We start from the raw sequence: 95,268 nt of genomic DNA, 5'->3' as shown, positions 1-95,268 counted from the left end.
TATCTCTCATGATATTGACAAACTCCTTCATCTTATGGAATGAAACAGCCCTGCCTTGGCAAGGGGGGATTAAGGGGGGTAATTCCAGGGTTTGGGCTTCATTACAAAGATGTGTGTACACCATAGCCTTGTAAAGGGGGGAAACAAGAAAAATCTGGTTTCCTCCCCCAATACATACGGGGAGGGTTAGGGACGGGTAAAAAATATTTGATACATCAATCACGACTTTTCAAACATCCTCTAAATCCCTCTCCCAAACTTGGGAGAGGGACTTTGAATTTAGTCCCCCTTCTCACAATATTGGGAGAAGGGGTTAGGGGATGTAGCAAGATCCCGCAGGGTGGGCGAATTTTGCATTTATTCAAGACGGCTAATTAGTTTTACCACATAAAAATGCCCCTCTCCGAGTCGGAGAGAGACACTTTTGAACTTTAGTTCTAGGTAGAGAATTTCGTATAACTCACATTAAGATACCGTTATCATAGGGTTCGTTAAACTTTAGTCTAATGCACCCTATTAGTAAATTAAGTGTCTCTCAAAAGTGCTTACTTTACACCAGCAGGGATCTTTTGAGTTTTAGTAGTAGCCGCTTTGCCATTCTCTGCCTTAATTTCTGCTACTTGTAAATGAGCTTCTAAGAACCAGAGTCGTTTGTCAATGGTGCGGGAAATTTCGGTGTAAAGGTCAGCAGTATCGAGGTCGCCTAATTCATCAGTTTTGTCGATCGCTTCCCGGAGATGTTTAGCGTAGAGTGCATAACGATCTGCCAACGCTGTCACATGGTCTTTACCATCCAAAATATCTAAGGGATATTCTGGCAAAATTGAATTACTAGCTGCGGCGCGCGCTGTTCCAAAAGCATATCCGCCTAAAGCTGTAACGCGTTCAGCTAGCATATCGATGTATCCTTCTAATTCCCCAGCAAGTTCATCAAATAATAGGTGTAGCTGGTAGAAGTCAGTTCCTTTAACATTCCAGTGCGCTTGCTTTGCTTGGGTTTTTAGGTCTGAAGTAGCTGCCAAGCTTTGGTTGAGAAGTACCACGATTTGAACTCGCGCTTCGGCGGGAATGTCAATGCGGGTAGGGTACAAACGTGATGTAATGCTGTTGTCACTCATGATTCTACGTTGTTAATGCCTTTTAAATCCAACTCTACAGAATTGCAAGGCTAGGCGAAACTCTCTGACGATGGATTGAATTAATGCCTGAATGTGTTACTGTTTATTACTATTAGTTAAATACGATGGTTTTCTATGGTATTGAATGTACCACCGAAAAGGCGATCGCGAATTACATCACTCTGCAAAAAGTCATGGGGAAAACCCAGTTCAATTTGACTCACTTCATTTAAACGTTGCAAATGTTCTGGCGAGAGGGTGATATTTAAAGAAGCTAAGTTATCTTGAAACTGCGTTAATTTACGTGCCCCAATTATCGGAATAATCACACCACTTTGAGCGTGTAACCAAGCTAATGCTACTTGTGAAGGTGTGTATCCAATTTCGGTTGCAACTTCACTGACAACTTGAGCGACCGCTAAATTCCGTTCTGAAATAGTTCCAAACACTGGATTTACTAATCTTCCTTGTTCGCTACTCTCTTGAGGAGGCTGATTATACTTACCTGTCAGCACACCACCACCTAAAGGCGACCACGGTGTTACTGCTAAATCTAAGGCTTTAGCCATCGGTAGCAAGTCACGTTCTGGTGTTCGTTGAATTAAACTATACTCAATTTGTAAAGCGACAAACTGCGTCCATCCTTGGTATTGGGCGATGGTATTTGCTTGGGAAACGATCCAAGCGGGTGTATCAGAAATACCGATGTAAAGTACTTTACCTTGACGCACTACATCATCAAGCGATCGCAAAACTTCTTCAATCGGTGTTGTGAAATCCCAAGCGTGCAACCAGAATAAATCAATGTAATCGGTATTCAGCCGTTTCAGGCTACCTTCTAAAGACTGAATTAAATTCTTGCGATGGTTTCCACTGGCGTTAGGGTCGCCCTTTTTGTTATTCATCTGCAAGGGAAAGGAATATTTTGTCGCAACTACAAAGCGTTCTCGTTCTTTAGCAATCAACTCACCGACAATTTTTTCACTGCTACCATCGGTATAACCGTTGGCGGTGTCAATGAAATTTCCCCCTGCTTCTGCATAGCTATCAAAGATTTTCCGACTTTCGTCAACAGATGCACCCCAACCCCAATCTTCACCAAAGGTCATGGTTCCCAAGGAGAGTTCAGAGACTCTTAACCCGCTTTTGCCCAAGAGTTTATATCTCATGAATATTTTCTCATTAATGAAAAAACTAAGCAAATACCATTCCAAAGGCATGATAACTGGAAACTGGGAGCGATGTTTGACTTAATACATCGACCTGCTATGTTAATGCATCGACCCGTTATGTTAATACATCGACCCGTTATGTTAATGCATCGACCCGTTATGTTAATACATCGACCCGTTATGTTAATACATTGACCTGTTATGTTAATACATTGACCTGTTATGTTAATACATCGACCCGTTATGTTAATGCATCGACCCGTTATGTTAATGCATCGACCTGTTACGTTAATACAGCCTCGTTTTACTTCGCACTGGTTTAGTTAGACAAGAGCAATGCCTGCGGTGGTAGTCACTGACTTGTACTGAGCGCAGTCGTTGGCGCAGCCTCTCGCAGAGAAGTAGCTTTGTCGTACCCCTCCGGGGAAGCAAGCTACGCGCAGCGTGTCGCAGACAGACGCTGCGCGAACGTAGAGAAGTGCGGGCTATGCTTACGCAATTAATTCGCCGCCTCATGGTAGTTTTGCTTGATAGTACCTTCGTTACAATAAGCCTACGTCAAGTCAAAACATAATGACCTACACCTCGCCCAAGCTACTTACCTTTGAGGAATTTATCGCCCAATATGGTGACAATACACGCTACGAATTAATCGACGGGCAATTAAGAGACATGGAACCTACAGGGCCACACGAAGCTATTGCAGGTAATATTGCAGGTAGAATCTATGTCGAAATTTTTAATTCTAATTTCAACTGGCTAGTTCCAAAAACTTGTCTGATAAAACCACCTGCGGCTGAAGCGACAGCACTGCGTCCTGATGTAATTGTTTTAGATAAAACCGAACTTAGTAAAGAACCGCTTTGGCAAAAAGAACCGATTATTTGTAACGGCAGTACTATTAAGCTTGTTGCTGAAGTTGTGAGTACTAATTGGCAAGACGATTATGCAAGAAAAGTGGAAGAATACGCTTTTCTTAACATCCCAGAATATTGGATTGTGGATTTTCGTGGCTTAGGTGGTTTGCAGTTTATCGGCAATCCCAAACAACCAACCTTTACCGTTTGTCAGTTAGTGAATGGTGTGTACCAGCAACAACAATATCGTTTAGGAGATACTATTTTTTCTGATGTCTTGCCAAATTTACAACTGAAGCTAGATGACATTATGCATATTTGAACTGGAGATTGGTTTCGGTAAGGTAAGAGCGATCGCTACAGTTTTCTAAGCTAGAATACCAAAGTCGTGTTTAGATACATCCGACAATTCAATTGCCAAATGAGCCATTATTTTTATGAATTATTACGTAATCTACGACGGAAATTGTAATCTCTGCGTTACCCTAGTGCAATTGCTAGAAACCTTAGACCAAGGAAAGTTGTTTCGCTACAGTCCTATGCAAGATGAGCAAACACTTTTACAGTGGGGAATTTCAGCCCAAGATTGCGAACAGGGAATGATCTTAATTGATGGCAATGACCCTCAGAGACGTTGGCAAGGTAGTAATGCCGCAGAAGAAATTGGGCGGTTATTGCCAGCAGGAAGTATATTTGTAGACGCTTATCGAGCATTGCCGGGGGTGAAATGGGCAGGCGATCGCTTTTACGAACAAATCCGCGATAACCGCTACACCATATTTGGTAAGCGTTCTAATACATATCAATCGGCATACTGTGTGGATGGTAGCTGCAAGCCGTAGGAGTGAACAGCCGTGCTACCCTACGAATGCCCGGTTTTTTCTCCGTCATTTCTCCCACATTTGTCATTAGACTGAATTTATTCTGGTCAAAAATCCGCCTCCAGATGCTAGCAAAAAGTCTGGTAGACCAACCATTATGCTATCTGGCGTGTTTGTAAATATTGTGCAATCAATGACATTTGCGATCGCCTATGGCGGGCGTGTACGCCATCGCGCCACAATTCGGCACAACAAACTGAACTGATGGGAGGATACTGCGTGAAAATTGGTGCTCAATACTTGGGTAACGGAGAGTGTGAATTTACAGTTTGGTCTCCGCTATTAGATAGCGTCACGGTAAAAATTTTGACGCCAGAAGAGCAGTTAATTCCCCTCAAGCCTCAATCTGAGGGATACTGGCACACGAAAGTCAACGATGTGTATCCGGGTACGCTTTATCGGTATGTCTTGAATGGCCAAGACAACTTTGCCGATCCGGCGTCGCAGTATCAACCGGAAGGGGTGCATGGGCCGTCGCAAATTGTCGATCATGATTTTGAGTGGACTGATGAAGGGTGGACTGGGATTCCTGTGGAATCAATGATTTTCTACGAAGTTCATGTTGGGACATTCACGCCGGAAGGAACTTTTACCGCCATCATTCCCCGTTTACCAGAACTCAGAGAACTGGGAATTAACGCCATTGAAATCATGCCCATCTCGCAGGTTCCGGGAGATACTCATATTGAAGCATCTCTGGCATATCGCAACTGGGGCTATGATGGCGTTTATCCTTATGCTGTCCAAAATTCCTACGGTAGTCCAGCCGAACTCAAGCAACTGGTAAATGCTTGCCATCAAAATAACATCGCCGTTGTGCTGGATGTGGTTTATAACCACTTTGGGCCGGAAGGCAATTATATGAGTCAGTTCGCGCCCTACTTTACTAAAACCTATAAAACCCCGTGGGGCGAAGCGATGAATTTCGACGATGCCCATAGTCAGGGCGTGCGAAATTATTTTATTGAAAATGCGCTTTACTGGTTGGGCGAATTCCACATTGATGCATTGCGCCTGGATGCCATTCAAGCAATTTATGACTTGGGAGCGAAGCATTTTTTGTGGGAATTGGCGGAAGCAGTTCATCATTTCTCACAACAAGGGCAAAGATGGAAACGCCATCTGATAGCCGAAAGCGATATGAATAATCCGCGAATAATTCGTCCAGCAGAATTGGGTGGATATGGACTCGATGCTCAGTGGAGTGATGATTTTCACCACGCATTGCATACACTGTTGACAGGCGATCGCCAAGGATATTATCAAGATTTTGGGAAATGTGCTGATTTAGCAAAAGCTTATAGTGATACTTTTGTCTACGATTGGAAGTACGCACCACACCGCAAGAGATTTCATGGCGTATCTTGCCGCGATCGCCCTTTATCACAGTTTACAATCTGCATTCAGAATCACGATCAAATCGGCAATCAAATGAAAGGAGAACGCCTCAGTCAGCGGATCTCTTTTGAAGGATTAAAGTTAGCCGCTGGCGCTGTGCTGCTATCGCCCAACTTACCCCTGTTATTCATGGGAGAAGAATACGGCGAAACTGCACCCTTCATTTACTTTGTCAGTCACTCCGATGCCGATTTGATTCAAGCAGTTCGAGCCGGACGCAAAGAAGAATTTGAAGCATTTCACTATGCAGACGATCCCCCAGATCCCGAATCGGCAGAAACTTTCCTCAAGTCTAAACTCAATTGGGAATTACGCAATCAAGGAAAGCACAAAGTTCTCTGGGATTGGTATCGTCAGTTAATTAATTTACGGAAGACACATCCAGCACTTCTTAACCAAGACCGCAATTTCATCGAAGCAACTAGCGATGAAGAGAAGGAATTGGTGATCGTGCGGCGTTGGTGCGAATCAAGTGAAATAATATTTGTGATGAATTTCAATTCGTCTCCAGTGACAGTGACTCTGCCGTTTGAGCAAAATGCGAATAAATTGTTGGACTCTGCTGATACCTCATGGTCTGGGCATGGTTCTGAAGCTGCTGAACATTTGTCTGTGGGCGAAGAAGTGAAATTGCAACCTACTAGTTTAGTACTCTATGAAAAAGCATGAGGGGGAGAGTTAGAACTTAAACTTTCAGCCTTATAACTTCAACGTTCGAGCATAAAGGTTTAAAGGCACTTATTCATCTCCCTGAAAATTTACCCCACCCTAACCCTCCCCTTGTAAAGGGGAGGGAACTAGATTTCTTGTTTCCCCCCTTACAAGGCAGGGCTGTTTCATTCCCCAAAGAGCTTTAAAAATCAAGGGTTATAGCAATTAAAAATTAGTTATTTTGTTACTAGCGTGCCGATGAAACCAACTATTTTACTGATATTTCAGTGCTTAAATATTCATCTCTTCGTCACGCTTACTTACAATTTTCTTGCTAACCATCTTGACAAATCCTGTTTGAAATGGAATGAATCAGCCCTGCCCTTACAAGGGGGGATTAAGGGGGGTAATACCCTTTTACTACCGAAAAGAGAACTTTTCAAACATCCTCTAAAATGTTCAGCGTTTACCCTCAAAACCCTTATTCCCCACTCCATACTAAAAAAATATGCGAATTCCTACCGCCACTTATCGAATCCAATTTACACCTCAGTTTGGCTTTGACAACGCCAAAGCGATCGCAGCTTATTTAGCAGATTTGGGTATTTCTGATTTATATGCTTCCCCCATTTTCAAAGCACGATCCGGGAGTACACACGGCTACGATATAGTAGATGCCACTCAACTTAACCCAGAATTGGGAACTAATGAATCCTTTGATGAATTAGTTAGTGAAATTCAATCCCTTGGTATGGGCTGGTTACAAGATATTGTGCCCAATCACATGGCCTACAGCAGCGAAAACGATTACTTGATGGACGTATTGGAACACGGCCCAGATTCCAGCTATACCGACTACTTCGACCTTTCTTGGAATGCTCCCTTTGGCGATCGCCAAGAGCGAATTCTCGCGCCGTTGCTGGGAGATTTCTATGGTACATCCCTAGAAAACGGACACATTCAACTGCAATATGAACAAAACGGTTTAACCGTCAACTATTACAGCTTAAAACTGCCACTGCGGTTAGAATCTTACACAAAATTTATCACCCATAATCTGGGTAAACTCACCCGGACACTGGGACGCAATCATCCCGATTTTATTAAGCTATTGGGAATTCTCTACATTCTCAAAAGTGTGCCCTCAGAAGTTGCCGGAAAACAGCGACAAGACCAAATCGCATTTATTAAAGGATTGCTTTGGGAACTCTACACTACAAACGACACCATCCGCGAGTTCATTGACGAGAATATCGAAACTTTTAATGGAGAACCAGGTAATTCAGAAAGCTTTAACCTTCTAGATGAATTACTGAATGAGCAATTTTACCGCCTTGCCTTCTGGAAAGTTGGCGCGGAGGAAATGAATTACCGCCGCTTCTTTACTGTTAATGAACTGATTTCCGTTAAAGTTGAAGAAGTGCGGGTTTTTAATAATACCCATAGCTTCATTCAAAAACTGGTTGAAGAAGGCAAATTTACAGGTTTAAGGATTGACCATATTGATGGACTTTATAACCCAATCCAGTATATAGAAAGGCTGCGGGAAAAGATGGGAGATGTTTATATCACCGTCGAGAAGATTTTAGAACTCACCGAAGAATTGCCGGAAAACTGGGGAATTGAAGGAACGTCTGGATATGACTTTCTCAACTATGTAAATGGCGTATTTTGTCAAACAGAAAATGAATCATCCTTCGATAAAGTTTACCAGAACTTTATTAGTTCCAGAGTAGATTATGCCTCGGTAGTGAAGGATAAAAAACACCTGATTTTGGAAAAGAATTTAGCAGGTGATATTGACAATTTGGCACTTTTGTTAAAGAACGTTTCCAGCAAATATCGCTATGGCAATGATTTTACACTGAATGGATTAAAAAGAGCGATCGCCGAAGTTTTGACACTGTTCCCGATTTACCGCACCTACATTACGCCTGATGGAATTGGAGAAAGCGATCGCGCTACCATTCAGAAAGTAATTGATCAAGCCAAAAAACAAACGCCCCTGTTGCAAAACGAACTGACCTTTATTGAAAAGTTAATGCTGCTAGAGTTTGATAATTCTCTGACTCAAACAGAACGCGAACAGTGGATATATTTTGTCTTGCGAATGCAGCAATACAGTGGCCCGTTAATGGCAAAAGGCGTAGAAGATACCACATTATATGTTTACAATCGGTTGCTGTCACTGAATGAAGTTGGGGGAAATCCTGGTCATTTTGGCATCGACCTAGCAAAATTTCATGCCTTTAACAAACAGCATCAAGAAACCTGGCCTCACACAATGAACACCACAGCCACCCACGACACCAAGCGCGGCGAAGATGTGCGGGCCAGATTGAATGTCCTCTCAGAAATTCCCGATGAATGGGATCAGCAGGTAAATACCTGGAGTGCGATTAATCGAGGACATCGTAGCGATCGCCACGGCTTCGCTATACCCGATCGCAACGATGAGTATTTTCTCTATCAAACCCTAGTAGGGGCGTTTCCTTTTGCCGAACATGAACATGCATCCTTTGTAGAACGAGTGAAGGATTATATAATAAAGGCAATCCGAGAAGCAAAGGTGCATACAGCCTGGTTACGACCTGATAGCGAGTATGAAGAAGCTTGTACCTCCTTTATTGAGAAAGTACTCGATCCTTCCCTCTCCGGGGAATTTCTAGAAGCCTTTCGTCCCTTTCAACAGCGAATTGCAGAGTATGGTATCTTCAATTCCCTTTCCCAAACTCTACTGAAGATTACCGCCCCTGGCGTACCAGATGTATACCAAGGAACAGAACTTTGGGAACTAAGTCTAGTTGATCCAGACAATCGTCGTCCCGTGGATTTTGAACAGCGACGTACTTACTTAAGCGCCATCCGTGAACAGGTAAAAACAGACATTCTCGGACTGATTCAGGAGTTACTAAACGACAAAACAGACGGTAGAATCAAACTGTTTTTAACGGCTCAATTACTCCAAGCCAGAACAAACTATGTCTCATTATTCCAGGACGGCGATTATTTACCGTTAGAAGTTCAAGGAACCTACGCCAATCACATTATCGCCTTTGCACGGCGCGAGGGAAATCAAACAGCGATCGCGATCGCACCCCGCTTTTTAACCAGCCTCATCCAGCCAGGAGAAAACCCCTTGGGCGAATCAGTTTGGCGAGATACACACCTGCAACTACCCCCCGGAACTTCCTCCACCTGGAAAAACGTCCTAACTCAGCAACCCTTACAAGCTACAGAAACCCTATCAATCGCAACAGCCCTCACCCATTTCCCAGTTGCCCTCTTAATTAGCACTATCGAGTAAAAACAAAAATCAATCCCACGCAGAGAGAACCCTATAAAACCTCAGCGTTCCTCTGCGCTTCCCTTGGCGACGGCAGTCCTCATGGGGGAAACCCCCTTGGCGCTAGCCTCTCCCTTTGGGAGAAGACCGCGCTGCCTCTTTTTTGCGTTGAAAAAACAATTCAGAATTATGACCCCAGCACTGACCACCGCGCAGATAGACGCTGTGCGCCTCCACATCAAAAAAACCTGGAAAACCTTAACGCGATCGCACGAACACTTATTACAATCTGCAAAGGATACCAAGCTAGACCACAAAACAGAAACTCCCTGGATTGTCTACATTTCACCCTCAGAAGATTGTCCCAACATTCAGACTGTGTTAGAGCGATCGCTATCTTCCAAAGATATGCAACAGCTGCAAATTCGCACTTTGCCAACTGAAGCGGAGGCAATTAAAGAGCATGGGTTACTATACCTACCAGGGCCTTATCTCGTACCAGGTGGCCGCTTCAACGAAATGTATGGCTGGGACAGCTACTTTATATTACTAGGACTTTTGCACGATGGAGAATTGGAGCTAGCGCAAAGCCAAGTAGATCAGTTATTGTACCAAGTGCAACATTACGGCACGATCCTCAATGCCAACCGGACTTATATGCTGTCGCGATCGCAGCCCCCTGTCCTCAGTATGATGGTTTTGGCGCTATTCCAACACACCCAGGATAAAGAGTGGTTAAAGTTAACCATACCGATCCTAGAACAGTTTTATTATTACTGGGTAGTACCGCCTCACCTGAATCCTGCAACAGGCTTGTCTAGATTCTATGCCTTTGGGGAAGGCCCAGCGCCAGAAGTTTTGTTTTCCGAGCGGGATGAAGAGGGAAAAAGCCACTACGATCGCGTCAAGGAATATTACCAAACCTTTGAGGTTGAGGATTATGACGTTAGTCTTTACTACAACCGAGAAAAAGACGAACTGACGCACTTATTTTACAAAAGCGATCGCACCATGCGCGAGTCTGGTTTTGATATCACCAATCGATTTGGCCCTTTCAGTGCTGATATCCTCCACTATGCTCCTGTGTGCCTCAATAGTTTGCTGTATCAAGTAGAACAAGACTTGGGACAAATCCACAATATTTTTGGGAATGAAGAATTAGAACGGCAATGGCGTGATCGTGCGAATATCCGCCGCGATCGCATCGATAAGTGTCTCTGGGATGAAGAACAGGGACTCTATTTCGACTATCATTTCCAGGGTGGAGAACGCCGCCGCTACGAATTTGCTACCACGTTCTATCCCCTGTGGCTGGGAATTGCTTCTCCAACCCAAGCCAAGCGTGTCGTAGAAAATCTCTCTTTATTTGAAGCCCCAGGCGGAATTTTTACCAGTACTCGTGTCACCGGCAACCAGTGGGATGCTCCCTTTGGCTGGGCACCATTGACATTAGTTGCTGTCCAGGGACTTCATCGCTATGGGTATCATACAGAAGGCGATCGCATTGCCAACAAGTTTCTCGCTATGGTAGTTAAAGAATTCGAGCGTCACAATACCCTAGTTGAGAAATATGATGTTGAACGCTGTTCTGCCAACGTTTCCGACGAAATCTGTTTTGGATATAGTTCTAACGAAGTTGGTTTCGGCTGGACAAATGGAGCGATTTTAGAACTCTTAGCAATCGGCAATCAAAAAGTTTAAATAAAAAGGCGTGAGTTTTTTCTCACGCCTTTATCTTAGTGGGTTGAATTATATTAAAACTTACACACACTCTACGATTCTTGGGAATAATCACAATGGTTCAATTAGCCCCAAAATTCCTAACCGTTGATGAATTTATTAGCCATTACGGTGAGTGCGATCGCTATGAACTAATTGATGGTGAATTAATTGAGATAGAAGCAACCGCGCCCACACGAGGCCTAAATAAATTATATGATTGTTGCAACCTATCTATTCATCAGGAGCCAGAATGCAGAAGGAATTGGCTAGTGACGTATTTTAATACGCCACTACTTTTAAATAAAGGGGTTTAATTACGAAGCTCAATCTACAATTTCGTGGTTTTCAATTATAGCCGTAGTCAAACAGATTAGGACAGTGTTGATTGCTCAAAGTCTTGAAAAAACTGGATTTTTACTCAGCACTCAGCACTCAGCACTCAGCACTCAACACTCAGCACTCAGCTATATATGGTTTGCCTAAACTCCCCAGTAATTGCCCTCGTTTGAATTCTGAATTTTGACTCCTATTTATCAATGCCGTATCGGCACCTACCAATTATCATCTGTATCTTCATCGTAAGGCTCACCTGTAAAAGGTTGTATGCCAACAGCAGGATAAGCATCATCCGTAGGACCAAAAATCCGCATTGCAGCTTCAGAAATATACTGGGTTATGTTCGCAATGATTTTGGAAATATCCATAATATTGGACTCCTTATTTTCGAGTCGCTTTAATGGTGATGCTTACTAATGTAATCCTAATATTCAAGCCTTGGTTATATTCTCAATATATTGAGAATATATGCAATGTTTATTTAGATAACTTCGCAATACTTTAGCTTGTCAAAAAGTCAAACTTTTCTCTTTGATTCTAATTGTAACATAGTTGTTTCTTTCAAACCATTTGGGAAAAGAGCGAAGCAAAACAAACTTTATCTGACAGGATATTATTTTCCTTTATTAGCCACCCGATCTAATTAACATTATTGCTAGTCATTACTATTAAAAAATATTAAGTTTTTGATGAAGTTAATATTAAGCTACCGATAAATCTACTGTTATACGGCAATCTCAGACAATATACTTGCTGGGAGTTGACATTATTTATGGTAAATATTACCATAAATAAAAGAAGCATCTTGTAAGGAAGCTCTTGCATGACAACTTTGCCAGATTTGGACTATGTATATAAACAGCAGAGCCAGCAGAACCCGGAACTGAACCTTTCTGCCGATGACTACAGCTTGCTGACCGACCTTTACCAGTTGACGATGGCAGCTTGTTACACTGGCGTTGGTATAGAACAACGACGGGCAAGCTTTGAATTGTCCGTCAGACGGTTGCCAGAGGGTTTTGGTTATTTAATTGCAATGGGGCTGACGCAGGCATTAGAATATTTAGCCAAAATCCGCTTTAGTTCCGCGCAAATTGCGGCATTACAAGCAACGGGAATTTTTGCTCACGCAGGCGATCGCTTTTGGTCACTTTTAGCTGAGGGAAAGTTTACGGGTGATGTTTGGGCAGTACCAGAAGGGACGGCTGTGTTTGCCAATCAACCACTGTTGCGGGTGGAAGCACCACTTTGGCAAGCGCAACTAGTGGAAACTTACCTCCTGAATACGATTAATTACCAGACTTTGATTGCCACAAAAGCAGCCCGGTTGCGGGATGTAGCGGGAGAATCAGCAACACTTTTAGAATTTGGCACCAGACGGGCATTTAGTCCGCAGGGGTCTTTGTGGGCAGCACGGGCGGCGTTGGCGGGTGGTTTAGATTCCACTTCTAATGTGTTAGCAGCGCTACAACTGGGACAACAGCCAAGTGGTACGATGGCACACGCCTTAGTGATGGCGTTGTCAGCAATAGAAGGTACTGAAGAACAAGCTTTTAGTGCATTTCATCGCTATTTTCCGGGTGCGCCATTGCTGATTGATACTTACGATACCATTGCTGCTGCCGGGCGCTTGGCCGAAAAAGTAAATTCTGGGGAAATGCAATTAACAGGAGTGAGATTGGACTCAGGAGATTTAGTTACCTTATCAAAACAGGTGCGATCGCTCCTTCCCGGTGTGCCAATTTTTGCTAGTGGTGATTTGGATGAGTGGGAAATTGCTAGATTAAAAGCTGCTGGGGCCGAAATTGATGGTTACGGGTTGGGAACGCGACTAGTTACAGGTTCGCCTGTCAATGGAGTTTATAAACTTGTAGACATTGATGGCATCCCTGTGATGAAGCAGTCTAGTGGTAAAGTTACTTATCCAGGGCGTAAGCAAATTTTTCGTTCATTTACGGGAGGTAAGGTAAAAGCAGACAGGTTGGGACTCTTAGGTGAAATTGCTTTAGAAGAAGAACCTTTGTTGCAGTTAGTAGTCCAACAAGGTGAACGGGTGCAGCCTTTGGAATCGTTGGCAACAATTCGTCAGCGTACTGCTGTCTCAGTTGCGAGTTTGCCACAAGAAATACGGCGTTTGGATCGTCCTGTAGGGATGCAGGTGGAAATTTCTGCCGCATTGCAACAGTTGACAGAGGAAACTAAGAAGCGAACCGCAATCGCGCAGCGTCTCGTAGAGAAGGACGCAAAGTAAGATGATGAAAATTGCTTTGTTTGGTACTAGTGCCGATCCACCAACTGCGGGACATCAAAAAATTCTGAGTTGGTTATCTGAGCGTTATGATTGGGTAGCGGTTTGGGCAGCAGATAATCCATTTAAGTCCCATCAAACACCCTTGGAACATCGGGCGGCAATGTTGCGATTGTTGATTGCGGATATAGACACGCCACGGCACAATATTGCTTTGGAACAAGAATTGAGTAGCTTCAGAACGCTGGAAACAGTGGAAAAAGCCAAGCTTACTTGGGGTGAAGACGCCCAATTGACGATGATTATTGGTTCAGATTTACTGAATCAGCTACCACGTTGGTATCGCATTGAAGATTTGTTACAGGAAGTGCAACTACTGATTGTACCGCGACCCGGATATGTAATAGATGAATCTAGTTCAGAGGTAGTGCAAAAGCTGGGAGGGAAAATTGCGATCGCTAGTCTAACCGGTCTAGATGTTTCCTCAACAGCGTACCGTGAACATAGAGATCCCCAAGCCCTCACAGCCCCTGTAGTTGCCTATATTAATCAAGAGCATTTGTACGAATGCCAGGACGTTCAACAAAAAAGATACCAACTCCGTTAAACCAACAACCTTTGGCCGATTTCAAGGTTGGTGTTGATAATGTAATTTTTTCTGTAGATACTGTACAAAATCGGCTGTTAGTTCTACTCGTAATGCGACAGCAAGAACCATTTTTAAATCATTGGAGTCTTCCCGGTACTTTGGTACGTCCAGGAGAGTCTTTAGAAGATGCCGCCTATCGCATTATGGCGGAGAAAATAAAGGTTAACAATCTCTATTTAGAACAACTGTATACATTTGGCGGGCCGAATCGCGATCCACGGGAAGCAACTGATAGTTATGGTGTGCGTTATTTATCAGTTAGTTACTTTGCCCTAGTGCGATTTGAGGAAGCCGAATTGATTGCCGATCGCATGACTGGCATAGCTTGGTATCCGGTAAAACAAGTGCCGCAATTAGCTTTTGACCATAACGAAATTCTGGCTTATGGACACAGGCGATTACGAAATAAATTAGAGTATAGCCCAGTGGCTTTTGAAGTCTTGCCAGAAATGTTCACCTTGAATGATTTATATCAGTTATACGCCACAGTTTTAGGTGATAACTTTTCCGATTATTCTAATTTTCGAGCGCGTCTACTGAAGTTAGGTTTTTTATGCGATACCGGAATTAAGGTATCACGAGGTGCTGGTCGTCCGGCTAGTTTGTATAAGTTTGACGCTGAAGCTTTTGCTCCTTTAAAAGATAAACCTTTGGTGTTTATTTAACCAATGTCTACCCAAAGTCCAGAGGTAAAAGTCTTAAGGTGAATTCTAGTAATAAAATTACCATAGCCGTTGGTTTCGACTACTTCGACTTCGCTCAGTACAAGTTCGCTCAACCAACTGAGTAGTCGAGAGTTGAGCGTACCCCTGCGGGGAAGCAAGCTACGTGTAGCGTCTCCAAGAGTTGTCGAAACTCGTCAACATCGGTATTTTTTTCATCAGAAATCACCTAAATCCAGAGTAACTTATGACTCTTAACAAATGACAAATGACAAATAATATGAAAATTGCGATCGCTCAAATTAATCCTACTATTGGTGATTTGCTTTTAAATGCCCAAAAAATCCTGGAGGCGGCACAACGAGCAGTTTCTAGCGGTGCGCGTTTATTGTTGACACCAGAACTTTCTTTGTGTGGCTATCCACCAAGAGATTTATTACTAAATCCTAGTTTTGTGGAAGCGATGGGCATCACTTTACAAAACTTGGCTGAGGATTTACCACCAAATTTAGCTGTGTTGGTAGGAACTGTTGAACCAAACCTCAACGCATCTATTAGTGGTGGTAAAACTTTATTTAACAGTATGGCTTTGTTAGAAAATGGCAAGGTTAAACAAATTTTTCATAAACGACTTTTGCCTACTTACGATGTATTTGATGAACGTCGCTATTTTGAACCAGGCTTGCAAGCTAATTATTTCACTTTAGATAATATCGATATTGGCGTAACTATTTGCGAAGATTTATGGAATGATGAGGAATTCTGGGGCAAACGTAGTTATGCAGTGAATCCGATTGCTGATTTAGCGATTTTGGGTGTAGATTTGATTGTAAATTTGTCTGCTTCGCCTTACACAGTTGGTAAACAGCAGTTTCGTGAAACTATGCTCAGGCATAGTGCAATACGTTTTCAACAACCAATGATTTATGCTAATCAGGTTGGCGGAAATGATGACCTAATTTTTGATGGGCGGAGTTTTGCCTTGAATCGTCAAGGTGAAGTTATGTGTCGTGCCCGTGGTTTTGATACCGATTTAGTAGTTGTTGAATTTGACGAAGCGCAACGGGATTTTCAATTAGGTTCTGTAGAACCTGCATATCAATCAGAAGATGAAGAAATTTGGCAAGCTTTGGTTTTAGGAGTGCGAGATTACGCTCGTAAGTGTCGTTTTTCTAAAGTAGTGTTGGGTTTAAGCGGTGGGATTGACTCTGCCATAGTAGCTGCGATCGCTACAGCTGCACTTGGTAAAGAAAATGTCCTCGGTGTTCTCATGCCTTCCCCTTACAGTTCAGAGCATTCCATCAGTGATGCTGTGGCGTTAGCTGAAAATTTGGGGATTAAGACTAATCTTTTACCAATTGGCGAGTTAATGCAAGGCTTCGATCAAACATTAGGTGATTTGTTTGCGGGTACCGAGTTTGGATTGGCTGAAGAGAATATCCAATCTCGGATTCGCGGTAATTTATTAATGGCGATCGCTAATAAATTTGGCTATCTTCTCTTATCTACCGGTAACAAATCAGAAATGGCTGTTGGTTACTGTACTCTCTACGGCGATATGAATGGCGGGTTAGCAGTGATTGCAGATGTTCCTAAAACCCGTGTGTATTCACTTTGCCATTGGTTAAATCGCAATAATGAAATCATCCCGCAAAACGTCTTGACTAAAGCACCCAGCGCTGAACTCAAACCAGGCCAAGTCGATCAAGACTCTCTACCGCCTTACGAAGTTTTGGACGATATTTTGCAACGCCTGATTCACAACCACCAATCAGCAGCGCAAATTGTTGCAGCCGGTCACGATGCGGTGATTGTAGACAGAGTAATTCAAATGGTGGCGCGGGCTGAATTTAAACGGCGACAAGCACCCCCCGGCTTAAAAATCACCGATCGCGCCTTTGGAACCGGTTGGCGAATGCCAATTGCTAGTAACTGGGTTGGTGTCAAAAAGGCTTACCAGGCAAAAACTACAGCTACATCTAACCTTAGTTTGTTGTGATGGACAAGATGCTCATCCGCGCCTAGACAACGCGGATGAGCATTACCTATTGATAAATTATGTCAGATTCCCCAGGATTGGCAATTTTCAACGATTCATAGATTTATCACCCAAGTATTTATCCGCCAAATTGGGGGATTTTAGGGGCGCAAGGCCTTGCGCCCCTAAAATCCAATGCGCCACCATTATCATTCTGCGGTCGGCGTAGTGCGTAGGCGCAGCCCGCCGCAGGCATCGCCCGATACCATAAGAATTGAGTTACAGAAAATTTATACTTTCGATAAATTGTGTTGTGAGTGCGATCGCAGTACTCTAGATGTTAGTAACAGCAAAATATTTATCTAGCTACTGCTTGGGCATCTGGAGAAGAAAATGAGAGAACACATCAGCCGGCAGAAAAAAACTAGTACAGGCTTCTCAATTCCATCCCTGAAACAACCGATACGCGGCTTTGGTTTGGAGTCGTCGGCAATTTCACGCCAAGCAGTTCCTGAAATACAACCATTCCATAAACCACTTACTCACGATATCAGTCGCATACCACTGCGTACCCAAGCAAAACTCTCAATTAGCCAGCCTGGAGACAAATACGAACAGGAAGCTGATAGCGTAGCACAGCAGGTAATGCAAAGAATGGCGCAACCTGTAAATCGCCAGTCTATTCATCGAGTTGCATTGCCAGAGTCAGAAGAATTGCAGATGAAACCTCTAGCGAATTCCATCACGCCTTTAGTGCAACGAGAAGCATTGCCAGAGGATGAGGAAGAATTGCAAATGAAATCTCTGGACAATAGCACGCTACAACGGCAGGAAGTGCCAGAGGATGAGGAAGAATTGCAAATGAAATCTCTGGACAATAGCATGCTACAACGGCAGGAAGTGCCAGAAGATGAGGAAGAATTGCAAATGAAATCTCTGGACAATAGCACGCTACAACGGCAGGAAGTGCCAGAGGATGAGGAAGAATTGCAAATGAAATCTCTGGATAATAGCACGCTGCAACGGCAGGAAGTGCCAGAGGATGAGGAAGAATTACAAATGAAGCCGATGGTGCAGCGTCAGGCTGGGATGGCTGGTGCGCCAAACCTGGAAGCCTCCATTAACCAAGCACGGGGGGGTGGACAGGCGATCGCAGACAACATCCGCGAACCAATGGAACAGGCATTTGGCGCAGATTTCAGTGGCGTGAAGGTTCACACGGATGGTCAATCTGACCAGTTGAATCGGTCAATTCAGGCGCGTGCTTTCACGACGGGACAGGATGTGTTTTTTCGGCAGGGAGAATATAATCCTGGGAGTCGGGGCGGACAGGAGTTGTTGGCGCATGAGTTGACCCATGTTGTGCAGCAGAAGGGGGGAGTATTAGATACCGCAAATGTGCAGCGAGTGTGGGGGAGTGGACTACCTGCTAGTGTAAAAGCACCCGCTACAGAAGACCAAAAAGCCAAGGCAAAAGCCCAAGAGCAGGAGAAAAAAAAGGCCCAAGAGCAGGAGCAGCATCAACAAGAAGTACAGAGTTTCATCAATAAAATTGAAACTTTTATACAAACGAATGATGGAACAGCTGATGGGACGAAGACAGGAAGATGGAATTATTATCCAACCTTTAAGATTTCACAGAAAATTTGCGATGACGTGATTAACGCATGGAGGGGAAAAGGAAGCGCACAGAACTACCATGTGCTTGATAGTCATAAAAATAATGAGGGTTATATAAATTTTTTAAGGACAGATCCCAAAAAATCATCTTCTACAAAGTCTGTAAACGCGAATATCCATATATACATATCCAATTGAGAAAATTTGTGCCACCCGCCAAATTTCCTGGTGGTAAGCTAATCAGCATTCAAATTGCAACATAGCTACTATTTCCCTTGTTTTTGTCTGATCATGCCACTTAATGACTAACGTTAATTTAATTAACTTACGTTGTCCAACAAAATGGCGGTTGACGAAGGCGATCGCTGCTGGTTAATTTGTAGTGGAATATTTTCTTGCACTAGTTGCCAAAAGTGTTTGATGGGGGGAATTTGCAGACGGTCTTGAGTTGTCACCATAACTACCCGCCGAGTCAAACTTGAACCATCTACCAAACTATTAGTATTATTGCTAGCTAAAGAACGAATCGCCAGGGTAGGGTCAAGACGAGCTTCTAGTAATGCTGATTGAGGTAGCAAAGCTATCAATTTTCCTTGGCGCACCACTCCCCGGAAGGCATCTAGGGTATTTACCTCTAAAGCCGACTGGAGTGTAGCTTCCATCCGCTCAAATCTATCTTGTATTAAGCGTTGCATCCCATAACCATCTTTAAAAACCACTTGGGGATAACGAATTAGCTCCGACCAAGGGATGAATTCATATTGGGCTAGGGGATGATTAGCTGCGGTTAAAACTTCTATAGGTTCATCATAAAGTACTTCTACCACCATTTCTTTACTGGTGGTTAAAAAGCGATTATTCATCACAATTGCTAAATCTACCAATCCATCTTTGAGGACTTTGAGGGCGCGATCGCTTCCTAATGAAGTCACCCGCAATTGCACATCTGGATAATCATAACAAAATTTTTGCAACACTGGTGGTAAGTAAGATCCACATAGGGAGTGAATCACGGCAATGCAAAGTTCTGGTTGCTTTCCGGCAATTAAATCGGCTAATTCTTCTGTAGCAGTCTGCCACTCTTGACAAATTTTGCGGACGCGGGGTAACAAACGTTCACCTCCTAGCGTTAGTTTGGCATGAGTGCTTCTGTGAAACAGTTCTATCCCCAAATCTGCTTCTAATGCTTGGATTTGGCGACTAATTGTCGATTGGGTAACACCAGATGTTCGCGCTGCTTGTTGAAAGCTGCCGGTTTTGGCGATCGCTAGAAAGGCTTGCAACTGCTCTAGGCGCATTTTTATGTAGCCTGAATTACATTTATCAGTTTTATTAAGTTAACGGATTTTTGAAAGCATTTTAGTAGAATTTGTTACAGGTCTTTGACTCGAATTGATATTTAAGTAAATCAGTTTTTACCGCCTTTATCGTCAATTATGCGCCTTGCACCGATTTTTTCGGAAAATCTCGCCAAAAAAGAATTGACTACTTTCTGCTGAAATATATGAATTTTCAGACAAGACTTTTAGAGAAACCTATCGCAAAAATAATTGAACCGCCAGAGGCTTGAGCCTCTGGCGGTTTTCCGAGTTTTGTAATAGTTCTAGTGTGGTTAATACTATCTGGAGCGAGAACCTGTTACTTCATTAGGGTCGCTATAAGCCCGGACTTTTTCGCGATTACGAGTCAGACCTGCTAAACCAGCTAGGCCAAGCAAACCTAGCCAACCCAAATTGAAACCGCGATCGGTATTTCTTTCGGAAGTTACGACGCCTGTATTTCTGTTAGTACCTGTGGCATCAGTGCCCGTTGTTCCAGTACCTGTGGCATCAGAGCCTGTTGTTCCAGAGCCTGTAATTCCACTGCCCGTTGTTCCAGTACCTGTGGAATCAGAGCCTGTAGTTCCAGTACCCGTTGTTCCAGAGCCTGTAGTTCCACTGCCCGTGCCCGTTGAGCCAGTGCCTAGACCACTACCTGTACTTCCACTGCCTGTACCACTACCAGTAGTTCCAGTCCCTAAACCACTGCCTGTACTTTCAGTGCCTGTACCACTACCAGTAGTTCCAGTCCCTAGACCACTGCCTGTACTTTCAGTGCCTGTACCACTACCAGTAGTTCCAGTGCCTAGACCACTGCCTGTACTTCCACTGCCTGTACCAGTGCCTAGACCACTGCCTGTACCAGTGCCTGTACCACTACCAGTAGTTCCAGTGCCTAGACCACTGCCTGTACTTCCACTGCCTGTACCAGTGCCTAGACCACTGCCTGTACCACTGCCTGTACCAGTACCTGTAGTTCCAGTACCTGTACCACTGCCTGTAGCTCCACTACCTGAGCTAGAGCTACCACTGGAGCCACCACTGCCAGAACCTCCACTCTGGGCAAAAACTGAAGGAGGTAAGGATACAGAAGCGAAACTGATGGCAAAGACAGTAGCTAAAACAGTTTTAGATAAATTCAAAGGTTTCATACTTGTGGTTCCTTTATGTTCTAGATTTTTGTGAGTGATTGATTTTCAAAATCGATATTGTCTACTCAATCCACTGCTCAATAGGTAAATTTTTACAAGAGGTGAGGAGTATTTCGCCTAGCTTCTTTTGGAAAACTGAAAGCATTTAAATATGCCACAACGACTCACCATTGGTTAGATCAAGCAAAATAATTCATAATCAGTAATTAGTCATTTAGGATTAAGAACATACGACTAAGGTCGCTTGTCCAGAATAGATAGATAAAGAATAATAATTTGTTTTAAATATGAAATTAATATTCATTTCTACCCGATTTTTAATTACTTATTGTGAATTATTTTGTAACTGCTACACAAGATAACTGCTAGTTTTTTGCCTGACTTCTACCATAAGACCAAAACCATTTATATCGCAGGGATTAATTTGGCTGGCATTTTAGCCTATGAGGGTGAAAAGCATGAAACGTTTTAGAGCTTGCAAACGATTAGATAAAACCCTAAAAGACGTGAGGCGTAACTTGCTTTACCGAAAGAATAGGTCTACTACAAACTTTTAATTATTTACACTGGCTTACTTAATTAAGTACAAGTGATAGCTCACTTAAGCAGGATTTGCTCCTCAATAAATATAATTACTTTTTTGACATTAGCTTGTAGTTATTTGGATATAAATGAACTAGAGACTATAAGCAGCTAGATGCTGCCAACGTATAAGCCTCTATTAACAATACTTCATAATCTTATTTCGCCAGAGAACTTATAACTTCATACTTCAGGTGTGTCTTACTTTAGACTTAAGGAATACTTTTATTGTCAGTTATAGCTAAAATTTACCATTCAGCTAAAGCGATCGCTATTGCTTGTTTTAAATCTGGTGCGATTGCGTCATTATTCGCTAACTGCTGCAATTGTTGATGTGTGGCTTCTCCACCCAGATTTTTCAGCGCTGCGATCGCATGCAGTCTCACCGATGCATTAGAATCGCCTAACAGCGAAATCAATGGTTCAATTGCCTGCATTTCGCCTAACTGTCCTAAAGACAAGGCGATCGCACTTTTGATGCTGGGAATCTCTGTGGCCGGATGCTGTGTTAGCGAAGCTTGCCGTTCGCGTAGCGTTCCGCAGGAAAGGCATGGCAGTATTTGCAGTAAGATTTCGGCGGCTGGTGTAGTTAACTGCGGTTTTTGGACTCGTCCCAAAACTGTGACAATTTCTTGCCACACTGTTTCTGATGTACTTTGGTTCAGTGCTGTTTGTAAATATTCCAAACTCGATAACGTTCCTACCCAACTTAAAGCGCGGATGGTTTCTAATTGCAGCGTTATCGGTGTCTGGGGTGAAATCAGCAAATCAAATAAGTGTTTAGCAGCGTCATCACTACCAATCCGAGAAAGGGTAACTGCGGCTGCACAACAAACATCAAGGTTAAAGTCGTAAAGTTTAGATTGCAGTCTCGTTATTAAATCTAATGCTTGGTATAAGTCGGGGCGAAAACCTAAACCAAGCACTGCTGCACGCCTGACTGTGGCAGCTGTATCATCCAAAGCTTTTAATAATACTGGCGGTACACGTTCATCATGAAAACTGCTGAGGGCTTCAATTGCGGCGGCACGGATTGCTGCTTGTGGATCTTGCACTACACTTAACAGCGGCGTAATGGTTTCTGGCTGCCGAATACAACAAAGCGATCGCACTGCTAACAATCGTGTATTTTCATCTAATAGAAGTTCGGTTAGTGAAGCAATAGCAACAGTACCCATTTGTCCCAGTGCTGTAGCTGCGATCGCTTTGAGTTCTTCATCCTCATCATTTTTCAGCAATTCAACTATTGGTGCGATCGCTTCTGGGTGTTTAAATTCACCCAAAGTTCTTGCTACATACCAGCGCAATTCTTCTTCTGCATCTTCATCTTCTAATATTTCAATCAGTGGTGGTATAGCAATATCACCAAAGTGAATCAACACTTTGCTAATTTCCCAGCGTTGCTGAAAATCCCCCATCTCTAAGATTGAAAGTGTTAATTTTAGAAGATATTCTCTCTTTTTAACTATCTCTGGATCTTCCGAGTCTGCACCTAAAATTAACTGTTGCAAATATTGAATTAGTGATGACAAATCAGCGGCATTATGTGCTGCCTCGGCTTGTACCAATAGCTGTTTGATGTTACTCACAATATCTTGCTTTAATTATCATCTTCTGCCCCTTAAGAGTGCTGAGTTATGAGTGCTGAGTGCTGAGTTATGAGTGCTGAGTTATGAGTGCTGAGTTATGAGTGCTGAGTCGGGAATCTCACTTCTTTACTCAGGACTGGGAACTGGCTTAATGCCCCGGTATCACTAACGGAAAAGAAGAACTATTTTGTCTCCTGCTTCCATTAGCTTGGCTTGACTACAACCGAATTACCCTCAATCTTGGCGGCGTAAGTTTTCAGTGGATCTGTCGCTGGGCCTTTTTGCACTTTACCATCCGCTCCATATTCTGAACCATGACAGGGACAAGCGAATTTTTTCACATCAGCTTTCCATGCTACTGTGCAACCTGCGTGAGTACAGGTAGGGTCAACAGCAGTTATTCCGGCTTTAGATGTGCCAACTACCAATACAGTCCCAGCAGGTGAGTCTTTCACCAGTAATTGACCTGTTTTATCTAATTCTGCCGATGTACCTACTGTTTGCCAATCTTTAGATATCGGAGTTGTTTGAGAAGAACAAGCTGCGATCGCTACAGGTAGAGAAGCCGCAATCCAACCCAAACCTACCCAATTAATAAAGTCACGACGTTTCATAGCTGCTGAAATAATATCTAAGTTTTAGCTAACATCTGCCATTCAATTTTGGATTTTAGATATGAGATTAATCTATGGCGATCCAAAATTGCTTCAGTCATCTCAAATACCGTTGATTAAGCGTTCTATATCGTTCATTGGTGACTTTAATGTAAAAAATGCATAAAATTCATGCGTTTTTTGGAGATTTTCCCAAAAAACGTAACAATTTATACGATTTTAACAAAAAAATCATCTTAAGTTATGAGTATCGAAATTGTTACATGAACATTATCCAAACCTGCTTGACAAATTCCCAAGATGTAAATAGCCACAAATTTTCCTTAGCTAACCACGGATTTGGAGTTTCGCGTAGGAAGGTTCTTGAGTAAAAATAATCAGCCGTAGTTAAATATTAAGTTTTTATTCCCTAACCCTCGTAGATACAACACCTAATGTAACTACGGATCGATTCGTATTGAGAAATTACGACCACAGTTCCCGATCATATCAGTAATTTGCAAAGAGATTCAGCCTCATGACAGACACAGCAACTACCACTAGCCTTAATAAATTCGAGAAATTAAAAGCAGAAAAAGATGGACTCGCTATCAAGAGTGAGATAGAGAAATTTGCCGCCTTGGGTTGGGAGGCAATGAACGAAACAGATCGCGATCATCGACTCAAATGGGTAGGTGTGTTTTTTCGCCCAGTTACCCCAGGCAAGTTTATGATGCGGTTGCGGATGCCTAACGGTATTCTTACCAGCAGTCAGATGCGTGTTTTAGCCCAAGTAGTCCAGCGTTACGGTGATGATGGTTGCGCTGATATTACAACGAGACAGAATATCCAATTACGGGGGATCAGAATTGAAGATTTACCAGATATCTTTAATAGATTTCACGCAGTTGGTTTAACCAGCGTTCAGTCAGGGATGGATAACATTCGCAATATCACAGGCGATCCCGTGGCGGGGTTAGATGCAGATGAGTTGTACGACACGCGAGAGTTAGTACAGCAAATTCAAGATATGCTTACCAATAAAGGAGAAGGAAACCCAGAATTTAGCAACTTACCACGAAAGTTTAATATTGCGATCGCAGGTGGACGAGACAATTCGGTTCATGCTGAAATTAACGATTTGGCTTTTGTGCCAGCATTTAAAAATAGTGCTGAGTGCCGAGTGCTGAGTGCTGAGTCTTTTTCCCACTCAGAACGAGCTGAACGCCCCGCTACCGCTAACAGCACTCAAGACTCAACACTCATTTTCGGGTTTAACGTTTTAGTTGGTGGCTTTTTCTCAGCTAAACGTTGTGAGGCGGCAATTCCTCTGAATGCTTGGGTGGCTCCTGAAGATGTAGTAGCTGTATGTAGAGCGGTTTTGGAAGTATTTCGCGATCATGGGCCACGTGCTAATCGGCAAAAATCGCGCTTGATGTGGCTAATCGATGAATGGGGTTTAGATAAGTTTCGAGCAGAAGTAGAAAGCCGTTTGGGTAAATCATTATTACCCGCAGCACCTAAAGACGAGCTCGACTGGGAAAAACGCGACCACATCGGGGTATATAAACAAAAACAAGCAGGATTAAATTACGCAGGCTTGAACATTCCTGTCGGTCGGTTGTATGCCGAAGATATGTTTGAAATCGCTCGTCTAGCAGAAGTTTACGGCACTGGCGAAATCCGTTTCACGGTTGAGCAAAATATTGTTATACCCAACATTGCTGAGTCGCGTTTAGCAACATTTTTAACAGAACCTTTGCTAGAAAGATTTTCTATCGATCCAGGTTTGCTGGCGCGATCGCTAGTATCTTGCACAGGCGCACAATTTTGCAACTTTGCCCTCATCGAAACCAAAAACCGTGCCCTGGCAATGATTAAAGTCTTAGAAGAAGAGTTAACCTTCACCAACCCAGTGCGAATTCACTGGACAGGTTGCCCCAACTCCTGCGGACAACCCCAAGTTGCAGACATCGGCTTGATGGGAACTAAAACTCGCAAAAATGGCAAAACCTTGGAAGGTGTTGACATCTATATGGGTGGCAAAGTTGGCAAAGATGCCCATTTAGGAACTTGTGTTATCAAAGGCATACCCTGCGAAGACTTACAGCCAATATTGCAAGATTTATTAATCAAAAATTTCGGGGCGAAACTCAAGCAAGAAGCCTTACTAGTTGGTATAGCCAAGTGCTGAGTGTTGAGTGCTGAGTGCTGAGTGCTGAGTGCTGAGTGCTGAGTGTTGAGTGTTGAGTGCTGAGTGCTGAGTGCTGAGTGTTGAGTGCTGAGTGTTGAGTGCTGAGTGCTGAACAAAAACCCAGTCGTTTTAAGCCTTTGAGCAATCAACACTGTCCTAACCTATGTGACTACGGCTATAACTGCTAGTACTTATCGGGGGCATTCGGCATTGGGTAAAACTCATACTTCGACCTTGAAGGCTTAACCCTCGACCTTGAAGCCTTAACCTTCGACCTTAAAGCCTTAACCTTCGACCTTAAAGACTTAACCCTCGACCTTAAAGGCTTAACCTTCGACCTTAAAGGCTCATCTTTTCATACCTCTTCACCGTATTTTATTCAATTAGAAAGATTGGAATGCTTAAAAACTTATTTTCATTTAGCGATCGCTACCGCATCTTACATCAGACTTGGTTTGCTTTCTTTCTCACCTTTGTATGTTGGTTTAACTTCGCTCCCTTCGCTACAACCATTGGCAAAGAGCTAAGTTTAGCGCCTGAGCAAATCAAAACTTTGGGCATCTGTAACCTTGCCCTCACAATCCCTGCACGGCTAATTATTGGTATGCTTCTGGATCGTTTTGGTCCCAGAATCACCTACTCAATCCTGCTGATGTTTGCGGTAGTTCCTTGTTTAGCAACGGCGCTAGCGCAAGACTTTAATCAACTAGTCATCAGTCGTTTACTGATGGGAATTGTCGGATCTGGGTTTGTTGTCGGTATCCGCATGGTAGGGGAATGGTTCCAGCCGAAGGAGATGGGAATTGCTCAAGGAATTTATGGCGGTTGGGGCAACTTTGGGGCTTTTGGCGCAGAGTTTGCTTTACCGATACTTGCAGTTGCTACTAGCTTTTTCGCTGGTGGTGCTTCTAACTGGCGGTTTGCGATCGCATTTACAGGGATCATTACAGCTATCTACGGCGTAATTTATTACAACAGCGTCCAAGATACACCCGCTGGCAAAGTCTATAAAAAACCTAAGAAAAATGGTTCTCTAGAAGTGACGAGCGTTAAAAGCTTCTGGGCGCTGATTGTCTCGAATTTTGGTTTAATTTTCGCTCTAGGTTTATTAGCTTGGCGCTTGGAACAAAAGAACATTCACTTCCTAACTTTGAGCCAAATGTATCTGGCTTGGTTGCTATTAGCAGGATTGTTTGCTTACCAAAGTTACCAAGCTTGGTTGGTAAACCGAGAACTTCTAACTGGTAAAAAAACTTACGCTCCATCTGAACGCTTTCAATTTGGTCAAGTAGCCTTACTCGAATTCACTTACATAACGAACTTTGGCAGCGAACTAGCAGTTGTTTCCATGCTCCCAGCATTCTTTGAAAAAACTTTTGCTTTAGAGCATGTTGTAGCTGCGATGATTGCTGCTACCTATCCATTCTTAAATTTGGTTTCTCGTCCTAGTGGTGGCTTAATTTCTGATAAATTTAGCTCCCGTAAATGGACAATGACAATTATCAGTGCCGGCATCGGTGTTAGTTATTTGATTGCACATTTTATTAATGGTAACTGGCCGATTCCGCTAGCGATCGCAGTTACAATGTTTGCCGCCTACTTTGCCCAAGCTGGCTGCGGTGCAACTTACAGCATCGTCCCCTTAATTAAGAAAGAAGCCACTGGACAAATTGCTGGAAATGTAGGAGCTTACGGTAATTTTGGCGGCGTAGTTTACCTGACAATTTTTAGCTTAACCGACGCTCCAACACTATTTACCACAATGGGTATAGCTGCTTTAGTCTGTGCTTTCATGTGCGCCTTCTTCCTCAAAGAACCAAAAGGTTCCTTTGCTGCTGCTTATGAAGGTGAATTGCCAGAAACAGCAACGAAAAACCCTATTTTCTTAACTGAAGAATAGACCTGTCTTGAAAATAGAGAGTAGTCAATAAAGCAAATAAATTCTCATACTTCGTAGTAAGGACTTTAGTCCTTTTTTTCTAAGCACTAAAGTGACGTGAGTTCGACAGACCTCTTCCTCCCAGCCTCCCTCTCCTAAAAGGCGAACGCGTTGCGTCTCCGTAAGGAGAAGGAGGAGTAACGAGATTAGAGGGCTTTTGCTCCCCTCTCCTCTCTTCGAGACGCTGCGCGAACGTAGGAGAGGGGCTGGGGGAGAGGTCAAAACAGTACTCGTCGTCAAGTTAAAGTGCTTACTACAAACCCTCTTGCACTAGTTTAACAAAGTACTAAGTTACGCTTCTCAACCTGGCGCTACATCTGAGGTTGCACAATCAAAAATAATAAAATGGTACAACTGCCATGAGTGAATTTACCAAAACTATCTGTCCCTACTGTGGTGTTGGCTGCGGTTTAGAAGTTTCACCTCCAGCCCAACTTGGCAAAGCAACTAATCGAGATAGCCAAGGAAATCCAACTTGGCGGGTGCGCGGTGATAAAGCCCATCCATCTAGTCAAGGAATGGTTTGCGTCAAAGGCGCAACGATCGCAGAATCTTTAGATAAAAATAGATTACATTACCCAATGGTGCGAGACTCATTAGATCAAGAGTTTCGCCGCGTTAGTTGGGATGAGGCTTTTGATCTAATCGCTAAACGCATTCAAACTATCCGCTTCACCCAAGGGCCAGAAGCTTTATGTATGTATGGTTCCGGTCAGTTCCAAACTGAGGATTATTATATAGCCCAGAAACTCATGAAAGGTTGTCTGGGTACTAATAATTTTGATGCCAACTCTCGTTTATGTATGTCTAGTGCTGTAGCTGGCTACATTCAAAGCTTTGGCTCAGATGGGCCTCCATGCTGTTACGAAGACTTGGAGTTAACCGACTGTGCATTTTTAATTGGTACTAATACAGCCGAATGTCACCCCATCGTTTTCAATCGACTGGCTAAGTATCACAAAAAGAACCGCAAAGTCAAAATGATTGTGGTTGATCCCCGCCGCACACCAACGGCAGAAGCCGCTGATTTGCATTTAGCAATTCGTCCCGGTACAGATATCGATTTGTTAAACGGCATCGCCCACTTGTTGATGCGCTGGAATTACATCGATACCATGTTCATGGACGACTGCACTAGCAACTTTCCCGCTTATGCTGAAGTAATTCGCCACTATCCGCCAGAAGTGGTAGCTCGTCAATGTGGAATCAGCATTGAAGATTTAGAAACAGCAGCTCGCTATTGGGGTGAATCGCAGCGGGTACTGTCTTTGTGGTCAATGGGTGTAAATCAATCCTCAGAAGGGACGGCTAAGGTAAGAACGATCATTAACCTGCACCTGATGACGGGACAGATTGGCAAACCTGGGGCTGGTCCTTTTTCCCTCACTGGTCAACCGAACGCAATGGGAGGAAGAGAAACCGGAGGTTTGGCACATTTATTACCAGGTTATCGGGTGGTGAAAAATCCTCAGCACCGTGCAGAAGTTGAGGAGTTTTGGGGACTTAAGCCAGGACAAATTTCGCCCGATCCCGGTTTGACTGCTTGGGATATGATTACTGGTTTGGAAAATGGCGCTGTAGAGTTATTGTGGATTGCAGCTACTAATCCTGCGGTAAGTATGCCAGATTTAGAGCGGACTAAGAAGGCGTTGTTGCGATCGCCTTTCACTATTTACCAAGATGCTTATTATCCTACAGAAACCTCTGCCTACGCTCATGTTTTGTTACCAGCAGCCCAGTGGGGTGAAAAAACTGGCGTGATGACAAATTCCGAACGGGTGGTAACTCTGTGTTCAGCATTTCGCCAACCGCCAAGAGAAGCGAAAGCAGATTGGGAAATTTTTGCCGAAGTTGGACGTAGATTAGGTTTTAAGAGAGAATTTGCCTTTGCTAACTCTGCTGAAGTTTATGCTGAGTTTGTCAAACTAACTAAAAATCGCCCCTGTGATATGACAGGTCTCAGTCACGCGCAATTACAGACACAAGGCCCGACTCAATGGCCTCATCCTGAAGAGAGTACTGAGTACCGAGTGCTGAGTACTGAGTTTAAAGAAACAACTCAGCGCTCTAAAAGACTCTACACCAATCTCCGCTTTCACACCCCTGATGGACGCGCTCGATTTGGGGCATATTACTCCAAGGGATTGGCAGAACCAGCAGATCCAGATTATCCTTTTGTACTAACTACTGGACGCCTTTACGGACACTGGCATACGCAGACACGCACCGGTCGAATTGAAAAAATTTGCAAAATGCATCCGGAACCGTTTATCGAAATTCATCCCCGTGATGCTGCTAAGTTAAGTATTGTAGATAATCAGTATATAGAAGTGCGATCGCGTCGGGGTAAAGCGAAGTTTCCTGCTAAAGTAACAAAAGCGATCGCACCTGGTACAGTTTTTGTCCCTATGCACTGGGGTTCGCTCTGGGCAGATAATGCCGAAGCTAACGCCCTTACCCATCCAGAATCTTGCCCCGATTCGCTGCAACCAGAATTAAAAGCCTGTGCTGTGCAGCTGATACCAATTTCTGTGGAAGTTACAGTCAAAGATTATCAACTCCAGTCCTCACAATGGTAAGCTCCTAACTGTACCGCTCAAAAGGTAATTAATAATCATCAATAGGTAATTTAGTCAATAATCAATCACCAATAGTCACTATCATTTTTTATGGCTCTCTACTATTGACCCATATCAATTACCATAATTAAGGAGGTGAAATTTATAATAACCAAAAGTTTTACTAGCGCCGAGTTCAGCTATGGTAAAAGATAAAAATCACATACTATTAAAAATCATATTTTTGTAATCCTCTAGATTTATCTATGGGATTTTATTTTATTTAAAAACCGGGTGCAACAGATGAAAAAGTTAATCAGGGAAATTCTAGGAGCTACCAAAGATGAGAACTTCATGCACATTATTGAAAATATAGAAGTGATAGTTTCTAAAGTTCTATCTATTTTTATGGTGGTCGTAATTTTGGTAGCGATCGCAGATTTAGGAGTATTTATTTCTAAAGAATTATTTACAGTACCTTATGGTAAGTTTAACACAACCTTGTATAAGGTTTTCGGTTTGTTTTTAAATATTTTAATTGCCTTAGAAATTTTAGAAAATATCACAGCATATTTACGAAAACACGTTTTTCAAGTTGAATTAGTTATTGTCACTTCTTTAATTGCTGTTGCCAGAAAAATTATTATTCTTGACTTAGAAAAAATTGGAGGTGTTGATATAATTGGTCTAGGTATAGCTATTCTTGCCTTATCAATTAGTTATTTGATAATTCGTCTTAGTAATTCCAAAAATATTTAATTTAAAGAGGCAGAAGGCAACAGTATAATGAGCTAATTTTAAATACTTTCTTATGACAGATTTCTTTCAATTTGAAGCAGACTTTGTTGATTCTCTGCGTTGCATCCCTATGCAGGTGCGTTGTAAATTAGATACCTGTGGCATCAAGCTAAAACTGCCTGACTGGAATCAAATGACCACAGATGAACGGCAAGCTTTAGTCGAATTACCTTGCGCTACAGAAACGGAAATTCAGTCTTACCGCGAGCATATCGAGCAATTAATCATACAACGCACAGGTATACCACCTACAAAATTGCCCATTGATCCTCATCCTGCATGGCTAGATGCCACTGTACCAGCTAGCCTTCAGGAAAAAGCTCAAGAAATAGGTGTAACCCTGACACAGCAAAATTGGGCAGCTTTAACACCCTTACAGCGTTTTGCTTTGATTAAACTTAGCCAGCCAGGACATGAAAACAAAAATTTTCCTAGAGCGATCGCAGAATTTCATCTGCTTTAATTAGACAATAGTCGTTAAAAGAAAAAATCTGTAGGGTGCATTACACTTTGTTAACTTGCCGCCCTCAAATGATACATTACAACATTAGCTGTGTTGTAATGTATCAAAAATTCATGTAGATACTAACGAATAAAATAGCTGACTCTAAATTAATATTTACTTTATATAGCGTTTTCTAATAAAAGTGCTGAGTGCTGAGTTCCGAGTGCTGTTAGCGGTAGCGGGGCGTTTAGCCCGTGCTGAGTGCTGAGTAAATTTAAGAAGTACTCAGTACTCAGCACTACGGTTTTGTGAGTTCTCAAAAGGGTTTCACTATGTACTTCATGCACTTGGAAACCGCTATAAACAACTATTGACTAGAAAGATCAGGATAACAAATATATGGCTGCAAAGAAACTTTTGATGCTCGTTGGCGACTATGTAGAAGACTATGAAGTGATGGTTCCTTTCCAGGCATTGCAAATGGTGGGACACACAATCCACGCAGTTTGCCCCGACAAAAAAGCTGGCGATAAGGTGCGGACAGCAGTTCATGACTTTGAAGGAGACCAGACTTACAGCGAAAAACCCGGACACAATTTTACTTTAAATGCTACTTTTGCAGAAGTAGAAGCCGCAACCTACGATGCCTTAGTCGTTCCCGGAGGACGGGCACCAGAATATATCCGCCTGAATCAGCAGGTACTAGAAATCACCCGTCACTTTGCCCAAGCGAATAAACCGATTGCTGCCATCTGCCACGGCTTGCAGTTATTAGCTGCTGCTGATGTACTGCAAGGCAAAAGATGTACTGGCTACCCTGCTTGTAGCCCAGATATCAACAGTGCTGGAGGAATCTATGTTAATATCCCTGTTGATCGGGCAATAGTTGATGGTAACTTGGTGACAGCACCAGCTTGGCCTGCTCACCCACACTGGCTAGCAGAATTCCTCAAAGTACTTGGAACCAAGATTGAACACTCAGAACTGACTACAGTTGTTTGAGACAAGATACCCACAATATTTTGGTTCAATCTTTATAACAGTTTTTTCCCCTACTCTCTGCTCCAAAAGAGCTTTGGCAAAAACAACTGAGAACAGACGACTAAAAATTATATATTTTTGAAATGGAACTAAATGCAGTAAAAAATACTATTTTTTAATAAATTGCAGTGGGTTTAATTTGCAGCTACGATGTCAAAAGTACAGCATCGAGACAATCTGATTTATCCGCCTAACAAGCCAGTTTTAGGACAAACTCTCAGCAAATGGAATACTTCTTTACATGAGGTGAAACAATTTGAAATTTTGCATCAATAATTTTAAATTTCTTAGCAGGAAGTGAAGCTATAGTGGATTTAGCAATGCTGCTGCTAATGTGGCTAAGGTTAGTCCTGCTGCCAAATTGTGTGAAGAATTAGTTTAGAAAAGCACTTCTTATCGATGACAGGCAAAAACGCAAGACATAATGCATTTCTGCGGCTAGTGTCTGGTAATGGGGCAGCTTTGGGAGCAGAATCTCGCTACTCGCTGCCCCCCAGTAAAGAGATGGTAATTGGACGCGACCCCAGCTGCCAAGTTGTCTTGGATGCCATGATGTACCGAATGGTATCTCGTCGTCATGCAGTGGTTCGTCCGCTCTCTCTATCCCCAGATAGCAAATTTAGCTGGGTGCTTTGTGACTTGAATAGTGCTAATGGCACTTATTTGAATGGACAACGCTTATATGAATGTCAGGAATTGCACCCAGGCGATCGCATTTCTCTAGGTGCTGATGGCCCGCAATACATTTTTGAATACGAGTATACCTCACTGACTCCGGCGACGACAGTAAACCAACTTACACCACTGCCTTCGGCGACGAACTACCACAACCACACGCAATTAAAGCAGCCAGATTCTGTTAGCTTCACCCAGCTTTTTCCGATTATTTCCACTGGTAAAGATTTAACTAGTAAAGCTTACCTTGTACCCGGAATACTGACCGTAATTTTTGTGGTGCTGATGTTCGCTACAGTCGGTCGGCCCCAAGCTAATCAAGTGATCGTAGCAATTTACATCGCCTTCGCTGCCTACTATTTTGTTTACCAGCTTTGCGGCAAACAGAAGCCTTGGTGGGTGCTAATGGCTACGTCCTTGGGTACAATCCTGATTTTGCTCAGTCCGCTGTTGGATCTATTTATTTTCGTATTTCGCGGCATTTTGCCTGGAAGCTTGCCCACACCCCAAGAATCTATCACCTTCACAGAGTTACTGGTGCGGATGTTTTTTGGCGCTGGGTTGATGGAGGAATTACTCAAGGCGTTACCTGTACTAGGGGCTTTTGCTATCGGTAGAATGTTGTCTTCACCTTGGCGAGAACGCATCGGCATCTGGGAACCTTTAGATGGCATTCTCCTGGGAACTGCTTCTGCTGTTGGCTTTACTCTCTTGGAAACCCTCGGTCAGTATGTGCCTGATATCACTCAAAATGTCACGCAACAGGTGGGTATCGGGGCTGCTGGTCAGTTGGCAGGTTTACAACTGCTAATTCCGCGAATTTTAGGCTCTGTAGCTGGACACATGGCTTATAGTGGCTACCTGGGTTATTTTATCGGATTGGCTGTCCTCAAACCTACTAGAAGTTGGCAAATTCTGTCTATTGGTTATTTGAGCGCCTCAGCACTCCATGCTCTCTGGAATGCTACAGGGTCAATCAATGCTTTGCTGTTGGTAGTTGTTGGAGTGTTATCTTACGCCTTTTTGATGGCGGCAATTCTCAAGGCACGGGCGCTGTCACCAACGCGATCGCAAAATTTTGCTACCCGATTTCTTGGCCCAAAATAGGAGATGAAATCAATTCAAAAAAATTGTACCCTTATCAGGAAGCAAGCTACACGCACCATCTTGTAGAGAAGAAAAAGACAGGGGAGATGAGGGAGAACAACCAATGCTCAATGGTTAAATATTTATGTCTTAAGATAGATGCTCTAGTTTGATAATTAGCGTAACGTTATCTACTCTGGGTCAATTGTATCTACAAGAATAAAAATCATCAAACTTCTGGTAAAAGTCTTGATTTTTGACTGCTTCTTTGCACCTTTGCATAAGGCAAACCAAGATCGTTGCAAAAGAAACCTCTAAACAGAGTGAATGCAAAGCGGGGTTACACGCACACAACGCATAATGAAAACTTTTTCGATTTCCTACTCCCTACTCCCCATTTCCTATTCATAATTCAGCCTGAGACTGGTTGAGTTGAGTGAAAGCATAGGAAGCGATCGCTAAACTAGCCTTTGCTTTCTCTACTTCTGATAAAGCTGTCCACTCGCTATTTTGAAGATTATTGAGCGTAGATACCGCGTTTTGCGATTCGCTACTTCGCATAGCGTAAGTAAAAGGACGAGCCAGAACTAGAAGATCCTCTGTTCCCCAAGTTGGTAGTACTGTCTGAACACACTCAACTAGTTGCTCACTGATTAATTGGCGAGCAGCAAATATTTCAGCAGCTTTGCTGGCGATGGTATTGAGTAATGCTTGGGGAACACAGGCGGAAAAATTAGTCCGTAATGTTTCTTGAAGATTAAGCACTACTGCCTGTTGTGGGTTGTCATTGGAGTCTGGCGTCAGAGTAATACCAGACCAAAGTGTATCTAGATGTCCGTAAAAATCTTGCGATCGTCTTATCAGTTCTTCGTCAAGTAAATCTTGCATTCCGAACTGGTGTTCTAGTTCCTGAAAATAAGCTTCTGATTCATCATCGCCTGGATTCCAGGGATAGTTAGCATCCTCTGGTTCTAGCAACGCTTCTAATAATTCTAAATCTACTTGAGATGGCAAAGATGAGAAAGTGTCTGAGCCGTTAATTTTGTTAACCATATTTTCTTCTTCCATGATTATTTGGTGGTATTGACAGCTACAATTCCTCAGAGGATATTTCCGCAAAAAAAGTTGATTTTTTCTTCAAAAAAACAGATTTTAGAAGCTGATGCTTAATATCCAAATCCATTTGTGCAATAGCTTTGCTAGGAGTCTTGAATAACAAACTCCCAGGTTTCACCTCTAGCACTTCCAAACTTTAACTGCATTCCCGATTTCAGAGGGACTTCCTCCCGGAGGATTTGTTGCCAACCATTAGGCCCTAAAAACCAGGTTGTCCCGTAGGTGGAAAAATCTTGCAAGTAATAAGTTCGCATCAGTGTAGCATCAGTCAGAGTATTGCGGCAGAAGATTTCGGCGTGGCGTTTAGATACAGATGGTTCGGGAATGACGATATCATTATCTTGCGTGCGGCCGATGCGGGTGACTCCATAACGCAGTAACCAGGTTTTACCTTTGGGAGTGAGCGATCGTAAACTTGCAATCGGAAGCGAGGAACCGACATCAGGAATGGCTGTATCTGGTAGTTCTGTAATACCTTCATCCAGATTTTTAATCAGTTCGCCATTAAAATCTGGATGCAGGTAGAGAACAGGCAAAGTCCAAGCAGGTTGATTAAATTTATACAGTGTTAACAACTCTTGCCTAGCCTGTGCTACGGCTTCGTCAATTGGCTTGTGCGATCGCAAAGCTTCGGTAAAGGCTTGAATAAAACTATGGCTTTCATGGTCAGCGATTTCATCGCGCATCCCCAAAACCGCAGGCACACCATGACGAATCAATACTTCTGCTAAACTACTGGCAGGGATAGCTTGATGACTGATCGCAGCTGGTTGTGCGCCCCAACAGGCGTTGAAAACCGCTAATTTCACACCTGTACGGGTCAATACTTGCGCCAATTCTATCCCATTGAGGGGCATATCTGGTCGCAAAAACAGTAACCCTCCGTCTGGGTCTGGCAAACCATGTCCAGCGTAAAAGAAAACATTGTATTCTTTAGTTTCTAACTCATCAATCAACTGTTGTGGAGTTGGTTGAATGAGTTGATTCACTACACAAGGTGCATATCTTTGAGAGTTACCAGGCGTATCTGCAAGAGCTTGCTGTAAAATAGCGCCTTCTTGTTCTAGTTGTAGCTTGTCATCATGACCTAAAACCAGCAAGATACTTAAAGCTTGGTCAGTTCGCAAATGCGGTAAAGGCTCAACTTCAGTGCTGGTGCGACTAAATAGTAAATCTTGCGAGAGAGACATCGCCGATTGACCAGGCTCACGCTGCATAATTTCCCAAGGGAAAGCAATCAAATCCGGGTCGCGGATTTCTAGTCGAAAGCGCAAACGTGTATGCTGACCCATAGCAATACCGCGACTGCGTTCTAGACTACCAAGAATTTGTCCGTCGAATACCCAACGCCATAAATTCATTCCCAAGTATTGCATCAGACGACTGCTGTAGGGGCCAGTAGGTTGACCTGAAGGGGGTGAAATCCAATCTATGGGGAATGGGTTGCTATTTTGAGGTGTTGAGTTAGGGGAAATATCTAGGCGACCATGACCAGCAAACATCTGCTGCCATTCGTGCCAGAGTTGGGTGAGTTCAATAGGCCACACACAGTCACGTAAAACATAGCCACTGGGATACGGGGCCTTGACCACCCAAATGGCGAAGTTGTCAGTGCCAGTGTTTAAGAGACGGGCGATCGCCAAATTCAGGGATGGCATGGATTCATTAAACTAAAAGCTAAAAAAAATAATTTCAAGAGAAGAAGAAAACAGATACGCCAGAATTCAGAATAAATGAGTAGGGGATTTAAACCTGATATTAATTGTTTTGCACCAAATTAGAGATATAGTGGGGGTTTTGAACTCGGATATTCATCCACCAGTAGTACATAATTCATTTTGAATTCTGACTCCTGACTCCTAAATTTTGTTTTGATAACAATTCTCCAAGGTAAAAATTTTCTACTTTTTTGACCTTGTAAGTTTTTACTCTGATTGTTACCTGTTATTATTCCAGGTTTTTACCAGTTTATCGAGTATTTGATTAAGTTGGACTGGTGTCAGATGGTTCGGTAACTGGCGGTTGCGTGACAGTTTTACATGGATTTGGTGCGTCTGATTGTAAAACAACGCCAAAACGGTTGACTTGGGAGGAGTTTAGCAATACTGTTGCTGGCAAAGGTTTTGAATTTGGTGTAACTAAAGTAGTTACGGCTGTGTTATTAGTATTAGCTGGAGTTTGGGTACTTTTATTAGTACAGACTCGCATAGACACTAAAAAACTCCCAGAAGTAGGATTTGGATTTGATTTTTTCTCAATAACTTCTAAAAAAGTCCCACGGGGAAGTGATTGGTTGTTTCCCAAGGATATGTCATTGTTGGTTTTAATTACCCAACCTGGAGAGAGATTAGCCAGCGATCGCGGTCGTATAGGTGTCGTTTCAATGCCAGGGTTTTGAGTTTGTAGGGGATTGGAAAAAATTGGAGAGGTTCCTCGCAGTTGCTTGACGAACAATCCTAAAAAACCTGCTGCTAGCACAAATATTAATGGAACTATCCACTGTAGGGGGAATTGACGATTTTTAGCAGGCTCAGTGTCTGGAATCACCTGAGTTTTGTGGTTTGGGCTGCCTAAAACTGTCGCATCTGTTCCTCTGGATGCTAAATCAACAGTTTTGGCAGAATAACTCTGGGGAATCACTGCTTGGATCGTGATTTCTGGTTCCCAATATTGGACTTGATAGTGAACTAAAGCGACGGTGACATTATCATGTCCATTTTTAGTATTAGCAATTTCGACTAATCGATCGGCAACAGTTGCTATATTTGCTTCTCCAGCTAAAATCGGCAAGATTTCTGTTTCCCAATACTCCTCTACCCGATCAAAGTCACTCAAACCATCGGATGTGAGCAGAAAAACAGCATCTTCATCGAGCATAAACCGTCCCGATGTGGGATGCAATGAAGTGCTAGAACCCATCCCCAAAGCTTGAACCAGAGATCCAGCGGCACTCTGTTGTACTGCCTCGCGGTAAATGGCATAACCTAGCCGCACTTCACGGGAGGCGACATCATCATCGAGGGTAACTTGATAACAGCCGTGGCGTGTAATCCAGTAGGCACGACTATCGCCGACGTGGGTAATGTACATTTCATGAGCAACAGGCAATGCCATGACTAGAGTCGTGCCCATGCGTTGACGCCCTTGGCGATTTTCACTGTCATTGCGTTGACTGATTTTGTCATTGGCCATTGCCACTGCCTTATCCAGGTCATTCAGCAGCATTGCAGGGTCTATGTGGTCGTAGGGAACCTTTGTTAGTTGCTGTACCTGCTGCTGGATTGTTTCAATGGCTAAATTTGAGGCGACATTGCCACCCTCGTGTCCACCGATGCCATCACAGACAATTGCTAAGGCTGTTGGCTGGGGTGGTTTGCTCACTGGAGTTCCACTGGGAGGACTACAGGCATCTTCGTTACGTTGACGACTTGGCCCGGTGTCGGTTTTGGTGATAATTTGGATCGTGGGTGTTTGCGATCGCCCCAACCCAGCCAGTCCCCGATCTAAAACTCCGATTAATTGATCGGTGGAATTAATCTCTCCCTGAATTAAAGCTAGGCTAACGCGATTAACAAATTCCGCGATCGCTGGTTTGGCAGTGCTGACCAACTGCTGCCAAAATTCACCTAATTGCGGCAATTCTGGTGATGTGGCGCTGTCAAAACGCAATTCCAACAACCGGACTAACGATCCTTCTACCCGTAATACATAAGAGTCAAGTAAGCTAGAGGCGACACCTTCACTCACAAGAGGTTGCCACAGATGAGCTATTTGCCATAACCAATTCAGTTGGCGCATTGATGTTGCATCATGCCAAGCAGTAGTTAACTCGCTGCCTAAGCGTACTTGTTGGATATTGTCATCTACTAATAGTGGCGGTTTTTCTAAAAGTAATATTTCTCGGTGGGAAGACCCGTCAGCAACAAAAAGCACTCCATATACCTGCGGTACGTGTAAACGGTAGGGAATCAGTCGCAGGTAGGCTTTTAGAGGCTGCAAATTATCTAACTCAGGCGTTAGCGCTAACAAACCAGGCTTCGTATCTAAAAGAACAAATTTATCAAGGATTAAATAGCGATCGGCTAATATTTCTCCAGGGCTACCCACACTTGGGCTATCTACCACAGCCCAGAGATAATTTTTGGGTAGGGGCGTCGAACATCGCTGGCAAAACTTGTGCGTCAGGGGGTTGGCAGCCTGACAATTTTCGTTTGGACAGTAGAGCGTTGCCGCGTCATTTTCCATAGTTTTTGCACCGATCAGCGATTGGCAATTTCTTTAATAGCATTAGTAGGGACAATCTAGACCGCTCATCTTTCTTAAACTTGACATATCCAGACTTTAGATGATGATTTTAGCTGGCGGATATTGGCAGGTGCTAATACTTACTTATCCAAAAAATACGCTCCTAAGTCAACCCTACAGCCTAATCATAGCTTCTATTGCCCTGTGACTCTCCATCGCCAAAGCAACTAACTCCAACCCTGTCACCACAGCATAACCCAAGGATAACTGCATGATTTGCTTTTGGTAAATTACCCGATCATCAACAGGCAGATAATATTGGTATTTATTTAGTTTATAAGTAGGATAGCAAGAATTAACTTTAATTAAGAATTAAGAATAGCAAATATTAATTTTGGCAAAAGTACCTGATAAATCCACTGACTCTAAGAATCTCTTTAGGACTGCCGTTAGTGGTAGCAGGGGGTTAGCCAGTGCTGAGTTAAGAAGTAGACTTATGAATTTTTCCACTCTCAGCCAAAACACTTTTAACTCAGCACTCCTTGTACAGAAGGGTTCAGGCAGCCCGCTACCAACCAATTGGCTTATTGTTTGTCGTCAATGGCAACTTGAGGGACTCCCATGCTGTAATTAGTAACACGGGCAGAAAGATTATAGCTGACTTCGCCGAGTTGCAGAAGCGATCGCAGATAATGCTCTAAGTCTGACCCCACACGGCGCAAGTTATAGTCTGTGAGGTCTGCGCCACTAGATGCTTCTACTAGTTCATCAAATTTTCGATAAATTTTTTGCAGTGCATCTTCATTCCAATTAAACTCGTTGTCTGGGTCAACATCTAAGGTTAAGACTTGTTGACTAGGAACTAGATCGCCATCCCGGTCAATTTCACCTGCAAAAATGCGGATGTGCCGGGTTGTGGACTTGAGCAGCATCGGGTTATCCATAAAAAGGTGTAAGATTTGCGTGGATTACACTGAAATTATTGTAGACCTTATATCCGAGCTTGAATGCTCTCAATTTCAAAGCTTTGAATGCTGTTTTAAAAGGGTATATTGAATGGGCATAAGTAAAAATATCATCTTTACTGATGAGTTTGCTACTTCTGTTATGAGTTGAAGATATATTTATCTGCTAGTACTGACAGTAGTCGAATTATTTTTCTGTAAAAATTAATTGGTAGAGTATTTTCATTTAGTCTACAAATCTGACTTACTGCTAAGATTTTTGGACTAACTCAAGCCCAAAAGACGGTAGGGCGAGGCACTCAGCAGAAATGATTTGCTCTGTGTGCTTTTTTTATAGAGAACAAAAGTTTGGACATTAATAATTATGCCGATCAATTTATCCTGAATTTTATATCGCAAAAAACGTACATCAAGTAATTTCACTGAATAGCGCTACATCGACTGCTGGCTTTAAGAAACTCAAAAAAATTAAGCGGTTTTACTTACGTATAAACACCAAAATTAGAGTAACAAGTCAAACTGTTATTGACGTTCACATAAAGTTGATGTAAAAACCTTTAAAAAGGTTGAACAACTTCTTACAGAAACTTTATTGTGTAGAATCTTAAAAACTGAATAATAGTTATGGCTTACCATAAGCTACATCTGGCACAGAAACGTCAAAATCTAGACACTGAAAATCTAGCTTGAAAATACACCACAGGAGAGTGAAATGGAATACAAAGGTGATTGATGAAGAAAAATTCTTAATTCAAGCACTTTGGATTCAAAAGAGATATAAAGAATTTTGCTGGACATCTACCTCCTTACCCTCATGACAACCAAGTAAAGGAATCTCAATAGTTATGAACTCCAAAGCATTACCACGCCAGATAAATAATCTCGAAGTAGGTGTTTATGAGTGTGAAATACATCTCAAATTCCGGTTGATTGAGGAAAAGAGTCTATTGAGCGATCGCGAGCAACTCTTACAGGTGCTACTTGATGCTTTAACCGAAGGTTCTGATGACTTTCTAGAAACGCTCCAAGCGTCCGTTAAAGCCCAGGAAGTGTCTGAGTTTAAAGCCTCGCCTCAAATGCGGCGTCAGCTAATGCGTCTGCGTAATGTCGCGGAAAATTCTCCAACCTAAAGGTGTAATTTAAGTAGTGAAAACGTGAATTGGGCATCAAATCAAATGTTGATCCCATACCCCCGTTGCCATAAAAACTAAGCAGTCAGTAGACTTCATAAAATATTTTGATTTCTACTTTGTGACAGTCTTGTTTAGCAGCACAAAGTCCCAGGAACAGTTTCCGCTATTAAAAACTTTGTAGCAAAGGGTACTGGTAGAATCTGAAAGCAAATTCAGCCGGGTGCATTTTACCGAGTTTTTATCAAAACATTGCAGAATAATAAAACCCTGTGTCTTTACAGATGGGGAATTGGACAACAGGCGCAAATCAAATGAAAACCTAAAAGACCAAAGTAAAAATAAATAACCTTTCTTTGAGCTTTTTGCTTAAGCTAAGTGCCTGATTTGCTGAAATACTTATGTTTTATCTATTACTGGTAATAGGTTATGGTTTAGCAGCCAGTTAGCTATTATCAATTACCCGGAGGCATGACAGATGAGCGAGATGAGCGAGACAAGGGGACAAGGGGACAAGGGACAAGGGACAAGTCTCTCTCTTCTTCCTTGTCCACCTTGTCTACCTTGTCTTTTCTCCAGACTCAGTACTTCCCTACCAGAGGCTGCGTCAACGGCTTCTCTAAGAGACGCTACAACGCGAACGCGGTAGTTGAATCTCGACTTACTTCGACTACGCTCAGTACAAGTCGCTCGATTACCGCGCAGTCGAAACTCAGTACAAGTAAATTCCCAATGCTTATTTAGCAAGACCGTGTTCGAGAGCAAAACGAACTAACTCTGTACGGCTATTGGTGCCGGTTTTACTAAATAAACGGCTGACGTATTTTTCTACATTGCGGACGCTAGTTTCTAAGCGACGGGCGATTTCTTTGTTCATCAACCCTTCAGCGACCAAATTTAAAACACTTTGTTCTCTGGGAGTCAAATCAATTTTAAAAGGGGCTGGCGATTGGGAAATAGCATTTCTTTGAGTTAACAATGCTTTAATTTGGGCAATCTGATTGGCTAGTTCAGCAAGATCGGGGGTTTCAGCGTCATCTCCCGTACTCGCAGCCTTAGCGGCGCGACGGGCTAGCAGATTTTCGACTATAGCCACTAACTCGTCTGGGTCAAAGGGTTTGGGTAGATAGGCATCAACACCAGCATGATAGCCTTGGATGCGATCGCCTGTCATACCTTTAGCAGTTAAAAATACTACTGGAAGGGTCTGGAAACGGGGATCTCCTCGTAGTTGCTTCAAGAACTGATAGCCATCCACTTGAGGCATCATCACATCGGAAATCACTAAGTCAGGTGTATTCAGCTGCATCCATTCCCAACCTTCAAGGGCGTTACTGGCAACTTGAACGCTGAAACCGCTCTCTTGCAAATAGTCTTTCACGGCTTCCCGTATCCCTGGTTCATCATCCACCAGTAACAATTGTGCTGACATTTAAAATTCCCTTGAGTTTTCCTTTTTCCAATTTAGCGAAAGTTGGTAGGCATTGAGCAACTTGAATTCACCTCTACCGCCCCTAAAGCTTTTAAAATTGACATCTCTGCCTCCGTCAACCCTGCTCCTGGATTAACCATATTGCCTTCATCGGCACGATCTGACCGCAAAGTTTGCCGACATTCCCCTATAGCAAAATCCCAACAGCTGATGGTTTCATCTTGGCTACCGCTGAAGAGAGTTTGCCCATCTTGAATCAAACTAAGCGACAGTAAAACAGTGTCCAGTAGCTATGATTCATGATTGCTATGAGAATAAAAAGAGCGTCATTATTAATTGCGAATTCTTTTAATAACCCTTACCATTGAGGATTTTCCATAATTAATGCCTCTGCTGCCGAGCTATTTAACGGAACTGAGAAAAAGTGTCCCTGGCCATATTGACAGTTTAACTCTCTTAGAAGTAATAGTTGATCTTTTGTCTCTACTCCTTCGGCAAGCACATCCACACCTAGCTTGTGTGCCAAGGTGACAATTATCTCAATAATTTCTAAATTCTTACTATGAGTGCCCATTAAGTTGATGAAAGAACGGTCAATTTTCAACACACTAATCGGAAAGTTATAAAGACCACCTAATGAGGAATAGCCCGTACCAAAGTCATCAATTGATAACTCAATGCCCATCTCTCGAAGTTGTAAGATTGCGGCAGTTACCTTATCGCCATTTTCTACAATTGCGTTTTCAGTAATCTCTAGCATTAGAGTGCCAGCATCAAGGCCAGTTGAGTGCAAAATTTGCCCAATCTGCTCTATCAAATCCGGCTGAGAAAATTGCTTGACGGAGAGATTAACACTAATTTTCTTTAGTAATTTAGAACAATGGCATACTCGCCAAACTTGCATCTGGCGGCAGGCTTCATGCAACGCCCATTTGCCAATGGAGAAAATTAATCCAGTTTCCTCTGCTAGGGGAATAAAATCTGTTGGATTAAGCAGACCACGCTCTGGGTGCTGCCAGCGCAGTAGAGCCTCAAAACCTATAATAGAACCACTAGTGAGTGAAACAATCGGTTGGTAATAAACCCGAAATTCTTCGCGTTCAATTGCTCGGCGCAAATCAGTCTCTAACTGCAATCTCGCTAGAGCATCAGCATACATATCTGAGTTGAATAGCTCATAACGCGCTCTGCCTAGCACCTTGGCTCGGTACATTGCTGTATCTGCATCCCTCAACAGTTCTTCTGGGTGTTGATAGTCTATTGTCGAACTCAATGCAATACCAATACTTGCCGTGATGAAGACTTCTTGTTCGCCAAGCTCAAAAGGTAATGCCAGTTCTTTCTGAATCCTTTCAGCTACTTTGATGGCATCTGACACATCCTGAATTCCCTCAAGCAGGATTGTAAATTCATCTCCCCCAAGCCGTGCCGCTGTGTCTATGGAGCGTACACATATTTCTAGTCTACTTGCAATAGCAAGCAGCAATTGATCTCCATTTATGTGTCCAAGACTGTCATTGATCACTTTAAACCGATCTAAGTCGATAAATAGTACAGCATATAGATAATCTGAATGCCGTTTTGAATAATTTATCGCATGTTTTAAGCGGTTCATAAATGCAACACGGTTTGCCAAACCCGTCAGTGCATCGTGAAAAGCAAGGTGCAGTAGTTGTGACTCGACTCTTTTACGTTCTGTAATTTCATTTAGCAATTTCTGATTTGCTTTTACCAATTCCGCTGTCCGTTCCGCCACCCGTATTTCTAACTCACTGTAAGCTCGGTACAACATTTCTTCAGCTTGTTTGCGTTCACTGATGTCGCACAGCAGCCAACGCCAGCCAACGTACTTCTTGTCAACGTCGTATACTACAGACGCTTTCACATTAGCAGGGAAAAGCTTTCCTCTCCGTGGCTGTAGGTAAATTTCCCAGTTCACTATCTCCTGCAAATTGTTTATTTGAGAGTTAAAGGACTGACGGTCTTGTTGAGCAATAAAAAGAATTAATGGTTTACCTACTAAATACTTTTGTTGGACACCAAACAAAGTTGCTGCTACATGGTTAGCCTCTAGAATTATCCCGTTGGTATCAGTTACCAAGTAACCATCTGGAGCAAACTCGAACAAATCTTGGTAACGCTGGCGCTCTTTCTCTACTGCCGCTCGTGTTACCTTTAACTCCTCGGAAGCTGTCAATAATTCTTCCATTGCGGTGTTAAGTTCCTCGAAAGCCTCTGTTATCATCTCCTGTTGTGAGTTCAGCTTACTTCCATAGCATTTTAATAGTTCCTGTATCTGTGAGCGCAATTTATCTATCTGTTCTATCTCTTGATTAAATCCATCCACTTTCATGTTGCTCAACTCACAAAACTATGAAGCGTAGCTGTGAATGAAAAGAGCAGGGTAAGCAAACCCCATGCTTTTCTCAAAACTTCAGACGCTATTGAGCAGGCAAGGAGAGAAGGTTACTTGAAAGAGCGGACACTCTATAAATAAATATGAATGACAGAACTTGGTTTTTTGATTTACTAACTTAATCTCTCAATAATGAGGAAGTAATCAAACTTGTGTAGCTTCAATCAACTTTTCGCCCTATTCAGTGCCACAAGCTTGTCTAATAACGACTAAAGTGCTGAGTGGCAACAAGCCCTACCTACTGGAATTTTTATTCTATTCAATATAAGGTAATAAAGTTAAAAGTTCATTAACAACAGCATATTTGCTTTACCTACTTTTGAAAATACTTCTTAAGATACATTCGCTTTTGTGAGCTAAGGAAAGAGTAACGGTCTGAGTCAATGCTTCTAGGCTGACAAGAACGTTTTTGCTTAGGTGTTACTGAATTCAGGTATGCAAATGATTTTGCGTAATTTCAAAACTTTTGTAGAGACTAGTAATTGCAACGTCTCTATACCAAGATTTACACATCTAAATCAGCAACGCCTTTTTTCTTCGTTACAGTCGAGCAATTATCTTGGCATTCTCTGGTAGCTTGGCATCTCTTTGTCCAGCAGTACGCGCCCTAGCTGTGAATAAACCAATGGGAGTACTTAATAAATCTACCAAAGTGGCTTGATCGGCGATGCCTGCGGCGGGCTGCGCCAAAGCCTTTTTAATATCTCTTGGTACTTCCTTCAATAACCAACGTGCCAAACGATAGCCGTATTCTTTGGGTGTCATTTCTCGCATTAAATCTACACCGTGCAGTTCATGCAGATAGCGATTTGAGCGTCCATAACGCCGCCATTGACTTTGCAGTTCTTGAAGTGTAGCGCGGTGGCGGTGCTGAACGATCGCATTTGAGGCAAATTCCAAACGCCCGATGTTTTCCCCCAAAATCCGCCAACAAATATCAGCATCACCACCAGTGGTAAGATAGGGGCGAAATAAACCCACTTTTTCAAGGGCAATGTGCCGAATCGCCAAATTAGCTGTTTGACCGTAGGGACGAAAGGAATGGTTCAGGGTATGCTTTTGCGATAAAGTTTCTTGACGGTCTGCATGTTGTTCTAGCAGAGTTGTGCCTGGTAGTGCCAAAATTTCACCAGCAACAATTACCACTTCTGGGTTGAGAAAAGGCTGAATTAGTGAGTCTAACCATTGCGGTTGTGGGCGACAATCTGCATCGGTAAAAACCATAATTTCACCCGTAGCGGCGCGAATCCCAGTATTACGAGCAGCGTAAGAGCTTTGAATTTGGGTTTCGCTCAAGGGGCGAATTGTAATTGGGCAATTTTCGGCAGATGCTTTCAGGATGGTGAGAGTGCGATCGCTACTGTTGTTGTCCACCAACAAGTATTCTACCCGGTCTTTTGGGTAAGTTTGAGACAATAGACAATTGATTAACTCTGGTAAATCCGCCTCACCGTTATAAATAGGAACAACCACCGACACCATTGGTAAAAAGCTGGTGGTGGTGGTTGCATCAACTGGCTGATGATTCATATATCTGAGATTTTGGAGATGGGATTACTAGTTAGTATTCCCAAATCAAAATCTTGGAACGGTAATATCAAGCAGTTTCCATAACTCCAAAAATCAAGATTTGGGAATATGTGAATACCTGGTAACAAATCACTCACTTAAAATTTCAAGTCACCAGCGCGGCTCATGGGTCGGGTCGGTTGATTTGCTGGCGGCTGGGCAAAGTTGTTATTTGATAGAATTGCGATCGCCCGAGCATATTGGGGATCGCTCTTAGTCCCGATTAGATTTGGATTAGAAGCCAATTGACGCTCTTGTGCTTCTGTCAAGTCTAGCTTGATATCTGGAGCAATCCCTTTGTGGTTAATATCTGTTCCCGCTGGGGTATAGTAATGGGCTATGGTGACAGCCAAGCCGGAACCATCTGCGAGTTCATGAACTGACTGCACTAGTGCTTTGCCAAAAGTTTGACCACCTACGACTACTGCCCGCTTATTATCCTTGAGTGCCCCTGTAAGGATTTCGCTAGCACTAGCTGAATTGCCATCAACTAAGACCGCCAAAGGACGATTTGTCAAAGCAGTGCGATTAGCTTTAGTTTCCTCAGTGCCGCCCACACGGTCTACTGTCTTGACAATTCCGCCGTCATTATACCACATCCGAGCAATTTCAATGCTTGCCTGCAATAAACCGCCAGGATTACCCCGCAAATCCAAGACATAAGAATCAACTTTCTTAGTGTTCAAATCGCGGATGGCTCGTTGCATTTGTTCTGCGGCGTGGGCGCTAAATTCTCGCAAACGGATATAGCCAACACGGCGGTTTCCTTCTTGCTTGAGAGTATAGCGTACCGTTGGAACTTCAATACTTGCCCTTGTCAGCTTCAAATCAAAGGCATTTTGCCCTGCCCGTCCTAGCCGTAGCTTAATGGGAGTACCCGCTTTGCCACGGATTAGCTTAGAAGCATCATCCACTTTCATTTTGAGAGTGGGTTTGCCGTCAATTGCCAAAATTTCATCGCCTGCTTTGATCCCAGCTTTGAGTGCCGGAGAATTTTCTATGGCTTCGACAACGGTGAGGCGCTGAGTTTTTTCGTTCACTTCCATCCGAACACCAATACCAGAGACTTCTCCAGATGTTTGGCTAGTCAGAGCTTCAAATTGTTGGGGGTCCATGAACCGAGTGTAAGGATCTCCCAATTTTTGTAAAGCTTCGCGGATGGCAGTGTATGCTTCTTCCTTAGAAGAGTAGTCTTTGCTCAACAGGCTTTGCCTGGTTGCTTGCCAATCTTGTTGATTAAATTTACCATCAACATATTCATGATTTACCAGTTGCCAAACTTGGTCAACTATCACTTTTGGGCTGTCTTGTAGGGCTAGAGCAGCACGGACACCACGAGTCCAAGCGGGGCCGAACACGGACATGGTAGCAGTTGTGGCGATCGCTCCACCAATCAAGGCTACTTGGAGCGGTGAGTAACTTTTCGCAGATTGGTTCATGTATACTTAGCTGGAATAATTGTGTTGTTGACAGTTTAGCAATCAGGCTTTCCAGAAAATTTTAAGTTTTTATACCCCAGAATTAACAATCTTCTTCATCATTTTTATCCTTAAATGATGCCAAAAATACCGCATTAGTTATTAACAATCATTTCTCAGTTTGTTAGTCTTTTCCGGAAGGCTATACTGAGCATGTGACACTTTAATTAGCGTCATTTTGCATTCTAGATTACTTTTATAAGATAGCACTTTGCTCACTGAATTGCAGTACTGTTATACAGCAATAAAATCAGTTTTTCTTACTTAAGTCATGAAACGCAAATTTACCATTAAATCATTAATTTCTATTAAACAAAAATCTGCTAATTTGTGGCAATTGTTACAAAAACTCAGTGGTGGATTGTATGTTGTCCTGGGTGTTTGGCTGATTTTCACTACTATAACCTTACTTTTTGCTTCTTCGCAGCCAATAGATGCCTTCTTTGTGCTAGGTGGCAGTATTCGTCGAGAAACTTATGTTGCCCAACTAGCAAAACAATATCCACAAACTCCAATTTTAATTTCTCATGGTTCCCCAGATCCCTGTATACGGTTAATTTTTGAGGCGGAATTAGCAGAGTTACAAAACGTTTGGTTAGAAAACTGCGCGAATTCTACCTTTGAAAATTTTTATTATAGTATTCCAATTCTGCGGCGCTGGGGAGTGCATAAAGTCATGTTGATTACCTCGCCAAGTCATTTACCCAGAGCTAAATGGATGGCACAGATTCTTTTGGGCGCTCATGGTATTTGGGTAGAGCCAGAGATTGTTCAGGAGTTGGGTGTTCCTGGTAATCGGGAATCTTGGACTAAAACTGGATTAGATGTAACGCGCAGCTTATTTTGGGCGCTTTTAAGTCAAATTATTCAACCGCAATGCTCAAATGTAACAAAACTTACTGATGTAGATATGCAAGCTTGGGAGCATCGAGGTTTTCATTGCGAACACCAAGGGGGGCTGAGAAGATAGCTTACTCGTAATGCGTCCACATCCGAATTATCTTGACTACTTGCTCGGATTCGATGACCTCATATACCAACCGATGCTGTATATTTATCCTACGAGAATAAGCACCTGATAAGTCACCAACCAGCTTTTCATAAGGTGGAGGATTTTGAAAAGGATTTTCTTTGAGGACTACGAGTAATTCCTCGGCCTTTTCCTTGAAGTTACTAGAAGCTAATTTCTTCGCGTTTTTTGCACTTGTTTTGTGTAAATCAACTTCCAACTCGCTCCTTCGGGATTTGCAAGTGGCTCCTCAGAAGCTTGCTGACTTACCAATCTAACTCCCCATCACATTCTTGGATCGCAGGGTGGTTTCATACAAGCAGAGAAAAACTCAAACTGGGTTTCAAAGCCTCTCCCCCCGTGGGGGAGAGGAATGGAAGTGAGGGAAAAAGCTATGCCACAAAACGAGAAATCAAGACTTATGTATTTTTCTTTTTTCGTATGAAACCACCCTGCCATCACATTCTTGGATCGGGGTTGCTAGTCCTTCTTTTATAGATTCTTGCATTCCAGGGATAGATAATAAGTAAAGAGTCTCTTGAATTGCAGACCAATCTTTTTCCGCAAGCAGAATCGCATTACCGCGATCGCCTCGAATGATCACAGGTTTACCCTGCTCTGCAACTTGGTCGATGATCTCTTGCAAATTCTTTTGAGCGTCGTTGACGGGAAGCAAAGACATCATAACTTTTTTAACTCACGATAACTTTAATTTAGTAGAAAAGTTGAGAAATTTACCACGTTCTCAACGAAGAAGAAGAGGAACTAAAAAGTATTTTCCAATTTGGAACCACGAAGTTGCGATCGTTTTAAAAATTAAGCAGTATATTTGCATAAAATAATCGCAATTGGGCAAAGGTGAAGAAAATCTTACTCTCCACCTCTAGGCTTGTTGTTAAGCATCGCTTTTGCTAATTGCACCCAATGGAGAATCAATGCAAAAGTTCCCAATCTTGCAGCATCAAAATAGCATCTCTATACAAAGACAAATCCACATGGTTAACTTCTATTCCCTCTCCGATTCCTTGTAGAAGGGTAATTGTCAATTTTCCTCCCAAATGTTCGCGGAACTCGGTAAGCCCCCTAAATATACAATGCGGATGGTCTAGTTGATCTAATTGCTCTGTCAATGCCAATACGTACAAAGTAAAGCCTAATTTTTTGAGTGTAGTTAGAACCCTTTGCCACTCTGATTGTAAGAGTTGCCCTGTTAAATATGAATAGGTTGTATCTAAAGCGATGCCGATCGCAACAGCTTCACCGTGACGTAGGCTGTAATTAGTTAAATGCTCCAGTTTGTGAGCAGCCCAGTGTCCAAAATCTAAAGGACGCGATGAACCCATTTCAAAGGGATCGCCACTACCAGCAATATGCTCTAAGTGCAACTGAGAACAGCGATAAATTAGTCTTTCCATTATGTCCATGTCTCGATTAGCCAATTTATCGGCATTAGTCATAATGAAATCGAAGAAATCTGCATCTTTAATCAGCGCTACTTTCACTGCTTCTGCAATGCCCGATCGCCAATCTCGATCGTCGAGGCTAGTGAGAAAATCAAAGTCATTCAAGACAGCATAAGGTGGCATGAATGTACCCAAAAAGTTTTTCTTACCGAAGGCATTGATTCCGTTCTTTACTCCTACACCCGAATCATTTTGCCCTAATACTGTTGTCGGTACTCGTAAGAGCCGAATTCCTCGGTGAGCCGTTGTTGCTGCATATCCTGCCATGTCTAGGACGGCTCCACCACCAATTGCTAAAACGTAAGAGTGACGGCACAATCCACCTGCATTAATCCGCTGATGAATTTGCTCTATAAATCTAGAATCGTTCTTGACTACTTCTCCACCCGGAACTACTATCGGCTCACCGCTCAGTGTTAATACATCTTCATAATATTGGGCATAGGCTGATAATTTTTTTAACAACCCATCCTGGTACTGTAAAAATCCGCCATCTACCACTGCTAGCACTTGTTTTGGGGTTGTCTCCCCATCTGCGGCGATCGCTTGTGCAAGTAAAGGATTATCTAACTCAAACAGACCTCTAGTGAAGTGAACATCATAATTGAAGGTAATACGGACACATTGGTTAATTGGTTGTAGATTAAGAGCGCTTTTTTGTTGAATAACCATTTGAATATTATTTAATTAACTATAAATAAATACATTACTACAATTAAAGCTAATAGCAATATAGACAGAATAAATCCATTAAGTAATTCAATATTTAAATAAGCTACAAGACAAATCTATTTACTAAATTAATCATACTTTTGAAGTATTTCGCTTAATAGATAAACTTTAAAATAACATGATTTTACAATTTATATTAATACCTATAGGTTATATCTGAGGTGAGTAATGGGGATCATTATTACATAAAATTCTAATTTTTTTCCGTAAGATAATTTGGAAATTTATCTAATCAAAATGGTATCTTTATAGTATCTTCTTTAAAATCAGGAGATTTTTATAGATTCAGTGAAGTTACGATCCCAGTAAGATATTATCTAACTGCTTCAAACCCAAAATATCAAGTTTAGTGCTATATTTTATACTTGGTTGTCACAAAGAAGTTGGGCAACTTATCCTGAATTTATCATGAGTAAAGTAAACAAATTACTGCATCACTGGCTGTTAAAGTCTGTTTCAGAGAAAGCTTTTACTTGGTTGGAACAGAAGCAGGCACAGATTGCTAGCGGCGCTCCTGAACGAGTGTTTTTTACGGCTTTTAGTGCTGTGCCGCGTTATCTAGGTAAACAGGATTTGCAGCTAACATTCCAAGACTTGGAAGCAGCAGAGGATCTGATCCCCGGCTGGTATCCTGGTAATTGGAGTGTAGATCAAGCAGGTCGCACACTTTTGCTTTTAGCTTTGCCCCACGATGATGCTGAGGGCTATGTGCGATCGCTTGATCGAGTCTTCTCCACTGCCGATATGGGGGAGTTAGTTGCCCTTTATCAAAGTTTGCCGCTATTACCACATCCAGAGTTACATCGCCATCGTACTGCTGAGGGAATTCGCAGCAATATGAGTAATGTATTTCAAGCTATAGCACTGCGTAATCCTTATCCAGCGAATTATTTAGATAATGCTGCCTGGAATCAGATGGTTCTGAAGGCTGTGTTTGTCGGCAGTCCGTTGCATCTAATTTGGGGTCTAGATCAGCGTGCTAATCCAGAATTGGCGAGGATGTTAGCAGACTATGCCCATGAACGTTGGGCAGCTAAACGCTCAGTTACGCCAGAACTTTGGCGACCTGTAGGGCGGTTTGCCGATAGCGGCATCATTACAGATTTGGAAAAAGTACTGGCTAATGGAGATATACACGAGCAAGAAGCAGCAGCCTTAGCTTGTGCTGAGTCTCCTTTACCCCAAGCGCAAGCATTACTTTCTCATTACCCAGATTTACAGTCATCTATTCAACAAGGTAATCTGACTTGGAGCAGTTTTAGCCGCGCTCGCTTGTCAGTTTACGAATAAAAGGAAGTGGGGAAAGACGCAATTAATCGCGTCTGTACAAGGGAGACGAGGAGGACAAGGAAAATGCCAATGCCCCATGCCTCATGCCCAATACCCAATGCCCAATGCCCAATGCCCAATCATTAAAACCATGATGTTTATCGATCCTCACATTCACATGTGTTCCCGTACTACTTACGATTACTTAGTAATGCGGGAATATGGAATTGTTGCCGTTATTGAACCAGCCTTTTGGTTAGGACAACCCCGAACTAACGCTGGCTCATTTAAAGACTACTTCAGTAGTCTTGTGGGCTGGGAACGGTTTCGTGCTAGTCAGTTTGGCATCCAACACTACTGCACAATCGGCCTAAATCCGAAAGAAGCTAACAATGAAGCGTTAGCAGCTGAAGTTATGGAACTGCTACCACTTTATGCCTGTAAAGAAGGAGTTGTTGCCATTGGTGAAATTGGCTATGACGATATGACAGAAGCAGAGGATAAGTACTTTTGTCAACAATTAGAATTAGCCAAAGAACTCGATACGTTGGTACTAATTCATACTCCTCACCGTAATAAGAAAGCGGGTGCTAGTCGGAGTATGGATCGCTGTATTGAATATGGCTTAGATCCTTCACAAGTAGTTATCGATCACAACAACGAAGAAACCGTTGAAGAAGTATTAGGACGGGGCTTTTGGGCGGCTTTCACGATTTACCCACAGACGAAGATGGGTAACGCCCGGATGGTAGAAGTTGTCCGTAAGTATGGATGCGATCGCATCATTGTAGATAGTAGCGCTGATTGGGGTATTAGCGATCCTTTAGCAGTCCCAAAAACGGCTCAGTTGATGTTAGATAGGGGTATTCCTGAAGAACATGTGCGAGCAGTTTGTTATGAAAATGCCCTAGCTGCTTACAGTCAAACTGGGCAGATGAAAGCTTCAGATTGGCTCAATCCTCAATCTATCGATCAACGTCAAATGTTCAGTGGTAATTCTGTGCTACGGGGACAAGAACCAGGAATCAAATCAGTTTCAGATTTTGTATTGATTGAATAGAAACTTGGCAGTGAGGAGTGTATAAATATCTGGTTCATTTGTAATATGCGGTTTATTTTGAGAAATACTAGGCACGGAGGCAGATAAGTGAATGTTGCAAGCTTAAATTTTCAAAGCTGGCGGGGTTATCTGGAATTGATGCGTCCTGCTAATATTGTTACTGCTTGGGCGGATATTCTTCTAGGCTTTGCTGCTTCTGGTTCTGGAATTATTTTTGTTCAATTAATCAATGGAGAAGCAAGTTTTTCCATACTAATTCCATTAGCTTGGTTGTTATTGGCTACAACTGGCTTATACGGTGGCGGTATAGTTTTTAATGATGTTTTTGATGCAGAATTAGATGCAAAAGAGCGCCCAAAAAGAGCAATTCCCAGTGGTCGAGTATCTCGTCAAAATGCTACTTTATTGGGGAGTATATTATTTGCAATCGGAATTATAGCTGCTTTTCAAGTATCGTTATTGAGTGGTGCAATCGCTATTTTTATCGCTTTTTCATGCCTCCTTTATAACTCACTCGCCAAACATCATCCTTTTTTCGGCCCTTTAAATATGGGTTTGTGCCGTGGCAGTAACTTATTATTAGGTGTAAGTGCTGTACCCGAAATAATCAGTGAACGTTGGTATTTAGCACTGATTCCTGTTCTTTATATTGCTGCTATTACCGCAATTAGTCAGGGTGAAGTTCACGGAGGAAAGAAGATTACGGGAGTACTCGCGCTACTTCTAATTGCAATAGTTTTGACAGCAGTTTTAGCTTTAGGATTATTAGAAGAGTATAGAGCGATCGCAGCCCTACCATTCGCTATTTTATTAGCTATCAGAATCTTGCCTAATTTTATCAAAGCGGCGCGGGAACCGATAGCTGAAAATATCCGAAATGCTGTGAGAATAGGCGTTTTATCTCTAATAGTTTTAGATGCAACCGTTGCATCTGGTTTTGCTGGTTTGTATTACGGTTTATTTGTTCTAATTTTGCTACCATTTTCTATGAAGTTAGCAAAGGTATTTGCTGTTACTTAAATTTGAATGTATACACCCAGTAATACCATTAATCGGCTGTAGGGGCGCACATCTATGCGCCCCTACCCATGAATATGTAGCAAGTATTTTGTGGAATAGTTTAAGCCAAAGAAAACAGATATACAAAGGATAGAGCTAGAAAATGAAAATTACAAAAAACAATAATTTTCACTTAACTTATTGCAGCAATATTCATCCTGGTGAAGGTTGGCTAGAGGTTTTCGCCAATTTAGAGAAGTATATTCCCGAACTAAAATCACGTTTATCGCCAACAGAACCTTTTGGTATTGGCTTGAGGTTAGCAGATGTTGCAGCAAAAGAACTTTTAGAAAGTAATAACTTGGCTCAATTCCAAACTTGGCTAACTCAACAAGATTTATATGTTTTCACCTTAAACGGATTCCCTTATGGTGGATTTCATCGACAGGTGGTAAAAGACCAAGTTTATGCACCAGATTGGTCTACACAAGAACGGGTTAATTATACATTAAATTTGGCACACATTTTAGCTAGTCTATTACCCCAAGGACTTGATGGCGGAATTTCTACACTACCATTATCCTATAAGCCTTGGTGGGTAAAAGACCAAACAACTTTCGAGACTGTTCTGAAAAAGAGTTGTTTGAATATTGCATCTGTGGTTGTAGAAATGATTCGCATCGGTGAACAAACAGGCAAGATCCTTCATATTGATTTAGAACCTGAGCCTGATGGTTTAATTGAAAATACTTCAGAAGTAATTGACTTCTATCAAAATTGGTTATTGCCAATCGGTGGTAGTTATTTATCAGAAAAATTAAATATTGAACAAGATTTAGCAGAGACTAAATTGCTAGAACACGTTCGGATTTGCTATGACACCTGCCATTTTTCCGTTGAATATGAGCAGCCAAACTCTGTATTTACACGTTTGCAATCGGCAGGAATTAAAATTGGCAAAATTCAAATCAGCGCTGCAATTCAAGTAAAAATACCTGCTGAGGTTGAAAAACGGAGTTTGATAGTTGAACGCTTACGTCCTTTTGCAGAATCTACCTATCTTCACCAGGTAATAGAACGTCGCAGCGATGGTACACTCCATCACTATCCTGACTTAATAACTGCATTACCACATTTAGAGCAATCTTTAGCTGAAGAATGGCGCACTCACTTTCATGTCCCAATTTTTATTCATGATTATCAAATTTTGCAATCTACGCAAGATGATATTGCTACTGTTTTACAGCTACTTCAGACAAATAATGCTTGCTCACATTTAGAAATTGAGACTTACACTTGGGATGTATTGCCATCAGAAATGAAGATAGATATGCTGACTTCTATTCAGCGAGAATATGAGTGGGTATTAAAAGAATTCGCCGCAACTTAAAAAGTAAATTTATGAAAAAGACAGTTATTCTAAATGTTGTCGGATTAACGCCCAGTTTACTAGGAGAAAATACTCCGTTTTTATCTTCTTGGGCGGCTATTGGGCAAATGGTTCCCATCAAAAAAGTGCTACCTGCTGTGACTTGTTCGGTTCAGGCTACTTATTTAACAGGAAAATTGCCTGATGAACATGGAATTGTCGCTAATGGTTGGTACTTCCGCGATGAATGTGAAGTGAAGTTTTGGCGACAATCTAATAAGCTAGTACAAGCTCCTAAAGTTTGGGAAATAGCTAAATCAATCGATCCAAATTTCACTTGTGCCAACCTTTTTTGGTGGTACAACATGTATTCTTCAGTAGATTATGCGATTACGCCGCGCCCGATGTATCCCGCAGATGGGAGAAAATTACCTGATATTTATACCCATCCTAGTGATGTGCGATCGCAAATTCAATCTGATTTAGGAAACTTCCCTCTGTTCGATTTTTGGGGCCCAAAAACTACCATTAGTTCTAGTCAATGGATTGCCAATTCCGCAAAATGGATTGAGGAACGTTACAGCCCGACATTATCACTAGTTTATTTACCACATTTAGATTACTGTCTGCAAAAATTTGGTAACAATCAAACAGAGATTAAAGCAGATTTGCGAGAAATTGATGCTGTTTGTGACGATTTAATTGAATATTATCAAGCACGCAATACTCAGGTAATTATTCTTTCTGAGTATGGCATTACCCCAGTTTCTAAAGCTGTACATTTAAACCGCGTACTACGGGAAAATGGTTTAATTGCTATACGAGAAGAATTAGGGCGAGAACTGCTCGATTTTGGGGCTAGCATTGCCTTTGCTGTAGCTGATCATCAAATTGCTCATGTTTATGTGAATGATCCGGCGTATATCCCGAAAGTGCGATCGCTTTTAGAAGCGACTGAAGGCGTAGCGCAGGTATTGCATGAAGAGGGTAAACAAGCCTACCATCTCAATCATCCTAGATCGGGTGAGTTGGTAGCGATCGCTCAATCTGACGCTTGGTTTACCTATTATTATTGGCTCGATGATGCGAAAGCGCCTGATTTTGCTAAAACTGTAGATATCCACCGCAAACCTGGTTACGATCCTGTCGAACTTTTCCTCGATCCGCAAATAAAATTTCCTCAAGGAAAAATTGCTCTCAAGTTACTTAAGAAACAACTGGGTTTTCGCTACTTAATGGATGTGATTCCTCTGGATGCTTCTCTGGTGCGTGGCTCTCACGGCAATATCACCACTTCTTCAGATGAAGGGCCTCTATTTATCACCCATCAAACTCACCTAGTTAATGAACATCAAATTGAGGCGACAGATGTTTGCTCGTTGATTCTCAAACATTTAAATACCTGAAAGGCAGTATAGAGGCGATATATCGTCTCTACATCTTACCAAAATACAAAAAGATTTCTTGTAATTCATAATCATATCGAGTATGATTTGTATATAAACTCGTAATGACTATGAATTAATGTGAGTTCGACAAGTCTTATTTGACCTCTCCCCCAACCCCTCTCCGACACGGAGAGGGGAGCAAAAAGCTGAATTTTTCGTTGCTCCTCCCTTTCCGTTTCGGAGAGGGAGGCTGGGAGGGAGAGGTTCATCGAACTCACGTTGAATTAGATTGTTTTATCAGTAGGCATTCATCTACTTACTAAAATGTAGTGTGGGCAATCTGAGTAACTTACATGGAGAGCTTCTTTACCCATGACTGAACCCCAAAACTTGACAACTGCTGACGGTATTCCAGTTAGCGATAATCAGAACTCACTCACAGCTGGAGCGCGTGGCCCTGTATTAATGCAGGATTTCCACCTCATAGAAAAGCTGGCTCATTTCAACAGAGAACGTATTCCTGAGCGCGTTGTCCACGCTAAAGGTGCGGCTGCTTATGGTACTTTTACTGTCACCAATGACATCACTCGCTACAGTAAAGCCAAACTTTTTTCTGAAATTGGCAAGAAAACGGAAGTTTTTCTGCGCTTTTCTACAGTTGGAGGAGAAAAAGGTTCAGCAGATGCCGAGCGTGACCCTAGAGGTTTTGCCATCAAGTTCTACACTGAAGAGGGCAACTGGGATATTACAGGCAACAATACCCCTATTTTCTTCATCCGCGACCCCCTCAAGTTTCCTGATTTTATCCATACCCAAAAGCGCAATCCGCAAACCAATCGCAAAGACCATAATGCAAAGTGGGATTTTTGGTCACTCAGTCCAGAATCGCTTCACCAGGTGACAATCCTGTTTTCAGATCGAGGAATACCCAAAACTTATCGACACATGGACGGTTTTGGTAGCCACACCTTCAGCTTAATTAATGCTCAGGGCGATCGCGTTTGGTGTAAATTCCACTTTAAGACTTTGCAAGGACATCAAACCTTGACAGAGGAAGAATCCGCTAAGATTAAGGGCGAAGATCCCGATCATGCAACTCATGATTTGTTTGAAGCGATCGCTAACAAAGATTATCCTAAATGGCGGATGTGTATTCAGGTGATGACCGAGGAGCAAGCGGCAAAACATCCTGACAATCCTTTTGACTTGACCAAAGTTTGGAAACAAGGAGAATATCCTTTAATTGAAGTCGGGATATTAGAGCTAAATCGTAACCCAGAGAATTATTTTGCCGAAGTAGAGCAAGCCGCTTTTAGCCCTAGTGCAGTAGTTCCTGGCGTTAGTTTCTCTCCAGACAAAATGCTGCAAGCTCGAATTTTTTCTTACCCAGATGCTCAACGGTATCGTTTGGGTGGTAACTATCAGCAACTACCCGTTAATCAACCCAAATGTCCAGTGATGCATTATCAGCGAGATGGCTTTATGGCATCAGGGAACAACCACGGTAGCGCTCCTAACTATGAACCGAATAGTGCTGAGGGTACGCCCAAAGAAAATCCAGCTTATGCAGAACCACCTAACCATTTGGGCGATGTCACAGTTGATCGCTACAATCATCGTGAAGGAAACGACGATTACACCCAAGCAGGTAATTTGTATCGGTTACTAACTCCTGAACAGCAAGAGCGTCTTGCTAAAAATATCGTCGGCAGTCTAAGTCAAGCAAGGCAGGACATCCAAATGCGCCAACTTTGCCACTTCTTCCGGGCAGATGTTTCTTATGGTCGTCGTGTAGCTGAAGGATTGGGCATTTCAATCGATCCTTCAATGTTTTCTCATGATGCTCAACCTGTAGGTAACTGGTAGCGTCGTAGTTTCGTAGGGTGTGTTATGCCGTAGGCTAACGCACCGACAACCTGGATGCTGAGTTACTTACTTAAACTAGATTTAGATCCCCGACCTCTTCAAGAAATCGGGGATTTGATCAATGAAAACAGACTCGTCAACGGAGCTAAAAGACTCGTTGACGGAGATAAAATACTCGTTAACGGAGCTAAAATACTCGTTAACGGAGATAAAATACTCGCTGACGGAGATAAAATACTCGTTAACGGAGATAAAAGCCTCGTTAACGGAGATAAAATACTCGTTGACGGAGATAAAAGCCTCGTTAACGGAGATAAAATACTCGTTGACGGAGATAAAATACTCGTTAACGGAGATAAAAGCCTCGTTGACGGAGATAAAATACTCGTTGACGGAGTTCAGAGGCTCATTAAGTAGAAAAATAAAAATATTTACAGTAATTGCGATCGCACCCTTCGCAAAGCATATCGTAGAGAAGTAGTTTTAGGTATTGCGATCGCACTATTCCGCTTCACTGTATTTGTAATGACATTCTGTAATTAATTATGTTGCCTACTTATTAGACTAGGATTTGAGTCTCAGGCGGGTAATGCAGCCAGTGGACATTACCTAAATTACTGAAACCAACGCCAGACAAAAGCAACCATTCTCCTGAATCAAGGCTGACGATTTTGCCGCAAGTCTTCCAGATTTTCACGAAAGGTTATTGTATCAGGATGATTTGCCCCTAAGCGTTTTTCAGCGATCTTCAAAGCTTCGATGTACAAAGGTTCGGCTTCGCTGTACCTTCCCTGTGAATGGTAAAGTTCTGCCAAATTATTGAGGCTTTTCGCAATGCTGGGATGGTTATTTCGCCACAAGTTTTTATCAAGTTCTAATGCTTTGAGGCACAATGATTCTGCTTCATTGTAGCGCTTTTGAACTTTATACATATAACCAAGAGCGTAAATAGTATCTGCCAAAAGAGGATGATTCTCTGGAAGTAGATGCTGCTTAAGTTTCAAAGCTTGCAAGAATAATGCTTCTGCTTCGTTGTAACGTTTTTGGGCGCGGTATATTAAAGCTAAATTGTGCAAATCAGTAGCTACATCGGGATGCTTTTCTCCTAAGATTCGCTTATCTAGTTGTATCGCTTGCAGTGATAAGGGTTCTGCTTCCATGTAGCGTTTTTGAGAATAGTAGAGTAGTGCCAAATTATTCAGACTAACTGCCATATCGGGGTGTTCATCCCCTAACAGGCGTTTTGTCATGGACAAAGCTTCTATGTACAAAGGTTCGGCATCGCTGTACCTTCCCTGTGAATAGTAAAGGAATGCCAAATTATTTAGGCTAGTTGCTACAGAGGGGTGTTCATCCCCCAGCAGGCGTTTTCTCATGGACAAAGCTTCTATGTACAAAGGTTCGGCATCGCTGTAACATCCCTGTAAAAGGTAGAGTACTGCCAAATTGTTCAGACTAACTGCCACATCAGGGTGTTCATCCCCCAACAGGCGTTTTCTCATGGACAAAGCTTCGATGCACAAAGGTTCGGTATCGCTGTACCTTCCCTGTGATTTATAGAGTGCTGCCAAATTGTTCAGGCTAGTTGCCACATCGGGATGTTCATCTCCCAGCAGGCATTTTCTTATGGATAAAGCTTCGATGTACAAAGGTTCGGTATCGTTGTATCTTCCCTGTGAGAAGTAGAGTCCTGCCAAATTGTTCAGGCTAGTTGCTACAGAGGGGTGTTCATCCCCCAGCAGGCGTTTTCTCATGGACAAAGCTTCGATGTACAAAGGTTCGGCATCGCTGTACCTTCCCTGTGATTCGTAGAGGGCTGCCAAATTGTTCAGGCTAGTTGCCACAGAGGGATGTTCATCCTCTAGCAAGCGTTTTGTCATGGACAAAGCTTCGATATACAAAGGTTCGGCATCGCTGTACCTTCCTTGTGATTCGTAGAGTAATGCCAAATTGTTCAGACTAGTTGCCACATCGGGGTGTTCATCTCCAAAACGTTTTCTAGCAGCGAATAAACTTTGTTCACGCCAAGGTAAAGCTTGCGCGTAGGCTCCTTGACCTTGGTAAAATCTAGCCAAGCCTACAAAAGGCCAGATTAAATCATCATCGTTTAACCAAGCTTGGTAAGCTATAGTAGTTTCGGCAAGGTGAGGGATGGCAAAAGTTACTTGAGCAATGTCTATCAATGTGGGTGTCTCAGGAATATCTTTTGCTACGGCTACCATTGCTTGACAATAGCCACGCTTGAGTTCGTTTGCTTCCGCTAACTCTTCTAACTTCTGCTGCAATAATTCCCGAATGCGTTCATGAACTTGGTAGGTGTCATCTGCCAATTCTTGTAGCAGATAATGCTCAACTAAAACAGCGCAGTTAGCTTTTAAGTCAAATTCCCAATGCCTATAACTTGCTGCCGATTCTACCAAAGACCAAGGGATAGGAGCCAAAGCAAACAAGCTCAACAGACAAGCTAATTTTTGCGCTTTTAGTTCCAAGCTTTGCCAATTCAACTCAAAAGCTGCTACTACACCAGACTCGCCTGCTGATGCTTGCTTTTGTAGCTGTGCGAGGATGTCTGCTAGCATAATACTCTCCCTGGCTCTCGGCACTGTGCTGCTATTTGGTAAAGTCCAATAGGTACATAATCCACAAATCGGCAAAGACCTTTAGCAAACTCTAATTCTTTCTCAACTCTATCTTTTCCCAGTAGAGTTGTTAATAATTCTAAAGCTCCCTCTACTGACAATTTACCTAATGGCAGTGATTGATATATTAACCCTGTATTTAGACGAGTGGTAATCAACACTTTAAACCGAGAACCTTTAGGTGGTAGATAGGTTTGAATTAGTTTCCAGTCTTTGACATCATCAAATATTAATAGAACTTTGCCAGCTTGCCACTTCTTCCAGCAATAAGCAAGTTGACCTGCTAGGCTTAAACCATCCGGTGGATTAAAGTTAGGTAAATTCACAACTCCAAACTCTACTAACTGGGTTCCCAAATCAATACCTTGGGGATTTAACCAACAACACCCCCCAGAATAATCTTCTAAATATTGCCATGAGTATTGAATAGCTAACTCTGTTTTACCCACCCCACCTTGTCCAGTCACATCGGTAATAGCCACAACATCATTTACTTGTAATAGCTGATGCAATTGCTCTATTTGCTCATCTCTGCCAACAAACTTACGAGCTTGACTCTGTGGGATATTATGCGGTATATCAAACGGGTTGAAATGAGATTTTTCAATATCTCCATCCCAACTGCGGGAATAAAAATAAGTCGGCAGTTGTTTTTTATCTAAACTAATAAATCGCTGCTTAACTGCCTCAGTAACTTCCCTCATATTCGGGGGAAAAGTCCCATTAGCTGCTGCAAAAGCCTCTCTCACAGCTTGAGAAAAGTATCCTGTTTTATTTTCCGAATTTACCTTAGCTTGTTCTCCTTCTCGCGTAGCCAGTAACACAAATTGTTGACTATCTTGCTTTGGCTGACCACTTAAAAAAGCTTTGCCACCTAAGTTAGTTGGTCTTCCCTTGGACTCTAAAACATAATTGGCACAGGCATCAATAATACAAATATGATTACGAATCTGAAATTTATCGGAACCCAACAAAACTAATAAAGAATTTAAATCTAAATTCTGCCAATTCTGTTTATTGGCATCAGCACAAAGCAACCGACGCTCTCGTTCTGAGGTAATCAAACCATGTCCCGCCCAAAAAATGTAGAGTAAATCCCCCGACTTTGGGGATAAAAAGTTAGTCACAATGTTGGAGATATTTTGCTCTGTTGCTAACTCTACAGTCAACCCACATTCCCCAATTAACTGATGATTTTCTTCCAGCGCTGATAAACATAACCGGATATTCTCTTTCGGTACACCGTGCTGATGCAGCCAATGAGCAAATTTCAGCGCGTCATTGGCTGGCCCTCCACCTGGCACGTTCCAAGCAGTTTCGTGGTACTTTTCAATACCCACAATTAACCCAAATGTGCGATCGGGTTTAGCCATCAGCTGCATGATAACCTAGCCTCTCACGTGTTGGGGAAAATGACCTAATCCCCCAGCCCCCTTCCCCAGTAAAGAAGGGGGAAAATTTAAAGCCTCTCTCCTTGTAGAGGCTACGGTGTACACACAAGTCTGAAGTCGTTTACAAATCTGGTTTTTACCCCACCCTAACCCTCCCCTTGCAAAGGGGAGGGAATTAGATTTCCGGCTTCCCCCCTTTGCAAGGGGGGATTGAGGGGGGTAATTTAACTTGTTTGTACACCGTAGCCTTGTAGGGGAGAGGTTGGGAGAGAGCTTTTCTATATTCCGCCGTAAAAAGTAAAGCATTATGGCAACCTTGAAATAATCGCCTCCCAGGTTTTAGCATTTGTCCAATAAGCACCGTGGGAACGGGGAAATGGTTGTCTGCTATCCACTCGCACATCCTGCACTCTATCAGGGAAAATATTCTTACCCACGTAACTGAGAAAATCTCGTAAATCGTAGATATTCAACCATTGCGGGAAATGCTCTGGTAATAACTGCCCATATTCTAAGCTGTAGAGGGCGTTAATCTCATATAAAAATGGTGCTTGGGAACCAACTGTTACCAATAATTCCACCTGAGACAACTGCTGCTGCACTAGCAAATCTACACAAGCGATACCTCCCAAACTATGGGCGATTAAAACTACTGGCGGTTCTGCTTGGGCAATTTGTTCCTGGATAAACGCCCTGATTTTTTCACCCCGTGTCTGATACAACAAAATATCACCAGGCATAGGCGAAATTTTATCAGTTAATTCAAGGCGGTTTCCTCTGACATAATTTGTTCCGCCGTGCTGCGCTAGTTCAACAAATGGCTTTAATAACCAGCCACCCAATCCTAACTCCGCCTCTGTCAAAGCCAAAGTCAGCAATTCCACAACTTTATCGCGCAATTGGGCATCAGTGAGTATGGGGGGAAATTTTTCTTGCTGTTCGCTAATAAACATTGCTTGAGCCACAACTGCTCTAGCTATTGGTGCATAATATTCACTCAAATCAGATTCGGAAACTGTGAGCAACGCGCGTTCATACGGTTCACTGTGGATAACCGCCTCTCGTGCTGGCTCAAATACCTCTGCAATTCCCGCCTCTTGCAACTTAGCTTCCAGTTGAGATCCCGGAGTGAGACTTGCTACACGAGATTGTAAAATATCCCCTGGTTCTTCCCCAAATGGATTTCCTGCCTCAACAGATTTCAAAGACAACAGCCGTAATTCATACAGAGGATCGCGGTATAATTGACCCCACAGTACAATCTCTGCGTCTTCTTCTCCTTGAGATAAAGCCAGTGTCGCATCTTCCAAGGGTACTGATGCCCGATTATCATTGAACTTTGCACCTAATACACCCCAAAGGCAGGGAGAAACTTTGATATCAGGACGTTGGGCGTGAATCTTTTGCTCAATTATCTGAAAAGTTTCGTTGTATTCTCGTTCCCTAATGCCTGTGCCATGTACAAATATTACGGTGGTCACAATAATTCGTAATTTATAATTCGTAATTCGTAATTTTTACCCCATACCTGAAGTTAGGGGCTTGAAATAATGATACTACGCGTTTTTATATTTCCATTGATGAATCAAGGGGGTTGTATTTATTTAATTACGAATTACGAATTACGAATTACGAATTAATAATTGTGTATTATTCCTCACTACTTTCTTTGACACAAGTTGATTTCAATCACTTGGCTTATTAAAAACTTCTAAAATCTGTCGGCAAATTTGTTTGAGCTTATCCTCGATTTCATTAGAAGGCGAAGATACGCCGACAACACTCCAGTTTTCCACCGTAGAAAGTCGCCACGCTTCACCACGATGATCGAATCCAGCTACCTCCACACCGATCGCCCGCCGGGAATTATTGATGGGGTCTTGATAAAATCGGATTTGAATTAAAATACTGCGACTTCGCCAAGATTTGCTAATACCAGGAAAGTGAAAGCCAATATCTATAGAATCTGGATCGACTAATTCCCTAGTTTCCGGGTCATTTTTCCAGGGTTTGAGATCAGATTTGGCATCAGGAAACTCGAATTTGAACAAATTAACTACCGTAGCTATGTTGCTGGCGAGTTCAAGGTTCGTTGCCTGTTCAGCTGCGTTCACTAAAAAACACTCCTATATCGCGTCGGCATCTTCAAGGATGTGAAGACAGAAAAACCGCCAGAAGGCTTATATTATTGGTGTTTCAGCTTATCAAGACCTTTGAGATTTAGCAACTCTAAATCATACTTCCCTAACAATTTTCGCTACTAACAGAAGCCAAAAATCGCTTCTTGTTGGGACTGCCTAACACCTATTAAGTAATTGTACTTAAAAATTACTCAAAAGCAGATGATAACTCTGTCCTTTGGAAAAAATATCAAGATTTTCTGCAAAATCCTTGGCTGACAAGAACGATTAACTGCGCTAGCGATCTAAAATGACACTGTGAATCGGTAAATAAAAAGCAATCAAGTTCAATATATGGTGCGTCAACGCTCGATTTTTTCATTTTTCCTAGTACTATTGGCCACATTCCTGATTAGTTGTGGTGGCCCTGGTGTTGCGGTAGCACCTCCGACTTACACAGCAGTACAACTTGAAAAAATTCAGGCTTATGTTCCTGAAATTCAGGCTGTGCGCGATCGCTCACAAGAGTTGACAACCCTAATTAAAAGAGGTGATTGGATCAATGTGCGTAACTTTATACATGGGCCGATAACAGAAGCAAGGCTGAACCTGACTTATGTCACTCCTAACCTTCTACCCAATGACCAACCCAAAGCACGTCAAATAACGCGAGATTTGTTTAACGACCTGGTTAAACTTGATAAAGCTACTAGTGCTGGCAATCCTCTAGTTGCCTTGAATCAATCCCAAGCTGCTTTCGCAGAGATTGATAAATTTCTCCAACTGCTTCCTAAGACCAACAGTGAAGCAGAGGCAAGTTAAGCGCAAGGTAAGATGAGCAAAGGGGATGAGGAGGATGAGGGAGAGTAAAAATTGCTCCCCCTGTTCCCTCATCTCCCGTATCTCTCCCATCTCCGCTTCAAAATAGCAATGAGTCATGTAGTTATTATCGGTTGTGGTGTAGTCGGGGCTGCGATCGCTTACGAACTGAGTCTAGTAAAAGGGCTGAAAATTACAGTTTGCGATCGCCAACCACCAGCACAAGCTTCCACCGGCGCTGCACTTGGCGTTTTGATGGGCGTAATCAGCCAAAAAATCAAGGGTAAAGCTTGGCAGATGCGGCAAACTAGCATCCAACGCTATGAAATCTTGATTCCTGAATTAGAAGCTTTAACGGGTCGCAAAATTCCTTTTAATCGTCAGGGAATTCTCATGCTTTTGTCTGATTCCTCCCTAGAGGGGATGTCAGCATGGGAAAAACTAGTAGAAATTCGTCATTCTCAAAGCTGGGATTTAGAAATTTGGGACACCGCTAAACTCCAGAATATCTGTCCTCAAATTAATAACGAAACAATCACTGGCGCTGTCTATTCTCCACAAGACCGCCAGATCGATCCAACTGCCCTGACGTTAGCTTTAGTTGAAGCTGCCCAGCAAAATGGTGTAACTTTCAAATTTGGCGTGACTGTTTTGGATGCCCCAATCTCAACACCTGAATTTTGCCATCAACTTGAGACTACAGAAGGAAAAATAGCCGCAGATTGGTTTGTAATTGCAGCAGGGTTAGGTTCAACCCCACTGACGGCAAAATTAAATCAGATAATTGATATCCGCCCCGTACTTGGGCAAGCCTTGCAAATGCGTGTGGGGCATCCATTAGGCAATCCTGATTTCCAGCCAGCGATAACGGGTAACGATGTGCATATTGTTCCTGTGGGCGGTGGAGATTATTGGATAGGCGCAACAGTGGAATTTCCTAGCAATGACGATGAGATACCGCCAAATCAAGAATTATTAGAATCTGTTAGACAACAAGCGATCGCATTTTGTCCAGAATTAGCCACAGCAACTATTCTCCGCACTTGGTCAGGGTTACGTCCCCGTCCAGAAGGTCGTCCAGCCCCAGTTATCGGGAAGTTGCCAGGGTTTAGTAATGTCCTCCTAGCTACCGGGCACTATCGCAACGGCGTTTTGCTAGCACCCGCTACAGCTTATGCGATTCGTGAGATGATTATTTCTCAGGGAATGGGGGGATAAGGGGGAGCAGCACTTCTCTACGAGACGCTCCGCGAACGGCTACGCTCAGTGACCAAGGAGCAGAGGAGCAGGAGGAGAATAACAAACAACTCAATGCCCACTTGCCCTGAGCGACTTGTACTGAGCGTAGTCGAAGTAAGCCGAAGGGATGCCCAATATAGGAAAATAACGTGTCAATAACAGAACATAAAATCAATGTAGATTCGCTGGAATGGTTTTATCGGGAATCTTTACCACTCGGCAGAAGTGACTTAGCGCCTGTGTTGTTGCTACACGGCTTAGTTTCACAAAGTTACAGTTGGCGTCATATTATACCTGCGTTGGCGAATCAGGGGACAAGAGCGATCGCTCCAGATTGGATTGGTTACGGCTTTTCTGCAAAACCAGAAAAACGAGATTTTGCCTACACTCCCGATGCTTTTATCACAGCTTTAGAAGGATTTATTAAAGCGTTAGAACTTGAACATTTTTCTTTAGTTGTCCAAGGATTTTTAGGTTCTGTAGGACTACAATACGCTTTGCGTCATCCAGAACAAATTGCCAATTTAGCTATTTTAAATACACCAATTTCAACTGCTGCCAAATTACCCTGGAAAATTAAACAAATGGGTTTACCTTTGGCTGGTGAAGTCATGACCCAAGACCCTTTATTAGTCGATCGGACGCTAGAAGGCGGAAGCCGTTATCGCATAGGAGATAAGGATTTAGATATTTATCGAAAACCATTTTTAACTGCTTCTTCGTCTGGTCGAAGTCTCTTAGCCAGTATTCGCAATTTACAGCTTGATTCTGCAATGACAGAAATACAAACTGGCTTTAAAGAATGGCAACAACCAATTCTGATTCAATGGGGTATGATTGACCCTTGGCTACCTGTAGACATTGCCGAAAACTTTGCCAATTCCGTACCAAATACTGAATTAATAAAACTTAATAACGTTGGGCATTATCCTCAAGAACACTATCACGAAGCGATTTTGCAAGACCTTTTACCCTTTGTGCGTCGTAAAGATGCTCATTGACAATATAGCTCTGGCAAAAATCGATATTATAAAAATGAATGTCAAAATTCAGGAGTCAAAATTCAGGAATCAGAATTAATTAGTAGAGGGTGCAAAATCATCACTGTAGTCCACTAAATGGAAGATTGAGTGGCAGAATTAAAATGTTTTTCTTGTTAAAACTCATCCTTGAACGGATGGAATATTCTGAATTCAGAATTCTGGCTCCTGACTACTTTTTATTACCATTACAAAAGGATCGCAACCACAAGTAAAGGAGATTATGATTCATGGCTTATTCATGGTTTAAAGCTTTTCATATTGTCGGATTTGTAGTTTGGTTCGCTGGTTTGTTCTACTTAGTACGTCTTTTTATCTATCACGTTGAAGCTAATGAAGAACCGGAACCAGCACGAACGATATTGAAAAATCAGTATCAAATTATGGAAAAGCGCCTTTACTCTATCATCACTAACCCAGGAATGTTCGTGACGATCGCAATGGCCATCGGTTTAGTAAGTACTGAACCGGATGTTTTAAAAGAAGGATGGTTGCATATCAAACTGCTGTTTGTGGCTATTTTAATTGGCTATCATCATTACTGCGCTCGGCTGATGAAGAAATTAGCAGTAGATGAGTGTCGCTGGAGTGGTCAGCAATTACGGGCTTTAAATGAAGCGCCTACAGTTATGTTAGTAGCGATCGTCTTGCTGGCTGTGTTTAAAAATAATCTACCTACAGATATTGCTGCTTGGGCTATTTTCGCCATGATTATTTTGATGGCAGTCACTATTCAACTTTACGCCAAAAAACGCAGGCTGGATAAAGAGAAATTGACGGCACAAATAGGACAACCACAAGAACAAAGTTAGACAAAGTAAGGTAGCACAAATCTGCTACCTTACTAAACGTTGCATCACAACAATAAATGCTACCAATTAACCATTACCTCATCCTGGAAACCTTTACAGTAAATCATCCCCAGGAATTACGGTAGTGTAGAAAACATATTTGCGATTAGCGACATAACGACGGTCTTGTTTAATAATTGCCATAAACTCTCTATGTCCCTCACGGGTACGCCCCACTAAACAACCTGCGCTAGCAAGGCGAATATCATTCCGAGGGAAATCAAAGCCGTAGTGTTGATTAACGTAAAAATTATCACCTGTATCAAGTTTGTCGCCAGTCCGTTTAAAATCTCTGTTGAAATCTCTACAAACTGTTATATCTCCAACTTGCACTAACGCTTCGTGAGGCTCTGCTGTGCCGTGGGTGCCAACAGCCCAAGCTTTGTATTGTCCAAACTGAATCCTAGCTGCTCCTTTGGGATTCATTGGATTATAAGTGTAGTACCTCCCTGGTTCTGTAGTCGCTTCCCAGTGATCTACGATTTTGGGAACACCATTTACTACTTCAATAACAATGCGACGATCGTTAAATTGATTGGGTGTATCACTGTTGAGAGTCCAGTCTGCATCTACGCCCTCTACATAAACAATGTTGTATTCTTTGGGATTGGTAAATACCTGATAATCTTTGGCAAGCATATATTTCACAATCTTACTAGCGATATCATTGCCTAGTTTTAAGGGGGGTTTAGGAAGATCGTCTATTTTGGTTTCAATCAGTTTTTTGGCTGTGACTGCTCCTAAAAAGCCACTCTCTTCAGTTTTTGTTAATTCTTGAAATTTTTTGAGAGCTATCACAGAAACAGGGCCAAATTTACCATCGGCTGGAGGTTCTAGCAAACCTAAGCCGATTAACAATACCTGAATCTGACGAGCCAAGTCTTCATCTTCAGCGATCGCATCAAACGACCATTTCTCATCTTTTCCCAAAAAATCTTGTAGTTTCATTATGCACCTGCTTTCATTTACTGAGTTCTAAGTATAAACATCATTTTAAAAATTGATGTCGTCTAAAACTATACTCTAACGTAAAATATGATGTCATCTGGAGCTTGTGATACGACGATGCACATTGCCTGAATTCAATACTTCATACAGGCTACATTATTAATTAGCTCAATTTCTCTGCTGCGCGTCCAAGCAGCAACTCGTTGTCAGGCATCGCCTCTGTAAAACCCCAAATGACTAACGAAGAACTGCTGCAAATTATTGAACAAGCTGCTAGAGACAAGGTGACAGAATTAGACCTTTCTGGCAAAGGTTTAACAACGCTGCCAGAGGAAATTGGACAACTGACCAATCTGCGATCGCTCGACCTCGGCTGGAATCAACTGAGCAGTCTACCAGCAGAAATCGGACAACTCACTAACCTACAAATGCTCAACCTCCCCAGTAATCAACTGAGCAGTCTGCCAAAGGAAATTATCCAACTCACTAACCTGCAAAAGCTCTACCTCTTCAGTAATCAACTGAGCAGTCTGCCAAAGGAAATTATCCAACTCACCAACCTGCAAACGCTCAACCTTCGCAGTAATCAACTGAGCAGTCTGCCAAAGGAAATTATCCAACTCATCAACCTGCAAACGCTCTACCTCGGCAGTAATCCACTGAGCAGTTTGCCACCGGAAATTATCCAACTCACCAATCTGCAAAAGCTCTACCTCTTCAATAATCAACTGAGCAGTTTGCCACCGGAAATTATCCAACTCACCAATCTGCAAAAGCTCTACCTCTTCAGTAATCAACTGAGCAGTTTGCCACCGGAAATTGTCCAACTCACCAACCTGCAAACGCTCGACCTCCGCTACAATCAACTGAGCAGTCTGCCAAAGGAAATTGTTCAACTGGTGAACCTGCAATTACTGGATCTTCGTTGGAATCCAGTCCCTATTCCACCTGAGATTTTAGGGCCGAAGAATTCATATAAAGATCCAGGTGATGTGAATGAAATTCTCGATTTCTATTTTCGGGTGCAAGATCCAGCCGAAACCGAACCCTTTTACGAAGCAAAATTATTGATTGTTGGCGAAGGAGGAGCCGGTAAAACCTCTTTAGCCAAGAAAATCAGCAATGAAACCTACGAACTCCAGCCAGATGAAAAATCAACTGAAGGTATTGAAGTCATCCAGTGGAACTTTACACAGCCTAATGGCAAAGATTTTCGCGTTAACATCTGGGACTTTGGCGGTCAGGAAATCTACCATCAAACACATCAGTTTTTCCTCAGTAAGCGTTCTCTCTATGCCTTAGTTGCCGACACTCGTAAAGAAAACACTGATTTTTACTGGTGGCTAAAAGTTGTCGAACTCTTGAGCAACAAAAGTCCAGTTATCATCATCAAAAACGAAAAACAAGGTCGTCAGTGCGAAATCGATGGGGGGCAGTTACGAGGAGAATTTGATAACTTCAAAGAAATTCTGGCAACCAATTTAGCTGATAATCGCGGTTTGGCAGAAATTAAAAAGGCTATTCAGCTTTATATCAGCAATCTTGACCATGTTGGTACACCTCTACCAAAACTCTGGGTAAGAGTCAGAGGTGCCCTAGAGAATGATTCCCGAAATTACATCAGCTTTGAAGAATACTGTAACCTTTGCCGAGTCAATAATTTAACTGATCGTAAAGATATGCTGCGCTTGAGTAGCTATTTACATGACCTCGGCGTTTGCCTTCACTTTCAAGACGATTCTACACTCAAACACTACGTCATCCTCAAACCGGAATGGGGGACAACTGCCGTCTACAAAGTTTTGGACAGTCAAACTGTCAAGCAAGAGCTAGGTTGTTTTACCAAAGAAAACCTCAAAGATATTTGGCAAGACGACGAATATGCAGATATGCGCGATGAACTCCTGCGATTAATGATGCGGTTCAAGCTTTGCTACGAAATCCGCGATCGTGGTGACACCTATATTGCACCTCAATTGCTCTCCATTGAAAAAGCTGATTATACGTGGGATGATCGCCACAACCTAATCCTGCGCTACACCTATACATTCATGCCCAAAGGCATCATTACCCGCTTTATTGTTGAGACGCACCCTTGGATTGAACAGCAAAAACTAGTTTGGAAAAACGGTGTTGTTCTCAACAAAGACCAAACCCGTGCTGAAATAATTGAAAACTATAATCAACGGGAAATTAAAATCCGTGTAGCCGGAAACCGCAAAAAAGAATTGATGGCTGTCATCACCCATGAACTCGAAAAAATCCACAACTCTTACGAACGTTTGCAATATGAAACCCTAGTTCCTTGTAACTGCGAAAAATGTAAAGGAAGCCAAACTCCTTATAGTTATCCTCTGAACGAACTGCGTGAGTTCCTAGATGATAATGCTTACCTGATTCAATGCAGGAAAACCCGCCAAATGGTAGATGTCCGCAGGTTAATTGATGATGTCATGTTCCAAACTGATAGACCAGATAAGGAATTCAACCCCCAGGTTACACAGTTGCAAAAGGAACTGGAACGAAAGCGAGATGAATCATTGACGCATCGGTTACGAGGTAGCAATCAAGAAGAAAAACCTATCATGAATAGTCAATCTGCAATGGAATTCGAGAAGGAAATTTTCATCTCTTATGCTTGGGGTGGAGAAAGTGAGCAATTTGTCAATCAACTGGATGAGACTTTCCAGGCAAAAGGAATCAAAATCATCCGTGATAAACGCGATTTGGGCTACAAAGGACTAATCAAATCCTTCATGGAACGAATTGGACGCGGTAAATGTGCGATCGCAGTTATTAGTGATAAGTATTTAAAGTCTCCCAATTGTATGTTTGAGCTAGTACAAATTGCTAAAAATGGAGAATTTTATAATCGGATTTTCCCGATTGTGTTAGCGGATGCCCAAATTTATAAACCTGTTGCAAGACTTAAATATATTAAGCATTGGGAAGACCAAATTAAAGAGTTAGATGAAGCTATGAAAGGAGTTTCCGCAGCTAATTTGCAGGGATTTCGTGAAGAAATTGACCAATACACCGAGATTCGCAACACCATCGCGGAACTAACCAACCTGCTAAAAGATATGAACATGCTTACCCCTGATATTCACAGTGCATCAGACTTTGAGGAGTTGCTGAATGCGATCGCACATCGTTTAGATGAGTAAAAATAGCTTATTAGTTAAGCTCAGAGGTTGAGTAATGTCTCCGATGGGCTAAACCTACGCCCTTTTAACTCGACAATTTGTATTCTGAGGTGCAAGCTTTAAGTTCAAAAGTAGAATGATGAGTGTTAAAGGTGCAACTTTGAAGATAAAAGGTGCAACTGCGAGGATAAAAGGCGCAACTGCGAGGATAAAAGACGCAACTGCGAGGATAAAAGACGCAACCGCGAGGATAAAAGGTGCAACTGCGAGGATAAAAGACGCAACTGCGAGGGTTAAAGGCGCAACTGCGAGGATTAAAGATTAAGCGATCGCTTTTTTCTCTTTCTCATCTATGCATGAAGAATCTATACACTTGTCGTCTGCTTTAAAGTTAAACAGTGTAAATAAGAGATATTTTGCAGCTAAATGAATAGACCTCTTGCATAAATCAAAAATAAGAAAGAACCCCACCCCGCCAAAGCTACGCTTTGTCTCCCCTCCCCGCTTGCGGGGAGGGGGTGGGGTGTTAGGGACTTTTGCAACAGGTCTAATGTAGTAGTTTTTTCTGTCGGCTGACGTGTTCTCTCATTATTCTCCAGATGCCCAAGCAGTAGTTAGATAAATAGTACGCTGTTACTTACATCGATATTACAGCGATGTCTCCGATGGCCACGAGCTTGTCGTATCACTTCATGGAAGCAAGCTACGCGCAGCGTCTCGTAGAGAAGTGCGGGCTACGCCCAATACAGTTCGGATAAGCATTTTGAACTCAGAATTACCTTTGGGGAAAAGGTTAAAGGTTAAGGGTTAAAAGTTTTTTCCCCCTTTCCCTTTGCCCTTTAACCGAACCGTATTGGGGCTACGCCTACGCACTTGTAACACAATTCCTCTAAGGGACTTCCAGCGAAGTAGGGGTGCAAGGTCTTGCGCTTCTAGTAAGTTCGACTTTTGGCTACTTTTGATTCTGATGCAGTACCTTTAGCCTGGATTTAAGGAGATTTTTTTATTTATGGACTCAAAACAGCAACAAAGTTTTTTCACCTTCGATGGAGATGTTGGCGGTACTGCTGGCTACGCCGGGGTTCCGGCTGCATCTGATGCTAGCAAGGCGGCTAAAACGGCAAATAAATATCTCAACGATTCACTGCTGATGAACCAACTCACAGAACACGTATATAAACTTTTGCTAGAAGATTTGCGATCACAGCGGGAAAGGCTAGGTAATTATAATTCTCAAAGGTGGTTGTGATGGCTACAGGCGCTAATAACGGCAACATTACTCACGAATTAAATTATGTCACGACTAATCGTTTCTACGTAGAAATAGACAGTTCGATTGCTGCCTCTTTTGCTGAATGCACAGGATTAAGTATTCAAATTAAGAAAAATATTTTTCAGGAAGGCGGTGTTAACGACCAACAAAGAATTTATTTAGGTCATACAGAATTTGCAGACATAACTCTTAAACGTGGAGTTACCGATCATCCAGGTTTTTGGAACTGGATGAATGCAGTTTTTGATGAACAGAAGAAAACATCTCGACGCAATGTCAATATTCTGATTTTCAATCAAGCCGGTGAAACGATGATGAGTTGGACTTTGATTGGTGCTATTCCTATAACCTGGAAAACACCTGCACTCCAAGCAGATGGAAAGGCAGTTGCCATTGAAGAATTAACTTTAGCTTATGAAGGCTTACAAGTTGCAAGAACTACAGGAGGAGGCACTTCTGTACAACGGAATCAAAAAAGTGGATATTTCGTTTCTAGCTAATTGGCTATTTTTAAACGATAACTATGCAAATTATTCAATCTCCGCTAGGAAACAATATTCAGCCCCTTGGGGTAATATCATCTTTATCTATTCCTGATAGAATGGTATTGAGAAAACAGTCTCATTCTCTGCATTCAAGAAGTAATTTTATTAGTCCCATACCAACTCAGCTACCATTAGTTAAATCCTCTAAATTTTTATTATCTCGTGAAAATGAACCATCAATACAACCATTAATAGGTTGGGATAGTTGGGATAATCAAGATATAAATAGTGATTTGCCATTATTTGAATCTGATTCTTTTGATTCAATAGCTCTACCTGAAAATAGTCCTGTTAATACTGGTGAACTAGCAAAAGACAGTATTCCAGAGATACTGCCAAACCGGATTGATAAAACAATTGATGATACCTCGCAACAATTAAATATTAAAGGTAAATCTCAATCAAAAAAAGCAAATAAATCTCAAAAGCCACTTGACAAAAAATTAAAACCCAAACCTAAGAAAGCAGCGAAATCATCTTTGGCTAAGAATATTGTTCAAAATAATGTTAATATTAATGGTAAGGAAAATAGCTTATTAACATCAGATGAGCCTCTGTCTGTTGAGGCTAATTTGGAAATACCTAAATTGCAACTGGATGATGCTGTCGTTGATAATTCTCTAGGTTTGCCGTCAGCACTAACCTCACCTAATCTTGATGGTGCACCTACTTTACTCCATCCTTGGGCGAATGAGGAAAATACTGTAGAGGCGCATATTGCTGTACCTAATCCTGAGTCTTCAATTGCCAAAAATCTTATTGCACTACAACAAGAAATTGATTCTAGTGTTTCAAGTGAATCTCCAGCAAGTATACCTGTTCAGTTAACACCTACCTCAGTCGATATTGAAGACACACCTAGTTTATTTAGAAACTCTGATAATAATGAACCGTTAGTAATTTCAGAATCACAGTCTGGTATGGTGGTTAATGTCTCAGATGTCTCAGCAAATCTGACTTCACTGCAAGGTAACAGCTATGTTGAGAGTACTAATAGCGAGTTTACAGAAAGTCAGCCCCTTTTAGTACCACCTGAGATTGTTGAAACACCAACAATTATCACCACGCAACCTGAGATTAGTGAAACAGCGATCGCACCACTTACGGCTACATCACCTGAGATTGGCGAACCACCAATAATTACTCCTATATCATTAGAGATTGGTGAAACAGCGATCACACCACTTACCGCCACATCGCCAGAGTTTTCTGAAACGCCAGTAGTTAGCGCTATATCGCCTGAGATTGGTGAAACAGCGATCGCACCACTTACCGCCACATCACCTGAGATTGGTGAAACACCAATAATTACCAATACATCGCCTGAGATTGGTGAAACTGCGATCGCACCACTTTTCGCCACATTACCAGAGATTTCCGAAACACCAATAATTACTCCTACATCATCAGAGATTGGTGAAACTGTGATCGCACCACTTACGGCTACATCACCTGAGATTGTTGAAACACCAACAATTACCGCTATATCCCCTGAGATTGGTGAAACACCAACAATTAGTACAACATTACCTGAGATTGTTGAAACACCAATAATTACCAATACATCGCCTGAGATTGCTGAAACTGCGATCGCACCACTTACCGCCACATCGCCTGAGATTGGTGAAACACCAATAATTAACGCTATATCGCCTGAGATTGGTGAAACACCAACAATTACCGCTATATCGCCTGAAATTGGTGAAACTGCGATCGCACCACTTTTGGCCACATCATCTGAAATTGATAAAACACCAATAATTACCGCCATACCATCTGAGATTGGTGAAACAGCGATCGCACCACTTACCGCCACATCGCCTGAGATTGGTGAAACACCAATAATTAACGCTATATCGCCTGAGATTGGTGAAACTGCGATCGCACCACTTACAGCTACATCGCCTGAGATTGTTGAAACTGCGATCGCACCACTTACCGCCACATCAACTGAGATTTCTGAAACGCCAGTAGTTAGCGCTATATCGCCTGAGATTGTTGAAACTGCGATCGCACCACTTACCGCTATATCGCTTGAGATTAGTGAAACAGCGAGTATTTTCAGGGAAATTACTGACAATGAACAAATAGTAGAATCAGAATTTACCTCTGCGGTAACAAATGAAGAAAATCCTGAAATACCAACCTTTGTGGATACTTCAGATAATCCAACCTCCCCACAAAAAGAGGTAAACACATTACCTCAAGTTGAGAAAAATGCGATCGCAGAAAATTTGCCAGCACCTAAAGGTTATGCTACTGGTGGCCACGTAACAGATTCCCCCATTGAAAATCGTCAGCAGATAGCATCTTCCGATACTGTACCTGCAATGCTTACGCCTGGGGAGTTTGTCATTAATACCAGGGATGCACAGAAGAATCTACCCCTACTACATCACATCAACACGGGTGGAACACCGCAGGATATTATTCTTCCAAGTTTACAGACACCCAATCCTACAGAACCAGAAGAAACAATTTCTCCAGAGACTCCGACTAAAGTCGATTCTTTTCCAGACACTTCATTACAGCTAAAAAGTGCTGAGACTGATTCACCTGAGATATCCAATTCTTTAATTCCTTCTTCCTTGGGGTTAAATATTAGTAAACAGAAACTTTCTATTCTCAATTCTCCAGAGATTCATACCCTTCACAATGAAACAATTGATGTAGGTGAGGACTCACCTAAATACTCATCGCCTCCCCTGATTTTCCGAAAAACAAATTCTAGCACTAATACATCTTCCCAATGGTCAAATACACATTCTCAATGGTCAAGTGTGGAAGATTTACTAAATGGAAATGATGATGAATTCACTAGCTTTAATTTTAATGATGGAGAATCTAATAGCCAAAATTATGAATTTTCTCATGCTTCAGAATCACCACAAGTTTTTGCTAAACATCTTCCTTCACCTAGAGGCTTTGCTGATGGTGGAGAAGTTACTCTACCCGACATATCTAGAGAAATAGCACCAGTAACTGAGACTATAGAGAGCGCATCCTCATTTTCTCAAGAAGATGATAAAGATAATACAGCCGATCTTGAAGCTCTAGCTCGTGAAGTTTATAGCAGATTACGACAACGGATAGAAATTGAGCGAGAACGTCATGGTGGTTCCTCTGGTAGATTACTTTGGTAAATTTGTATTCAAGAATTAATTTTTGGAGAAATACTCAAATGGCAAGTCCAGCAATTATTGTTATTCAAAAACGTCAACCGCAGCTTGAGAAAGCCAAACTTGTAGCTTATAACGGTGAAGCGCCAGATATTGAATTAATGTTTAATCCTACAGATATTACTTTCGCTCGGACTGTTAAGTGGGAAAGTAAGGATGGTAATAGAGGAACTACTCTACTTCCAAAAGTCAACTTTTCTGGCGTTGAACCTTACAAATTCACGCTCAAACAGTTACTTTATGATACTTATGAAACAAAAGAGTCGGTGATGACAAAATATATAGATAAAATTAAGAAAGGTGTAGAAACTATCAGTAAAGCAACTGATAAACGACCACCTGTTTATATATTTACATGGGGAAACGAGTATTTTTATTGTGTAATCACGAGTTTAACCTACACTTTAAATATGTTTTTGAGTGATGGTACACCAGTAAGGGCACTAGTAGATATAGCCTTGCAAGAAGTAGATAAGAATAACCTTCCTGGAGGACGTGAATCTGCTTCTAAAGGCGATGCTCGTGCGGGAGATCAAAAAGGACAAACACTGAGTAAGACAAAATAAGTAAAGTGATAAATTATAGAACTTGCCCATTGACAAAGACAGCCAACTGTGGATTACCTCTCGTTACAAGGCTCTGCCTTGTAATGCTCTTATGGAAGGCTCTGCCTCCCGTCAAACAAGTAGGCAGAGCCTACTTGAACGCATTCCCAGGCACAGCCTGGGAACGAGGCAAGGTAAGACTTTTAGTTTAACAAGCTGGCTCTTCACATAATGGTCAATGTGTAAGTAAGTCCTAAATGAGTATTTACTTTGTCATTAAAGGCTGCTTTGAACATTTCATAAGTTATAAAGTAATAATTATGCCTCCTAAAAAAAGCCTTTATTTAAGCGAACCTAAAATACAGATAGATGGAAAACAGGCTTCTCCGGAATTAATGAAGGATGTGTTGCAAATCACAATCGAAGAAAGCCTTCATTTACCAGCAATGTTTACGTTAGTCATACATAATAGCTATATTCCCGCATCTGACCGACCAGAAAACAAAGCTTGGCGACATGACCCTTTATTTAAAATTGGGAAAAAAGTTAAATTGGGTTTTACTTCTAGTACGACTCTAGATAATAATTTTCAAGAGGAGGTAGGAGAATTCCTTATTGAAGGCGAAATTACAGCGATGGAAGTTCACTTCAATGAAAAATCTGAAGCTGATATCATTGTTCGCGGTTATGATATTTCTCATCGTCTGCATAGAGGTCGTTATAATCGCTCTTTTTTAAATAAAACTGATAGCGATATAGTCAAGCAAATAGTTAAAGAAGTAGGCATAAAGCCTGGCAATATAGAGGCAACTGGTGAAGTTCATAAGTATGTCTTTCAAGAAAATCAAACCAATATGGAGTTTTTGCGAGAAAGGGCTGCCCGCATTGGTTTTGAGTTATTTATTACCGAAGAAAAACTAAATTTTTGCAAACCAAAAACTCAGTTAGCTTTATCACTAAAATGGCTAGTTGATATTAATAAATTTAGTACTCGCGTTACTAGTGCTGAACAGATAAGTTCTGTAGAAGTACGCGCCTGGGACTATACCCAGAAAAAATTGATTAGTGGAACAGCCAAGAAAGAAAAGCAAATAACCGAGACAGGTAATCAGCTAGGAAGTAGTACTAGTAATGCATTTTCTAATCTTAAATCTCCCAAAATGATTGTTGTAGATAAACCTGTTGCCAGTAAAAAACAAGCAGATACGATGGCTCAGGCTTTGTGTGATGAACTAGGGGGAGAATTTGTTTATGCAGATGCCAAAGCAGAAGGGAATCCTGAGATTCGACCGGGACGGGTTATTAATCTTCAGGGTATGGGCGATCGCTATAGTGGTAAGTATTATGTTACAGAAACCCGCCATTTCTTCAGTCAACGCGTTTATGAAACTTATTTCAGCGTGCGGGGACTACGTTCTGGTAGCTTATTCACAACTCTATCTCCAGAAAAACGTCTCCAGCCATCTGAAACTTTATTAGTAGGAATTGTGACTGATAACAAAGACCCAGAGGCATGGGGTAGGGTGAAGGTTAAGTTTCCCACGCTCACAGAAGAACATACAAGTGACTGGGCGAGAGTTGTAGCTGTGGGAGCAGGTCAAAATAGAGGTTTTGACTGTTTACCAGAGGTAAACGATGAAGTTTTAGTAGGTTTTGAGCATGGCGATATCCACCGTCCCTACGTTATTGGCGGGGTATGGAATGGCAAGGATGCACCACCAGAAAAGGTAAGGGATTCAGTTACAAGTGGTGTAAGATTACGCACTATTAAAACTCGTGTAGGTCATACTCTACAGTTTGTTGAAGAAGATAAAGGAACTAGCAAAAAAGGTATTCGTGTAGAAACTGAATACGGTCACAAAATATATCTCAATGACAGTCAAAGGTGTATAGAGATTGAAACCAAAGGCGGTCATAGAATCAAAATGGACGATATGGCTAAATCTATTTCAGTGAAATCAACAGGTAATATATCATTAGATGCTGCCGGAAATATCGATATTTCAGCTAACGGTACGATTACAGTCAAAGGTGCGTTGATTCGACTTAATTAATTCGTAATGACGCTCACGGACTCGCTACCGCTACGCTAACGTAATTTTCGACGAAATTGTAGCAAGTAGGGGCGCAAGACCCATTAGTGTCAACTTAAGCTGAAACCCTTTTCAGACCTCGTTTCCAGCCTCTGGCTGGAAATGCACATCATTGCGGCAGAACCGCAAGTCTTGAGGCGGAGCCTCTAGGACGGCATTCCCAGTCGGAGCAGGGGAACGAGACAACGAGATAATCTCTCAAAGCTATGTCTAGACTAGTTTTTACGTTAAGTTGACACCAATGCGCAAGGCCTTGCGCCCCTACAATTCTAGAAATAATTTGGAATAATTTATTTTTTGCAAGTCTTTTAATGAAAAACACTATAGGAGGTTGTCATGGGTAGACCAGCAGCAAGAATTACCGACAATGTGGCGCACCCCTTACCCCCAGTTTTAACAGGAGGGCCGGGTAGTCCCAATGTGTTGATTGGGTCTTTACCTGCGTGGCGAGGTGTGCTTGCTGCCGCAGTACCAGGTTTGCAGTCTGCCAAAACCACTTCTGATGCAGCTATCCAAGCGGCTGAGGCTGCTACCCTTGCGGCGGCTGGTACACCAGGGGCACCTGCTGCCTTAGCTGCTGAACAAACTACAAAGGCAACATCAGCAGCTACTATGGGTAGTGCAATCAGTGCTGCTGCTGCTGGTGCTGATATTCATAATTGCGCCACACCTTTACCCTTACCTCCCCACGGCCCTGGGGTTGTGATTGATGGTAGCCAAACAGTGCTGATTAACAATCTGCCTGCCTCTCGGATGGGCGACACTATTATAGAAGCATTAGGGCCACCGAATAAAATTATCAAAGGTAATCCCACTGTTTTGATTGGCGGCTGATTGAAGAGGCAGAGGGAGAATGATTTGTAATTGTAATTTGGTATAAATTAAAATTCATAGATGAGTCTTTTTTACTGATGGACGAGTCTTTGAACTCTATTAATGAGGCTCAGAACTCCGTTAATGAGTCTTTGAACTCCATTAATGAGGCTCAGAACTCCGTTAATGAGTCTTTGAACTCCATTAATAAGACTTTTTTACTCGCGGACGCAGCATAGATTCAAACTCCATTCCCCATTCCCCATTCCCCTATCTCCTCAACCTCGACCTTTGGCGAATAGGCTTAAACCTTCTATGCCGATATCTTTGGAGATATCCATGTAACAGCTGTCTAAGTGCCAGATATGGTTTACGGTCGTCAACGAGCCTATTTGGGAACAGGTTGGGCTTATCCACTGCATTTAAACGTGCAAGGTGGGATACAACTTAGCCGTGAAGATCAAAAAGTTAAAGAATCTATTTGGATTATCCTCCGCACGGGAGTAGGTGAGCGGGTTTATCGTCCGACGTTTGGTTCGCGCTTGTCGGAACTGGCGTTTGCACCTTTAAATAGCGATACCCTACTGCGAATCCGCCTTTATGTCTTGGAAGCTTTAGAAGTTTGGGAACCACGCATTACTATCGATGAAGTTGTTACCGATCCCGACCCAGTGCGTGGCAGAGTAGACATCATCATCAATTATCGACTTAAAGACGGCCCCGATATTTATAGTTTTGTTTATCCTTATTATTTGGTGTCAGCTGGAGAGGAATCGTGAACTTTGATTTTTTACCGAAATTACCTTCTTCCAACTTAGACGATCGCGCCTTTGATGATTTGGTGGAAGAATGTATTATGCGTATTCCTCGCTATTGTCCAGAATGGACTGACCACAACCTCAGCGACCCAGGAATTACGCTCATTGAGTTATTTGCTTGGTTAACTGACCAGATGTTGCTCAGATTCAACCAAGTACCCCGAAAAAATTATGTTGCTTTTTTAGAATTACTAGGTATTCGTCTCCAGCCTCCCGCCCCAGCCCGTACAGAATTAACTTTTTATTTAAGCGCTGCACTACCCGAAGCCTACACGATTCCCGCCGGATTAGAAGCTTCAACTATCCGCACTGAAACCACAGAAGCAATTACCTTCAGCACGGATTCTCCTTTAATTATCGGCAAACCCCGCATCCAACATTTCTTAACTGCCCAAACTACCGAAGATATTCCCCAATCTCTACGCGAAAGAGTCACAACTTCCTGGACTCGTCAATCTAACGGTTACTGGACAGGTAACGAACAACCGATTTTTGAAGAGGAACCCCAGCCTGGTAACTGCTTTTATTTAGCAATAAATTCTGACGATCCTTTAGACGCCAATGTTTTAGAAATTATTTTTCAAGGGGCTGCGGCTACCCCTGCTGGGATTAACCCCAATCAACCACCCCGGAGATGGGAAGCTTGGGATGGAGAAAATTGGCAATCAGTTTTATTGCAAGAATCAGATGATAAAACTCGCGGCTTCAGTTTTTATGAAATCGCCCAAGAAGGTGAAAACCCGTCTCAAGGTGCAGAGGTACGTCTGCATTTACCTCAAATTTGGCCTGTGGCTAATTTTACCTCTTACCGAGGCCGCTGGTTGCGCTGTAGCTTTGTAAGCACAGAAGCGAATGAAACTGGTTACAATCGTCCGCCACGAATTATTGGTTTAGCAGTGCGTTCAATTGGCGGTACTGTTAGGGCTAGCCATAGTACGCTGATTCAAGATGAGCGATTGGGAATTAGTGATGGTACACCCGGTCAAAGTTTCCAGTTACAAACAGCACCAATTTTAGAACGCCGAGAAGATGAGTATATTTTAGTTACTCCGGCTGGTGGTTTGCCGCAAAAGTGGACTGAAGTGAGAGATTTTGCTGATTCTGGGCCGCATAACTTTCATTACACCATCGATTCCATCACTGGTACAATCCAATTCGGGCCGCTGATTCGGGAACCGAGCCAACTTAAACAACAAACCCAGGTGCGAACGCGAATTCAGCAACCATCACTGGATGACACATCTGTACAAGTTCTGGAAAATAACCAGTCGGAACACCAATATGGGGCAATTCCTCCCCGTGGTGCAGAGATTAGGATGGTTAGTTATCGTACAGGCGGCGGTAGAGAAGGTAATGTTCAAGCTGGGGCAATACAGTTTTTGAAGTCTGCATATCCATATATTACTAGTGTGGTCAATCGTGTACCAGCAATCAATGGGGCGGATGCCGAATCGCTGGAACAAGCTGTAATGAAGGCTCCCCGCATCCTCCGCACGCGCGATCGCGCCGTCACTGCTGAAGATTTTGAAGTTTTAACTCAACAGGCGGGTGCTGGTGCGATCGCTCGCGTCCGGTGTTTGCCAGCAAATTCTCGTAGACAAGCTGGTATAGTTAGTTTACTGGTAGTGCCTTATGCAAACACAGATGCGATCGCCCAAGGCAATGGGATGACACCAGAAGATTTTGCCCTCAGTAATGCCCTCCAAGAGCAAATTTTGAGTTACTTAGATGAAAGACGGTTATTAGGGGTACAAGTAGAGTTACAAGAGCCGAATTATGTAGGCGTTTCGGTACAGACAGAAATTGCTCTAGAGCCAGCCTACAATAATCCTTTTGCCAGCGAAGAAATTCGTCGTAATTTAAGGCGATCGCTGTATAAATATTTAAATCCCTTAACTGGAGGAATCGACGGCAAAGGTTGGCCATTTGGGCGACCAGTTTATACATCAGATATTGTCGCATTACTGCAACAAACCCCAGGCGTGCGTCATTTAGGCCCCGTCTTGCTATTTCCCATCCGCAAGCAAGGAGAAAATTGGCGACGACAACCATCACCAGAACAATTGATCGATCCGGGATCGGAAGGTTTGATATGTTCTTGGGCTGATACAAATCTGCGTTCAAATCATGATATCCAAATCATTAATCGCTGATTTGTCATTGGTCATTGGTCATTGGCCATTAATTATCTATCCTCCTCTGCTCCCCTGCTCCTCTGCTCCTCTGCTCCCCTGCTCCCTGCCTCTTCTTACCCCCAATCCCCAATCCTATGGTTCAAAGTCGCTCTAGTCCAGCTGTACGCATTCAATTAACGCCAATGCAAATTCCCGAAGCTTTACCTGTGGCAGGTTTAGCATTTGCAAATGCAGATATGATGGATGTGGCTGGACGTAGTTTACTCTTGCATCCTGGACATCCCAGCGAGATGATTGTGCAAGTGCAAAACTTAGAACAGCGTCCTTTGCAAGTAAGCTTAAGCGTTGAAGGGAACTTTCCATCCCAGTGGTGTCAAATTGGCACAGAAGGTAGTGAAATACCGCCTCGTGGACAAATGGATGCTGTTCTCTACTTCTCAATTCCCGACACATTTTTTGAAGATCAAGAGGCAATTTCTCCTGGAAAAAAAGACAAATTAACACTTAATTTTCGCAGCCTAGTTACCCTACATATAGACCCAGGCACGGACAACGAACAAATCGAGAGAAGCGAGTATTTCGATTTATACATCCGTCCCTACACTGCCTACATGGAATTCTTGCCCATTTTGTATCGGGAAGTAGACTTCATTGGTCGCTTCATGAAAATATTTGAGCAAGCTTTTCAACCAATAGTTGATAGTTACAACGTCATGTGGGCAAACCTCGATCCCTTGACAGCACCGCAAGCACTACTACCTTTTATGGCTCATTGGGTTGCTTGGCAAGTAGATTCTGTTTGGGATCTCCAGCAACAACGGCGTTTAATTCGCCGAGCCGTAGAACTTTATCGTTGGCGGGGAACTCGTAAAGGATTGCGTCTTTATTTACATCTTTATACTGGTTTACCGCTAGACGAACATTTACCCAATGAAGCTGATAAACATATTAGTATTACAGAACCTTTTGGGCCAAGTTTTATTATCGGAGATGCACAACTAGGAAATGCAGTTTTAGCCGGTGGACAACCATATCATTTTATAGTGCGTTTGCGTTCAAATATTTCTAGTGGCATCATCAACGAGCAACTTATTGAAAGAATCATAGAACAAGAAAAACCTGCTTTTTGCACATACGAATTATCTATCGAAAATCCATCTAATTAAATAATTCGTAATTAAGTAAAATTTAATCCAAAATCTAAAATCCAAAATTGCTATGTCCCATCCTTTCCCACCTCCACCAATTAAATCCTTAGAACGCCTGCAAGCCGCAGATGGCTTACTAATCAATGCGGAACGCTGGCGCACAGCTCATAATTACCACCGTAATCGGCAAAATGCTCAATATCAAAGTTTAAATCAACCAGGAATTGTCTGCGGTTTAGGCGTGCGAGATGTGACCGCTCCAAGCCAAGTTGAAGCTAGATATCGAGATGGACGTTGGGTACAAATTCAACCTGGTATTGCAATTGATTTAGCAGGTAATCTAATTGTTGTACCAACTTCTTATGATTTTCCCATCGATTTAGAAGTAGTAAGTTCTGAACCACTCATGATCTACTTAGTAGTTAGCTATGTAGACCCTGATGAATTGCGGCGCGGACAGCAAAGAGATGTTGTTCAAGAAACTTATCGAATTGACCAAATAAACTCTACACCAGCTAGTTCAGAAATAGAAATATGTCGAATACTCCTACAACCAGGACATACTGACATTACCCAACCTGCGGATGCTTTCTTTCCTGGATATAACAATATTGATTTGCGTTATCGTCGTCAGGCACAAATGCGTCCTCAAGCACTTGTATGTATGGCGCAGGCGACTCATAGCGATCCTGAATGTGCGCGTAATTTTTTCAGCCTTTCATATTTATTACAAGCAGTAGAACCTTTATACCCAAGTTTGCGAGGGGCTGATGAACCAGGTCAGGTTTCTTTAGCAGAAAACATCCAAGACTATGACATCCTTTATCTAACAGGTGGACAGGCTATATCTTTAAATAGTCTCGAATTTGAATCTCTAAAAAATTACTTAAATTTAGGTGGTGTGCTTCTAGTTGATGCACCAACAAATGGTAATGCTTTGATTGAAAGTACTCAAGCTTTGGCACAACAATTAGAGAGTCCTTTAAGACCTTTAGAAGAATTGCAACGGAGTCATCCTTTAAGGACAAAACCTTTCTTATTTGCTGCTTTACCAATGGTTAATCAACAACAGATTAAACTTTTAATTGGTGGAGGAATTATTTTAGTAATTGGTGATTTAGCAACGGCTTGGGGACTGGATAGAGATTTGAGTTTACCCAGATTAACCATTCGGACAGCTCAGGAATTAGGGATTAATATTCTTCACTATGCTTGGAAGCGGCGACAGTTGATTGGGTTGCAACAAGAAGATAATTCCGGGCAGTGGTGAAAGCCAAGTTAGTAAGCTAGATATTGCTGTTCAAACCCAAGACTCTAAAGCGAAAGGGCGAATCTGGTGAATACGTTGGAAATCATTGTCCGTTGAGACTACTGTAAGGTTGTAGTAAATTGCAGTAGCTGCTATCCAAAGGTCGTTATCCCCAAAGCCCAAAGTCTGTATGTTGAATTTTCGTCGCTCGGCTTTCTCTTTAGGGCCAAATGCGTTGACAAGTGTACCTTTGAGATCGCCGTAAATGTCTGAGATTGGTAGATTAATGGGGTAAAGGTCGATAGTGTTTAGAAAAGCCTTAATCCGTTCGAGGTTGGCGGCTTTTTGTTCAGATTTGGCTGCCATATAAAGTAGTTCTCCACAGACAATGACACTGGTGCCAACGCCCGTTTCGCTATGGGCTTGTAGCTGTTGGATGAGATTGGGTTCACCGAAGATGATGCGACTACAGTGATTAGTGTCAAGCAGATACATCAAAATTCAGCCTGCGAGCGGGTGTCATAAACAGACTGGAGACATTTTTCAAAGTCCTCACCTTGCCAGGTACCAGCAAATTTCAGCAAATCTTTAGCTTTGGAGCCACGCAGTATTGGTTCGCCATCTTGGATAATGGCACTTGCTGGTTTAACACCAGAGCGATTTTTTCTGGTTTTGAGATATTCGAGATAGTCGAGAGTTTCCTCTAGAATCGATTCTGGAGCGGTTTCGATCGCAGCAATGAGTTGTTCCTTAATAGTAGTCATGGGGGGACTGAAAGATTGATTATGGATATTTTAATTCTGCATTATTTCCCACCATTATTTCTGAAACCAAAGATAGCGATACCTGCGGTGGTAACAAAGTTTGCGTTGCTCTGAGATTTGTCGTACCCCTAGTGCCAAAATTTTTGAGCAATTTCCACACTACAATATCAAGTTGGAATTATTGAGTTTGGTTGTTTGCGATCGCAGTATTATTTTTATCATGTTCAAGTTCTCTCATGAGAGAATCAAAACCACTGGTGTTGTTTCCACTTTGGGCAAATAAAGACCGAATTTTATTGATTATCGCACTCATACTGTTGGAGAAAAACCTACCGAGATTATTAACAAAGTTTTTCAGTTTCTCAAAAATCGAAACCTCTACAGTGGAATACTTATTAACAATTGGATATACAATTTTTCCTTTTTCTGTTTGATAGTATTCTTGTTCAGGCATCAACATTGATGTGAGTGGTTGCACCTGTTTTGCCATATCAGCTTCGGTTCGTTTATTGCTGAGGAATAAAACATCATAAATTTTCCCATTCCAGCTAGCCCAATAATGGTTTTGGAAAAACCATCGTTTTCCGTCATCACAATTGGGTTTTTTTCCTTGGTATGGGGTAACACCAGCTTCACTCAGAAAAGGCTTGGCGATACTTTCAACTGTAATTTTTTCAATGCCAAAATATTCTTCTGCAACTTTTTTAAAAGCACGGGCTAATGTCTGACAATCTCCTTCTGGAGAGCCTTTTAGTAGAGTTTCTGGACTCTTACTCACCATTGTGTATTGAAATTGGATATTTCCAAAGTTTTTGAAAAGTTGTTCTAGTATTTTATCTTGTGGCAATGTGTCATCTATGCCATTGACTAGTGTTTTGGCTAGTGAATATTCTTGTAAAAATTTTTGTTTTTTATCTGCTGAGTTATTTGCTGCTAATATTTCTTCCGACTTTGCTTGTTCGTTCTTATTAGCTGGTATCGTCTGCTGTGCGTCCTGGTTTTGCAGAGGAGAACGATTAATTTGGTTGACTACAGAAGTAGCAACACTATCCGCCTCTTGCTCATATCGATCTCCTGATTGACCAATAGTCAGTTTTGGCTGTATTTCTCCTATTGACACGCTATCAGCACGTTTTATCGCCATTTTGCTCAAGTTATGACCAAACTGCGAAGAGTGTTCCTTGCCTTGCTGCAACGACTCATTCATCTTTGTTTGCAAGACAGTGAGTCGCTCTTGTCCCTCTGGCGTGATAGTGCCATGCTTGGCTTGTATTTGGAGTTTCGTTGCCTCAAACTGATATTGTTGAAATTTCTGATTTTCTACCTTTGCCTGTACTATAGGTTTGTTGGAGCCAAGTTGAGAGTAGGTAGTTAATAAATGCGATTGCAACTGACTTTGGTCTGACGAATCAGCGGATGAGTCAGCTTTTTTGTGGATTTGTAGCCGTTCTTTCATCGCTAGTTTCAAAAGTCAATAGTGGGTAATCTATACATTATGTCACTTACTTAAAGATCCCCGGCTTATTTAAGAAGTTGGGGATCTAATTGTTTACAAATGATTTAGGATGGCGATAATTTCTACCGAATTAAGAACGCCGTACATTTAAACAACACCATTCTTTGCGTTTCCACAGGGTAGCGACAACCCAACCATTTTCTTCTAAAGCGTCAGCAACAGCTTTAGATTGTTCTAGTAAAATTCCACTGAAGATTGCCCAAGTTTCAGGTTTAGCGATCGCACTCATTTCTGGAATCAATTCAATAATTACATGAGCCAAAATATTGCAGACAATACCATCCACTGGGCTTTCAATTAGTTTTTTCAAAACGTCTACACTTCCCTGTGCAGGTAGTAAACGTTCTGGGCTAATATCATTCAGCGCACCATTACTGATAGTTGATTGCACCGCCAAAGGGTCAGTATCCACTGCATAGACTTTCTCTGCACCCAGTAGCAGCGCCCCAATGGAAAGGATACCAGAACCACAGCCAATATCCGCAATTACTAGATGTTCATGTTTGCCACTATTACCCACAAACGACTGCGAAACTCCACTCAACCGCATTTCCAGGGATTCCAAACATAGCTGAGTAGTCGCATGGTTGCCTGTACCAAATGCTACACCAGGATCGAGGCGAATTACTAACCGTTCCGTTGTTTCTGGTAATGGTAGCCAAGCAGGGTTAATTAAGAAGCGATCGCCTATTTCTTGCGGATGCCAATATTGTTTCCAGCTAGTCGCCCAATCTTCCTCATCAATTAACTGCCATTGGAAGGAAGGAGATGAAACTCCTACACAGAGTGCATCTTGACGCAGCCACAGCGACAGCGCCGCCAAATCTAGTAGCTGTGTTTGAATTGTCGGCAGATAAGCCCTGACTAAAGATGAATTTCCTTTATTTTCACTAGCTGTACCACGACAGCCAAAATCTTCCAGTCGCCAAAAGATCGTATCTTCTAGGTCTGGTTCACATAAAATATTCAGTTCCCACCAGGTGTTTGCCATTTTTGAGTGCTGAGTGGTGAGTGCTGAGTGCTGAGTTTGAGGGAGTTAGGAGTTAGGAGTTAGGAGTTAGGAGTTTTTAACTTTTAACTCCTAACTATTCACTCCTAACTTTTCTTGACTCAGCACTCGTTACTCAGCACTCAGCACTCATAGTGTTACTGTATACGCGTCCCGAATACCAGGGACTTTTATAATCTCATCCAAAATGCCCTCTGGTAAAGGGTCATCTATACTCAGAGCCATGACGGCATCACCACGGACGATTTTACGACCTACTTGCATACTGGCAATATTCACATTAAAACTGCCGAGTAGGGAACCAAGTTTGCCGATGATCCCTGGCATATCGCGGTGCAGGGTAAACAACATATATTTGCTGGGTGGGACGTTAATCGGGAAACCGTCAACGTCGGTGAGGTGGATTTCCCGCTCACCCAACAAAGCACCTGTGACAGAATGAGTACCTAAAGTACCCGTGGCTTCTAGATGCAGTGTGCCGGCATAGTCTCGAATGGAAGCATCGCGAGTTTCAATTACCCGAATTCCGCGTTCTTTGGCTTCTATGTTGGCATTTACGTAATTTACTCGTTCCCGCAAAGCTTGGTAAAGTAGTCCTTTGAGGGCAGCGACGATCAAAGGCTGACTTTTGTTGGTTGCGAGTTCCCCTTGCAGTCGAATATTGAGTACTTCCACCCGTCCGCCAGCTAGCTGTCCTACCAGATTACCTAGAGTTTCTGCTAGTTGCATATAGGGTTTGAGTTCTTCCAACACATCGGGGCCGAGTCCAGGAATGTTGACGGCTGAACGTGCTGGTAGTCCTAAAAGTACATCCCGAATTTGTTCGGCAACATCAATAGCCACATTCACTTGAGCTTCTGCCGTAGAGGCTCCCAAGTGGGGGGTGAGGATAACTTCTTTGCCTAGCGATCGCAATTCAGATTCACCCAGTGGTTCTGACTCGAAGACATCCAAGGCTGCACCGCCGATTTTACCCGCTTTCAAAGCAGCTGCTAAAGCTACTTCATCAATGATCCCACCACGAGCGCAGTTGATAATCCGGGCTGTGGGTTTCATCTTTGCCAAGGTTGTGGCATTGATTAAATGGGTAGTTTCTGGGGTTTTGGGGATATGTAGGGTGATATAGTCTGCTTGTTGGAAAAGTAAATCTAGCTCCACCAGTTGACAGCCAATTTGTTCGGCTCGTTCTGTAGAAATAAAAGGGTCATAAGCTAGCAGTTTCATCCCCATTGTCCTAGCTACAGCGGCAACATGGGAGCCAATTTTACCCAAACCAACAACGCCGAGAGTTTTTTTGTAGACTTCCGCACCAACAAAACTATTGCGATCCCACGCACCACGTTTCACCGAAGCATTAGCATCGGGGATGTGGCGAGACAAAGCCAAAATCATCGCTAGCGCGTGTTCAGCGGCAGCAATTGTATTTCCCTCTGGAGAATTGACTACCACAATTCCCCGGCGTGTGGCAGCAGGAACATCCACATTATCCACACCCACACCAGCACGACCAATGATTTTTAGCTGGGTGCCGGCTTCAATAATTTCTTGAGTGACGCGCGTACCAGAGCGAATCATCAGCGCGTCATACTCACCAATAATTGCGATCAGTTCTGCTGGTTTTAGACCTAATTTGACATCAACGGTTGCAACTTGCGAAAGAATGTCAATTCCAGCTTGGTCAATTGAATCAGAGACAAGAACCTTAGACATGATTACTTCATTTAAAGCTACAGGTTTTGCTGCACAAGACTTTTTAGTTTAGTCTTTATCTGTCGCAATTCAGCAAAAATTATTCGTTTGAATATCAACTTAACCTTTACTTACACTACGTGCTGATAGTATCGAAGCGTGAATTGCTCCCGATGGGCATTGCCTCCTAAGTTTTGGAACATGAGTTAGCTGTTTGCACCACCCTGTCGCTAAATATAAAGCATGAATAGCACTAAGCACCGATATATTTATTAATAGTTAAGAGTTACCAAAATTTTAGCGGTTGAAGCAACTTCCTTGGTGGGGTATAAACGCTTGTATGCTTGGCTGGGACGCAACTTTAGCTGAGGCAATGCTATACATAACCAGGAAACGAGCTAGTAACTAATATATCTGTCGAATCTTGTCTGTTTCTCAATACCACAAGTGGTATCCCTTAGTCAAAGCAAAACATTGCCTCGTCAAGATCATCGGATTGTGACAGTTAAGTAGGTAGGCATCAAATAAATTTTATTGCTCATGATTCCGGCAGATTTAAGATTCTTTAGTAGTTAAAAACTATCAATTAGTGTCATAAGGAATATACTACTAAACTGGATGAATATGAGGCTTTGGGTGTACTTTATTACGTGATTTATTCCTCTCGCCGTCGTCGCAAACCGCATCTGGAAGTACATAAGTTAGTTAATGGTAAGTATGAATTGCAAGAGGGAAACTCCGTTTGGCTACCAGAAATTGGACTGGGAATTGGTTGCGAAAGGGGAAATTATTGCGGTATAACGCGGGAATGGATGTATTGGTATGATGAGCAAGGACAACGGTATCTCACACCCGCAGAACAAGTAAAACAAGAGACACAACGCGCTCAACAAGAAGCACAACGCGCTGAAGTTGCAGAAAAACGAGTTCAACAGTTGGCGGAACAATTAAGAGCGCTCGGAATAGATCCAGATAACCTAGCTTAACTGAAGTATTTTGCAATATGAGATAAGTTTGAGCAAGTCATGATGTTCCAGTAATTTTTATAATTACTTGAAAGCAGTTAAGTTACAGCAGAATTTTGAATCCTGCATAATTACAGAAAAACTATTGTTTTTTAGGAATAACGTTCCTAATTCCACTTTTAGCAGAGACAGTATCACCTTTGTAGCGAGGGATGATATGAATACTGGCGTGCATAATATTTTGACCAGCGGCTCGATTGATATTCATTCCTATATTAAAGCCATCAGGTTCAAATTCTGCTTTAAGAATTTCTTGTACCTTGTTCACCATAAACCAGCAAGCAGATTGCTCTTTTAAAGGTAGTTCAAAATAATTGCTTACATGACGTTTTGGAATAACCAAAACATGACCTTTACTTATTGGATAGCCATCAAAAATCGCATAAGCTGTTGCTGATTCAGTTAATAACTTTAGATTTTTATGGGGATTACAGAATATGCAATAGTTAGATGAATTTCGCTGATGATTATAGTGAACATACTCATATACTTCTCGATATTCATCTAAGTAAACTGAAGGAAAAGGAAGTTTAACAAGACACTGATAGGTAGGCTTTTTGTAGACATAATGTTCTCGAAACCCTTCTCTTTTGATATCCCTTCTCACAGCATAATAAGCTTTACCTCCTGGTTTTAATAAATGTGATATTTCCATAAGAACATTAGTTTCTTCTTCGGTAAATAAAACATTTAAAACATAAAAGCAAATTATAGTATCAAATTTATTATCAGGATATTCTGGAAAATAATAAGGATCATAGCCTGTGATATCATAACCTTTTTGGCGCAAGATTTTAACATCATTACCAAAGCCACAACCAAAGTCTAGTATTTTGCCTTGGAGAAGGTTTTGATTTAATAAAAACTGTGCCGGAAATGATAGATAACTTCTTTCGATTGCAGTAAGATGGCTAAACTGATTTTTTTGCTGTTTCATCGAATTTTGGTGCTGATGTCCCAAAATTATTATTCCCAGCATTTGTTTAGGTTATGCGATGTCTACAATGGTCACTGAGCCAAGTCGTACCCCTCCGGGGAAGCCAAGCTACGCAAAGCGTCTCTTAGAGAAGTGCGGGCTACGCCTACGAATCAGGGTCAACACCTAGCTCACGTAACTTAGCTGCTAATATATCAGCACGTTGGTGTTCCTGTTCAGCACGTTGGCGTTCCTGTTCAGCACGTTGGCGTTCCTGTTCAGCACGTTGGCGTTCCTGTTCAGC

76 protein-coding genes and 1 pseudogene are annotated in these 95,268 nt (G+C 42.3%); 45 read left to right on the top strand and 32 right to left on the bottom strand.

The genetic code is table 11. The features are described from left to right. Positions 1-545: 545 nt before the first annotated feature. Positions 546-1,118 (bottom strand): DNA starvation/stationary phase protection protein Dps, encoded by a 573-nt coding sequence (dps, locus tag RMY27_RS16695; RefSeq protein ID WP_322665022.1) that lies wholly within the window; start codon positions 1,116-1,118, stop codon positions 546-548. 116 nt (positions 1,119-1,234) lie between these two features. Next, positions 1,235-2,287: an aldo/keto reductase gene (locus RMY27_RS16690; protein WP_322665020.1), complete on the bottom strand. Its 1,053-nt coding sequence runs from the start codon at positions 2,285-2,287 to the stop codon at positions 1,235-1,237. A 576-nt stretch (positions 2,288-2,863) separates the two neighbouring features. On the opposite strand from RMY27_RS16690, the gene RMY27_RS16685 reads away from it, so the two are divergent. The 6 genes from RMY27_RS16685 (at position 2,864) to RMY27_RS16660 (ending at position 11,399) form a co-directional block, all read left to right on the top strand. After that, complete coding sequence (locus RMY27_RS16685; protein ID WP_322665019.1) at positions 2,864-3,469, top strand: Uma2 family endonuclease; 606 nt, start codon at positions 2,864-2,866, stop codon at positions 3,467-3,469. Between the two features lie 115 nt (positions 3,470-3,584). Then, positions 3,585-3,989, top strand: coding sequence for a thiol-disulfide oxidoreductase DCC family protein (locus RMY27_RS16680; protein WP_322665016.1), 405 nt, complete (start codon positions 3,585-3,587; stop codon positions 3,987-3,989). Positions 3,990-4,247: 258 nt separating this feature from the next. Beyond that, positions 4,248-6,095, top strand: a complete 1,848-nt coding sequence (gene treZ, locus RMY27_RS16675; protein WP_322665014.1) for a malto-oligosyltrehalose trehalohydrolase — start codon at positions 4,248-4,250, stop codon at positions 6,093-6,095. A gap of 490 nt (positions 6,096-6,585) precedes the next feature. After that, complete coding sequence (treY, locus tag RMY27_RS16670; RefSeq protein ID WP_322665012.1) at positions 6,586-9,384, top strand: malto-oligosyltrehalose synthase; 2,799 nt, start codon at positions 6,586-6,588, stop codon at positions 9,382-9,384. Between the two features lie 168 nt (positions 9,385-9,552). Then, positions 9,553-11,064: a trehalase family glycosidase gene (locus RMY27_RS16665; RefSeq protein WP_322665010.1), complete on the top strand. Its 1,512-nt coding sequence runs from the start codon at positions 9,553-9,555 to the stop codon at positions 11,062-11,064. A 95-nt stretch (positions 11,065-11,159) separates the two neighbouring features. After that, positions 11,160-11,399 carry a hypothetical protein gene (locus RMY27_RS16660; RefSeq protein WP_322665008.1) on the top strand — a complete coding sequence of 80 codons (240 nt, stop codon included), beginning with the start codon at positions 11,160-11,162 and terminating at the stop codon, positions 11,397-11,399. 237 nt (positions 11,400-11,636) lie between these two features. Here the strand turns inward: RMY27_RS16660 and RMY27_RS16655 are convergent, their stop codons facing one another. Then, positions 11,637-11,789, bottom strand: a complete 153-nt coding sequence (locus RMY27_RS16655; RefSeq protein ID WP_322665006.1) for a hypothetical protein — start codon at positions 11,787-11,789, stop codon at positions 11,637-11,639. Positions 11,790-12,244: 455 nt separating this feature from the next. Between RMY27_RS16655 and RMY27_RS16650 the strand changes: the two genes are divergently transcribed. The 5 genes from RMY27_RS16650 (at position 12,245) to RMY27_RS16630 (ending at position 18,776) form a co-directional block, all read left to right on the top strand. After that, positions 12,245-13,672 carry a nicotinate phosphoribosyltransferase gene (locus tag RMY27_RS16650; RefSeq protein WP_322665004.1) on the top strand — a complete coding sequence of 476 codons (1,428 nt, stop codon included), beginning with the start codon at positions 12,245-12,247 and terminating at the stop codon, positions 13,670-13,672. A gap of 4 nt (positions 13,673-13,676) precedes the next feature. Further along, a complete protein-coding gene (locus tag RMY27_RS16645) occupies positions 13,677-14,276 on the top strand; it encodes a nicotinate-nucleotide adenylyltransferase (RefSeq protein ID WP_322665035.1) in 600 nt (199 codons plus the stop codon). Next, positions 14,237-14,983 (top strand): NUDIX hydrolase, encoded by a 747-nt coding sequence (locus tag RMY27_RS16640; protein WP_322665002.1) that lies wholly within the window; start codon positions 14,237-14,239, stop codon positions 14,981-14,983. The genes RMY27_RS16645 and RMY27_RS16640 overlap by 40 nt, the downstream gene beginning before the upstream one ends. A 277-nt stretch (positions 14,984-15,260) precedes the next feature. Beyond that, on the top strand, positions 15,261-16,979 hold the full coding sequence (locus RMY27_RS16635) for an NAD+ synthase (protein WP_322665033.1): 1,719 nt from the start codon (positions 15,261-15,263) through the stop codon (positions 16,977-16,979). A gap of 372 nt (positions 16,980-17,351) precedes the next feature. Then, complete coding sequence (locus RMY27_RS16630; protein ID WP_322665000.1) at positions 17,352-18,776, top strand: DUF4157 domain-containing protein; 1,425 nt, start codon at positions 17,352-17,354, stop codon at positions 18,774-18,776. Positions 18,777-18,898: 122 nt separating this feature from the next. Here RMY27_RS16630 and RMY27_RS16625 read toward each other — a convergent pair whose 3' ends face one another. From RMY27_RS16625 to RMY27_RS16610, 4 genes are all read right to left on the bottom strand, one after another. Next, positions 18,899-19,876, bottom strand: coding sequence for a LysR family transcriptional regulator (locus RMY27_RS16625; protein WP_322664998.1), 978 nt, complete (start codon positions 19,874-19,876; stop codon positions 18,899-18,901). 320 nt (positions 19,877-20,196) lie between these two features. Next, a complete protein-coding gene (locus RMY27_RS16620) occupies positions 20,197-21,048 on the bottom strand; it encodes a WGxxGxxG-CTERM domain-containing protein (protein ID WP_322664996.1) in 852 nt (283 codons plus the stop codon). Positions 21,049-21,878: 830 nt separating this feature from the next. After that, positions 21,879-23,222 carry a HEAT repeat domain-containing protein gene (locus tag RMY27_RS16615; RefSeq protein WP_322665032.1) on the bottom strand — a complete coding sequence of 448 codons (1,344 nt, stop codon included), beginning with the start codon at positions 23,220-23,222 and terminating at the stop codon, positions 21,879-21,881. A 200-nt stretch (positions 23,223-23,422) separates the two neighbouring features. After that, positions 23,423-23,833 (bottom strand): ubiquinol-cytochrome c reductase iron-sulfur subunit, encoded by a 411-nt coding sequence (locus RMY27_RS16610; protein WP_322664994.1) that lies wholly within the window; start codon positions 23,831-23,833, stop codon positions 23,423-23,425. Between the two features lie 517 nt (positions 23,834-24,350). Between RMY27_RS16610 and RMY27_RS16605 the strand changes: the two genes are divergently transcribed. Continuing rightward, positions 24,351-26,006 carry a ferredoxin--nitrite reductase gene (locus tag RMY27_RS16605; RefSeq protein ID WP_322664992.1) on the top strand — a complete coding sequence of 552 codons (1,656 nt, stop codon included), beginning with the start codon at positions 24,351-24,353 and terminating at the stop codon, positions 26,004-26,006. Here the strand turns inward: RMY27_RS16605 and RMY27_RS16600 are convergent. After that, complete coding sequence (locus RMY27_RS16600; protein ID WP_322664990.1) at positions 25,966-26,151, bottom strand: hypothetical protein; 186 nt, start codon at positions 26,149-26,151, stop codon at positions 25,966-25,968. The two genes, RMY27_RS16605 and RMY27_RS16600, sit on opposite strands and share 41 nt — an antisense overlap. Before the next feature lie 252 nt (positions 26,152-26,403). Between RMY27_RS16600 and RMY27_RS16595 the strand changes: the two genes are divergently transcribed. The 4 genes from RMY27_RS16595 to RMY27_RS16580 all read left to right on the top strand — a co-directional run bounded on the left by RMY27_RS16595 (position 26,404) and on the right by RMY27_RS16580 (position 31,764). Beyond that, positions 26,404-27,906 (top strand): NarK family nitrate/nitrite MFS transporter, encoded by a 1,503-nt coding sequence (locus RMY27_RS16595; RefSeq protein ID WP_322664988.1) that lies wholly within the window; start codon positions 26,404-26,406, stop codon positions 27,904-27,906. 398 nt (positions 27,907-28,304) lie between these two features. Next, a complete protein-coding gene (locus RMY27_RS16590) occupies positions 28,305-30,524 on the top strand; it encodes a nitrate reductase (RefSeq protein ID WP_322664986.1) in 2,220 nt (739 codons plus the stop codon). Between the two features lie 282 nt (positions 30,525-30,806). Next, the gene (locus RMY27_RS16585) at positions 30,807-31,262 is read left to right on the top strand and encodes a phosphate-starvation-inducible PsiE family protein (RefSeq protein WP_322664984.1); all 456 of its coding nucleotides are present in this window, start codon (positions 30,807-30,809) and stop codon (positions 31,260-31,262) included. Between the two features lie 52 nt (positions 31,263-31,314). After that, positions 31,315-31,764: a nitrate reductase associated protein gene (locus RMY27_RS16580; protein WP_322664982.1), complete on the top strand. Its 450-nt coding sequence runs from the start codon at positions 31,315-31,317 to the stop codon at positions 31,762-31,764. Positions 31,765-31,925: 161 nt separating this feature from the next. On the opposite strand, the gene RMY27_RS16575 is transcribed toward RMY27_RS16580, so the two are convergent. Continuing rightward, positions 31,926-32,093, bottom strand: coding sequence for a hypothetical protein (locus tag RMY27_RS16575; protein WP_322664980.1), 168 nt, complete (start codon positions 32,091-32,093; stop codon positions 31,926-31,928). Between the two features lie 52 nt (positions 32,094-32,145). Between RMY27_RS16575 and RMY27_RS16570 the strand changes: the two genes are divergently transcribed. From RMY27_RS16570 to RMY27_RS16560, 3 genes are all read left to right on the top strand, one after another. Beyond that, positions 32,146-32,748, top strand: coding sequence for a DJ-1/PfpI family protein (locus RMY27_RS16570; protein ID WP_322664978.1), 603 nt, complete (start codon positions 32,146-32,148; stop codon positions 32,746-32,748). 189 nt (positions 32,749-32,937) lie between these two features. Further along, positions 32,938-33,063, top strand: coding sequence for a hypothetical protein (locus RMY27_RS16565; RefSeq protein WP_322664976.1), 126 nt, complete (start codon positions 32,938-32,940; stop codon positions 33,061-33,063). Positions 33,064-33,186: 123 nt separating this feature from the next. Next, positions 33,187-34,569: a PrsW family glutamic-type intramembrane protease gene (locus RMY27_RS16560; RefSeq protein ID WP_322664975.1), complete on the top strand. Its 1,383-nt coding sequence runs from the start codon at positions 33,187-33,189 to the stop codon at positions 34,567-34,569. Between the two features lie 384 nt (positions 34,570-34,953). Here RMY27_RS16560 and RMY27_RS16555 read toward each other — a convergent pair whose 3' ends face one another. The 4 genes from RMY27_RS16555 to RMY27_RS16540 form a co-directional block, all read right to left on the bottom strand. Further along, a complete protein-coding gene (locus RMY27_RS16555) occupies positions 34,954-35,601 on the bottom strand; it encodes a hypothetical protein (RefSeq protein WP_322665030.1) in 648 nt (215 codons plus the stop codon). A 146-nt stretch (positions 35,602-35,747) separates the two neighbouring features. Beyond that, positions 35,748-37,322 (bottom strand): CHAT domain-containing protein, encoded by a 1,575-nt coding sequence (locus tag RMY27_RS16550; protein WP_322664973.1) that lies wholly within the window; start codon positions 37,320-37,322, stop codon positions 35,748-35,750. Positions 37,323-37,647: 325 nt separating this feature from the next. Then, on the bottom strand, positions 37,648-39,909 hold the full coding sequence (locus RMY27_RS16545; protein ID WP_322664971.1) for a protein phosphatase 2C domain-containing protein: 2,262 nt from the start codon (positions 39,907-39,909) through the stop codon (positions 37,648-37,650). A gap of 584 nt (positions 39,910-40,493) precedes the next feature. Next, a complete protein-coding gene (locus RMY27_RS16540) occupies positions 40,494-40,853 on the bottom strand; it encodes an NAD(P)H-quinone oxidoreductase subunit M (protein ID WP_094350943.1) in 360 nt (119 codons plus the stop codon). 866 nt (positions 40,854-41,719) lie between these two features. Between RMY27_RS16540 and RMY27_RS16535 the strand changes: the two genes are divergently transcribed. Then, positions 41,720-42,004, top strand: coding sequence for an Npun_R1517 family heterocyst differentiation transcriptional regulator (locus RMY27_RS16535; protein ID WP_094350942.1), 285 nt, complete (start codon positions 41,720-41,722; stop codon positions 42,002-42,004). Between the two features lie 736 nt (positions 42,005-42,740). Here RMY27_RS16535 and RMY27_RS16530 read toward each other — a convergent pair. From RMY27_RS16530 to ctpB, 5 genes are all read right to left on the bottom strand, one after another. Continuing rightward, positions 42,741-43,436: a response regulator transcription factor gene (locus RMY27_RS16530; protein WP_322664969.1), complete on the bottom strand. Its 696-nt coding sequence runs from the start codon at positions 43,434-43,436 to the stop codon at positions 42,741-42,743. A gap of 32 nt (positions 43,437-43,468) precedes the next feature. After that, positions 43,469-43,696, bottom strand: a complete 228-nt coding sequence (locus RMY27_RS16525) for a hypothetical protein (protein WP_322664967.1) — start codon at positions 43,694-43,696, stop codon at positions 43,469-43,471. Positions 43,697-43,794: 98 nt separating this feature from the next. Then, positions 43,795-45,789: an EAL domain-containing protein gene (locus tag RMY27_RS16520; protein ID WP_322664965.1), complete on the bottom strand. Its 1,995-nt coding sequence runs from the start codon at positions 45,787-45,789 to the stop codon at positions 43,795-43,797. Positions 45,790-46,392: 603 nt separating this feature from the next. Then, a complete protein-coding gene (locus RMY27_RS16515) occupies positions 46,393-47,382 on the bottom strand; it encodes a glycosyltransferase (RefSeq protein WP_322664963.1) in 990 nt (329 codons plus the stop codon). A 137-nt stretch (positions 47,383-47,519) separates the two neighbouring features. Further along, on the bottom strand, positions 47,520-48,860 hold the full coding sequence (ctpB, locus tag RMY27_RS16510; protein ID WP_322664961.1) for a carboxyl-terminal processing protease CtpB: 1,341 nt from the start codon (positions 48,858-48,860) through the stop codon (positions 47,520-47,522). Positions 48,861-49,170: 310 nt separating this feature from the next. On the opposite strand from ctpB, the gene RMY27_RS16505 reads away from it, so the two are divergent. Further along, a complete protein-coding gene (locus tag RMY27_RS16505; protein WP_322664959.1) occupies positions 49,171-49,869 on the top strand; it encodes a YdcF family protein in 699 nt (232 codons plus the stop codon). A gap of 1 nt (position 49,870) precedes the next feature. On the opposite strand, the gene RMY27_RS16500 is transcribed toward RMY27_RS16505, so the two are convergent. The 3 genes from RMY27_RS16500 to RMY27_RS16490 form a co-directional block, all read right to left on the bottom strand. Then, positions 49,871-50,128 carry a Txe/YoeB family addiction module toxin gene (locus tag RMY27_RS16500; RefSeq protein WP_322664957.1) on the bottom strand — a complete coding sequence of 86 codons (258 nt, stop codon included), beginning with the start codon at positions 50,126-50,128 and terminating at the stop codon, positions 49,871-49,873. 192 nt (positions 50,129-50,320) lie between these two features. Next, on the bottom strand, positions 50,321-50,590 hold the full coding sequence (locus RMY27_RS16495) for a type II toxin-antitoxin system Phd/YefM family antitoxin (RefSeq protein ID WP_416212349.1): 270 nt from the start codon (positions 50,588-50,590) through the stop codon (positions 50,321-50,323). 250 nt (positions 50,591-50,840) lie between these two features. Further along, positions 50,841-52,043, bottom strand: coding sequence for a 3-dehydroquinate synthase (locus tag RMY27_RS16490; RefSeq protein ID WP_322664953.1), 1,203 nt, complete (start codon positions 52,041-52,043; stop codon positions 50,841-50,843). A 468-nt stretch (positions 52,044-52,511) separates the two neighbouring features. On the opposite strand from RMY27_RS16490, the gene RMY27_RS16485 reads away from it, so the two are divergent. From RMY27_RS16485 to RMY27_RS16455, 7 genes are all read left to right on the top strand, one after another. Next, a complete protein-coding gene (locus RMY27_RS16485; protein WP_322664951.1) occupies positions 52,512-53,393 on the top strand; it encodes an EboA family metabolite traffic protein in 882 nt (293 codons plus the stop codon). Positions 53,394-53,469: 76 nt separating this feature from the next. Beyond that, positions 53,470-54,432 carry a TatD family hydrolase gene (locus RMY27_RS16480; RefSeq protein ID WP_322664949.1) on the top strand — a complete coding sequence of 321 codons (963 nt, stop codon included), beginning with the start codon at positions 53,470-53,472 and terminating at the stop codon, positions 54,430-54,432. A gap of 87 nt (positions 54,433-54,519) precedes the next feature. Further along, positions 54,520-55,452 carry a UbiA-like protein EboC gene (gene eboC / locus RMY27_RS16475; protein ID WP_322664947.1) on the top strand — a complete coding sequence of 311 codons (933 nt, stop codon included), beginning with the start codon at positions 54,520-54,522 and terminating at the stop codon, positions 55,450-55,452. A 142-nt stretch (positions 55,453-55,594) separates the two neighbouring features. Then, positions 55,595-56,821 carry a metabolite traffic protein EboE gene (gene eboE, locus RMY27_RS16470; protein WP_322664945.1) on the top strand — a complete coding sequence of 409 codons (1,227 nt, stop codon included), beginning with the start codon at positions 55,595-55,597 and terminating at the stop codon, positions 56,819-56,821. An 11-nt stretch (positions 56,822-56,832) separates the two neighbouring features. Beyond that, positions 56,833-58,206 (top strand): alkaline phosphatase family protein, encoded by a 1,374-nt coding sequence (locus RMY27_RS16465; RefSeq protein WP_322664943.1) that lies wholly within the window; start codon positions 56,833-56,835, stop codon positions 58,204-58,206. 354 nt (positions 58,207-58,560) lie between these two features. Continuing rightward, the gene (locus RMY27_RS16460; protein ID WP_322664941.1) at positions 58,561-60,054 is read left to right on the top strand and encodes a catalase; all 1,494 of its coding nucleotides are present in this window, start codon (positions 58,561-58,563) and stop codon (positions 60,052-60,054) included. Positions 60,055-60,168: 114 nt separating this feature from the next. Next, positions 60,169-60,471, top strand: a complete 303-nt coding sequence (locus RMY27_RS16455; protein ID WP_322664939.1) for a hypothetical protein — start codon at positions 60,169-60,171, stop codon at positions 60,469-60,471. Positions 60,472-60,710: 239 nt separating this feature from the next. On the opposite strand, the gene RMY27_RS16450 is transcribed toward RMY27_RS16455, so the two are convergent. The 4 genes from RMY27_RS16450 to RMY27_RS16435 all read right to left on the bottom strand — a co-directional run bounded on the left by RMY27_RS16450 (position 60,711) and on the right by RMY27_RS16435 (position 66,198). After that, complete coding sequence (locus RMY27_RS16450) at positions 60,711-62,633, bottom strand: tetratricopeptide repeat protein (RefSeq protein WP_322664937.1); 1,923 nt, start codon at positions 62,631-62,633, stop codon at positions 60,711-60,713. Next, on the bottom strand, positions 62,627-64,075 hold the full coding sequence (locus RMY27_RS16445) for a caspase family protein (protein WP_322664935.1): 1,449 nt from the start codon (positions 64,073-64,075) through the stop codon (positions 62,627-62,629). Before RMY27_RS16445 ends, RMY27_RS16450 begins: the two co-directional genes overlap by 7 nt. Positions 64,076-64,389: 314 nt before the next feature. Beyond that, positions 64,390-65,565, bottom strand: a complete 1,176-nt coding sequence (locus RMY27_RS16440) for a hypothetical protein (RefSeq protein WP_322664933.1) — start codon at positions 65,563-65,565, stop codon at positions 64,390-64,392. 204 nt (positions 65,566-65,769) lie between these two features. Continuing rightward, complete coding sequence (locus RMY27_RS16435; protein WP_322664931.1) at positions 65,770-66,198, bottom strand: hypothetical protein; 429 nt, start codon at positions 66,196-66,198, stop codon at positions 65,770-65,772. A gap of 360 nt (positions 66,199-66,558) precedes the next feature. On the opposite strand from RMY27_RS16435, the gene psbQ reads away from it, so the two are divergent. From psbQ to hemJ, 4 genes are all read left to right on the top strand, one after another. Then, positions 66,559-67,026, top strand: coding sequence for a photosystem II protein PsbQ (psbQ, locus tag RMY27_RS16430; RefSeq protein ID WP_322664929.1), 468 nt, complete (start codon positions 66,559-66,561; stop codon positions 67,024-67,026). Positions 67,027-67,134: 108 nt separating this feature from the next. Continuing rightward, on the top strand, positions 67,135-68,241 hold the full coding sequence (locus RMY27_RS16425; protein WP_322664927.1) for an FAD-dependent oxidoreductase: 1,107 nt from the start codon (positions 67,135-67,137) through the stop codon (positions 68,239-68,241). A 170-nt stretch (positions 68,242-68,411) separates the two neighbouring features. Further along, a complete protein-coding gene (locus RMY27_RS16420) occupies positions 68,412-69,263 on the top strand; it encodes an alpha/beta fold hydrolase (protein WP_322664925.1) in 852 nt (283 codons plus the stop codon). A gap of 269 nt (positions 69,264-69,532) precedes the next feature. After that, positions 69,533-70,114: a protoporphyrinogen oxidase HemJ gene (hemJ, locus tag RMY27_RS16415; RefSeq protein ID WP_322664923.1), complete on the top strand. Its 582-nt coding sequence runs from the start codon at positions 69,533-69,535 to the stop codon at positions 70,112-70,114. 93 nt (positions 70,115-70,207) lie between these two features. On the opposite strand, the gene RMY27_RS16410 is transcribed toward hemJ, so the two are convergent. Beyond that, positions 70,208-71,101, bottom strand: coding sequence for a peptidoglycan-binding domain-containing protein (locus RMY27_RS16410; RefSeq protein WP_322664922.1), 894 nt, complete (start codon positions 71,099-71,101; stop codon positions 70,208-70,210). 233 nt (positions 71,102-71,334) lie between these two features. Between RMY27_RS16410 and RMY27_RS16405 the strand changes: the two genes are divergently transcribed. From RMY27_RS16405 to RMY27_RS16350, 12 genes are all read left to right on the top strand, one after another. Continuing rightward, the gene (locus RMY27_RS16405; RefSeq protein ID WP_322664920.1) at positions 71,335-74,268 is read left to right on the top strand and encodes a COR domain-containing protein; all 2,934 of its coding nucleotides are present in this window, start codon (positions 71,335-71,337) and stop codon (positions 74,266-74,268) included. Positions 74,269-74,383: 115 nt separating this feature from the next. Next, entirely contained in the window at positions 74,384-74,572 is a 189-nt protein-coding gene (locus tag RMY27_RS16400) for a hypothetical protein (RefSeq protein ID WP_322664918.1), read from the top strand. A gap of 684 nt (positions 74,573-75,256) precedes the next feature. Beyond that, a complete protein-coding gene (locus RMY27_RS16395) occupies positions 75,257-75,496 on the top strand; it encodes a hypothetical protein (protein ID WP_322664916.1) in 240 nt (79 codons plus the stop codon). Continuing rightward, positions 75,496-76,020 (top strand): phage tail protein, encoded by a 525-nt coding sequence (locus RMY27_RS16390; RefSeq protein ID WP_194041166.1) that lies wholly within the window; start codon positions 75,496-75,498, stop codon positions 76,018-76,020. The genes RMY27_RS16395 and RMY27_RS16390 overlap by 1 nt, the downstream gene beginning before the upstream one ends. A 23-nt stretch (positions 76,021-76,043) precedes the next feature. Beyond that, the gene (locus tag RMY27_RS16385; RefSeq protein WP_322664914.1) at positions 76,044-79,208 is read left to right on the top strand and encodes a hypothetical protein; all 3,165 of its coding nucleotides are present in this window, start codon (positions 76,044-76,046) and stop codon (positions 79,206-79,208) included. Positions 79,209-79,246: 38 nt separating this feature from the next. Continuing rightward, positions 79,247-79,810 (top strand): hypothetical protein, encoded by a 564-nt coding sequence (locus RMY27_RS16380; RefSeq protein WP_322664912.1) that lies wholly within the window; start codon positions 79,247-79,249, stop codon positions 79,808-79,810. Positions 79,811-80,109: 299 nt separating this feature from the next. After that, positions 80,110-81,843 (top strand): VgrG-related protein, encoded by a 1,734-nt coding sequence (locus RMY27_RS16375; RefSeq protein ID WP_322664910.1) that lies wholly within the window; start codon positions 80,110-80,112, stop codon positions 81,841-81,843. 375 nt (positions 81,844-82,218) lie between these two features. Beyond that, a complete protein-coding gene (locus RMY27_RS16370) occupies positions 82,219-82,716 on the top strand; it encodes a PAAR domain-containing protein (protein WP_322664908.1) in 498 nt (165 codons plus the stop codon). Between the two features lie 344 nt (positions 82,717-83,060). Continuing rightward, positions 83,061-83,474: a GPW/gp25 family protein gene (locus tag RMY27_RS16365; RefSeq protein WP_322665028.1), complete on the top strand. Its 414-nt coding sequence runs from the start codon at positions 83,061-83,063 to the stop codon at positions 83,472-83,474. Continuing rightward, positions 83,471-85,666, top strand: a complete 2,196-nt coding sequence (locus tag RMY27_RS16360; RefSeq protein ID WP_322664906.1) for a putative baseplate assembly protein — start codon at positions 83,471-83,473, stop codon at positions 85,664-85,666. Before RMY27_RS16365 ends, RMY27_RS16360 begins: the two co-directional genes overlap by 4 nt. Positions 85,667-85,782: 116 nt before the next feature. After that, positions 85,783-86,814 carry a phage tail protein gene (locus RMY27_RS16355; RefSeq protein ID WP_322664904.1) on the top strand — a complete coding sequence of 344 codons (1,032 nt, stop codon included), beginning with the start codon at positions 85,783-85,785 and terminating at the stop codon, positions 86,812-86,814. A gap of 52 nt (positions 86,815-86,866) precedes the next feature. After that, positions 86,867-88,066, top strand: coding sequence for a DUF4159 domain-containing protein (locus RMY27_RS16350; RefSeq protein WP_322664901.1), 1,200 nt, complete (start codon positions 86,867-86,869; stop codon positions 88,064-88,066). A 30-nt stretch (positions 88,067-88,096) separates the two neighbouring features. Here the strand turns inward: RMY27_RS16350 and RMY27_RS16345 are convergent, their stop codons facing one another. From RMY27_RS16345 to serA, 5 genes are all read right to left on the bottom strand, one after another. Further along, positions 88,097-88,540 carry a type II toxin-antitoxin system VapC family toxin gene (locus RMY27_RS16345; protein ID WP_322665026.1) on the bottom strand — a complete coding sequence of 148 codons (444 nt, stop codon included), beginning with the start codon at positions 88,538-88,540 and terminating at the stop codon, positions 88,097-88,099. Beyond that, positions 88,540-88,809: a hypothetical protein gene (locus RMY27_RS16340; RefSeq protein WP_322664900.1), complete on the bottom strand. Its 270-nt coding sequence runs from the start codon at positions 88,807-88,809 to the stop codon at positions 88,540-88,542. Before RMY27_RS16340 ends, RMY27_RS16345 begins: the two co-directional genes overlap by 1 nt. A gap of 178 nt (positions 88,810-88,987) precedes the next feature. After that, positions 88,988-90,265: a hypothetical protein gene (locus tag RMY27_RS16335; protein WP_322664898.1), complete on the bottom strand. Its 1,278-nt coding sequence runs from the start codon at positions 90,263-90,265 to the stop codon at positions 88,988-88,990. 130 nt (positions 90,266-90,395) lie between these two features. Further along, positions 90,396-91,316, bottom strand: a complete 921-nt coding sequence (gene prmA / locus RMY27_RS16330) for a 50S ribosomal protein L11 methyltransferase (RefSeq protein ID WP_322664896.1) — start codon at positions 91,314-91,316, stop codon at positions 90,396-90,398. 147 nt (positions 91,317-91,463) lie between these two features. Next, entirely contained in the window at positions 91,464-93,044 is a 1,581-nt protein-coding gene (gene serA, locus RMY27_RS16325; RefSeq protein WP_322664894.1) for a phosphoglycerate dehydrogenase, read from the bottom strand. 575 nt (positions 93,045-93,619) lie between these two features. Here serA and RMY27_RS16320 point away from each other — a divergent pair. Then, positions 93,620-94,009: pseudogene (locus tag RMY27_RS16320) on the top strand (hypothetical protein); the annotation flags it as partial. A gap of 121 nt (positions 94,010-94,130) precedes the next feature. On the opposite strand, the gene RMY27_RS16315 reads toward RMY27_RS16320, so the two are convergent. Then, positions 94,131-94,985 (bottom strand): bifunctional class I SAM-dependent methyltransferase/HIT family protein, encoded by an 855-nt coding sequence (locus RMY27_RS16315; protein ID WP_322665024.1) that lies wholly within the window; start codon positions 94,983-94,985, stop codon positions 94,131-94,133. Between the last annotated feature and the right edge of the window lie 283 nt (positions 94,986-95,268).

It is taken from the genome of Nostoc sp. DedQUE09 (genome assembly GCF_034530915.1).
Classification (GTDB): domain Bacteria; phylum Cyanobacteriota; class Cyanobacteriia; order Cyanobacteriales; family Nostocaceae; genus Nostoc.
Note: the sequence above shows the minus strand (reverse complement) of the source record. Positions and strands in the feature narration are given on the sequence as shown.

Bases quoted from the DNA above. Each gene is read 5' to 3' on its own strand.
- RMY27_RS16580 (WP_322664982.1), top strand. From the start codon at position 31,315: ATGACAGATTTCTTTCAATTTGAAGCAGACTTTGTTGATTCTCTGCGT.
- RMY27_RS16340 (WP_322664900.1), bottom strand. From the start codon at position 88,809: ATGACTACTATTAAGGAACAACTCATTGCTGCGATCGAAACCGCTCCA.
- RMY27_RS16445 (WP_322664935.1), bottom strand. From the start codon at position 64,075: ATGCAGCTGATGGCTAAACCCGATCGCACATTTGGGTTAATTGTGGGT.
- dps (WP_322665022.1), bottom strand. From the start codon at position 1,118: ATGAGTGACAACAGCATTACATCACGTTTGTACCCTACCCGCATTGAC.
- RMY27_RS16480 (WP_322664949.1), top strand. From the start codon at position 53,470: ATGCCTCATGCCCAATACCCAATGCCCAATGCCCAATGCCCAATCATT.
- RMY27_RS16350 (WP_322664901.1), top strand. From the start codon at position 86,867: ATGTCCCATCCTTTCCCACCTCCACCAATTAAATCCTTAGAACGCCTG.
- RMY27_RS16570 (WP_322664978.1), top strand. From the start codon at position 32,146: ATGGCTGCAAAGAAACTTTTGATGCTCGTTGGCGACTATGTAGAAGAC.
- RMY27_RS16405 (WP_322664920.1), top strand. From the start codon at position 71,335: ATGACTAACGAAGAACTGCTGCAAATTATTGAACAAGCTGCTAGAGAC.
- RMY27_RS16505 (WP_322664959.1), top strand. From the start codon at position 49,171: ATGAAACGCAAATTTACCATTAAATCATTAATTTCTATTAAACAAAAA.
- RMY27_RS16485 (WP_322664951.1), top strand. From the start codon at position 52,512: ATGAGTAAAGTAAACAAATTACTGCATCACTGGCTGTTAAAGTCTGTT.
- RMY27_RS16535 (WP_094350942.1), top strand. From the start codon at position 41,720: ATGAACTCCAAAGCATTACCACGCCAGATAAATAATCTCGAAGTAGGT.
- ctpB (WP_322664961.1), bottom strand. From the start codon at position 48,860: ATGAACCAATCTGCGAAAAGTTACTCACCGCTCCAAGTAGCCTTGATT.
- RMY27_RS16655 (WP_322665006.1), bottom strand. From the start codon at position 11,789: ATGGATATTTCCAAAATCATTGCGAACATAACCCAGTATATTTCTGAA.
- RMY27_RS16660 (WP_322665008.1), top strand. From the start codon at position 11,160: ATGGTTCAATTAGCCCCAAAATTCCTAACCGTTGATGAATTTATTAGC.
- RMY27_RS16625 (WP_322664998.1), bottom strand. From the start codon at position 19,876: ATGCGCCTAGAGCAGTTGCAAGCCTTTCTAGCGATCGCCAAAACCGGC.
- RMY27_RS16400 (WP_322664918.1), top strand. From the start codon at position 74,384: ATGATGAGTGTTAAAGGTGCAACTTTGAAGATAAAAGGTGCAACTGCG.
- RMY27_RS16385 (WP_322664914.1), top strand. From the start codon at position 76,044: ATGCAAATTATTCAATCTCCGCTAGGAAACAATATTCAGCCCCTTGGG.
- RMY27_RS16595 (WP_322664988.1), top strand. From the start codon at position 26,404: ATGCTTAAAAACTTATTTTCATTTAGCGATCGCTACCGCATCTTACAT.
- RMY27_RS16355 (WP_322664904.1), top strand. From the start codon at position 85,783: ATGGTTCAAAGTCGCTCTAGTCCAGCTGTACGCATTCAATTAACGCCA.
- serA (WP_322664894.1), bottom strand. From the start codon at position 93,044: ATGTCTAAGGTTCTTGTCTCTGATTCAATTGACCAAGCTGGAATTGAC.
- RMY27_RS16365 (WP_322665028.1), top strand. From the start codon at position 83,061: ATGGTTTACGGTCGTCAACGAGCCTATTTGGGAACAGGTTGGGCTTAT.
- eboE (WP_322664945.1), top strand. From the start codon at position 55,595: ATGAAAATTACAAAAAACAATAATTTTCACTTAACTTATTGCAGCAAT.
- RMY27_RS16425 (WP_322664927.1), top strand. From the start codon at position 67,135: ATGAGTCATGTAGTTATTATCGGTTGTGGTGTAGTCGGGGCTGCGATC.
- RMY27_RS16380 (WP_322664912.1), top strand. From the start codon at position 79,247: ATGGCAAGTCCAGCAATTATTGTTATTCAAAAACGTCAACCGCAGCTT.
- RMY27_RS16640 (WP_322665002.1), top strand. From the start codon at position 14,237: ATGCCAGGACGTTCAACAAAAAAGATACCAACTCCGTTAAACCAACAA.
- RMY27_RS16690 (WP_322665020.1), bottom strand. From the start codon at position 2,287: ATGAGATATAAACTCTTGGGCAAAAGCGGGTTAAGAGTCTCTGAACTC.
- RMY27_RS16620 (WP_322664996.1), bottom strand. From the start codon at position 21,048: ATGAAACCTTTGAATTTATCTAAAACTGTTTTAGCTACTGTCTTTGCC.
- RMY27_RS16495 (WP_416212349.1), bottom strand. From the start codon at position 50,590: ATGTCTTTGCTTCCCGTCAACGACGCTCAAAAGAATTTGCAAGAGATC.
- RMY27_RS16460 (WP_322664941.1), top strand. From the start codon at position 58,561: ATGACTGAACCCCAAAACTTGACAACTGCTGACGGTATTCCAGTTAGC.
- RMY27_RS16680 (WP_322665016.1), top strand. From the start codon at position 3,585: ATGAATTATTACGTAATCTACGACGGAAATTGTAATCTCTGCGTTACC.
- RMY27_RS16555 (WP_322665030.1), bottom strand. From the start codon at position 35,601: ATGGTTAACAAAATTAACGGCTCAGACACTTTCTCATCTTTGCCATCT.
- prmA (WP_322664896.1), bottom strand. From the start codon at position 91,316: ATGGCAAACACCTGGTGGGAACTGAATATTTTATGTGAACCAGACCTA.
- RMY27_RS16395 (WP_322664916.1), top strand. From the start codon at position 75,257: ATGGACTCAAAACAGCAACAAAGTTTTTTCACCTTCGATGGAGATGTT.
- RMY27_RS16315 (WP_322665024.1), bottom strand. From the start codon at position 94,985: ATGAAACAGCAAAAAAATCAGTTTAGCCATCTTACTGCAATCGAAAGA.
- RMY27_RS16665 (WP_322665010.1), top strand. From the start codon at position 9,553: ATGACCCCAGCACTGACCACCGCGCAGATAGACGCTGTGCGCCTCCAC.
- RMY27_RS16345 (WP_322665026.1), bottom strand. From the start codon at position 88,540: ATGTATCTGCTTGACACTAATCACTGTAGTCGCATCATCTTCGGTGAA.
- RMY27_RS16605 (WP_322664992.1), top strand. From the start codon at position 24,351: ATGACAGACACAGCAACTACCACTAGCCTTAATAAATTCGAGAAATTA.
- RMY27_RS16515 (WP_322664963.1), bottom strand. From the start codon at position 47,382: ATGAATCATCAGCCAGTTGATGCAACCACCACCACCAGCTTTTTACCA.
- hemJ (WP_322664923.1), top strand. From the start codon at position 69,533: ATGGCTTATTCATGGTTTAAAGCTTTTCATATTGTCGGATTTGTAGTT.
- RMY27_RS16610 (WP_322664994.1), bottom strand. From the start codon at position 23,833: ATGAAACGTCGTGACTTTATTAATTGGGTAGGTTTGGGTTGGATTGCG.
- RMY27_RS16565 (WP_322664976.1), top strand. From the start codon at position 32,938: ATGTCAAAAGTACAGCATCGAGACAATCTGATTTATCCGCCTAACAAG.
- RMY27_RS16645 (WP_322665035.1), top strand. From the start codon at position 13,677: ATGAAAATTGCTTTGTTTGGTACTAGTGCCGATCCACCAACTGCGGGA.
- RMY27_RS16465 (WP_322664943.1), top strand. From the start codon at position 56,833: ATGAAAAAGACAGTTATTCTAAATGTTGTCGGATTAACGCCCAGTTTA.
- RMY27_RS16370 (WP_322664908.1), top strand. From the start codon at position 82,219: ATGGGTAGACCAGCAGCAAGAATTACCGACAATGTGGCGCACCCCTTA.
- RMY27_RS16560 (WP_322664975.1), top strand. From the start codon at position 33,187: ATGACAGGCAAAAACGCAAGACATAATGCATTTCTGCGGCTAGTGTCT.
- RMY27_RS16585 (WP_322664984.1), top strand. From the start codon at position 30,807: ATGAAAAAGTTAATCAGGGAAATTCTAGGAGCTACCAAAGATGAGAAC.
- RMY27_RS16490 (WP_322664953.1), bottom strand. From the start codon at position 52,043: ATGGTTATTCAACAAAAAAGCGCTCTTAATCTACAACCAATTAACCAA.
- RMY27_RS16390 (WP_194041166.1), top strand. From the start codon at position 75,496: ATGGCTACAGGCGCTAATAACGGCAACATTACTCACGAATTAAATTAT.
- RMY27_RS16410 (WP_322664922.1), bottom strand. From the start codon at position 71,101: ATGAAACTACAAGATTTTTTGGGAAAAGATGAGAAATGGTCGTTTGAT.
- RMY27_RS16335 (WP_322664898.1), bottom strand. From the start codon at position 90,265: ATGAAAGAACGGCTACAAATCCACAAAAAAGCTGACTCATCCGCTGAT.
- RMY27_RS16545 (WP_322664971.1), bottom strand. From the start codon at position 39,909: ATGGAAAATGACGCGGCAACGCTCTACTGTCCAAACGAAAATTGTCAG.
- RMY27_RS16635 (WP_322665033.1), top strand. From the start codon at position 15,261: ATGAAAATTGCGATCGCTCAAATTAATCCTACTATTGGTGATTTGCTT.
- RMY27_RS16590 (WP_322664986.1), top strand. From the start codon at position 28,305: ATGAGTGAATTTACCAAAACTATCTGTCCCTACTGTGGTGTTGGCTGC.
- RMY27_RS16550 (WP_322664973.1), bottom strand. From the start codon at position 37,322: ATGCCATCCCTGAATTTGGCGATCGCCCGTCTCTTAAACACTGGCACT.
- RMY27_RS16630 (WP_322665000.1), top strand. From the start codon at position 17,352: ATGAGAGAACACATCAGCCGGCAGAAAAAAACTAGTACAGGCTTCTCA.
- RMY27_RS16375 (WP_322664910.1), top strand. From the start codon at position 80,110: ATGCCTCCTAAAAAAAGCCTTTATTTAAGCGAACCTAAAATACAGATA.
- RMY27_RS16650 (WP_322665004.1), top strand. From the start codon at position 12,245: ATGACAACTTTGCCAGATTTGGACTATGTATATAAACAGCAGAGCCAG.
- RMY27_RS16450 (WP_322664937.1), bottom strand. From the start codon at position 62,633: ATGCTAGCAGACATCCTCGCACAGCTACAAAAGCAAGCATCAGCAGGC.
- RMY27_RS16520 (WP_322664965.1), bottom strand. From the start codon at position 45,789: ATGAAAGTGGATGGATTTAATCAAGAGATAGAACAGATAGATAAATTG.
- RMY27_RS16530 (WP_322664969.1), bottom strand. From the start codon at position 43,436: ATGTCAGCACAATTGTTACTGGTGGATGATGAACCAGGGATACGGGAA.
- RMY27_RS16685 (WP_322665019.1), top strand. From the start codon at position 2,864: ATGACCTACACCTCGCCCAAGCTACTTACCTTTGAGGAATTTATCGCC.
- RMY27_RS16540 (WP_094350943.1), bottom strand. From the start codon at position 40,853: ATGGATAACCCGATGCTGCTCAAGTCCACAACCCGGCACATCCGCATT.
- psbQ (WP_322664929.1), top strand. From the start codon at position 66,559: ATGGTGCGTCAACGCTCGATTTTTTCATTTTTCCTAGTACTATTGGCC.
- treY (WP_322665012.1), top strand. From the start codon at position 6,586: ATGCGAATTCCTACCGCCACTTATCGAATCCAATTTACACCTCAGTTT.